The sequence below is a fragment of the Nocardioides sediminis genome (assembly GCF_003047295.1).
Lineage (GTDB): Bacteria > Actinomycetota > Actinomycetes > Propionibacteriales > Nocardioidaceae > Nocardioides > Nocardioides sediminis.
Genome location: NZ_PZYZ01000001.1, coordinates 227,317 through 339,092, shown reverse-complemented (window position 1 = coordinate 339,092; position 111,776 = coordinate 227,317). Strand labels below are relative to the sequence as shown.

Here is a 111,776-nt window from a genome sequence, read left to right as displayed (position 1 = left end):
TCGTGCTCGACGGCGAGGTGTTCGTGGCCGTCGGTGACCGCCTCGAGTTCGAGGTGCTGCAGGAGCGCATCCACCCCGCCAAGTCCCGCGTCGACATGCTCAGCGAGAAGACCCCGGCCGGCTTCGTCGCCTTCGACCTGCTCGCCCTGGGCGACACGTCGTACGTCGACCGGCCGCTCGCCGAGCGCCGCGCGGCCCTCGAGGAGGCGCTCGGCCACCTCGACGGCGGCCCCTGCTTCCTGACCCGCACGACGACCGACCCCGCCGAGGCCGGGCAGTGGTTCGAGGAGTTCGAGGGCGCGGGCCTCGACGGCGTGATCGCGAAGCCGCTCGACGCGCCGTACGTCCAGAACGGCCGCACCATGATGAAGGTCAAGCACGAGCGCACCGCCGACGTCGTGGTCGCCGGCTACCGCGAGCACAAGACGTCGACGCCCGGGCGGCCGCTGCTCGGCAGCCTGCTCCTCGGGCTGTACGCCGACGGCGAGCTGCAGCACGTCGGCGTCAGCGCGTCCTTCACCGCCGCCCGCCGGGCCGAGCTGATCGAGGAGCTCCAGCCGCTCGTCTGCCCGATCGAGGACCACCCGTGGGGGAAGTGGCAGGAGTTCCTGACCGCCAACCCCGACCGCATCCCCGGCACGCAGAGCCGGTGGAGCCAGGGCAAGGACCTCGGCTTCACGCCGTTGCGGCCCGAGCGGGTGCTCGAGGTGAAGTACGACCACATGGAGGGCCGTCGCTTCCGGCACACTGCGCAGTTCAAGAGGTGGCGGCCGGACCGCGATCCGGAGTCGTGCGGATACGACCAGCTGGAGGAGCCGGTCAGCTATGACCTGGCTAGAATTTTGAGTGGAGGCGATCACCATGAGTGAGACCAACGGACCCCTGGACAACGGCCGCGACAGCGGGGACATCACCGACGGCCGGGGCACCTACGACGTGGTCCTGCTCGTCGAGCAGGCCATGAGCAAGCAGGACGCCGAGCAGGTCCGCTCGCTGCACAACGAGATCGCCGACCGGGTCATCTACCACGTGCTGATGCCCCTCGAGGACGCCGCGGCCCGCGTCGAGGCGTCGGTCGGGATGCTCGGCGCCGGGGACGTCATGTCCGCGCCCGCGCTGGCCATGACCGAGGACGAGCTCGCCGCCGTGCGCGAGGAGTGCCGCGAGCGCTCCGACAACGACCTGACCCGCACCCTGGCGGCCCTCGCCGCCGCGGGCGCCACCGCCAAGGGCACCGTCACCGGGCAGCCGCCCGTCGAGGCCTTGGCCGACAAGGTCACCGAGGTCGGCGCGCGCGAGGCCATCATCCTGACCCGCCCGCACGTGGTGGCCGAGTTCTTCCACGTCGACTGGACCTCCCGGGCCCGCCGCAAGCTCGGCGTACCCGTCCTGCACCTGCTCGAGCACGAGACCTTCGACGAGCAGGCCGGCGGCGGCGAGGGCGTCACCGGGCTCTGATCGCGGCCTCTAGGGTGGCGGCGTGAAGATCGCCCCCCGTCTGAGCCGCTCCGGCCTGCGTCGGTCCGGCCGGCTGAGGGTCGGCTTCCTGGTCCTTAACCTGGACGGGATGGGCGGGACCTCGCGCTCCGCGATCACCCAGGCCAACGCGCTCGCCCGTCGCGGCAACGTCGACGTGCGGATGCTGTCGGTCACCCGGACCGCCGACACCCCGCACTACCCGATCGACCCGGCGGTGGCCGTCGAGCACCTCGTCGACGTGCGCGGCGACGACCCGCGGCACCGGCAGCCCTCGCGGCTGGTCCCGAGGCGGTGGGACAGCCAGTTCTCGGCACTTACCGACGACGGGCTCGAGGCCGCGCTGCCCGGGCTCGACGTCGACGTGCTCGTCACCGTCACCCCGGCGCTGATGGCGGTCGCGGTGATGCTGCTCCCCCGCGACGTCGCGGTCGTGCACCAGGAGCACCGCTCCTCCGCGGACCGGGTCGGCGGCATGGAGCCGCTGCTGGCCTTCGCGCCGCGCACGGCCGCCGTCGCGCTGCTCACCGCGTCGACCGCGTCCTGGCTGGGCGCCGAGCTCGGGGCGACCGCACCCGAGCTGGTCGTGATGCCCAACCCGTTGCCGCTGGCGCCGCAGCCCCGGTCGCCGCTGGACACCCGCACGATCGTGAGCGCCGGCCGGATCGTGCCGGAGAAGCAGTTCATCCACCTGCTCCGGGCCTTCGAGCAGGTGGCCGACGACGCCCCCGGCTGGCGGCTGCGGATCCTCGGCGACGGGCCGCTGCGCGAGGAGCTCCTCGCCCACGCCGCCAAGGCCGGGCTCGAGGACCGGGTCGAGCTGCCCGGCGCCGTCCCCGACATGGCGCCGGAGTGGGCACGCGCGTCGGTGTGCGCGATGTCGTCGCGGACCGAGGGCTTCCCGCTGGTCGCCCAGGAGGCGATGTCGGCGGGCGTCCCGGTCGTGACCTACGACTGCCCGTCCGGGCCGCGCGAGCTGGTCGAGGACGAGGTCTCCGGGCTGCTCGTGGGCGCGGGCGCCAAGGCCGGGCTGGCCGCCGCGCTGCGCCGGGTGACGACCGACCCCGACCTGCTCGCCCGGCTCGGCGCGGGGGCGTTCGAAGCCTCGCGGCAGTACGACGCCGACGCGATCGCGGCCCGCTGGGAGGCGGTGCTCGAGCGCGCCGCCGGGCGCGGCTCCGGCCCGGTAGTTTGGGACGAACTCGGTGGCGACTCCGCGGTTTCACCTACGAGTTCGTCCCAAACTATCCCGTTCAGCCGGGACGGGATGCCCGTCGAGATCCCGCTCGTGACGCCGGCCGGGGCGCGGTCCGAGGCCGTGCGGCTGGTCACGGCTGCCGCCGAGCGGGCCGGTGGCGGGTGGTTCGTCATCCCGCCGCACGACGGCCCCGCCCCCGTGGTCGTCGTACCGACCGCGCAGCGGCGTGCCCTGCTGGAGCACCTGCGGGACGCGCCCGCGCACCTCGCGCTCCGCGACCCCGGCGACCGCGGCTGGCCCGAGCGTCGCCTCCGGGTCGACGAGCTGGTCGACGCGCTGCGCAACGCCGCGCCCAACCGACTGGTCCTCGAGCCGTGGCCGCGCGCGCACGGACGGCGTACGCACCTCGCCGACGACGCCGGCGTCGAGATCGAGTTCTGGGACCGGCTGCCCGACGGCGCCCTGGTCGCCCCCCGGCCCAACCGCTGGACGACCGGGGTGCCGGCCGGCGCCGCGACCGCGACCGTCGAGGTCGCCGGGGTGGAGGTGCCGACGGTCCCGCTGATGGCGCTGCCCACGGCGTACGACGTGAGGTTCCCGGTCGACGTCGTCTACACGTGGGTGGACGGCGAGGACCCGGAGTGGAACGCCGCCCGGGTCGCGCGGGGCGGCGACGAGCTGCGGCAGGAGTCCGCCGGCCAGGCCCGGTTCCGCAGCCGCGACGAGCTGCTCCACTCGATGCGGTCGGTGCACCTCTTCGCGCCGTGGGTGCGCACGATCCACCTCGTCACCGCCGGACAGCGGCCCGGGTGGCTGGCCGACACCGCGCAGCTCGACGGCCGGGTGCGCGTCGTGGACCACCGCGAGATCCTGCCGCCCGATGCGCTGCCGACCTTCAACTCCCAGGCCATCGAGACGGCGCTGCACCGGGTTCCGGGCCTGGCCGAGCACTTCGTCTACCTCAACGACGACGTCTTCCTCGGCCGGGCGACCCGGCCGGAGCTGTTCTTCAACGCCGGTGGCGCGTTCGCGGCCTTCGTCGGGGATGGCGCGGTCGGCCTGCCCGGCACCGCGGACAAGCCCTTCCTGCACGCCGCGGCCACCAACCGGACGCTGATCGAGGAGGCCTTCGGCGTCGCGATCACCCAGGTCATGGCGCACTCCCCCCACCCGCACCGGGTCTCGGTGCTCACCGAGGTCGAGGAGCGCTTCGCCGACGCGGTGGGCCGCACGGCCCGCTCGCCGTTCCGCGCCGAGACCGACGTGTCGATGCTGTCCTCGCTGGCGCAGCACTACGGACTCGTGACCGGGACGGCGTACGCCGCCTCGGCCGAGCACGCGTTCGTCGACCTGAGCAACGCCCGGATCGAACGCCAGCTGCGCCAGCTCCGCGCGCGGGACCGCGACTTCTTCTGCATCGGCGACCACCACGAGTACGCCGTCGACGCCGACGAGGTGGACGCGATGCTGTCGGAGTTCCTCGCCGGCTACTTCCCGGTGAAGGCTCCCTGGGAGCGCTGAGGTCGCGCCGGTCGCGATCACCGCTGAGGCGGTGACCTTGACGGTGCTGGCCGACATTTCGGCCAGCATGCGTCGACATCCCCGCTGAAGCGGTGACTCCGACAGGGCCCTCAGCGCCGGAAGAGGGCGGCGAGCCCCGTGGGCCGCGAGCGCAGCTCCTCCAGCTCGGCGCGCGCGGCGTCGAGCTCGGCGCGGAGCTCGGCGAGCTGCGCGTCCTTCTTCCGTCGTACGTCGCGCCGGCCGGCGGCCACGCGGGCGGTGGTCGCGTCCATGGCGATCGCCTCGGACCAGTCGAACAGCTCGCCGTACTCCTCCTGCAGGGCCGCGAGCTCGGCGATCGCGCCGTCGTCGTGCGGCGAGGTGACCAGCGCGGAGACGGCCTGCCAGGTGCGCTCGGCGAGGTCGCGGAGGCCGGGCGGGACGGCGATGTCGTCCCAGGTGATGGCCGACCGGTTGAGCCGGGCGTCGACGAAGTCGTCGACGGGGTGCGGCGTCACCGACACGTCCGGCGAGTAGGTGAGCCCGAGCTGCTCCCCGGCGCGCGACATCGCGCTGCGCCAGTCGGCCAGCAGGTCGTCGTACCGCACGAAGGCGCGCGGCAGGGCGCGCGTGGCCCCCTCGGTGGCGAAGGCCGCGTTGACCCACGCCGCGACGTTGGCGGTCTCGCGCTGGCGGCGGAAGGTCGGCGTCTGCTCGGTGAGGTAGGCCGAGTCGCGCGAGCGCACGACCTCGGTGGGGTGGCGCAGCATCGTCAGGGTGCACACCTCGGCACCGAGCTCGTCGGCGACCCGCGTCCAGGCCGGGAGGATCCAGAACGCCCGCGGGTCCTTGACCAGCACCTGGGGCTGGTCGAGCTGGTCGGCCAGCCAGTCCCGGAGCTCAGCCTCCACCTCCGGCGTGATCGCCGCGTCGGCGACCTCGGCGGCGTCCGGACGGGTGTCGATGGTGCGCACCGGCACGGGGTTGAGCACCCGCTTGTGGAACTCGGTGACCCACAGCGGCTCGTAGTAGCCGCGCGGGTTCTTGTCGTCGGCGGGCACCTCCGGCTGGGGCACGTGCAGGCCGAGGCGCTTGAGGGTGCCGGCCACGCTCGAGGTGCCGGAGCGGCCGGAACCGGTGACGAGGACGAGGCGGGGCTTCACCCGAGCGAGGCTAGTCGGTCGACAGCTCGGCCACGATGTCGAGGTGCCCCGCGTGCCGGGCGTACTCGGCGAGCACGTGGAAGCAGATCCACTCCAGCGTCGGCGGGTCCTCGGCGAACCGTCCGCCGGGCGACGCCGTCGCGTCGAGCGGAAAGTCCCGCAGCACCCCGCGCGTCCGCGCCCCGACCTCGTCCAGCCGGGACGCCAGCGCCTCCGCCGTCACGTCGGACGGGACCGCCCACCGCGCGCCGGGCGATGCCGAGTCGGAGTCGTCCGACGCCCACGGCTCCGGCGTGGACCAGTCTCCCCACGGGTCGGCCACGGGCTCGGCGAGGAACCCCCACACGAACCAGCGCTGCTCCATGTGCAGCACGTGGTTGAGCAGCTCGAGCGGCGTCCACCCCGACGGCACCCGCGGCCTGCGCTGGTCGTCGTACGACAGGGCGAGGACGCCCCGGACCATCTCGGCGCGCACCCAGTCGAGGTAGTCCGCCCAGCGCTGTGCGCCCGCCGGGCCGGAGCGGGCCGGCTCGTCGCTCACGTGCCCTCGATCCGGTTGCCGTCCTCGTCCCAGTGGGACGCGACCTTCTTCGACGGCTGCACGCGCGGCGGCTCGCCGGGCATCTTGGGGTGGTCGGGGGGGTAGTTGAGCTCGACCGGGTGCTCCTCCCAGAGGTCGAGCAGCGGCTGGAGCGAGTGGTGGACGTCGTCGATCGCCGACCACGGGTCGCCGTCGGAGGCGAGCCGCTCGGGCACCGTGAACAGGTTGAGGTCGGCGGGCGACTCCAGCGAGGCCAGCTCGTCCCACGTCACCGGCGTCGAGACCGGCGCACCGGGAAGGGGCCGCAGCGAGTACGCCGAGGCGATGGTGCGGTCACGCGTGTTCTGGTTGAAGTCGACGAAGATCCGCTCCCCGCGCTCCTCCTTCCACCAGGCGGTGGTGACGCCGTCGTCGCGCTTCTCCAGCTCGCGGCCGAACGCGATCGCCGCGTGCCGCACGGCCGTGAAGTCCCACTCCGGTGAGATCCGTACGTAGACGTGCACCCCACGGTTGCCGGACGTCTTGGCGAAGCCGGTCATCCCGAGGTCGGCCAGCAGCTCGCGGGCCACCCCGGCGACGCGCACGGCGTCGCCGAACGACGTGCCGGGCTGGGGGTCGAGGTCGATGCGCAGCTCGTCGGGATGGTCCACGTCGGCACGACGTACGGGCCACGGGTGGAAGGTCAGGGTCCCCATGTGGGCGCACCAGACCGGCACCGCGATCTCGGTCGGGCAGATCTCCTCGGCCGTCCGGCCCGACGGGAAGGTGATCTCCACCGACTCGAGGTAGTCGGGCGCCCCCTGGGGCACCCGCTTCTGGTAGAACGCGTCGGCGTCCCGGTCCTGCGGGCCGGTCGCGAGCTTCATGCCGGGCCGCACACCGCTCGTCCACCGCTCCAGGGCGGTCGGCCGGTCGCGGAGGGCACGCATGAGCCCGTCCTCGACCGAGGCGAAGTACTCCGCCACCATCAGCTTGGTGACCTCGGGCGTCGTGTCCGTCGCCTCGTAGATCACCCGGTCCGGGGAGGACACGCGCACCTCGCGCTCCCCGGCGACGACCATCGCTGCCTTCGCTGCTGCCATGCCGTCACCGTAGTGGGCCCCACCCCTGCGCACGCTGCTCCGCGTGACGGCCGACCGTCCTCACACCGGCGCGCTGGGCTCGAACCTCGGCGCCGGATCGGGGTCGTCGCGGTCGGGCCGGAGGAACTCGAAGGCCGCGGTCGTCACGACGACCTGGTCCCCGGAGCGCACCGCCTCGGCGCACGCGAGGTGCATCGGCGGCTGGTGGAACTGGTTGCGGTCGCGCTCGCGCGGCGTACCGACGAAGGCGATGGGGCGGCCGAGCCCGCCCTCGCACACCCCGCAGATGCGCGAGAGCGCGCACTGGGTCACCCAGGCGCGGGTGGGCTCGCGCAGCCGGACCGACCCGTCGCGCAGGTCCTCGCGCATCACGAGGTCACCTTCCCGGAGCTGCGGGCGTACCAGTCGCCGGTCTGCGTGCTCCGCGCCGGCCGCTCGGCGTCGGTGCGACGGCGCCGGTCCACCGACGGCGTCGGCGGCTCGTGCTGGTCCGAGGCCGTGAACCGGTTGGGCAGCGAGAGCTTGAGGATGGTCCGCAGCGCCTGGCCGTACTGCCGGTGCAGCGGTCCGGTCGTGTAGGGGATGTCGTACTTGGCGGCGAGCTCGCGCACCCGCACGGACATCTCGGCGTACCGGTTGGAGGGCAGGTCGGGGAACAGGTGGTGCTCGATCTGGTAGCCGAGCTGGCCGCTCATCACGTGCAGCAGCCTCGACCCCTCGAAGTTGGCCGAGCCGAGCATCTGGCGCAGGTACCACTCCGCCCGCGTCTCGTCCTCGAGCTCCTCCTCGGTGAAGTGCAGCGCCCCGTCGGGGAAGTGGCCGCAGAAGATAATCATGTAGGACCACACGTTGCGCGCGAGGTTGGCGGTCGCGTTGGCGGTGATCGTCGGGACCACGTTGGCCGGGCCGGTCGCCGCGGTCAGCAGCGGGAAGAACACGTAGTCCTTGCCGATCTGCCGGCTGATCTTGCGTCGGATCTGGCGCAGCTGCTTGGCGAGCACCTGGGGGTCCTTCTCGCGCTTGCGGATCGCCTCGATGTCGAGGTCGTGCAGCGCGACGCCCCACTGGAACAGGGTCGCGAGCAGCGCGTTCCAGACCGGCTGCCCGAGGTTGGCGGGGTGCCACCTCTGCTCGCGCGCCATCCGCAGGATGCCGTAGCCGATGTCGTTGTCGTGCCCGAGCACGTTGGTGAACTGGTGGTGGATGTAGTTGTGGCTGTGCTTCCACTGCTCGGCCGGCTGGGCGGTGTCCCACTCCCACGTCGAGGAGTGGATCTCGGGGTCGTTCATCCAGTCCCACTGGCCGTGCATGACGTTGTGGCCGATCTCCATGTTCTCCAGGATCTTGGCCACGCCGAGCATGGCGGCCCCGGCGACCCACGCCGGCCTCCAGCGCGACGCGAAGAGGGTCACCCGACCGGCCACGGCCAGGCCTCGCTGGATGGTGATGATGCGGTTGATGTACGCCGCGTCGGCGGCGCCGCGGGACTCCTCGACCTCCGCGCGCAGCGCGTCGAGCTCGCGCCCGAGCTGGTCCACCTCCTCCTGCGTGAGGTGGGTGTACTCCTTGACGTCACTGATGGCCATCTCGGCTCCTTCTCTCAGATCGCGAGCGTGCAGTCGCCGACCGGGACGGTCACGCAGGTCTGCACGCGGTCGTTGCCCTCGTCGTACTCGTCCCCGGTGCGCAGGTCGCGCACGGTGCCGCTGACCAGCGTCAGCGTGCAGGTGTGGCAGATGCCGACCCGGCAGCCGTAGGGCATGCCGACGCCGGCCTCCTCCCCCGCCTCGAGGACGGTGGTCGCGCCGTCGACCTCGAGCGTCCTCCCGGAGTTCTGGAAGCTCAACGTGCCGCCCTCGCCCCCGTCGCCGCCGAGCCTCACCGAGAACCGCTCGAGGTGCAGCGCGTCCTCGATGCCTGCGGCCTCCCAGTGCCCCTCGACGGCGTCGAGCATCGGCGCGGGCCCGCAGGCCCACGTCTCGCGCTCGCGCCAGTCGGGCACCAGCGTGTCGAGGTCCGCGAGGTCCAGCACGCCGTCGACGTCGGTGTGCAGCCGGTGGAGCGTCAGGGCGTCGTGACGCTCGGCGAGCGCGCACAGCTCGTCGCGGAAGATCATCCGCTCCTCGGTGGGCGAGGAGTAGTGCACGACGACGTCGGGCATTGTCCCGCGGCGGTCGAGGGTGCGCAGCATGGACATCACCGGCGTGATCCCGGACCCGCCGACCAGCATCAGCATCCGCGCCGGCGGCGGGTCGGGGAGCACGAACTCCCCGGCCGGGAGCGCGAGCCGGACGATCGTGCCGGGCTCCAGCCCGTCGACGAGGTGCTGGGAGAGGAACCCCTCGGGCATCGCACGCACGGTGATCGCGATGGTGCGACCGTCCCGCCGGGGCGGCGAGCTGACCGAGTAGGAACGCCAGTGGAACTTCCCGTCGACCTGCACGCCGATGCCGACTTACTGACCGGGCTTGTGGTCGTAGCGCCAGCCCCAGCCCGGCCGGATCACCACGGTCGCGGCGTCCTCGGTCTCGGGGACGACCCTCTCGACACGGCCGCGGAGCTCGCGCGCCGTCCACAGCGGGTTGACGAGGGACAGGTAGTCGTCCGGCTGCAGCGGCGTCGTCAGCCGGGCACCCGCGGCGCGGGCCCAGGAGAGTCGTTCGGTCACGGCCATGGAAGTTGAGTGAACACTCGTCCACTGGATCCGTCAAGGGTGGGCTGCCTCACCCGGCGGCCCACCAGCCGCCCACCAGCCGCGCAGTAGCGTGGGGCCATGGCCTACGACGTGGAGAAGACCGACGAGGAGTGGCGCGCCCAGCTGTCCCCCGAGGAGTACGCCGTGCTCCGCCAGGCCGGGACCGAGCGCGCGTTCACCGGGGAGTACACCGACACCGAGACGCAGGGCACCTACTCCTGCAAGGCGTGCGGCGCCGAGCTGTTCACCAGCGACACCAAGTTCCACTCCGGGTGCGGCTGGCCGAGCTTCTACCAGCCGATGACCGACACCGTGGAGTACGTCGAGGACGACTCCCACGGGATGAAGCGCGTCGAGGTGCGCTGCGCGACCTGCGGGTCGCACCTCGGGCACGTGTTCCCCGACGGCTACGGCACGCCCACCGGCGACCGCTACTGCATCAACTCGATCAGCATCGACCTCAAGCCGGCCTGAGCCGGCGCTCGGCCAGCTCCTCGCCGACGCGCACGCCCTGGTCGTACGCCAGGGCGTGGACGTCCGGGGCACGCCCGTCGTCGAACAGCGCCAGCGGGTGACGCCCGGCGAGCCGGGCCATCGTCCGGTCCGGCCTCACCAGCGTGACCGTGCTCTCCGGGTGGCGCTCCACCCACCGGCGAAGCTCACGCTCCAGCAGCAGTCCCGCCGTGTGCCCCACCGGGCCCAGCACCGGCCCGGCGAGCGGCGCGACCACGATGACGTGGTCGGCCGCCGACGCGGCGTCGACCGACGTCGCGGACCACATTCCGCCGTCGACGTAGAGCCGGCCGTCGATCCGGTGCGGCGGCAGCAGTCCCGGCACCGCGGAGGAGGCGGCGACCAGGTCGGCGAGCGGGTACCTGCCGCCGTCGAGGATGTGCCGCCGTCGTGTCCGCACGCAGACCGCCGACACCGAGACGAGCGGGTGGCTCCGCTCCCCGAACAGCTCCCGGGCCAGGTCGGCCAGCACCCCGGGACGGCGGGTGGGCACCCGCGGCGAGCTGATGGCCGCGAAGTCGTCGTAGGTGACGCCCAGGGCCAGCGCCGACGCGGTCCACGAGCCTGCGGACGTGCCCAGCGCCGGCGCGGTGGCGACCGGGACGCCGGCCGCGGCGAGCCCGGTGGCGACGCCGGCGGTGTAGGCGATGCCGAACACCCCGCCCCCGCCGTAGACCATGGAGAGCGGGTGGTGCGCAGCCACCACCGCCGGGAGGCCGTCGAGATCGACGTTCCCGCGCTGGCTGTGCTCGTGTGCCATCGCACCACCTCGTACCTGGGTCCCAGCGCCATCATGGGATCGGCGCTGGACCGGCCGGTAGCGCCCTTGGACTCACGACGAAGGGACCTATGCCGCCTAGGCACAGGCACTTCCGCGGCCTCGGGGACCTCGGGACCTTCGGCCCTCAAGGCGCCGGGACCGGGGACGGCACGCTGGAGCCATGGACGGTGACGACACGATCACCGGGCTGGAGGAGGGGGTCGACGGGGTCCGCACCGCACCGCTCGACCACCGGGCGCGGATGTCGTCCTGATCACCGAGGTCCGGCTCGCCGACGGCACGCCCGCGCAGATCTGGCCGTTGCGGCCCGGCGATCGCGAGCTGCTCCGGGAGACCTACGAGCACCTCTCCCCGGAGAGCCGGCGACGACGGTTCCTCGCTGCCGTCCCGCACCTCACCGACGCGATGCTGGAGCACCTGGTCGACGAGGTGGACGGGATCGACCACGTCGCCCTGGTCCTGGTGGTGATCGACGACGACCACGTGGGGACGCCGGTCGGGGTGGCGCGGATGATCCGCTACGAGCACGAGCCGACGGCGGCTGACGTCGCTGTCACCGTCGTCGACGAGTGGCAGGGTCGCGGGGTCGCGACCGCCCTGCTCGCCGAGCTGGTGCGGGAGCGACCGCGGGGCGTCACCCACGTCGTCACGACGGTGGAGGCCGACAACGAGGCCTCGCTGGCCATGCTGGCGCGGCTGGGCACGATGGCGCCGACCCCGTTCGAGGACAACCGCACCGACGTACGGGTCGAGCTCGCACTTCCCGACCGCGAGGAGCGGCCCGGGACCTAGTGCCCTACTGCGACCCCTCGGCCATGCACAGGATGGACGGGCCAAGAGTCCTAGGGAGATCTCGCGATGGAGAGCACCGCCACACTCGTCCAGGCCCCCTCGGTGGGTCGACTCTTCCACGACCGAGTGGCGGCGAGCCCGGACGCGGAGGCCTACCGCTTCCCCGTGGGCGACGCCTGGACCTCCGTGACCTGGGCGCAGGCCGGGGACACGGTCACCACCCTGGCCGCGGGGCTCCTCGCCCTCGGCATCGAGTCCGAGGACCGCGTGGCGATCGCCAGCAGCACCCGCATCGAGTGGGTGTACGCCGATCTCGCGACGACCTGCGCGGGGGGTGCGACGACGACCGTCTACCCGTCCTCACGCGCCGAGGACATCGCGTTCATCCTGGCCGACAGCGAGTCGCGGATCGTCTTCGCCGAGGAGGACACCCAGATCGCCAAGCTCCGCTCGCAGCGCGCCCGAATGCCCGCCCTGGAGCGGGTGGTCACCTTCGACGGGACCCCCGACGGCGAGTGGGTCCTGGGCCTGGACGACCTGCGCGAGCTCGGGGCCGCGCACCTCGTCGCCCGTCCGACAGCGGTCGACGACGCGGTCGCCTCGATCGGACCCGAGCACCTGGCCACCCTCATCTACACGTCCGGGACCACGGGGCCGCCCAAGGGTGTCCAGCTGCCGCACCGGTGCTGGACCTACATCGGCGCAGGCGCCGAGTCGCTGGGCATCCTGACCCGCGACGACCTGCAGTACCTGTGGCTCCCGCTGTCGCACTCCTTCGGCAAGATGCTCGAGGTGGTCCAGCTGCAGATCGGCTTCCCGACGGCCGTCGACGGCCGGATGGACAAGATCGTCGAGAACCTCGCCGTGGTGCGACCCACCTTCATGGCCGGACCGCCCCGCATCTTCGAGAAGGTGCACGCCAAGATCGTGCAGACCATCGAGGAGGAGGGCGGCACCCGGGCCCGGCTGTTCGCCTGGGCGTTCGGCGTCGGCGACCGGGTCGCGCGAGGACGGCTGGCGGGTCGGGAGCCGTCCGTCCCCACCCGTGTCCAGCTCGCGGTCGCCGACCGGTTGGTGCTGTCGAAGATCCGGGACCGGCTCGGGGGCCGGATCCGCTTCCTCATCTCGGGCAGTGCGGCGCTCTCGCCGGAGGTGGCCAGCTGGTTCCACGCCGCGGGCATGCTCATCCTCGAGGGCTACGGCCTCACGGAGACCAGCGCGGGCGCCTGCATCGTGCGCCCCGACGACCCGGTCTTCGGCCGGGTCGGCCCGCCGATCACCGGCACGGAGGTCAGGATCGCCGAGGACGGCGAGGTCTTCGTGCGCGGACCGAGCGTGATGCGTGGCTACCACCAGCAGCCCGAGGCGACGGCCGAGGTGCTGGATCCCGACGGGTGGTTCGCCACCGGCGACGTCGGCGAGCTCGACGACCGGGGGCGGCTGCGGATCACCGACCGCAAGAAGGACCTCGTCAAGACCTCGGGGGGCAAGTACATCGCGCCCCAGCCGATCGAAGGCCTCTTCAAGGCGCTCTGCCCGCTCGGCAGCCAGATGCTGGTGCACGCCGAGGGCCGCAACTACGCCACGGCCCTCATCACCCTGGACCCCGAGGCCCTGGCGCAGTGGGCCCGCGCCCACGAGGTCCCCGCCACCGACTACGCGTCCCAGGCGGCCGACCCCGCCGTCCACGCCTACGTCCAGCAGTGCCTGGACGAGGTCAACAGCAGGCTCAACCGCTGGGAGACCATCAAGGACTTCCGGATACTCGACCACGACCTCTCCATCGACCGTGGAGAGCTCACGCCCAGCATGAAGGTGCGTCGCAAGGTCGTCGAGGCGACGTACGCGCCGCTCCTCGACTCGATGTACGCCGGCGCGACCTGATCGGCCTCAGTCCTCGACGGGCTCGAGCGCCGAGGTGACCTCGACGCGTCCCTCGCCGTACTCCTCGTCGACCCACGCCTGGATCGACCCGTCGTCGTGGAGCACGTCGGCGCGCACCACGTCGTCGGCGGCGGAGGTCGAGAGCACGCCGGGCAGCCTCTGCAGCTCCATGGAGATCTCGTTGAGCTCGGCCTCCGTCCACCGCGCCTCGCTGACGCACAGCGCCCCGCCCCACGTCTCGCGGAGCGTGGCCTCGGCGCCCTCGACGTCCTCGGTGACCGCGACGTTGATGATCACCTTCGTCGGGTCGTTGGTGGCACCGGGGTCCTGGGACTGGTCCATCCAGGTGCCGGCGAAGCCAGGCAGGCGCGAGGCCTCGGTGAACGTCGCGTCCATCGCCTCGGGCGTGGCCTTCGCAGCATCGACGACGCCCCATCCGCCGGAGGGGGGCTCGCACGGCGTGCCGGGCAGCGGCTCGGGCTCCTCGTTGAGGGCGTCGTACAGCGCGGTCGGGATCGCCTCGGTGACGGCGAAGGTCGTGCCGTCGAAGGTGCCGGTGAGCGCGAAGCTCCCCCACCTCACCCCGGCCTGGTCCTCGTGCTCGGGGTGCTCCTCCCACGACCAGTCGGCCATCGGCACTCCCTGGCACTGCGGCGGCAGGGACTCGGCGACCACGTGGCACAGCTGGGGGCCGTCGCCGGCGTCGAGCACCGTGACCAGGCCTCCGGTCGACACCTCGCCGTCGGCGGCCGGGACCGCGGTGGGCATCTCGGTGGGTGGCGCACCGACCGTTCCCGTCGACCCGTCCGCCTGGGGGTCGACGGCGCGCATCTCCTCCTCGGTCGAGCAGGCGGTGAGCACGAGCAGGGCGGCGCTGGCAACGGCGGCGGTGAACCGGCTGGCGGGATGGGCCTTCATACCCCTACGACGACAGTGGCAGGGCCCGGGTTCCCGAGGAGGCGTCGCCACCGGAGGCTCGAGGGTGGAGGCCGTCCCGTCTGGGGATTGCCGACCGGCGTCGGCTAGTTTTTGCCTCCGCACTCACTCGGAAGGCACGCATGAGCCACTCGGACGTCACCGCCTCGCCGGCGGACCCTCGCGGGACGAGGGGCGTGAGGGACCTCCTGTCCTCGATGGCCTCTGGCTGGCACTACTACCTGGCGACCCTCGTGGCGTTGGCCGTGGGCGTGTGGACGTTGGTACCCCAACGGCTCGGCGGCGCCATGATGCATCCCGACGGCGACTCCTTGTCGTTCGTCGCCCTGGTCCAGAACATCGTGGAGACGGGCTGGTACGAGTCGGGCGAGCGCCTCAATGCACCCTTCGGTCAGAACGTCCACGGCTACGCGCTGACCGACGAGCTGCTCATGGGTGTCGTCGGCAAGGTCTTCGTACCGCTCTTCGGCAGCGCGAGCGCGGCAACCAACTGGTGGGTGACCCTCACCTTCCCGATGGCGGCCGTCACGGCCGTGTACCTGGCTCGCTATCTCGGTCTGAGCCGCGCGAGCTCGGCGGTCTCCGGGCTGGCGTTCGCCATCCTGCCCGACCACCTCCTGCGGACGACCGGTCACTACTCGCTCGCCACCACGTGGGTCATCCCCGTGGTGGTGCTTGCGGCCCTGTCACTGCTCCATCCCCGGCCGATGTCAGGACGATCGAGGGTCGCCTGGCACGGAGCGTTGCTCGCCGGACTGGTGTGCGTCACGCTCACGAACGCCTACTACGCGGTCTTCGGAGGATTCCTCATCATGGTCGCGGGGGTCGCGGCGGCTGTCAGCACCAGGACGGTCCGCGTCCTCGGGCACGCGGTCCTCCGCTGCACGGCCCTCGGCGTACCACTCGTCCTGACCGTGTGGCTCGACAAACGCGGACTGCCGTCACCGTTGGGCTACGAGGCCTTTGCCGTCACCCGCTCGCCCGGCGATGCGGACATCTACGGGGGACGCATCACAGCGATGCTCCTGCCAGCCCAGTCGCACCGCTTCGAGGTGTTCCGCGACCTGCGCTCGGCCTACGAGACGAGCTTTGCGGCGCATGCCGAGACGCCCGCCCTGGGCCTCGTGGCGGCCCTCGGGTTCTGCGGCCTGGTCATCTGGTCGCTACTGGCGTACTGGAGGCCGCGCTGGCTCGAGGCGCACCGGCGCCTGAGCTCGCTCGCGGGCCTGACGTGGGTCTCCGTCCTCGTCTTCGCCACCGGCGGGGTCGGCAACGCCTGGGCCTTCGTGCTCGATGGCGGCGGGATCCGCGTGTGGAGCAGGATGCATGTCTTCATCGCACTCCTGGCACTCCTGGCCGTCGGCCTCTGCATCGACGCGCTCCGGCGGCCGCTCGCGCGGGCGCTGGCGGTGGGTGGCGTCCTCGTCGTGGTCCTCGTCGACCAGACGACTCCCCTGTACCGACCCGACACGGCCGCGACGACGGCGATGAAGACAGAGGTCGAGGCCTTGACCGCAGCGATCGCGGAAGACGCAGGGTCCGGTGCAGCGGTCTACCAGTACCCCGAGATCTCCTACCTGGTGCCCCAGCGGGAGACGGCACCTGCCAGCCTCAGTGACGGCTTCCTCCCCTACGTCTACTCCAGCGAGGAGTCGGGGCTCCGCTGGTCCTACGGCGGCCTGCAGGGCGACCCCCGCGCGGACTGGCAGCTGGCGTTGGGACAGCGCCCACTCGTCGAGCAGGCAGCACTCCTGTCGAACGCAGGGTTCGCCGGGATCCTGGTGGACCGGGCCCCGCTCACGTCCACCCCTGATGAGCTGGCAGAGATCGCGCAGCTCGGCACTCCTGAGGTGAGGAGCTCGAGCGGCCGTTGGGAGTACCACTCACTTCGATCCCCCGGCTGCGAGGACGACCAGCGAGAGGTCGCTGCCGACATGACCGTCCGGCCGCCCCTGCTGTACCCCGGCGTGGGCATCGACGTCTCGTCCGCCGGGATGGTCAACACCGAGGGCGACGCCCGGTTGAGGATCCTCACGCTCCGTGAGGGCGGGTGGCGCCGGGTGTCCATCGGCTTCCAGCTGTCCACCGGCAGCGCGTCCGTCACCGTCCGATTCCCTGACGGGAGCACGCAGGACGTCGGGCCGGGAACGACCTCCGTCGAGTGGACCGGTGCCGCGCGCCGCACGTCGACACCGGTCGTCCTCGACCGGACGGCCGGGGACGACCGCGTGGTCGTCCAAGGGCTCACCGCGACGGTGGTCCCTCCGGCTGGAGTGGCGCGGTGCCTGGCGGAGGACTCCTGACCTGCGGAGGTCACGTCCCCGCTAGGGCAGGCGGGTGAGCATCTCGCCCGGCGTGAGGCGCGAGCCGGTGTAGAACGGCACCTCCTCGCGCACGTGCCTGCGAGCGTCGGAGGCGCGCAGGTGGCGCATCAGGTCGACGATCCGGTAGAGGTCGTCGGACTCGAAGGCCAGCATCCACTCGTAGTCACCGAGCGCGAACGACGCGACCGTGTTGGCCCGCACGTCGGCGTAGTCGCGCGCCATCTGGCCGTGCTCGGCCAGCATCCGGCGGCGCTCGGAGTCGTCGAGGAGGTACCACTCGTAGGAGCGGACGAAGGGGTAGACGCAGACGTGGTGGCGCGGCTCCTCGTCGTCGAGGAACGCCGGGATGTGGGACTTGTTGAACTCCGCCGGCCGGTGCAGCGCCATCTGGGACCACACGGGCTCGAGGCGGCGACCGAACGCCGTACGACGGAACGCGTTGTAGGCGACCTGGAGCTGCTCGCTGTCGGGGGCGTGCCACCAGACCATCACGTCGGCGTCGGCGCGCAGGCCGGAGACGTCGTAGAGGCCGCGCACGACCACGTCCTCGTCGGCCAGCGCCTCGAGGAAGCCCTCCAGGTCGGCCGCCTCGGCCTCGCGGTCGGCGTCGCCGATCACGTCGCGGAGCTTGAAGACCGACCACATCGTGTAGCGGATGGTGTCGTTGAGCTCACGGGTCCGGGCTGCGTTGCTGTTGGCCATGCCCTCATTCTGCCCGGGCGATCTCGGCGGCCGCCCGGTGGGCGGAGCCGATGACCGCCGGGATGCCGACCCCGTCGTACGCCGCCCCGCAGACCACGATCCCGGCCGGCAGGCCGGCGCGGACGCGGGCCACGAGGTCGACGTGCCCCACGGCGTACTGCGGCAGCCCGCCGCCCCACCGCTGCACGTGCGTGCCGACCGGCGCGGACGTCACGCCGGCGAGCGCGGACAGCTCGGCCAGGGAGGTCGCGATGAGCGCCTCGTCGGGAGCCTGGAGGGTGGTCTCCTCGCCGTGCCGGCCGAGCGACGTGCGCAGCAGCGCCAATCCGTCGCCGGCCTCGCGCACCCAGTCCCACTTGGCGAAGGAGAAGGTGCTGGCCTTGATCGCCCGACCCTCGACGGGCGGCACCAGGAAGCCGGAACGGCCCGCCAGGGACTCGACCGCGGCCTGCTCGAAGGCCAGGGTCACGACCGCCACGCTGGCCGACTCGATGCTCCCCAGCTCGCGCGCGGGGTCCGGCGCGACGGCGTGCAGCAACCGCGCCGACGGCGCCGCCGGGGTGGCCAGCACGATGCCGCGCGCGGTGATCGTCTCCGGGGCGGTGGTGGGGCCGACGGTGAGGCGCCAGCCGCCGGCCGCGCGCTCGATCGCCCGCACCGTGGTCGACGTGCGCACCTCGAGCCCGGTGGCCAGGGTCTCGGGAAGCAGGCCCATGCCGCCCGCGATGCCGGCGAAGACGGGCGCGTCGGAGGGGACGATCGCGGACGCCTGCTGGAGCAGGGAGCCCCGGCGTGCCATGGCGAGCAGCTGGGGCACGGCCGCGGCGGTGGAGATGCGTCGGGCGCTGCCGGCGTACACGCCCCCGAGGAGCGGCTCCACGAGCCGCTCGACGACCTCGTCGCCGAGCCGCTCGGCCACCAGGTCGCCCACGGAGACGTCGTCGGAGGGCGGTCCGCCGGCGAACTCGTGGCGGGCGCGGGCCAGGCCCTCGGCGGAGAGGACCCCGCTCGCGGCCAGCTCGTCGAGGTCGAAGGGCACCCCCATCAGCGTCCTCGGCAGGCGGCGCAGCGCGCCCCGCGACCAGACCCCGGAGGCGGCCGCGGTCGGGTGCACGACGTCGATGCCCAGGTCCGCCGCCAGGGCCACGCCCTCGGGCCTGCGGGCCAGCATCGCCTCGGCCCCGACGTCGACTGTGACCCCGGCGACCTCGGCGCGCCGGAGCTTGCCGCCCACCTCGGGCGACCCCTCGAGGACCAGCACGTCGCGGCCGGCGGCGGCCAGGTCGCGGGCGGCGGTGAGGCCGCCGATCCCGGCACCCACCACGACGACGTCCCGCACGGGGCCAGCCTGCCACGCGGCCGTCGCGGTGCGGGCCGGAGGCCGTGGGCGATCCCGGTCCTCGGTGGGCTGCAACCGCCCACGGCTCCCTCCAGGCGGCGGTCACGATGTGGTCACGGGGTACGACGCCCGGGAACCGTCGGCCGCGGGCCCGGCGTCCGACGCGCATGACCACACACGCACCCACCCCTCGCCGGAGGACCCGGACCGGCCGGCTGGTCGGCCTGCTCACGACCCTGGCGACCGCGATCCTCATGACGGCCGTGCTGGCCGCCTGCTCCTCCTCGGACACCTCCTCCTCCGATGCCGGCGGGGCGGAGGCCTCCTACGGCTCGGGCGACGACGGGGCCGCCTCCGAGGTCGCCCCCTCCGAGGCCGGTGACGCCGAGGGCGGCGGGGAACCGAGTGCCGCCCAGGACCGGGACACCGGCACCAGCAGCGGCGGCGCCACTCCGGGCGCCCGCAACCGGCCCCCGGTCGCGGCGGAGCGGCACATCATCTCCACCGGCACGGTCTCGCTGACCAGCGACGACGTGCGCGAGGCCCGTCGCGACGTGCAGCGCGTCGTGGACGCCAGCGGCGGCGACGTCACCGAGGAGCAGACCGACACCGACGAGGAGGGCGAGGCCGTCTACGCGCGGCTCGTGGTCCGGGTGCCGGCGGGCAGCTTCAGCGAGGCCATGACCGCCCTGGAGAAGGTCGGCGACCTCCGCGGCTCGGACCGCAGCTCCGAGGACGTCAGCACCCAGGTGATCGACACCGACGTGCGGGTCCGGGCCCAGGAGGCCAGCCTCCGTCGCGTCGAGGAGCTGCTCGCCCGCGCCCGGGGGCTGCGCGACATCATCTGGATCGAGTCGCAGCTCACCACCCGGCAGGCCGAGCTCGACTCCCTCAAGCAGCAGCAGGCCTGGCTCGCCGACCAGACCCGCGACTCCACGATCGTGGTCGACATCAGCCGCACCCCCGAGGAGGAGGAGAAGGATGAGGAGGCCGAGGGTTTCCTGGCCGGCTTCAGCGGCGGCATGGAGGCGCTCGGCGCGGTGGCGGTCGGGCTGGCCACGGTGGCCGGCGCGCTGCTGCCCTTCGCCGTGGTGCTGCTGGTGCTGGGCCTGCCGGTGTGGCTCGTCGTGCGACGCGCAGCCCGGCGCCGCCGCACTCCCCAGGCGCCGCCCCCGGCCGCGGCCTGAGCAGGCGCGGGCCGGGACGCGACCCCGGCCCGCGCCGTGCGGCGTAGGAGGATCGGCGCGAGTCGTCAGTAGGGTGCGCAGGTGGACAACGACCTCAGCAGCAGCGTCCGGATCGCCGTGCTCATCGACGCCGACAACACCTCGCCCCGCTACGCCGAGGCGCTGCTCGAGGAGCTCGCCAAGTACGGCACGCCCACCATCAAGCGTGCCTACGGCGACTTCTCCTCCTCCAACCTCGGCGGCTGGACCCGCGAGCTCAACGCGCGGGCCATCCGGGCCATCCACCAGAACGCCTTCACCAAGGGCAAGAACTCCACCGACTCCGCACTCATCATCGACGCCATGGACCTGCTGTACGCCGGCAACGTCGAGGCCTTCGCGCTGGTGAGCAGCGACTCGGACTTCACCGGCCTGGCGCTGCGGCTGCGCGAGTCGGGCAAGGTGGTCTACGGGCTCGGTGAGAAGAAGACGCCCCAGTCGCTGCAGAACGCGTGCGACCGGTTCATCGCACTCGAGGTGCTCGGGGAGGACTCGGCCGAGCCCGCCGCGGAGCCGGCCAACGACCCCCACGACGACACCGACGACGGGCCCCGGCTCAACCTGCAGAGCGTGCTGACCAAGGCGGTCAACGCCACGGCCGACGACGAGGGCTGGACGAGCGTCTCGGCGATCGGCAACCACCTCAGCCGCACCCACGCGAGCTTCGACCCGCGCAACTTCGGGCACGCCAAGCTCTCGTCACTGGTCGCCGCGCAGGGCTACCTCGAGACGCGCGTGGAGGGCGCCCAGATCCGGGTCTGCCTCAAGGGCAACCCCGGGAAGGCGCCCGCCAAGAAGGCGACCACCAGGTCCACCGCCAAGGCGACCGCCAAGAAGGCGGCCAAGAAGTCCTGAGCGCCGGGCGGCAGTCCCTGGCGGGTTGTCTCCGGGCTACCCCCGCGGGTAGCCCTGCACGAACTCGGTCAGCCGCTTGAGCTGGTCGGGGTCGGTGCTGGGGATCACCCCGTGGCCGAGGTTGAAGATGTGGCCCCGGGCGGCCTTGCCGGCCTCGATGACCTCCGCCGCGCGGGCAGTCATCACGTCGGTCGGGGCGAAGACCAGCGTCGGGTCGAGGTTGCCCTGCACGACCTTGTCACCCACCAGGGGGATGGCGTTCTCCAGCGGCGTGCGCCAGTCGACACCGACCACGTCGGCGCCGGCCTGCCCCATGAGGCCGAGCAGGTTGGTCGTGCCGACGCCGAAGTGGATGCGAGGCACGCCGAGCTCGCCGGCGGCGGCCAGCACGCGCGCGGAGTGCGGCATCACGTGCGCGCGGTAGTCGGCGGGCGTGAGCGCCCCGGCCCAGGAGTCGAACAGCTGGACGGCGCTGGCCCCCGCCTCGACCTGCACGCGCAGGTAGGTCGCCGCGATGCCGGCGATCTTGGCCATCAGCGCCTCCCAGACCTCGGGGGCGCCGAACATCATCGCCTTGGTCCTGGCGTGCTCCTTGGAGGGACCGCCCTCGACGAGGTACGACGCGACGGTGAACGGCGCGCCGGCGAAGCCGATCAGCGGGGTGGCACCCAGCTCGCCGACCAGCCCCTGCACCGCCTGGGTGATGAAGGGAACGTGCTCGGGGGTGAGGTCGTCGATGGCCTCCACGTCCGCCAGCGTGCGCACGGGCTGCGCCACCACCGGGCCCACCCCGGGCTTGATGTCCAGGTCGACCCCGACCGCCCTGAGCGGCAGCACGATGTCGGAGAAGAAGATGGCCGCGTCCACGCCGTACCGCCGCACGGGTTGCAGGGTGATCTCCACGACCATGTCGGGGTCCATGCAGGCGTCGAGCATGGCGGTGCCCTCGCGCAGCGCGAGGTACTCCGGCAGCGAGCGGCCGGCCTGGCGCATGTACCAGACCGGCGTGTGGCTGGGCTCCTCACCGCGCGCGGCGCGGAGGAACGGACTGTCGGCGAGGCTCGTCACGGGCGAATCCTCGCAGGTCAGGCGGCGTGGCGACACATCGCCGCGGGTGGGCCCTGGCCTACTCTGGGCCCATGGTGGCCCGTCAGGAGTCGCACCCGGTCCCGGGTGCAGCCGGCCCCGCGGAGTTCCGCGCGGCCGCAGAGATGATGCGTGCCGCTGCGGTCCGGCCCGAGGTGTTCTGCGAGGAGATGCCGGCCCCGCAGCGCATCGCGCCGTGGTCGACCGCGCTCTCCGCCGACGTCACGGTCGACGAGGTCGACCTGGGCACCGGGCGGATCATCCTGCTCCACGACCCGGCCGGCAACGACGCGTGGGAGGGCACCTTCCGCTGCGTCGCCTACGCCCGCGCCGAGATCGACCCCGAGCTGGTCAGTGACCCGATGCTCGCGGGCGTCGGCTGGACCTGGCTCACCGAGGCCCTCGAGGCGCACTCCGCCGCGTACGTCGCCGCGTCCGGCACCGTGACCAGCGTGGCCACCGAGAGCTTCGGGAGCATGGCCGACGAGGAGGCGACCGCCCAGCTCGAGGTCCGGGCGTCGTGGACCCCGGTCACCGACGAGCACGGCGTCCCCGACATGAAGGCGCACGTGGAGGCCTGGGCCGAGCTGCTGTGCACCGCGGTCGGCCTCCCCCCTGTCCCCGAGGGCGTCACCGCCATCCCGAGCCGGCGCGGTCAGCGCGGCTCGTGACGATGACTCGACGCAAGGACGCTCCAGCACCCGACACCGGGCAGGTCGACGGGCCGGTCGAGGGATCGGTCGACGGAAAGGCCGGCGCCCCCGCGGCTGCCGAGGCTCCGCTGCTCACGCTGCGCGACGGGTTGCCCCCGGTCATCGACACCGAGTCGGGGCTCGCCGAGGCGTGCGCCGCCCTGGCGGCGGCGAGCGGACCGGTGGCGATCGACGCCGAGCGGGCCTCGGGCTACCGCTACTCGGCGCGCGCCTACCTCATCCAGCTGCGCCGCGAGGGTGCCGGCACGTGGCTCGTCGACCCCATCGCCTTCGACTCCCTGGCCCCGCTCCAGGAGGCACTGGCCGGCACCGAGTGGATCCTGCACGCCGCCACCCAGGACCTGCCCTGCCTGCGCGAGGTCGGTCTCGAGCCGGCGTCGCTGTTCGACACCGAGCTGGCCGGTCGGCTGCTCGGCTACCCCCGCGTCGGGCTCGCCACGCTGGTCGAGACCCTGCTGGGCCAGCGGATGCGCAAGGAGCACTCGGCCGCCGACTGGTCGACGCGCCCGCTCCCCGAGTCGTGGCTGGAGTACGCCGCCCTCGACGTCGAGGTGCTCCTCGAGCTGCGCGAGCTGATGGCCGCCGAGCTCGAGGACACGGGCAAGGCGGAGTGGGCGCGCCAGGAGTTCGACCACCTGCTCGGCTTCGAGCCCACCGTGCGGCAGGAGGCCTGGCGACGGGTGTCCGGGGTGCACAAGCTGCGCGGACGCCGGTCCGTCGGCGTCGCCCGCGCACTGTGGGAGGCCCGTGACGAGATCGCGTCGCGTCGCGACGTCACCCCCGGCCGGGTCATCCCCGACGGCGCCATCGTGGCGGCGGCCGCCGCGCTGCCGACCGACCGCGCCTCCCTGCTCGGCACCCAGGGCTTCCACGGCCGCGGCGCCGAGCGCTACGCCAACACGTGGGTGCGCACCGTGCAGGAGGTGCTCGAGCTGCCCGAGGACCAGCTCCCGACCCGGGCGCCCCGGCAGGAGGGTCCACCGCACCCGCGGGTATGGGCCGATCGGGACCCGGTCGCCGACCGCCGCTTCAAGGCCGCCCGCGCCGCGATGCTCACGCTGGCCGAGGACCTCGGCCTGCCGGTGGAGAACCTGCTCACCCCCGACTACGTCCGCCGCACCATGTGGGCGCCGCCGGAGACCCGGGAGCCTGCCGACCTCGCCGACGCGCTGCGTGACCAGCTGCGCGACCTCGGGGCCCGCCCCTGGCAGGTCGAGCTCGTCACCGGCGCCCTCACCGGCGCGGTGCTGCTCGGCGACGTCGAGCCGCCGCCGGAGGACGAGCCGCTCGACGACGGGACCGACGACCGGTCCTGAGCCCAGCAGGCCCGACGCTCGCCCACCTGCGCAGGAATGCGGGGACAGGCACGTCGGTCGCTCGCCCACCTGCGCAGGAATGCGGGCCGGCTGGACCGGTCGCTTGCGCAGGTGCGCAACCGCGTCCATCGCACGGCGCCGTCAGCGGTGCGCACGCGCGACTACGAGCCGTCAGGAGGCAGCCGGACTGCGCACGTGAACGACCTGTGGCACTCGGGCGCCATCAGACCTGCGCACGTGCACGACCGAGACCGATCGACCCTCCCCCAAGCTGCGCACGTGCACGACCTCCGGCCGGCAGTGCCGGGATACTCGCGCACCCGCGCGACGGCGCCGCCGTGACGGGACGGAGCACGGCCTGGCGGGACCGAGCAGGGCGGGCCGGGCTCAGGGCACGGGCCCACTCCCTCACTCCGAGGGAGACTCGCCCGGCTCCTCCTCCTCGGGGCTGAGCACGGCGCGGGAGGCCTCGTCGATCTCCTGGGTGGCCTCCTCGAGGTCGAGCACGCCGGGGTCGGTGACGAGGTCGTCGACCATCGGACCGACCGCCTCGAGCAGCTCGTCCCCGTTGTCGAGGAGCGGCGGGACGACCATCCCGCGGATGGCGGAGTTGAAGACCTTGGAGGTGGCCGGCTGACGGCCGGGCCCGAGGAAGACCTCGGAGCCTGCGACCTCGGTGTTGGCCGGCACGATGTAGCCGGTGCGGGTGACCGTCTCGATGGCGGAGTCGGAGACGGCGTAGGCGAGGAAGTCGGCCGCCTCGTTGACGTGCTCGGTGCCCGCGGAGATGCACAGGCCGTCGATGTCGCCTACCGTCGCCTGCTCGTCCAGGACGGGCATCGAGATGGTGTCGAAGGACAGCTCGGCGTTCTGGCGCAGCTCGGGCACGAGGTCGCGGAAGCCGGCGATCATCGCCAGCTCGCCCCGACGGAAGCGCTGCAGCGCCGACCGCTCCTCGAGCTCGCTCGGGCTCGGCGTCAGCGTGGAGTCGCGGAGGACGGCCAGGGTGCGGTCGAGGGCGTCGACCGTCGACTCGTCGGACAGCGCCAGCGAGGTGGGCTCCGCGCTGTCGTCGAAGACCTTGCCCCCGCCGGACGCGATGAAGGGCGCCAGTCCCTCGAGGGTCGGCTCGATCCAGACGCCGTCGGCCCGGCCGCGGCGGGTGGCGAACTGCGCCGCCGCGGCGAACTCCTCGAGGTTCCAGCGGGTGCGGACGTCCTCGGTGCCCCGCTCGGGCGAGGGCACGTCGAGGCCGCGGCGCTCCATCCTGTCGAAGTCGATCAGCTCGTCGTTGTAGTAGATGACCATCGGCGAGACCGAGTAGGGCATGCACTGGAGGTCGTCCTCGACACCGAAGGCGTCGATCGCGTCGCGGGAGTAGCGGTCGCCGAAGTCCACCCCGCGCTCGTCGAGGAGCAGGCTCACCGGCTGGGTCGCCTCGGCGTCGGTCAGGTTGCCCAGGTCGCGCTGCGAGGCCATGAAGACGTCCGGGGCGTCACCGGCGAGCACCGCGTCCAGGGCGGCGTCGTGGTCGGGCCAGGTGACGAGCTTGACCTTGCGGGTGGTGGAGCTGACGTTGAACGCGTCCACGACCTGCTGGAACGCCGCCAGCTCGTCGTCGCTGCCGTAGGCGCCGAACGTGAGCCGGGTGACCTCCGCCGGCGCCTGCGTGGGTGCGTCGGTGGTCGGGCTCGCCTCGGGCGGTGTCGGGGACGCTCCCTCGTCGCTGCAGGCGGCCAGGCCGGCACACAGGGTCACCGCGGTCGCTGCCGCCACCCATCGCCGAAGCATCCCTGCCGCCCTCCCGTCGTACCGCGTCCTGCCCGAGCCCATCCTTCCGGGCGGTCGCAACCCTAGTGGGCGGCTGGGCGCCGGGCCCACCGCGGCTAGCGGTGGGCGTCGGCGGCCGCGACCACGGCCGCGAAGAGCTCCGGGTCCAGCGCCGCTCCCTCGCGGCGCACGGCGTGGCGCTCGAGGGGGATGCGCCGGTCCAGCCGGACCTCGCTGGGACGCCGCTGGGAGTCCCAGCCGCCGGTCCCGACGTCCATCCAGTAGCGGCCGAAACGCGCCTCGTCGGCCGCGTCCCGGTCGTGGTCCTGGCTGCTGAGCATCAGCCCGGTCCAGCCGCCGTCGCGCTCCTCGAGCACGAGGACCGGACGGTCCTTGCCCTGGCTCGGGTCGTCCTCGTAGGGCACCCAGGCCCAGACCACCTCGCCGGGGTCCGGCTCGCCGTCGATCTCGGGGGCGTACGTCGACGGGGCGGCCTGGTCGGGCTGGTCCGTCAACGGCGCGGGCCGCGTCCGCGGCGTGAGGAGACGGGTGAGCCGGTCGCGGAGGGATGACATGGCGACAAGGCTAGAGCGCCCGCGTGGATGTGCCGGGAGGGACGCTTCGTGGAGTGCGCCGGACCGGGAGCGCCTCACGGCGCATGGCCGCTCGTAGCGGCTTATTTTGGGACCCGGGGCTGCCACAGCCCGACGCACTCCGGGGTCGAGTGTAGGTCGTCAGTCGAGCGCGTGGCGCATTTCGAGGTGTCCGGCCGACTCGAGCTGCTCGGCCAGCGTGAGCATCCTCACGGTCTCGTCGTGGCTGCTCCCCTGCGCCCCCGCGCGTCCCGTGGCCACCACCCGGGCGAATGCCGCCGCGCGCAGCAGTGTCACCGCGAAGTCGCCGCCGGCGATGCCGCGGAGGGTCTCGTCCACCATCGCCTTGAGCTCCTCGGGACCCGGCGGGTCGGCCACTCCCGCGACCACCCGGGCGACCTGGGCGCGGGCCCGCCCGGCGTCGTACTCGCGGGCGACGGCGGCGGGCTGGGCGTGCACCCAGGCGCGGAGGACGTAGAGCCGCCACAGGCTGCCGGCGAGGGTGTCGGGCGGGGCGCCGGCCCAGACCTGCGCCAGCGTCTCGAGCCCCTCGGTCTCCGCGAGGCGCAGCACGCGCTCGACGACGGCCGGGTCGTCGGAGGTGCGCGCGCCGCGGACCAGCAGGGTGGCGGCGCGGTCGCCGGCCTCCCGGAGCAGGGCCGGGTCGTCGCCGCCCCCGAGGTCCTCGAAGAACGCGGCCCCGGGGGTCGCCGGCTTGTGGTGGCGGGGCTGGTCTGGCACGACGTCCAGCCTAGGCGTCGGGGCCCGGTCCCCGGCACGGGTCTAGCCGAGGGCCTTGCGGATCCGCTGGTCGCTCACCGCGTGCCGGGTGCCGAGGTGCTGGGCCCACAGCGAGACGCGGTACTCCTCGAGCATCCACCGCACCGCGCGCTGCGACGCGCTCGGCGGCCGACCCTCGGGGAGGGCCTCGACCTGGTGCAGCCAGGCGTCCTGGAGGTCGGCGATCTGGTCCATCAGCTGCCGGTCCCGCGCGACCTGGGAGTCGAGCCGCTCGCGACGGTGCTGGACCGCGGCCAGGTAGCGCGGGATCTCGCGCAGCTGGGCGGCGCCGGCCTCGCCGACGAAGCCCGGCGCGACCAGCCGGGCCACCTGGGCGCGCATGTCGGTCAGCGCCGGCAGGGTGGCGAGCTCGGCACGGCCCGACAGCGCCTTGTCGGTCGCGCGCCAGGCGTCGAGGACGCGGATGACGTCGTGGACGGCGGCCAGCAGCGCGGCGTCGTGGTCGCGGCGAACCTGGACCAGCAGCGCGTCGTACGCCGCCTCGTCACGCACCGGCGGGTGGGCGTCGACGACGTCCCCCACCACCGCCGCGCGCGTGTCCTCGACGAGGTCGGCGATCGAGGCGTACGGCGACCCGACGAGCGCGAGCTTGGCCCGCTGGTCGAGCCCGAGCCGCTCGACCGAGGGCGCCGGACCGAGGGCGAGCAGGAGGAGGCGTCGTACGCCGAGACGGTGCCGGGCGGCGGCCTCGTCGGCGGACCCGACGACCTGGAGGCCGACGGTGGCACCCTCGTCGACCAGTGTCGGGTGGCCGCGGACCTCGTGGCCGGCCCGCCGCTGCACGAAGGACTCCTCGATGGTCCCGAAGGTCCACCGCGTCTGGCCGGTGGCGCTCACCCCGGAGTCGGCCGCCACGTCGGCGATGGCCTGCGCGAGCGAGGGCCGCAGCGGCTCCTTGAGGGAGTCGAGGTCCTTGCCGCGCGCGGCCTCGGAGCCGTCGTCGCCGACGACCCGGAAGGTCGGCTGGAGGTGTGCCGGCACCCGCGACCAGTCCCACGCCTCGCGCGGGACCACCACGCCGGTGGTGGAGCGCAGGTAGCGCTCGAGGGCGTCGAGCAGCGGTTCCTCCCCGGGCGGGGTCGCGGCCAGGAAGTCGCGGGCGGTGTTGGGGGCGGGGACGAAGCTCACGCGCAGGTTCTTGGGGAGGCTGCGGATCAGCTCGGTGACCAGCTCCTCGCGCAGGCCCGGCACGAGCCACGAGAAGTCGCCGGCGTCGACGCGGTTGAGGGTGCTGACCGGCACCTCGATGGTGAGACCGTCGTCGGCCGCCCCGGGCTCGAAGTGGTAGCTGATCGGGAAGGTCAGCCCCTCCTCGTCGCTGTCGTGCCAGCTCGTCGGGAAGTCCGCCTGCCGGATCTGGTCGGCGGTGGCGTGGGTGAGCATCTCGGGGTCGAAGGTCAGCAGGTCGGGGCGCTTCTGCCGCTCGCGCTTCCACCACTGGTCGAAGTGCGCGCCGCTGACGACGTCGGCGCCGACGCGGGCGTCGTAGAAGTCGAAGAGGGTGTGCTCGTCGACCACGATGTCGCGCCGGCGGGCGCGGTGCTCGAGCTCCTCGGCCTCCTCGAGCAGCCGGGCGTTGTCGGCGGCGAACCGGTGCCGGGTGCGCCACTCGCCGTAGACCAGGGCGTGCCGGATGAAGAGCTCGCGGGCCAGGGCGGGGTCGACCTTGCCGTAGGTGACCAGGCGGTCGGCGACCAGCGGGACGCCGTACAGGGTCACCTTCTCGTGGGCCATCACGGCGGCCCGCTTGGCCGACCAGTGCGGCTCGGAGTAGGACCGCTTGACCAGGTGGGCGCCGAGCCGCTCGGCCCACTCGGGCTTGATGGCGGCGTTCTGGCGCGCCCACAGGCGCGAGGTCTCGACCAGCTCGCCGGCCATGAGGAACTGCGGGTTGCGCCCCTTGAGGACGCTGCCCGGGAAGACCGCGAACCGGGCGCCGCGGGCGCCGACGTACTCACGCATCGGCCGCCGCTCCCCGGGACGGCCCTTGTCGCGCTCCTCCAGGGCGCCGACGTGGCTGAGCAGGCCGGACAGCAGCGCCTGGTGGATGCCGTCGGCATCGGGGACGTCGGCCGGCTGGCCGACGTCGACCTTCATCTCCTTGCAGACCTGCCGCAGCTGGGACTCGAAGTCCTGCCACTCCCGCACCCGCAGGTAGTTGAGGAACTCCCGCTTGCACATCCGCCGGAAGGCGCTCGAGCTCAGCTCGCGCTGCTGCTGCTTGACGTGGCGCCACAGGTTGAGCCAGGTGAGGAAGTCGGACGTCTCGTCCTTGTAGCGGGCGTGCAGCTGGTCGGCCTGCGCCTGCTGCTCGGCCGGCCGCTCGCGCGGGTCCTGCAGGCTGAGCGCCGCGGCGATGACGACCACCTCGCGGACGCAGCCGAGGCGCTCGGCCTCCAGGATCATCCGGCCGAGCCGTGGGTCGATCGGCAGCCGGGCGAGCCGCCGGCCGAGCTTGGTGAGCCGCGGCCCCTGGGGTCCCGGTCGCTGGTCGGGGCGTGGGCCCGGCTGCGGCCGGGCCGCGGCACCGCCCGCGTCCAGCGCGCCGAGCTCCTCCAGCAGGTCGACACCGGCGCGGACGTTGCGGCGGTCGGGCGGCTCCACGAAGGGGAACCGGGCGATGTCGCCGAGTCCCAGCGAGGTCATCTGGAGGATGACGCTGGCCAGGTTGGTGCGCAGGATCTCGGGGTCGGTGAACTCCGGCCGGCCCTCGAAGTCCTCCTCGCTGTAGAGGCGGATCGCGATGCCCTCCGCCACGCGGCCGCACCGGCCCGAGCGCTGGTTGGCGCTGGCCTGGCTGATCGGCTCGATGGGCAGTCGCTGGACCTTGGTGCGCAGGGAGTACCGCGAGATGCGCGCGACGCCGGTGTCCACGACGTACCGGATGCCCGGGACGGTCAGCGACGTCTCGGCGACGTTGGTGGCGAGCACGACGCGGCGGATGCTCGAGGGGTGCGAGGAGAAGACGCGGTGCTGCTCGGCGGCCGAGAGCCGGGAGTAGAGCGGGACCACCTCGAGCCGGTCGGACTGCAGCGCGGCGAGGGCGTCGGCGGTGTCGCGGATCTCGCGCTCGCCGGGGAGGAAGACCAGGACGTCGCCGGGGCCCTCCGAGGACAGCTCCTTGACGGCGTCGAGGATCGCCTCGGTCTGGTCGCGCTGGACCGGCTCGCCCTCCTCGTCGGCCTCGGGGAGCTCGAGCAGCGGGCGGTAGCGCACCTCGACGGGGTAGGTGCGCCCGGAGACCTCGACGACCGGGGCCTTGAAGTGCGCGGCGAACCGCTCCACGTCGATGGTCGCCGAGGTGATGATCACCTTGAGGTCCGGGCGCCGCGGCAGCAGCCGCCTGAGGTAGCCGAGCAGGAAGTCGATGTTGAGGGACCGCTCGTGCGCCTCGTCGATGATGATCGTGTCGTACTTCCTCAGCTGCCGGTCGCGCTGCAGCTCGGCCAGCAGGATGCCGTCGGTCATCAGCTTCACCCGGCTGGACCTGCTCGTCCGGTCGGTGAACCGGACCTGGTAGCCCACGAGGTCGCCGAGCTCGGTGCCGAGCTCCTCGGCGATCCGCTCGGCGACGCTGCGGGCGGCGATCCGACGGGGCTGGGTGTGGCCGATCAGCCGCCCGTCCGCACCGCGCCCGAGCTCGAGGCAGATCTTGGGGAGCTGGGTCGTCTTCCCCGACCCGGTCTCGCCGGCGACGATGACGACCTGGTGGTCGCGGATGGCCGCGGCGATGTCCTCGCGGCGGGCCGAGACCGGGAGCTCGGCGGGATAGGAGATCTGCACAACCCCTCCATTGTTCCGCACGCGGCAACCGGATTGTCTGCGGGACCGGTGTCGCGGGCAGGACATCGCCGCCGCACAGCGCGGTCACAGGTCTGCGGCGGCGTACGACGTCCCGGACGACCCTCCCCACATGCCGATCGACACCGACGTGGATACATTCGCAGCCATGCGTCCCCTCCCGGCCTCGGTCACCCACCTCGTCGTCGGCGCCGGGTTCGCCGGGCTCGGCACGGCGATCCGGCTCGACCGGGCCGGCGAGACCGACTTCGCGGTCATCGAGAAGGACGCGGGAGTGGGCGGCACGTGGCGGGCCAACACCTATCCCGGTGCCGCGTGCGACGTGCCCAGCCAGCTCTACTCGTTCTCCTTCGCGCCCAACCCCGACTGGTCGAGGTCGTTCTCCCCCCAGCCCGAGATCGACGCCTACCTGCAACGCGTGGCACGGGAGTCCGGGGTGCTCGACCGCTTCTGGTTCGACACCACGATGGAGGAGGCGCGGTACGACGCGGAGGCGCAGCGCTGGGTGGTGCGCACGAGCCGCGGCGAGGTCACCGCCACCACGCTCGTCACCGGGACCGGCGGCCTCTCCGAGCCACGGCTGCCCGACATCGACGGGATCGAGGACTTCGCCGGGGAGGTCTTCCACTCCGCGCGGTGGAACCACGACGTCGACCTGACCGGCAAACGGGTCGCGGTCATCGGCACCGGCGCCTCGAGCATCCAGATCGTCCCGGAGGTGGCGAAGGTGGTCGGTCACCTCGACGTCTACCAGCGCACCGCGCCGTGGGTGATCCCGCGCAGCGACCGGCGCTACACGCGGCTCGAGCGACTGCTGCTCCGCCGCGTGCCGGCCGTCCGGCGGGTCTACCGCACGGCGACCTACTGGGGTCGCGAGTCCTACGTGCCCGCCTTCACCCGGCTCCCCCGGCTCGCGGCGCCCGCCCGGCGGGCCGCCCTGCTCAACATCGCCCGCGGCATCCCCGACCCCGCCCTGCGCGCCCGGGTCACGCCCGACTACACGATCGGCTGCAAGCGCATCCTGATCAGCAACACCTACTACCCGGCGCTGGCGCGGGACCACGTCGACCTCGTGACCGACCCGATCGCCAGGGTGACCGCCGACGCGGTCGTCACCGCGGACGGGGTCGAGCGGCCGGTCGACGTGCTGGTGGTGGCGACCGGCTTCCACGCCACCGAGCAGCCGATCGCGGAGCGGGTCCGCGGCCGGGACGGGCGATCGCTGGCGCAGGTGTGGGCCGACGGCGGGATGGCGGCGTACAAGGGCACGACCGTGCACGGCTTCCCCAACCTCTTCCAGCTCGTCGGCGCCAACACGACCCTCGGGCACTCCTCGATGGTCTTCATGATCGAGAGCCAGATCGCCTACGTGCTCGGCGCGATCGCGACGATGCGGGCGAACCGGTACGCCGCGGTCGAGCCACGCCGCGACGCGCAGGACGCGTGGAACCGCGACCTCCAGCGCCGCCTGCGGCGGACCGTCTGGTCGACCGGCGGCTGCGCCAGCTGGTACCTCGACGCGCACGGGCGCAACACCGTGGTGTGGCCGCGCCACACCTTCACCTTCCGGTCCCTGCTCTCCCGCTTCGACGTCGACGCCTACGAGGTCGAGGCCGCCCGCACCGACGAGAGGATCACCTGATGAAGACCCCCAGGCTCGTGCGCAAGCCCGGCAGGACCCTGCGGGACAGGGTCGTGGTCATCACCGGTGCCGGCGGCGGCATGGGACGCGAGATGGCGCTGCTCGCCGCCCGCCAGGGTGCCCTGCTGGCGCTGTCCGACTGGGACGCCGACGCGCTGGCCGGCACCGTCGAGCAGGCCGTGGCCCTCGGCGCCGAGGTGCGCAGTGACGTCCTCGACGTGTCCGACCGGGCCGCGGTCGCGCAGTGGGCCACCGACGTCGTCGGCCACTTCGGCCGCGTCGAGGTGCTGGTCAACAACGCCGGCGTCTCGATGTCCGGCGACTTCGAGGACATGTCCTACGAGGACTTCGACTGGATCGTCGGGATCAACCTGAACGGCGTGGTCAACGGCACCAAGGAGTTCCTCCCTCACCTCGTCGCGTCCGGCGACGGCGTCCTGGTCAACATCTCCTCGCTCTTCGGGCTGGTCTCGATGCCGGGTCAGAGCGCCTACAACGCCACCAAGTACGCCGTGCGCGGGTTCACCGAGGCCCTGCGCGAGGAGATGCTCGTCAACGGCCACCCGGTGACCGTCACGTGCGTGCACCCCGGCGGCATCCGCACCGGCATCGTGCGCCGCGGCCGCACCACCGCCGGCCAGGACCACGCCCGGCTGGCCGAGCTCTTCGACACGAAGCTCGCCAGGATGCCGGCCGACAAGGCCGCCCGGATCATCCTGGAGGGGGCGCTCGCCGGCAGGGCGCGCGTGCTCGTCGGCGCCGACGCGCACGTGGTCCACCACTTCGCCAAGCTCACCGGGTCGCGCTACCAGGACGTCGTCGCGCGACTCGGGCCGCGGGTGACGGACCGGCAGTGACAGGAGGGGTGCAGGATCGGGGCATGACCCACCCGCCCGGCACCCGAGTCCGCTGCGAGATGACCAAGTGGGGCGGACGCCCCCACTGGGAGTACGACGCGGTCGTGCTCGGCGCGGACGACCACGGCACCTGGCTGGGGTTCGCCGCGGGCACGACCTACACCCGGCCCGGGCACACCTTCGTCGGTGACCGCGACCACGTCGGACTGGTCCCGGCCGGTGGCGCCTGGCACCTCGCGGCGTTCCATGCCGTCGAGGGCCTGCCCTGGGAGGTGCTCGGGGGCTCCGGCGTGGAGGTCTACGTCGACATGACCACCCCGCCGGAGTGGGACGGCACGACCCTGCGGGCCGTCGACCTCGACCTCGACGTCGTCCGCGGCTTCAACGGCCTGGTGGTCGTGGACGACGAGGACGAGTTCGCGGAGCACCAGGTCGCCTTCGGCTATCCCGCCGAGGTGGTCGCAGGGGCGCGCGCGAGCTGCGAGGCGGTGCTGGCGGCCGTCCGCGCCGGCCACGCGCCGTACGACGGCAGCAAGCACCACTGGCTCTCGGTGCTGCGGGACGTCATGGAGAGCGGTCGCTCCGGCGACCGGTCCCGCTGACGCCGGCGCTCAGGTGATGCGGTCGGCTCGGGTCTCGCCCTTGGTCCGCGCCCGGAACGGGCCCACCAGCCGCGGGCCCGACAGCCGGTCCTCGAGCCGGCGCGACTCGCGCTTGAGCGGCTGGGCGAGGTACTCGCCGAGGATCACGCCCGAGGCGAGCGCGAGGGCCACCGAGGCCGCGGTCATCATCGCGACGATGCCGTACGACGTGCCGGAGCCGCCGGTGGCCAGCAGCGAGAGCCCCCGGTAGATCGACAGGCCGGGCAGCAGCGGCACGATGGCCGACACCGCGACCACCAGGGGCGGGACCCGGAACCGGTCGGCGACGGCGTACGCCACCAGTCCGATCGTGAAGGCGCCGATGGCCGCGGCCCAGGTGCGGCTGAAGCCCGCCTCGGCGACCACCGTGTAGAGCAGCGTGGCGAGCGCGGCCGTGCCGGCGATCGGCGCGAGCACGCGCGGCGGGGCGTACGACGCGAACGCGAACGCCGCCGCACAGATCGCGGCCCCGACCACCCCGACCAGCACGTGGTTGCCCAGCGCCCGGCCGGGCACGAGCTGGCCGATGTTGACCCCGATGACCGCGGCGAAGGACAGCCCGCCACTCACCCCGGCGATGATGCCGGCGGTGGCGAGCAGCGCCTCGATCATCCGGGCGCCGCTGGTGACGTAGAAGCCGGTCAACGCGTCCTGGATGGCGCCCATGAAGCCGATGCCGGCCAGCAGCATCACGATGTTGGCGGTGACGACCAGGGAGAGGTCCGCCTCCACCGGGGTGGCGGCGAGCCCGACGGCGAACAGGCTCGCGACCGCTCCGCCGGCCACCTGCAGGTAGAACGTGGGCAGCCGGCGGCGCGACAGCACGAGCTGGAGCCGGTCGATGGTGACGGCGGAGGCCGCGGCGATCACGGCGACGAGCCAGTCGCCGCCGAGGAAGACCGCGACGCTGGCGCACATGACGCCCCACCCCGCGGTGACGGCGAGCCGGCGCCACGGGTGGCCGGTCGACATGATCGTGGCCATCCGGGTGCGCGCGAGGTAGAGGTCGAGGTGGCCGGCGAGGATCTCGTGGACGAGGTGGTCGACCTGGGTCAGGTCCTCGTAGTCGATGTCGCGGTGCTTGACGTTGCGCAGCATGATCACCGGCGGCTCGCCGGGGTCGCGGTGGTAGCTCATCGACAGCGACGTGAAGGTCACGTCGATCTCGGGGTGGCGCAGCCCGAGGTGGTGGGCGACCGACTGCATGGTGGCCGTCACGTCGGCCGCGCCGGCCCCCGAGGACAGCAGCACCTCCCCGATGCGCAGGCACAGGTCGAGGCTCAGGTTGAGCTCGCGGGCGGCCTCCTCGGCCGCCTCGGCCGCCTCGGCCTCCTCGACCGCCGCAGCCTCGGCCACCGCCTCGATCGCGGCCTCCACGGCCGCCTCCACGGCGGGTCCGGCCGCCGCCTCCACGGCCGCCTCGGCCACCGCCTCCACGGCCGCCTCCATGGCCGCCTCGACACCGGGCTCGAGCTGGGTGCCGTCCTGTCGGGTCATCCGGATCTCCTCCTCCACGGCGTCATGGTGGCAGGCCGGGCCGCCGCCGGATCGTCGGGGTGAGGCCGTGGACGCCGGGCGTCCCTAGCATGGTCGTGTGCGCCTCGACTTCCACGCCTCGGCCTCCCCCACGCTGGGCGTGGAGTGGGAGTTCGCGCTCGTCGACAAGACCAGCCGCGACCTCTCCAACACCGCCGCCGACCTGTTCTCGGCCGCCAGTCCGCGGCTCGCCGACCCGACCCGGTTGCACAAGGAGCTGCTGCGCAACACGGTCGAGATCGTCACCGGCGTGTGCACCACCGTCGAGGAGGCGATGGCCGACCTGCGCGAGACGCTGGCCGTGGTGATGCCGGCGGCCGACGAGCTCGGCGTCGACCTCTTCGGGGCCGGTGCGCACCCCTTCGCCGACTGGTCGCACCAGCAGCTCACCGAGGGCAGCCGGTACGCCGAGCTCATCAACCGCACCCAGTGGTGGGGCCGCCAGATGCTCATCTGGGGCGTGCACGTCCACGTCGGGATGCCCGAGCGCGACCGGGTGATGCCGGTCCTCTCCGCGCTGCTCAACACCTACCCCCACCTGCTCGCGCTGAGCGCCAGCTCTCCCGTGTGGGCCGGGCAGGACACCGGCTACGCCTCCAACCGGTCGCTGATGTTCCAGCAGCTCCCCACCGCCGGGCTGCCGTTCCAGTTCCACGAGTGGTCGGAGTTCGAGGCCTGCATCTCCGACCAGATGACCACCGGGGTCATCGACTCGATGGCCGACGTGCGGTGGGACATCCGGCCGGCCCCGCACCTGGGCACCATCGAGAACCGGGTCTGCGACGGCATGTCCGACATCGACGAGCTCGCAGCGGTCACCGCGCTGGTGCACTGCCTGGTCGTCGACCTCGACACCCGCGCCGCCGCCGGCGAGGAGCTCCCGACCATGCCGCCCTGGCACGTGCAGGAGAACAAGTGGCGCGCCGCCCGCTACGGCCTCGACGCCATCGTGATCCTCGACGCCGGCTCCCGCGAGCGGCTGGTGACCGAGGACCTCGACGACCTCCTCGAGCAGCTCAGCCCCGTGTCCCGGCGCCTCGGGTGCGAGGAGGAGCTGCGGTCGGTGGCCGACATCGCGCGCCGCGGGGCGTCGTACCAGCGGCAGCGTGTGGTGGCCCGGGAGGCCGGCGGTGACCTCACCGCGGTCGTGGACTCGGTCGTCGACGAGCTGCGCGAATCCCTCGAGCGCTGAGCGCCTCGCCGGCCCACCTCCGCTGGGTAGTTTGGGACGATCTCGTAGGCGAATCGGTCGGGAACCACCCGGATCGTCCCAAACTATCCGGGGCCGGCTGCCTGGGCCGCCGGCGCTGACGCCGGGGTCAGCGGGGCGGCGGCAGCGCGTCGGTCGACTCGAGCTGGCCCATCCCGGTGAGCATGAGGAGGTCGGCGACCACGGCCCGCACCTGGGCGAGCACCACCTCGATCGACAGCACGTCGGAGCGCTCGACCTGCGCGGTGGCCATCCCCACGGCGAGGAGCGCGGGCTGGGCCGCGACGGCCATCCGGTCGGCCCGCAGCTCGTCGGCCACCGCGTCGACGGCGGCGGCCAGCTCGCGGGTGACGATCGGGTACGACGGGGGAAACGGCCGCCGCCGGTAGGCCGCCACCGCCACCTGGCGCACCAGCACCCGGGTGCTGCGGAGCGAGCGGTCGAGCGGGTCGACGAGCTCGACCATGCGTCTGAGTCCACCCTTGTGCCGCACCCGGAACGGGCTCGAGGCCACCACGTCCAGCCCCTCGTCGGCCGCCGCGCGGAGCTCCTGGATGAGGTAGTCGGTGTCGCGGGCGTCGGCGAGCAGCTCGAGCGCGTGGTCGACCTCGCCGTCGACCATCACGTCGGCCGCCGCCCGGAGCAGGGCGGAGATCTTGCCCAGCACCTCCGCGGCCTGCTCGCGGGGCCGGCGCAGCGGCGCCGCCGGCACGACGGTCGCGGCCACCAGCGCGACGGCGCCGCCGACGAGCGCGTCGGTCCAGCGGGTGAAGGCCGCGCCGGGGTCGGCGATCAGTGTGGTGATGACGATCGACTGGACGGCCGCCTGGGTGACCAGCAGCTGCCCTCCGCCGAGCAGGAACGCGATCGACATGGCCAGAGCCACGACCAGCGACAGCTGCCACCAGCCCGACCCCAGCCAGTAGACCAGCAGGTCGCCGAGCAGCACCCCCACCGCGACCCCGACGGTCACCTCGGCGACCCGGCGCAGCCGCTGGCCGTAGGACGTGCCGAGGCTGACCACCGCGGCGATCGGCGCGAAGAACGGTGTCTCGTGGCCGAGGACGTCGGAGGCGACGAACCACGCGATCCCGGCGGCGAGCGCGCACTGCGCGATGGCGAACGACTTCGAGCGCACCCGGCCGACGCGGACCCGCAGCGACGTACGACCGCGGTGCCACATCCGGTCGAGCGGCCCGTCGGGGGGTGCGGCCTGCATGTCGCCCATCCTTGCACCGTGCGCCCGGCGAGGGGCCTCCCCCACGACGGCCGTGGACGGTCTGCCGGTCGGCCCTTGTGGACACCGTCCCGACACGACAGGATCGCCCAACCCCAGGAGGTGAGAGTGGTCAACCCCATCGACCCGACGTCGGCGGCGTTCCTCTACGCCGAGAGCCGCACCCAGCCGATGCACGTGGGCGGTCTGCAGCTCTTCGAGAAGCCCCAGGGTGCCGGCCGCGGCTACGCCCGGAAGATGTACGAGCAGCTCAGCGCGCCCGACGAGATCGCGCCGCTCTTCCTCAAGCGGCCGCACCGCTCGCTCGCGACGGCCGGCCAGCTCGTGTGGGTGCCCGACGAGCACTTCGACATCGAGCACCACGTGCGGCACAGCGCCCTGCCGAGCCCCGGACGGGTCCGCGAGCTGCTCGACCTCTGCTCCCGGCTGCACAGCCAGCGGCTGGCCAGGGAGCGGCCGCTGTGGGAGGCCCACGTCATCGAGGGGCTGCGCGACGGCCGGGTGGCGATGTACACCAAGACCCACCACGCCCTCGTCGACGGCGTCTCGGCGATGCGGCTGCTGGCCAGCGTGCTCTCCACCGACCCCGATCGGCGCGGCATGCCGGCCCCGTGGGCGGCCCGACCCGCGAGCGCCAAGGCACAGCGCACCCGCGAGGCGGCCGAGTCGTCGCTGTCCCAGGTGCCGATGTCCGCGCTGCGTACGGCGTTCGGTCTCTCCGCCGAGGCCGCCGGCCTGCCCTCGGCGCTGGTGCGCACGGTCACCCGCGGCATCCGCAACGAGACCTCCGCGCTGTCGCTCTACGCGCCGCGGACGATGTTCAACCAGTCGATCACCGGGTCCCGGCGCTTCGCCGCCCAGGACTGGCCGATCGAGCGGTTGCGGGCCGTCGGGGCGGCGACCGGCAGCACGATCAACGACGTGGTGCTGGCGATGTGCAGCGGCGCCCTGCGGGCCTACCTCCTCGACCACGACGCCCTGCCCGACACCGGGCTGGTGGCGATGGTGCCCGTGGGCCTCAACGCCAAGCAGTCACAGGTCGCCTCGCCCGACGGGGGCAACGCGGTCGGTGCCGTGATGGTCCAGCTGGCCACCGACCTCGCCGACCCCGCTGCCCGGCTGACCGCGATCCACCGCTCGATGCGCGACGGCAAGCAGGCCCTGTCGTCGATGACGCCGACCCAGATCCTCGCCATGAGCGCCATCGGCATGGCGCCCTCGATCCTCACCCCGATGCTGCGGCTGCAGGGCATCGTCCGGCCGCCGTTCAACGTGATCATCAGCAACGTGCCGGGCCCGCGCTCGACGCAGTACCTCAACGGCGCCCGCCTCGTGGGGACCTACCCCCTCTCCATCCCCATCAACGGGATGGCGCTCAACATCACCTGCACGTCGTACGACGGGAAGATGGGGTTCGGCCTGACCGGGTGCCGTCGCACGGTCCCCCACCTCCAGCGGCTGCTGGGCCACCTCGACGCCGAGCTCACGGCGCTGGAGCGGGCCACGGGAACTCGCTGAACCCGCCCCCGAGGCGGGCGTCGACCGCGGCGAGCCGGGCGCGGGTGATGGCCGCGACCGTGGACAGGCCGGCCAGGTCGGCGTTGGAGCCCGTGCGGGTCGGCTCGGGCGAGTTGATGCTCAGGCAGCTGCGTGTGCCGCCGTCCTCGGCGTTGGCCAGGACGACCGCGTGCCCGGTGGTGCCGCTGCCGGCGAACGGGTCGAGCACCGTCGCGTCGCGAGGCATCGTCGAGAGGATCCGCCGCACCAGGCCGGTCGGCTTGGGCGACTCGAAGACGTGCCCGACCAGGTCCTTGAGCTCCGCGACGGCGGTGTCGGTGGAGCCGATCTCCTCGCTGGGCCAGATGGTCCGCAGCTTCTTGCGGCGCCCGCCGTCGCGGTGCAACCAGTCGCGCTGGAAGACGTCGACCCGCTCCCCCAGCTTGCCCTGGATCGTGCGGCACACCAGGTCGTCGGGGCGCTCGTCCACCAGCGGCGCCGACCAGCGCCACACCGCGGGCCGCCCGTCGCCGAAGACGGGCAGCACCTCGACCGCCCCGTCGAAGGCCGCGGTCGCGACCCGCCCGCTGGCCGGGTCGCCGTACAGCGGGAAGTGCAGGGTGCGCGCGGTGAGGGGGTTGAACTTCTTGTTGGTGTTGCGCAGCGGCAGGTGGCGGAAGCGCCGGCCGTCGGCGGCGGTCAGCGGGAAGTCCGCCTCGTCGACGTGGTCGGCGCTGGTGGCGTCGACGGAGCACCGCCGCGGGTCGCGGGCGTAGACCAGCACGTACTCGTGGCTGGTGGCGAAGCCGCGCCCGAGCTGGCGGCCCTTGGGGTTGAGGTTGACCACGACCTGGGCCAGGAAGCACTCCTCGCCGAAGACGTCGTCGAGCAGCAGCCGCAGCCGGGCCGCCTCGTTGTCGTCGATGCTGATGAACAGCGCGCCCCGTTCCGAGAGCACGTCGCGCACCGCCTCCAGCCGCGGTCGCATCATCCGCGCCCACGCCTCGTGCCGGCCGGCCCGGGCGCCGTCGGCGGCGCGGAACCGGTCGGCGTACGCGAAGTCGTTGCCGGTGTTGTAGGGCGGGTCGGTGTAGACGAGGTCGACGCTCCCGGGCTCCAGGGAGCGCAGCACGTCGAGGTTGTCCGCCTCGACGAAGGTGTTGCAGGGCCGCCCGGTCACGACCGCACCCTACGAGCCGTCACGGCCACGACGCGTGACCTCACGCCGTCCGCGCAGTTGAGGAGGCCATGAGGAAGCTCGCTGCTCTCGCGCTCATCGCCCCGTTGCTCGCCGTCGCCGGCCCCGTCACACCCTCGTCGTACGCCGCCCCGGCCCTCGCGCCGGTCGCCGCCTGGTCGGCCGCCGCGGCACGACCGGCGGGCGTCAAGGTGGTCGAGGACTGCCTCGCCTCGGTCCCGGACCCGGGCTCGAGCACGCCGGTGCAGATCTGCTACTCGCTGTTCAAGCCCGAGGGCGCCTCGCGCAAGCGCCCGGTCCCGATGATCTGGCACAGCCACGGCTGGGGCGGCTCGCGGACGAAGGACCCGGCGGCCTTCGCGACGTTCCTCGAGGGCGGGTACGGCGTGCTGTCCTTCGACCAGCGGGGCTTCGGCGAGTCCGGCGGTCATGCGTACGTCGAGAACCCGGCCGTCGAGGGCAAGGACGTGGCCCGGCTGATCAGGCTGATGAGCAGGCTGCGCTGGGTCCGGCAGGACGGGCCGGGCGACCCCCGGCTGGGGGCGATCGGCGGGTCCTACGGCGGCGGCTACCAGTTCCTCGCGGCCTTCACGAGCCTGGAACGGCGCGGCGAGCCGGTGCTCGACGCGATGGCACCCGAGATCACCTGGCACGACCTCAACCAGAGCCTCGCCCCCGAGGGGGTCGTGCGCACCGAGTGGGCCCTGGCCCTCTCGGCGGCCGCGGTGCCGACCGACGCGCTGCCGCCGCGCGTCTACAAGGCGCTCGCCGAGGGTGCGGCCACCGGCACCTGGCCGGACGGCTCGGTCCCGGGGACCGAGGACATGCCGGAGTTCTTCGGCCGCAACGGCCCGGCCCACCACGTCGCGCAGGGCCGCCGCCTGTCGATCCCGGTGCTGCTGGGGCAGGGCACGACCGACACGCTCTTCCCCCTCGAGCAGGGGCTGGCCAACTGGCGCCGGGCGCTGACGCCCCGGGCCCGCCGCGACAGCATCTTCGTCGCCTACAACGGCGGCCACGTGCTGCCCGGCCTGCTGCCGCGCGGGATCTCGGTGACCTCCGACCCCTGCTCGCAGCGGCTGGCCGGCGGCGACTTCGAGGCCCTGAGCAGGCGGTTCTTCGACGAGCAGCTCAAGGGTCGGCGCACCGGGCTGCGCGGCTACGGCCGGCTGCACCTCGCCACGCCGGCGTCCACGTGCACCACCGTCCGCTCGCCCGAGCCCACCGAGGCCCTCCCGGTCGGCACCGTCGTGAGCCCGACCGCGGCAGGAGCGCCGATCGCGTACGAGATCGCGCCCGGGCCCCTGCGGCTCGCGGGCACACCCCACCTGACCGGCTCCCTCACCGCGCTCGGAGTGCACAACCGGGCCTTCTACGGGCTCGCCGTGGGCACCAGCCCGGCCGACGCCACCCTGGTGCAGAACAACGTCCTCCCCGTCGACGAGCCGGGCCCGGTCGTCGGCCAGGAACGTCGCGTGGCCCTGCCGTCGGTGGCCGTCGACGTGCCCGCCGGGCAGCGGCTCTACCTGCTCGTCTCGGCACTGAGCGACACCTTCGTCGGCATGTCCAGCCGCACGCCCGGGGTGGTCACGATCGAAGAAACTCAGGCACACCTGCCCCTCCTGTCACGCTGACCCCTTTACTGTGGAGCGCGTGCTTGCCTCGAACCGACTGACCGCGGCCGCCACGGCCGGTGCCCTCGCGTGCGCGCTCGTCGTCGGCGCCACCCCGACCAGCGCCGCCCCGGACGACGGCGGCTCCGCCCCGGTCGCCGCCGACCGCCCGGGGCCGGGCAAGCGCCTCACGCCGGCCCAGCGCCGCGCGCTCGCGGACCCCGGGACGGTGCTGCGCACGCCCGGCCAGACCTCCGACGGGGTGCGCGGCGAGATCGCCGAGCCCTGGCCGGCCGGGCGCCGCGGCAAGGCCCGGGTGGTCACCGACGTCACCTACGACATCGCCCCCGGCATCCAGGTCCGGGAGTGGGACCAGGTCGACGCGCGGGGACCGGTCCGGGCCAACCTGCTCACCGTCGACCTCAACGCCGCCAACATCCGCATCGACCACCTCGGCCACAAGTACGCCGTGCGCCGCCAGACCGTGAGCAAGCTCGGGGCCAGGGAGGGCGTGATCGGCGCCGTCAACGGCGACTTCTTCGACATCTCCGACACCGGCGTGGCCCTCGGGCCGGCCGTGGACCGCGAGCGCGGCGTCGTCAACGGCCCTGCCACCGGGTGGATCCCGGAGAACGCGACCTTCTACCTCGACAGCACCGGCTACCACGTCGGTCCGATGGTGACCCGGACCAAGCTGCGACAGCGCCCGCGCTGGCCCGTCTCCGGCCTCAACGCCGCCACCGTCGAGGACGACACCATCGGGCTCTACACCTCAGACTGGGGCTGGACCAAGGGCTACTCGGTCACCGACGGCGACAAGGACGCGCGCGAGGTCGTCGTGGTGAACGGCCGGATCAAGTCCAACCAGAAGGTGCTGTCCAAGGGTCGCAAGGTCAAGGGCCAGGTCCTGGTCGGCCGCGGCTCCGCGGCCAAGCTGCTCAAGCAGCTCAAGGTCGGCCGCAAGCTCAGGTTCAAGTACAAGACCAAGCCGCGCGCGACGATGGCCGTGTCGGGCGACCGCTCGATCCTGCTCGACGGGGTGCGGACGGTCATCAACGACCGCCTCATGCACCCGCGCACCGCCGTGGGGATCGACGCCGACACCAACCGCCTGCTGTTCCTCGTGGTCGACGGCCGTACGTCGGCCAGCCGCGGCCTCACCATGGTCGAGCTGGCCACCATGATGACCGCGCTCGGCGCGGAGAACGCCCTCAACCTCGACGGTGGCGGCTCCTCGACGATGTACTCGCGGTTGCTGACCGGCGAGATGGGCATCATCAACGAGCCGTCCGACGGCCACGAGCGGAAGGTCGCCAACGGCGTCGGCATCTACTACGACGCTCCGTTCCCGCCGATCACGCCGCCGGTGGTGCCGACCCCGACGCCCACCCCGACGCCCACCCCGACGCCCACGCCGACCCCGACGCCGACGCCCACCCCGCCGCCGACGACCCCGACGACGACGCCCTGACGCCCGCGCCGGGCTGACGAGCCGCGGGGCCCTGAGGAGCGCTGCTCCTCAGGGCCCCGCGTGCGTGGCGCGTCTCCGGCTCAGGGGCTCTCGACCTGGAACAGCGCCACCGAGGTCATCGCGACGACGCACTGGACGCCCGACTTGGGCAGCACCGCTGTCACCTCGTAGCCGTCGAAGGTCTGCACCACCTCGACCCCGGTGGGCTCGTCGCAGCCCACCGACACGATCGCGCCCATCAGGGTCTGCCCGGGCGGCACGTCGGTCTGGCGCACGGCCGCGCGCACCCGAGGGCCGAGGTCGGCTCCCATCGTGGCGACGAAGTCCCGCACCGAGGCGGAGTCGGTGAGCGGCACGGGACGCGGGCTGGTCTCGCCGTCGGCGTTGGAGGCGGTGATGATGCGCGCGGTCGTGGTGGTCGCCGCGTCGCCCGTCGGCAGGACCGTCCCCGCACCGGTCGACGTCGCGCCCTCCCCGCCGGTCGCGCTCGCCGAGTCGCCCGGTCCCGGGGTCGTCCCCTCCCCTGGCTCGACGGTCGAGGTGTCGCTCGCGGTCGGCTCGGCCGCACGGTCGGACGTCTCCCCACCGTCCGACTGGCCGCACCCTGCCAAGGCCGCGGCGGCCAGCGCGGCCGCGAGGGTGGTCGCCAGGACGGACCGGACCGGGGTGCTCAGCATGTGCCTCATGATGACTGGGACGACCGCCGGCTCGCAGTCGTTCCCGCCGGCCGGCCCGGCGCCGGTCAGCACAGCACTCGTCGGCACGGCACGCAGCGAGACCTAGGCTCCCCGCATGCCTCGCTTCTCCCGTGCCGAGCTCGAGTCGTTCCGCGACGCCGAGGTGCCCGACCTCCTCGGGCCGGACCCGCGACTGCTGTTCGTCGGCATCAACCCGGGCCTGTGGACCGCCGCGACCAGCACGCACTTCGCCCACCCGGTCAACCGCTTCTATCCCGCGCTGCTGGCTGCGGGCATCATCGACCGCCGCATCGACCCTGCCGCCGGCATGACCGACGAGGACCGGGACTACCTGCGCGCCCGGGGCATCGGCATCACCAACCTGGTCCGCCGCGCCACCGCCCGGGCCGACGAGCTGACTCGCGACGAGCTGCGCGCGGGCGCCGCCGCACTGACCGCGCTCGTCGGGGAGCTCCGCCCCCGTGTGGTCGCGGTCGCCGGCATCACCGCCTACCGACAGGCGTTCGGCCTCCCGAGCGCCGTCGTCGGCGAGCAGCCGCAACCGCTGGGCGGGGCGCGGCTCTGGGTGGTGCCCAACCCGAGCGGGCTCAACGCCCACCACACGGTCGCGACGCTGGCCGCGGAGTATGCCGAGCCGGCCCGCGCCGCGGGGGTGCTCGGCTGACCCGGGCACCGGGACGCCGGCGCACTCACCCCGACCACGGCTCCTCCGCCCCGAGGCCGCTCGTGCGACCCATCGGCCCGGCGCCGGTGTCGACCTCGCCCTCGAACACGTCGGCACGGTCCACGATCAGCACCGCCCTGGTGCGCGCGTGCCCCGGCGCGGGACCGGGGACCTCGACGGTGCCGCCGAGGGCGTGCGCGGGCTCGAGGAACTCGGCCAGCAGGAAGCGCAACCACTGGGCCGCCGCGGAGCCGCTGGACCGCCCCACCAGGTGCAGGCAGCACCCGCTCGCGCACGGCACCCACGGGCACGGCCCCGTCGGCTGCCCCGGCCAGATGCGCGCCATCCGCAGCGGCAGCACGGCGTGCCCTCCGTCGTGGTCCGGCACCGGGTGCCGGCCGAACCCGGCCAGGAACACGAGGTCGTCCGGCGGCAGGGGCGGCGACACGCGGAGCCGCTCGCGGCGAGGTCGTCCGTGTCCCGCGGACGTCCCGGGGCTGCGGGTGGCGGTGTCGTCGGCGTCCTGCGTCATGAGTGCTCCTCGGCGGCGTGGTCGGCGGGCTGTCCCGGCATCGTGCCCCCGGGCCACGGCTCCCCAACCCTGCGGATCGCGGGCCTGTGGAAGGCCATGCCCGGCACGCTCGTGGGACGCACCGACAACGCCGGCCGGGCGGCGTACGGCTGTGGAGGGCGACGCCGGCGCACCCTCCTGTGGACGCGAGGGGGCCCGGTCGAGCGTCCGGGGGTCCACCTGTGGGGTCCCGCGTGCGCGCGTCGTCACGACAGGGCAGGGTGGGCGCGTGGCCACGTCCGACGCACCCGCCCCCGACGGCACCCTCACCGCCCCCGACGACCAGCCGGTCCGCGAGGCGGTGCGGCAGTACGCCGCCCTCCAGCCCCGCCTGGTGCCCGTCACCGCACGCTTCGTCGAGCTGATCCGGACCATGCTCGACGACGCCGGCATCAACTACCTCAGCGTCGAGGGCCGCACCAAGAGCGTCGCCTCCTTCGCCGCCAAGGCGGCGCGCACCGTCGACGGCCACCTGCTCTACCCCGACCCGCTCACCCAGGTCACCGACCAGGTCGGGGTCCGGGTGATCACCTACGTCCACGCCGACGTCGCCGCCGTCGCCGGGCTGCTCGACGACGAGATGCAGATGCTCGACGACCGCGACCTCGGCCAGGAGACCGCCCGGGCCGGACGCTTCGGCTACGCCAGCCGGCACCTCCTCGTGACCCCCGACGACCCCGCCCCCGCGTCGTACGACGACCTCGCCGGCCACCGTGCGAGCGTGCAGGTCCGGACGGTGCTCCAGCACGCTTGGGCGGAGTTCGAGCACGACATCCGCTACAAGGGCACGGTCCCGGCCGAGCACGCGCCCGACCTGGACCGGCGGTTCACGCTGGCTGCCGGGCTGCTCGAGCTCGCCGACCAGGAGTTCTCCGCGATCCGCGAACGGCTCCAGGAGGCCGCCGGGCAGCAGCCGCACGAGGAGGACCCGAGCGACCCCCGCATCAGCGGGCAGGAGCTCGCGGCGTTCCTCGCCGGGCAGTACGCCGACGCCGGCTGGTCGCACACCGACCACTACGGCTGGATCGCCGGGCTTCTCCTCGAGCTCGGCATCACCTCCCTCGACGAGCTGGCCGACCTGCTCACCTCCGTCGACCCGGACGCGATCATCCGGCGGATGGGCTACCGCTACCCCGCCGGCGCCGTACGACGCCTCGACGACGCGCTGCTCGCGATCTTCGGGCGCCAGTACGTCGAGCTGACCGGCAACGCGCACCGCGTCCCGCTCCTGACCGCGCGGCTGGAGAAGCTGAGCACCCCGGGAGCGTGACCGTCCCTCAAATAGGGTGAGGCCATGCGCGCGCCCAGCTGGACCACGTTCACCCCGATCGTGGCGGCGGTGTTGCTGGTGCTGACCTGGGGCCGCTACCCCGGACCGGTCGTCCTGACGATCGTCGCCCTCCTGCTCATGGGCGCCGTGGTCAGCGCCGTGCACCACGCGGAGGTGGTGGCGCACCGCGTGGGCGAGCCCTACGGCTCGCTGCTGCTCGCGGTCGCGGTGACGATCATCGAGGTCGGCCTGATCGTCACGCTCATGGTGACCAGCACCGGTGACACCTCCGGCCTGGCGCGTGACACCGTGTTCGCGGCGGTGATGATCACCGTCAACGGCATCATGGGCCTCTCGCTGCTCGTCAGCGCGAGACGTCACCGACTGGCGGTCTTCAACCCCGAGGGCACCGCCTCGGCGCTCACGACGGTGATCATCCTGGCGACGATCTGCCTGGTGCTGCCGGCGTTCACGACCTCGGAGAGCGGCCCGGAGTACTCCGGCGGCCAGCTCGCCTTCGTGGCCGTGGCCTCCCTCGTGCTCTACGGCATGTTCGTGGCCACCCAGACCGGCGAGTACCGCGACTTCTTCCTGCCCGTCGGCCGCGACGGCGTCACCCTGGACCAGGACGGCGACGGCCACGCCGACCCGCCCAGCAACCGCACGACGCTGACCAGCCTCGCACTCCTCGTCGTTTCCCTCGTCTCCGTGGTCGGCCTGGCCAAGGTCGAGTCGCCCTCGATCGAGAAGGCCGTCGACGCGGTCGGCTTCCCCAACGCCGTCGTCGGCGTGGTGATCGCGCTGCTGGTGCTCTCTCCCGAGTCGATCGCCGCGGTCCGGGCCGCGGCCCGCGAACGCGTGCAGGTCAGCCTCAACCTCGCGCTCGGCTCGGCGATGGCGTCCATCGGCCTCACCATCCCGGCCCTCGCGGTCGCCTCGATCTGGCTGGACGGCCCCCTCGCGCTGGGGCTGGACAGCGTGCAGATCGTGCTGCTCTTCATGACCGTGATCGTGAGCATCCTGACGGTGCTGCCCGGGCGCTCGAAGCCGCTCCAGGGCGGCGTGCACCTCGTCCTGCTCGCGGCGTTCGTCTTCCTGACCATCGCGCCCTGACCCCGGGCCGGCTCCGAGACCGGCGGCGCGCTACAGCGGTCGGGCGCCGACGTGTGGGCGCCCGCCAGTTGCGCCGGGCCCCCGTCATACGCCGCCAGTCGCGCTGGGTGGGGAACCGGACCGGCGTACGACGCGGACGCGGGGGCCGATCTCGATCCCCGAAGTAGCGGGGAGCAGGCCACATACGCGCGCACATCGACGATGTGGCTGGCGCACCGCCCGCGGGCGTGTCCTCACCCGACACGCGCGCCGGAGGTCAGGCTGCCACAGTCCGCGGGTCGGGGAATGTGGGTCAGGCACCGCCACCGGCGAGCCGCGGGGCAGGACTACTGCGAGAACGCCGCGTCGAAGGAGGCGCTCGGCGGCTCGAAGTCGAAGCCCCGGAGGAACTCCAGCGCCTCGGGGGCACCCCGGAGGCGGTCCATCCCGGCGTCCTCCCACTCCACCGAGATGGGGCCGTCGTAGCCGATCGCCGTGAGCGCGCGGAAGCAGTCCTCCCACGGCACGTCGCCGCGGCCGGCGGAGACGAAGTCCCAGCCGCGGCGCTGGTCGCCCCACGGGAGGTGCGACGACATCACGCCGTTGCGTCCACCGCCGAGCCGCATCCGGGTGTCCTTGCAGTCGACGTGGTAGATCCGGTCGGCGAAGTCGGTGATGAACGAGACCGGGTCGAGGTCCTGCCACATCATGTGGCTGGGGTCCCAGTTGAGCCCGAACGCGGGACGGTGGCCGATCGCCTCGAGCGTGCGCACGGTCGACCAGTAGTCGTAGGCGATCTCCGAGGGGTGCACCTCGTGGGCGAAGCGGACGCCGCACTCGTCGAAGACGTCGAGGATGGGGTTCCAGCGGTCGGCGAAGTCCTGGTAGCCGGCCTCGATCCGGGCGGCGGGCACGGGCGGGAACATCGCGACGTACTGCCAGATGGCCGAGCCGGTGAAGCCGACGACGGTCCTGACGCCGAGCTTCTGCGCCAGCCGCGCGGTGTGCTGCATCTCCTCGGCGGCCCGCGCGCGGACCCCCTCGGGCGAGCCGTCGCCCCACACCCGCTCCCGGAGGATCGCCTCGTGGCGGAAGTCGATGGGGTCGTCGCACACGGCCTGGCCGGTGAGGTGGTTGGAGATCGCCCACAGGCCGAGCCCGTGCCGCTCGAGGATCTCCAGGCGTCCGGCGACGTAGTCCTCGTCGTCCCAGCGCCAGGCGTCGAGGTGCTCGCCGGAGACCGCGATCTCGAGGCCGTCGTAGCCCCACTCGGCCGCGTGGGACGCGACCTCCTCGAGCGTCAGGTCGGCCCACTGGCCGGTGAACAGGGTGTAGGGACGACTCATCGGGGCTGCTCCAGGACGGTGACGGCGGGCGGTGCGGTGGATGCGGGGACGTGGGGTACGACGGGGGGCGCGGCGGGCGCGACGTCGACGCAGGTGCCCGACTGTGCCGCACTCTCCTCGATGGCGGCCAGCACCCGCTGGACGGAGGCCCCCTCGGCGAAGGACGGCGACGGGGCCCGGCTCTCGCCGATGCAGGCCAGCAGGTCGGCGGCCTGGTTGACGAAGGTGTGGTCCCAGCCGAGGACGTGGCCCGGGGGCCACCAGGCGGAGAGGTAGGGGTGGTCGGTCTCGGTCACCAGCACGCGGGTGCCGCCCGCGCCGGTGTCGACGACCAGCTCGTTGAGCGACTCGAGCTCGAAGCGCAGCGACCCGCCGGAGCCGTAGACCTCGAGGGAGAGCCAGTTCTTGCGCCCGTGCGCCATCCGGCTCACCTCGAGGCTGGCCACCGCCCCGCGCTCGGTGCCCAGGGTGGCCCAGGCGGCGTCGTCGACGGTGACCTGCTCGGGTCCGGACTCGCCGGGCCGGGAGGTGACGAAGGTGCGCAGGTGCCCACCGGCCCAGGCGATCCGGTCGTCGAGGAGGAACTGCAGCTGGTCGACCACGTGCGACCCCAGGTCGCCCAGCGCGCCCGAGCCGGCCTCCTCCTTGCGCAGCCGCCACGCCATCGGCGCCTCGGCGTCGACGAGCCAGTCCTGGAGGTACGCCGTCCGCACCTCGCGCACCTCGCCGATGCGGCCGGCGGCGATGATCTCGCGGGCCAGCGCCAGCGCCGGCACCCGGCGGTAGTTGAAGCCGACCATCGAGAGCACCCCGCGGGCGGACGCGGCCTCGGCGGCCACGACCAGCGACTCGGCCTCGGCCACGGTGTTGGCCAGCGGCTTCTCCAGCAGCACGTGCTTGCCGGCGGCCAGCGCCGCCTCGGCGATCTCGGCGTGCAGGTGGCCGGGGGTGCAGATGTCGACGAGCTGGACGTCGTCGCGCTCGAGGACCGCCCGCCAGTCGGTGGCTGCGTCCTGCCACCCGTAGCGGTCGGCGGCCTCGCGGACCCGCTGCGGGTCGCGGCCGACGAGCACCCGCTGCTCGGCCCGGGGCACGTCGGGGTAGAACGCGCCGACGTTGCGCCAGGCGTTGGAGTGGGCCTTGCCCATGAAGGAGTAGCCGACGACGGCGACCCCCACGGTCGGGCGGTTCTGTGGGTCGGTCACCGGGTTCCCCCATCGTGTGCGGCGCTCGCGAGGAGCCCGACGAGGAACTCGAGTCCGTCGCGGGCCAGGTCGTCCTGCGTGGGCGCCAGCGGGCGCCAGATGGATGCCGCCGTCGCGATGGACGCGTTGTCGGCGGTGAAGCTCTCGATGTTGAGCGGGCCGGCGTAGCCGACGTCGTCCAGCGCGGCGACGAGGGCCGGCCAGTCGGTCTGGTCGCCGCCGGGTGCCCCGCGGTCGCTGCCGCAGACCTGCACGTGGGCCAGGTGCCGGCCGGCCGTCCGGATGGCGTCCGCGCTGGACCGCTCCTCGATGTTGAGGTGGTAGGTGTCGAGCGCGAGGCCCAGGGCCGGCCCGAGGAGCCCGTCGAGCCCGGTGAGCGCCTGGTCGACGGTGTTGACCAGCGAGGTCTCGTAGCGGTTGAGGGGCTCGATGCCGAGCACGACGCCGTGCTCGCCGGCGTGGTCGACGACCGGCTCGAGGCCCGCACGCCACTCGGCGTACGCCTGTTTCCGCTGGTCAGCGTCGAGCCGCCAGACCCGGCCGGTGCTGGCGTAGAAGGGGCCGCAGACCGCGGGGGCTCCGATGCCGGCGGCCAGGTCGATGCAGGCCCGGAGGTAGTCCCGGGTGCTCGCCACGGTGGCCTCGTCGGTCGCGACCAGGTCGCGACCCGGGGCCATGGCCCCCACGACGTACGGCGCGAGGCCGGTCCGCTCGAGGGCGGCGCCGACGGCGTCGACGGAGAGGTCCCCCACGCCCTCCAGGGGCAGCTCGACGGCGTCGAAGCCCAGGGCGGCGACGTGGTCGAGCACGGGGTCGACGGTGGCATCGGTCAGGGGCGATGCCCAGACCCATGTGTTGATGCCGATGGGGCGCACGGAGACGTCCTCCTCGCGAAGACGGTGTGGTGGAGCCGGCCGGCCACGGTGCCCGCGTGGGCGGGGGTTGGTCGTGGCCGGCCGGCCCGTCGGTCCTGCTGGGACCGGGTCAGCGGTCCCAGGTCGGGTCAGCGGTCCTGCCAGGCCTCGGGGAAGCCGGGGAGGTCCTCGCCGCCGAACTTGGCGTAGTGGCCGTCGGGCATGCCCTCGTTGGCCTCGAGGTACTCGGCACGCTCGTCCTCGGTGATCGGCGTCTGCGGCAGGACCCACTCCTTCGGGACCTCCTCGCCGGCGAAGATCTTCTCCACGGCCAGGAGCGGGGTGCGCCACTGGAAGTTGGAGTAGACGGGGGCCAGGCCGTTGAGCCCGGTCTCCTCCCACTTGCGCAGGAAGCTCATCTCGTCCTCGCCCGTCATGACGGGGTAGTCCACGCCGGCGTCCTCGAACGCCTCGATGGCCGCGACGGCGCCGTCACCGGCGTCCATCCAGACGCCGGCGACCTCGCCCTGGTTGAGGGCGTCGGTGATGATCTTCTTGATCTCGGTCGGGTCGGCGCCGGTGAAGAAGTCCTCGGCCTCGATGCCGTTCTCCTCGAAGATCTTCTCCGCGGCGGCCCAGCGGGTCTCGAGCACGTCGACGCCGGGCAGGATGCGCAGCGCGACGACCTTGTCGCCCTCCTCGAGGTTGTCGACGAGGAACTCGGCGGTGTCGATGCCCCACGCGTAGCCACCGATCGGGTGGATGAACGTGGTGGCGCAGTCGGTCTCGACGCCACGGTCGAAGACGATGACCGGCTTGCCGGTCTCGCAGGCGCGCTCGACGCCGGGCGTCATCGCGGCCGTGGAGTTGGGCGAGATGACGAAGGCGTCGCAGTTGCCCTCGGAGATGAAGTAGTCGATGTCGGCGAGCTGGGTGTTGTCGTCGTCCTGCGCGTCACGCACCTCCATCTCGGAGATGACGCCCTTGTCCTGCAGCGCCTCGAGCTGCTGGTTCATGGTGATGAAGCCGGTCTGGCGCCACGGGTTGCTGACCGAGGCGTTGGCGAAGCAGACCTTCTTGGCACCGCCGGAGTTGTACTCCGAGGTGTCGGTCATCTCGCCGTCGATGTACTGCAGCCACGGCTCGGACTCGGGGCCCTCGAAGGTGGCCGAACGCTGCTCGTCCTGCTCGTCGTAGTCGGCCTGGACGAACCACTCGCCCTCGTCGCCGGAGTCGGCCTCCTCGGTGGACTCGCTGGTCGACTCGGCCGCGGAGTCGGCGGGCTCCTCGACGTCGGTGCTGCAGCCAGCCAGCACCGCCAGCACTACCAGAGCCGCTGAGGTGGACGCGAGCGTCCCCCTGATGGTCCTGCGCATCAGTTATCTCCTGTGGTTGCGCCCGTTGAGGGCTGGTTGGGTGAAGGTGTCGCTGTGTTGTCGGTGGACGGGGACGGATCCGAGGAGGTCGTACGCCGCGGGCGACGGCCGACCTGCCAGGCGCGTGCCGAGAGGGCGACGGCGGCGATGATGATCAGCCCCTGGACCGTGTCCCTCCAGGTGGAGGTGACCCCGAGGGAGGTCAGCAGGGTGAAGAGCAGCTCGAGGGCGAAGGCGCCGGCCGCGGCGGAGAGGACCCAGCCCCGGCCGCCGCCGAGCACCACGCCGCCGAGCACCACGGCGGTGATGGCGGTGAACTCGTAGCCGGCACCCACCGAGGGGTGCACGCCGGCGTACCCGACGAGCAGGATGCCGGCGACGGTGGCAGAGAGCGACGAGAGCACGAAGGCGCGGGTCTTGTAGGACCACAGCGGGGCGCCGGAGTAGTGCATGGACTGCGGGTTGTCGCCCGCGGCGATGAGGGTCCGGCCGAACGGCCGGCGCATCAGCCAGACGGAGAGCACGGCGACCACCGCCAGGATGATGAGCGGGAAGGGGATGATGTCGACGACCGGGACGTCCTCGATGCCGCCGCGGCCGATGTCGCGGAACGCGTCGACCGGGTTGCCGCTGGCCGCACCACCGGTGATGTAACGGACCAGCCCTGACAGGGCGAGCATCATGCCGAGGGTCACGATGAAGCTGGGCACCTTGAGCAGGGTGGTGACCAGCCCGTTGACGATGCCGATGAGGGCGCCCACGGCCAGCATCAGCAGGAGACCGGGGATGATGCGGCCCTCGTCCTGGCCGATGAAGTTGCCGGCCAGCACCACCTGCGCCGCGATCACCGCGCCCATCGAGAGGTCGAACTCGCCGCTGACGATCACGTAGTACTGCCCCATCGCGGCGATGGCTATCGGCGCGGTGCGACCGGCGAAGCGGATGAGCGCGCCGGGGTCGGTGAAGTTGGGGTTGGAGACCATGATCGCGACCAGCAGCACGCCGACCAGCACGAAGACGGCGCCACCGGGGGTGGCCATCCCGCTCGCGATCCGGCTGCCGAGGCTCCCCTCGTGGACCGGCAGCGCCGGTCGCGCCGGGGTCTCGGTCGTGGTGATCGAGGTGGTGCTCATCGGGCCTCCTGCAGGGCGGCGTCGAGGCCGGTGGGACGTTCGAAGCGCGGGGGCCGGGTGTCGAGCTCGCGACGGGCGTAGACCGCCACCGCGACGACGATCACCACGCCGCGGACGACGTCGCGCAGGAACGGGTTGACCTGCATGACGCCCATGACGTTGTCGATGACGGCGAAGATCGCGACACCGGCCAGGGTGCCGGTGATGTTGCCCTTGCCGCCGGCCAGCAGCGTGCCGCCGAGCACCACGGCAGCGATCGACATCAGGTCGTAGCCGCCCTGGGAGCCGATGGTCGGGTTGCCGACGCTGAGCCGGGCGAGCAGGAGCAGGCCGGCCACCGCGGCCAGGGCGGAGCAGATGACGTGCGCGGCGATCAGGGGCACGGAGGTGCGCAGGCCCGACAGGCGGGCGACCTCGGCGTTGCCGCCGACGGCGTAGAGGTGGTGCCCGAGGCGGGTGCGGCGCAGCATCAGGACCGCCACCCCGGCGCAGCCCAGCATGATGAGCGTGGACATGGGGACGGGACCGATGCGGGTCGCGTCGAGCAGCCGGAAGTCCAGTGGCGCGCTGCCGTGGCTGCCCTTGTAGTTGCTGGCGAGGTAGCCGGAGATCACCAGGCCGGTGCCGAGGGTGGCGATGAAGCCGTGCACCCGCAGGAAGGTGACGATCAACCCGTTGGCCAGGCCGACCACCATCGCGAGGGCGAGGGTGACGACGACCGCGAGCCCGATGTTGCCCGACTGGCCGGCCATGATCCCGCCGCCGACGACGCTGGAGAGGCTGACCACGAACGGCACCGACAGGTCGAGCGAGCCGCCGAGGACGACCAGCGTCTGGCCGATGGCGATGAAGCCCAGGATGCTGGTGGTGGTCAGGATGTTGTCGATGTTGCCGACGCTGAAGAAGTTGCGGCCGTTGACGGCCGTCAGGATCGCGCCGGCGACGACGGCGACCAGCAGGACGCCGTACACGATCGTCGTCGACGTGACGGTGCTCAGTCGGGCCTTCACCGGGCCACCTCCCGCTGTGTGGTGCTGTCGTCGGTGTCGTCCCGGCCGGCGTCGGGGGCGACCCCGGCGGCCGTGGACAGGACCTGTTCCTCGGTGGCGCCGCGCGCCAGCTCGCCGGCGATCCGGCCGTCCTTCATGACCAGGATCCGGTCGGACATGCCGATCACCTCGGGCAGCTCGCTGGAGACCATGAGGACGGCGACGCCCTCGGCGGCCAGGCTGCGCATGACCTCGTAGATCGCGTGCTTGGCGCCCACGTCGATGCCGCGGGTCGGCTCGTCCATCAGCACCACGCCGGGGTGGGCGGAGAGCCAGCGGGCCAGGACGACCTTCTGCTGGTTGCCGCCGGAGAGGAACTGGGCCTCCTGCGCCAGTGACCGGGCGGAGACCGCGAGGGTGGACAGGGTGCCCGGTACGGCGGAGCGGGCGTCGCCGGTGCGCGAGGGGAAGACGGCGCGCACGACGCCCAGGGCGTTGTCGAGGATCGACTGGTGCAGCGCGAGGCCGGTGGCCTTGCGGTCCTCGGTGATGAGCGCGAGGCCGCGACGGATCGCCTGGCGCGGGGTCCGCACCGAGGTGGCCCTGCCGTCGATGAGCAGCTCACCGCGGGTGAAGGGGGTGACGCCGAAGATCCCCTCGAAGAGCTCGGTGCGGCCCGAGCCCTGGAGGCCGGCGACGCCGACGATCTCGCCGCCGCGGAGGGTCAGGTCGATGCCGTCGACGTAGCCGTTGCCCGCGTCGCGCAGCTCGAGCCGGGGCTCCCCCACCGTGGTGCCCTCGAGGGCGTCGGGGAAGAAGGAGGACATCGAGCGGCCGACCATGAGGCGCACCAGCGCTGCCTCGTCGAGCTCGGCGGCCGGTCGGGTGGCGACCTGCACCCCGTCCTTGAGCACCGTGATGGTGTCGCAGAGGTCGAAGATCTCCTTGAGCCGGTGGGAGACGTAGATGATCGCGACGCCGCGGTCGGTGAGGCGGCGGATGATCGTGTAGAGCAGCTCGACCTCGTGGTCGGCCAGCGCGGCGGTCGGCTCGTCCATCTGGATGATCCGGGCGTCGAAGCTCACCGCCTTGGCGATCTCGACGACCTGCTGCTCGGCGACCGAGAGGGACCGGACCCGGCGGGTGGCCCTGAGCCCGCTGATGCCGAGCCCGGAGAGCAGCTCGTCGGTGTCCTGGTTCATCGCCCGGGTGTCGACGAGGCCACGGCGGCGGGGCTCGCGGCCGAGCCAGATGTTCTCCGCGACCGAGCGCTCGGGCAGCAGGTTGAACTCCTGGAAGACCGTCGAGAGCCCGGCCTGCTGGGCCTGGACCGGGTGGCTGAAGGAGACGGGCGCACCGGCGATCTCGACCGTGCCCTCGTCGGCCGGGTGCACGCCGGCGAGGATCTTCATCAGGGTCGACTTGCCGGCGCCGTTCTCGCCCACGAGCCCCAGCACCCGGCCGGGGAGCAGGTCGAGGTCGGCGCCGTGGAGCACGCGGTTGCCCACGAAGCTCTTCGTGAGCCCGCGCACGGTCAGCACGGGCGCGGCGCCCGGGGTGCCGGCGGGGGTCGTGTCGCTGTCCACCGCAGCACTGTGGCACGCGTCACGCACTTTTGTCGAGCACCTTGCAAAAGTTGCCGTGTAGACGTGACAAGTGCCAAGTGGTCTACTGACCGCCATGCGCACCGGTGACGTCTTCGAGCTGTTGAGGGACGGCCGTCCGTGGACCCGTTCCGAGCTCGCCGAGACCACCGGACTGGCGCGCTCGACGGTCGCCGCGCGCATCGACACGCTGATGCGGCTGGGCCTGATCGCGCCCTTCGGGGGCGGCCAGTCCACGGGAGGGCGTCCCCCGGCGCTGTTCGCCCTCAACCCCGCGGCCCGGGTGGTCGTGGGCGTCGACATCGGGGCCACGCACGCCCGCGCCGTGCTCAGCGACCTGTCCGGGTCGCTGCTCGCCGAGGTGTCCGAGCGCATCGACGTCGTGGAGGGGCCGGAGGTCGTGCTCGGCTGGGTCGTCAGCACGATCCGCACGCTGCTGCGCACGGCGGGACGCAAGCCCGAGGACCTGGCCGCCATCGGCATCGGCCTGCCCGGCCCGGTCGAGCACTCGACGGGCCGCCCGATCAACCCGCCGATCATGCCCGGCTGGGACCGGTACGACGTCCCGGGCTTCCTGCAGGAGCACGTCGCGGTCCCCGTGCTCGTCGACAACGACGTCAACATCATGGCCCTCGGCGAGCGGCAGGCCCACCTCTCCGACGTCGACGACCTGGTCCTGGTCAAGGTCGCCACCGGCATCGGTGGCGGCATCGTGTCCGGCGGCCGGCTCCAGCGCGGCGCGCAGGGCACGGCCGGCGACCTCGGGCACGTGCACGTCGCCGGGCACGACGACGTCCGCTGCCGCTGCGGCAACCTGGGGTGCCTCGAGGCCGTCGCCGCCGGCCCCGCGCTGGCCGCCGCCCTGAGCGCCCGCGGCGTACCGGCCGCCAACGGCCAGGACGTCGTCGACCTCGTGCGCGCCGGCAACGCCGACGCCGTCGACGTCGTCCGCCAGGCCGGCCGCGACATCGGCGGGGTCGTGGCCACCATGGTCAACGTCATCAACCCCTCGGTGGTCGTCATCGGCGGCCAGCTCTCCGCGGCCGGTGAGCACCTGCTGGCCGGCATCCGCGAGGTCGTCTACCAGCGTTCCCTGCCGCTCGCGACCGAGCACCTGTCGATCCAGACCAGCCGGGCCGGCGCCGAGGCCGGCGTCCTCGGCGCCGCCGCGATGGCCATCGAGCACGTCCTCTCCCCCGAGGCCGTCGAGGCCGCGGCGACCGCCCTCGCCGGCGCCTAGGACCCACCGGCGACAATGGGCCCGTGACAGAGCCGCAGCCGCGCCGCCCGCGACACCTGATGGACCCCGCCGCCCCGCGCCGGACCGTGCACGACCACGAGCGGGAGCAGAAGTCCCTCACCCGCGTCCAGCGCTGGGTGATGTCGGCCCTGGCGGTCACCACGATCTTCCACCTACAGATCGGCCTGATCGTGGCGGCGCTGTTCCTCGACGACCCCCGACCCGGCGCCGAGGTCGGCCTGTGCGTCATCGCGGGTGCCTTCGGCGTGCTCGCGATCGCGCTGGCCTTCCTCATCCACGGACGGCGTCCGGTCACCCCTTGGCTGCTCGTCGGGCTGGTCCCGGCCGCGGTCGGCATCTGGCTGGTGACGCGCTGAGCGGCTCGCCCCGCCGCGCGCACGGTCCGGTCCTCCCGGGCCTGCTGGTCACCGCGCTCCTGCTCGGAGCCGTCGTGCTGCTCCACCCCGGCAACGAGATGGCGCGCGTCCGGGAGATCTTCGGCCTCGGCGACGACCGGCTGCGCGAGATCCCCGAGTTCGCCGTCGGCGAGGGCTCGTTCGCCTTCGCCGAGACCCAGCCGGGCAGCCGCGACCCGGTCGGCTACAACCCGTGCAAGCCGGTGCGGTACGTCGTCAATCCCGACGGCGCCCCCGACTTCTGGGAGGCCCTGGTCCACGACGCCGTCGAGTCCACGAGCCGCGCGAGCGGCCTGGAGTTCGACTACCGCGGCGAGACCGACGCCCGCCCCTCGTCGTACGACGGCGGTTTCTGGGCGGGCAACCCGCCGCCGGTCCTCGTCGCCTGGGCGACCCCGGAGGAGGAGCCCGGCCTGGAGGGCGACGTGATCGGGCTCGGCGGCAGCGCGTCGTACGAGGTCCGCCCCGGGCTGCGGCAGTACGCCACCGGCGTCCTGACCCTGGACCGCGACCAGTTCGACGTGACCGACTGGGTCCCCGGGTCGCGCGAGCCCCTCGAGGCGGTCGTGCTCCACGAGCTCGGGCACCTCGTCGGTCTGGGCCACGTGGACGACCCGGGCGAGCTCATGCACCCCACCAACTCGCGCACCACCTACGGTCCCGGTGACCTCGAGGGGCTCGGCCGGCTGGGCGACACGCCCTGCCGCTAGGGACCCTGGCGCTAGGTTCGGGGCATGTCGTACGACGCCCTCGGCACCCGCGCCCGCCCGACCCTCGGCCTCGACACGTTCGGCGACGTCCCCCTCGACGCCGACGGACGGCCGGGGGACCACCCGGAGGTCATCCGCCAGGTGGTCGCGGAGGGCGTGCTGGCGGACCGGGTCGGCGTGGACTACCTCGGCCTCGGCGAGCACCACCGCCCCGACTATGCCGTGTCGGCCCCCGACGTCGTGCTGGCCGCGATCGCGGGCCAGACCGAGCGGATCCGGCTCGGCACGGGGGTCACCGTGCTCAGCTCCGACGACCCGATCCGGGTCTACCAGCGCTTCGCCACCCTCGACGCGATCGCGCCCGGACGCGCCGAGGTGCAGCTGGGCCGGGGCTCCTTCGTGGAGTCGTTCGGGCTCTTCGGCCTCGCCCTCGACGACTACGACCGGCTGTTCGCCGAGAAGCTCGACCTGTTCGCCGCGCTCCAGTCCGAGGAGCCGGTCACCTGGCGGGGCACCATCCGGCCGCCACTGGAGGGCAAGCAGGTCTACCCGACGACCGCCGCGGGTCGGCTGCCCGCGTGGATCGCGGTCGGTGGCACGCCGGAGTCGGTCGTCCGGGCCGCCCGCTACGGCATGCCGCTGGTGCTCGCCGTCATCGGCGGGTCGCCGCGGGCGTTCGTCCAGTTCGCCGACCTCTACCGCCGGGCGCTGGTGGAGTACGGCCGCGAGGAGCTGCCGATCGGCATGCACTCCCCCGGCCACGTGGCCGCCACCGACGAGCTGGCGCGCGAGCAGCTCTACCCGCACCAGGCCGAGGTCTTCACGCGCATCGGCCGGGAGCGGGGCTGGGGCTCCTACTCGCAGATCGCCTTCGAGCAGGCTGCGAGCCCGGAGGGTGCCCTGTTCGTCGGCTCGCCCGAGACGGTGGCCCGCAAGATCGCACGGGCCATCACCACGCTCGGGCTCTCCCGCTTCCAGCTCAAGTACGCCGTGGGCGCACTGCCGCACGAGCAGCGCCTGGAGTCGGTGCGGCTGTACGGCGAGGAGGTGGTCCCGCGGGTGCGGGAGCTCCTCGCCGACAGCGCGACCGACTGATCAGGACTTCTTCTTGCCGCCGAACCAGGTGGCGTAGAGCTTGTCGTAGCCGCCGTCGGCCTTGAGGTCGGCGATGACGTCGTTGACGACGCGGAGCAGGTCGACGTTGCCGTCCTTCTTGACCGCCATGCCGTACTGCTCACCGGTGTCGAACTCGGCGGCGATCCGGAACGCGGGGTACTCCTGGATCGCCGAGCCGGCGACCGTGTTGTCGTAGACGCCCGCGTCGACGGTGCCGCCGTTGAGGGCGCTCGACATCTCCCCGATGTCGTCGAAGGGGACGATCTGCGCGTTGCGGGGCGCGTTGTCGGTGACGTAGAGCTCACCGGTGCTGCCGGACTGGACGGCGATACGAGCGCCTCGCAGGCCGTCGAGGCTCCCGATGCCGGCCGAGCCGCTCACCACGAGCGCCTGGGCCGCGTTGAAGAACGGGCTGGAGAAGTCCAGCACGCGGGCCCGGTCGCCGGTGATGGTGAGTCCGGCGGCGGCGAGGTCGCACTTGTCGTCGTTGAGCAGCTCGCCCGACTGCACGGCGTCGAAGTCCTCGTTGAGGAAGACCGCCTTCACGTCGAGCTCCTCGGCCACCGCCTTGGCGAGGTCGACCTCGAAGCCGACGGTCTCGCCGTCGCGCTCGAACTCGAACGGCTCGTAGGGCAGGGAGGTGCACACGGTCAGCTCGCCGGCCGAGATGAGCCGCGGGTCCGGGTCGGTGCTGGCCGCCGAGCTGGTGCCGCCGCACCCGGCCGCGGCGAGCAGGACCGTGGCGAGCGCGAGCGCCGGGCCGGTACGACGCAGGGAGCCGGAGGACCGGCGGGCAGGCGTGGACATGTCAGTGGGCTCCCACGGACAGCTGGGCGGTGAGCTTGGTCAGCGCGTACTCGGTGACGCGCACCAGCGCACCCTTGGCGGACTCGCGGTCCCGCGCGTCGATCGCGATGATCGGCACCTCGGGGGGCAGTGCCAAGGCGTTCGCGATCTCGTCGAGCGAGTACTGCTGGACGCCCTCGAACTGGTTGACCGCCACGATGAACGGCAGTCCCTTGTGCTCGAAGTAGTCCAGGGGCGAGAAGGACTCGTCCAGCCGCGCGGTGTCGACCAGGACGATCGCCCCGATCGCGCCCAGGCACAGGTCGTCCCACATGAACCAGAAGCGGCGCTGGCCCGGGGTGCCGAAGAGGTAGAGGACGAGGTCCTCGGCAAGGGTCAGGCGTCCGAAGTCCATGGCCACGGTGGTCGTCGACTTGGCGGGCACCGCGGCGAGATCGTCGACACCCTCCGACTCGTTGGTGACGAGGGCCTCGGTACGCAGCGGCTGGATCTCGGAGACCGAGCCGACCAGCGTCGTCTTGCCCACGCCGAAACCACCGGCGATCACGATCTTCGTCGACGCCGCCTTGCGCTGGGCGCTAGTAGGTGCGAAGTCCACGGAGGGTCCTTTCGATGAGCTCAATTCGCTCGTCACGAGACGAGTCGTTGGTGATGGTGGCCTGCACGCGGATGTGTCCGTGCTCGACCAGGTCGCTCAGCAGCACCCTGACCACGCCGATCGGCATGTGGACCAGGGCCGCCACCTCGGCGACGGAACGGGTGTCGCAGACCTCCAGGACCTGGCGCGCTGCCGCGCTCAGGCCACCAGTGCCGTCCTCCTGCGTGCGGAGGGTGGCCTCCATCGGCAGGTCGACCGATGCCTCGGTCCGTCCCGACGTGATGGTGTACGGACGCACGAAGCGAGGCTTGGGAGTCGCCTCGTCGTCCATGCCGCTGGGGTCAAGGGGTGCCACGGTCAGTCACGTCATCCGGTGGTGACGCGGGCCTCGGCCTGCACCATCCGGCCGACGCGCTCGACCAGCAGGGCCATCTCGTAGCCCACCTGGCCGATGTCGGCGGCCTCCTCGGTGAGGACGGTGAGGTTGGAGCCGTCGCCGACGCTCATGAGCATCAGGTAGCCGTGCTCCATCTCGACGACGGTCTGCAGCACCGCGCCACCGTCGAAGAGGCGGGCGGCACCGACGGCGAGGCTGGCCAGGCCGGAGGAGACGGCCGCGACCTGCTCGGCGCGCTCGTCCGGGATGCTCTCGCTCATGGCCATGAGGAGGCCGTCGGCGGACACCAGGATGGCGTGCGCGGCGTCGGTGACTTCCTCGACGAAGCGCGACACGAGCCAGTCGAGGTTGCGCTCGTCGGGCTGCGCGTAGGCAGCGGAGTCGTGTTCGGTCATGGGGCTACTTCCGTTCCTGCTCGTTGGTGCGGTCGTCGGTGGTGTGGGTTGACGTCTTGCGGCCGCGGGACACGCCCGCTGCGTACGCCGCGTAGCGGGCCCGGATGGCTTCGGGGTCACGCGGCGCCACGGTGGCCGGTTTCGTGATGCCGCCCGGCACGAGGAGGGTGCCGGGACGACGGATCGGGAGGCCACCGCCGAGGGCGGGGGCGTCCTTGGCGGACTCGGCCACTTGCTCGGCGCGCTGCCAGCCGGCCTCGACCTCGGTGGACTGCCAGCCGGAGCCGCCACCCTCGGAGGTCAGCCAGCTGGACCGCATCGACCCGAAGATCGAGCCGCTGTCCTCGCCCTCCGGCTCGACCCGGACGTCGCCGTCCAGGGCGGTGCGGGATCCCTGCTGGGAGACGGGCTGCTCGACGGCGGGGGTGCGCAGCGGCTGCTGCGGCCCTCCGCCGGCGGCCTCGTAGCTGGCGCGACGCGACGCGGAGGCCGGACGGAAGCGGGTCAGCGAGGACGCTCGCCCGACCTGGGGCCGGGACGGCTCGGTGGAGCGGGCTGCGGGAGCCGGGTCCTGCGTCGGGGTCGCGGTCTGCTCGCGGCGGTCGGTGAGCGAGGTGACCTCCGCCGTGCGGGTGCCGAGGCCACCGTCACGGAACGGGCGGTTGACCTCGTCCTGCTCCGACAGGGTGCCGCCACGCTGGCGGGTGGGCAGGGCGCCCGGTCCGCCACCGGGTGCGCCCACGCCGGCCAGGGCCGCGGGGGCCGGGACCGCCGGGGTGGCGGGTGCCTCGATGGTCGACTCCCGGAACGGGTTGGTCGCGTCGGCCTGGTCGGCCAGGGTCCCGCCGCGCCGGCGGGTCGGCAGACCGGCGAGGCCTGCCGGTGCGCTGCCGGGACCACTGTCGGCACCGTCGGCCAGCGCGGCCGGGGCGTCGGGCTCCGCGATCTCGGCCCGGGTGTCCTCGGTCTCGGGGGTCTCGGTCTCGGGGGTCTCGGTCTCGGGGGTCTCGGCCACCGGGGCCTCCACCTCCTGGACCGTCGCCGCCGGGGCGGCCTCCTCGGAGTCGCGGAACGGACGGGTGGCGGCCTCCTGGTCGGAGAGCGTGCCGCCGCGGGTGCGGGTCGGCAGGCCGGCCGGCCCACCGGCCAGTCCACCGGCGAGGGCCGCGGGAGCGGCCGGCGTCGCCGGCGGCTCGGGGGCCTCGGCAACCTCGGCAACCTCGGCAACCTCGGTGGAGTCGGTGGCCGCGGGGGCCTCCGGCGCCGACGGCGCGGACCGGGGTCCGTCGCGGAACGGGCTGGTCGCCTTCTCCTGGTCCGAGAGCGTGCCGCCGCGGGCGCGGGTCGGCAGGCCACCCAGCCCGGGGGTCGGGGCCGTGGGGGCCACCGGCGCCTCGGCCTCGGGCGCCTCGGTCTCCTCGGGGAGCGGGTCCGTGAGCGGGTCGAAGAGCGGGTCGGTGATCAGGGTCGACACCGGCGCGAGCGACGCGGCCGGCGGGAGCTCAGGCTCCGGGGCGGCCACCGCGGCGGCCTGCTCGTCGACGACCTCGGTCGCCTCCGGGGAGTCCGCCTCGACCTCGACGGGGGCCTCGTCGGGCGTCGCGACGGGAGCGAGCGGGGCGGCCGGCTCGGCGGTCTCCGGAGCAGCTCCGGACTCCTCGAGGGAGGCGACCTTCTCGTCGGTGCCGGCGGCGTCCGCGGCCGGGGTCTCGGTCAGGGGCGCGCGCCGGGACCGCAGCGGCATGGCGCCGCGCTTGGGCGTGGGAGCCGCGGTGTTGCGGGCCGAGGGCGTGTCGGAGACGGCGTCCAGGCCGGTGGCCAGGCCGCGCTGCGACAGGGTGCTGCCCGGCTGGCGGGACGGCAGGCCGGTGGCCGTGTCGCCCGACGGCAGGGTCGAGCCGGCGTCGCGGGACGGCAGCGTCGACCCGGGCTCGCGGGACGGCAGGCCGGTGGCGGACTCGCGCGAGGCGATCGTCGAGCCCGGCTGGCGCGTCGGCAGACCGATCACGGTGGCCGTGGGCGTCGCGGCCGGCGCCTCGTCGTCGTCCCCGGCAGCGTCGGTCTCGTCGGCGGTGTCCTCAGCCGTCTCGTCGGTCACGATCGCGGGCACGAAGGGCGCCTGCGGCACCTCCTCCGGCTCCACGACCTCGGCCTCGGCGCGCGTCGCGGGCATCGCCGGGGCGCCGTCGCTCAGGACCGACTCGGGGACGAACACGGTGGCGGTGATGCCGGAGGCCTCGTTGGTCGCCAGCGACACCTCGATGCCGTGGCGCTTGGCGAGCCGGCTGACCACGAACAGGCCCATCCGGCGGGCGGTGTCGGGCGTGACGTCGGCGCCCGAGGCCAGGGTCTCGTTGATCTGGCGCAGCGACTCCTCGGGGATGCCGAGGCCCGAGTCGGTGACGTCGATGGTGAGACCACCGGTGGCGGGTGCCGCGTCCAGCGTCACGTCGGTCGACGGAGAGGAGTAGCTCAGCGCGTTGTCGACGAGCTCGGTCAGCAGGTGGATGAGGTCACCGGCGGCGGCCTCGACGATCCGGCTGTCGAGGGTCGAGCCGATGCGCACCCGCTGGTAGTCCTGCACACCGGCGGTCGCGGCCTGGGTGGCCTCGGTGACCGTCAGGCTCTCCCAGCCGGTGGACCGGGTCGGCGCGTCGGCGAGGATGAGCAGCGAGTCCGCCGTACGACGCATGCGCGACGCGAGGTGGTCGAGCCGGAACAGGCTCTCCAGCCGCTTGGGGTCCTCCTCGTCCCGCTCGAGGGTCTCGATGAGGTTGAGCTGCTGGTTGATCAGGGTGGTGTTGCGGCGCGAGAGCGTCACGAACATCTCACCGACCTGCGTACGCAGCTTGGCCTCGCCGGAGGCCAGGGTCACGGCCTGGCGGTGGAGGTCGTCCACGGCGCGGGCCAGCTGGCCGATCTCCTCCTCGGTGTGCACGTCGATGGGCACGATCTCGGCGGGCTCGCCGCCGGACCTGATCCGCGCGACCGCGTCGGGCAGCTCCTCGTTGGCGACCTGGAGGGCGCCCTCGCGGACCCGGCGGATCGGGCCGAGCAGCGAGCGCGAGATGACCAGGGCCAGCGCGATGGCCGCGAAGAGCGCGGCCAGGGTGACGGCCGCGTCGAAGAGGGCGCGCTCCCGGGCGTTGGTCGCGGTGGTGGCGAGCGCCTGGTCGACCTGGAGCAGGAGGGACTCGGCGAGCTTGTCGTACTCGTCGTACGCGTCGGAGCCGCCCAGGACGGTGCTGGCTCCGGTGCGGACGGCGCGGGTGCGGGCGGCGTTGTTGGTGCGCAGCGTCCGGACCGCGCTCTCGGCCTCGTCGAGGGCGCCGGCGAGGCGGTCGATGGCGGCGCTCTCGGCGCCGAGCTCGGAGTAGAGGGCCTGCGAGACGCTGCGGCTGCGGTCCTCGTCGGCACCGAGGGCCTGCTGCATGGCGAGGGAGAAGCGACCGCCGAGCGCCTGGGCGAGGAGCTCGAGGCGGGGCTCGGGGGTGTTCTGCGCGCTGGTGATCGTGGTGATCAGCTTGGTGGTGCTCGACTGCAGCTGGCGCAGCTGCGCGATCCACGTGTCGGGGCTGAGCGTGGCGGTGTTCTCGTCACGGATCGAGCGGCTCAGGTCGAGCATCGTGGCGACCTGGAGGCGCTGCTCGAAGGTCAGGTCGGCCGTCCCGGCCGTGTCCTGGAGCTCCTCGGCGGCGGCCTTGATGTCCTCGACCGCCTCCTCGAGCTCGAGCTGCCCCGCCCCGGTCGACGACTGGGCGGCGACCATCGCCCGCTCGGCGGCGGTGAGGTGGTCGACGGCCGGCCGAAGCACGGTGACCTGCTTGGCGCTGGCCGAGGAGTTCGACGACTCGGCGAGGTCGGACTGCACCCGCAGGCCGCCGAGGGTCGCGGCGAGCAGCAAGGGGATGGCCAACGCGAGCGCGACCTTGCGACTCAGTGGCCAGCCGGAAATGCCGAGCGCCGAGGCTCGTCCTTCGTCGGACGGGCGCTGGTTGCTCATCGTGCCCCCTACTCGAGGTGTCTGCCGCCCTCGTGGCGGACCGGCCCCTCAACAGGGGGCGAGGACGAAGATAGGCAGTGACACGGGGCCGTGCAGGGGTTTCACCAGAACTGGTGCAGACAAGTTCGCAACTGTCTGGGTGTCCGCCTCCGCGAAGCCGTGGAGCGGGGTGGCGCGCGGGACGGTCAGCGGGTGCGGCCGGCGGCCGAGAGCTCCCAGATGCCGGGGCGGGACTTGGTCATCACGCCCTGCTGGACCAGCTGCTGGCGCGCCCGCCGGGCGGCGTACCGCCACCGCAGCTCGCCCTCGGGAGTGAGCTGCCGATCACCCTCGAGCAGGTGCTCGCCGATGCGCTCCTCGACGGCCTCGAGCACGTCGTCGACGGGCAGCTCTCCCCCGGCCTCGTCGAGCACGGCCACGATCACCGGCGCGATCGACTCCGGCGGGGTCCACTTGCGCGGGGCACGCCGCACGGGCGCCGCCGGCGCCGCCTGCTTGGTGGCCCGGGGCGTGGTGGCCCTGCCGGCCGCCGAGCCCGCCGAGCGGGTGCTCGCGCGGGGGGTCGAGCGGGTGGCAGGCGGCCGCGCCTCCGGCGGGGGCGCGGGGGGCATCCCGTGGACGCAGTGGGCCCGGGGCAGGTCGCACAGGTCGCAGTACTCGTCAGGCATCGGGGACGAGGATATCCCCGCCCCCGCGTCAGGCGCGCTCGACCTCGCTGGCCAGCTTGAGGACGGTGGTGCCGTCCTCCTGCTCGATGACGTACGCCGGGTCGTCGTCGCTCCCGTTGCGGGTGATCTCCTCGCCCTTGGTCGTGCGGGTCACCGTGTCGTGGTGCACCTCGCTGACCTTGCCCTCGGCCCAGGAGCCGCCCCACTTCCACTTCACGGTCGTGCCGGTGCGGATGCTCATGCCGACCAGCCTGCCACTGGTCACGCCCCGAGACCGTCGAGGTACGCCGCGAAGCCGTGCGGCGCGCGGGCCGCGCGGCGTCCCGACGTCACGGCCGACATCCCGCCGGTGGCCCGCCAGGCGACACCCGACCCGCGCAGGCGCCCGACCAGCTCGACGTCCTCGTGCACCGGCAGGTGCGCGAAGCCGCCGACCGCGCGGTAGGCGGCGAGCGCGAACCCGAGGTTGGCGCCGTGCACGTGCTCGTGGTCGTCGCCCAGCACGTGCCGGTCGAGCCAGAGCGCGTGCTCGCGGGCGGTGAGGTCGCGGGGGTCCGGTTGCACGGTGCCGACCACCAGCTCGTGGCCCTCGGCGGCGAGCGCCACCTGGGCGGTCAGCCAGTGCGGTGGCACGACCGTGTCGGCGTCGGTGCTGGCGATCCACACCCGGGCCGGGTCGCAGCCGGCCGCCCATCGTGCGGCCGCGTCCACGCCGGCCGAGCGCGCGGCCCCGACCTGGCCGACCGACACCGGCACCTCGGTGACACCGGGGCGGCCCGCGACGACCTCCGCGGTGCCGTCGGTGCAGCTGTCCAGCACCACGAAGACCCGGCACGCCGTCGCGGGGTGGGCGAGCGACAGCTCGTGCGTGGCCCTCTCCAGGGAGTCCAGGCACGCGGGCAGCAGCAGCTCCTCGTCCCGTGCGGGCACCACCACGGCCAGCGCCCGGGGCGCGGTCACGTCCTGCCGCCCAGCACGTGCAGCAGGAAGTCGGCGTCGTGGTGCTCGACGACGACGGGAGCACCCGTCGCGAGGAAGGCCTCGTGGACCTCGGCCCCGCTCAACGGCCAGCCGACGAGGTCGTGGCGCCAGTGGCAGAGCAGCAGGTGGCCGCCGGGCGCCAGGGACCCCAGGGCCCGCGTGACCAGCTCGCCCAGCGCGCGAGGGCTGAGGAAGTAGCCCACCTCGGAGACGGAGACCAGGTCGAAGGACCCGTCGGGCCACTGGGCCGGGAGCTCCGCACGGCGTACGTCGACGTGCCCGACGTCGGCCAGGCGCGCCCGCGCCGCCTCGACGGCCGCCTCGCTGGAGTCGACGGCGACGAGCTCGTCGCAGCGCGCCGCGAGGTCGAGGGCGAGCGCCCCCACCGAGCAGCCCACCTCGAGCACCCGTCCGTAGCGCTCCCGCGGGAGGCCGGCCAGGGTGACGGCGCGCTTGCGGCGTTCGTACCAGCCGCCCACGTCCCACGGGTCCTCCCGGTCCCGGTGCACCCGGTCCAGGGCGTCGTCTCCCGCCGGCCCGCGCGCCTCGATCAGGACCTCGACGTCGCGCTCGAAGTGCTCGAGCAGCGCGGGGCCGAGCAGGACCCCGTCGCCGGGCAGGTTGGACAGGGGGGCGACCTGGCTGACGTGCGCGGCGACCGCCGCCTCCTTCGCAGCGAGCGCGGCGTCGTCGAGGCGCACGACGCTGGTCTCGGCCCAGGGCAGGTCCTGCTCGGTGCCCCAGTGCCAGGCCCAGACCGGGTACTCCACCAGCAGTGCGTCCGTACGCCGCGCGGCCACGGCCGCGGCCCGGCCCACCGCCTCGTGGTCGGGGTGGCCGTCGCGCCGCCAGGGCGCGGCGAGCAGGGTGCGCTCCCCCGCGTCCCCGATCGCCTCGACGAGCTCGGCCGTCAGCGCCTCCTCGTGCTCGGCCAGCGAACCGTCGGGCCGCTCGAGGCACACCACCGCGGCGTCACGGGCCAGCAGGGCGGCCGCGCACTCGAGCTCGCCCCGGCGCCGGGCGGCCAGGGCCGCCGGGTCGTGGGTCGGCGAACGGGGGTGGGAGCCCTCCCCGGCGGTCGCCGACACCACCAGCACCTCCCAGCCGGAGCGTCCCGCGAGGTGCACCAGCCCGCCTGCTCCGAGGGTCTCGTCGTCGGGGTGCGCCCCCACCACGACGAGCCGGTCGACCGTGCTCGGGACGTCCAGGTCGGGCAGCGCGCGGTCGGCGAGGGCGCGCGACCACACCCGCGCCGGCGTGCCCGCCTCGTCGTGCCTGAAGGAGCGCCCCGCGTCGCGGTCCTGCCCCTCGGTCATCGTGCAGCCCCGGGGTCGTCGAGCAGCAGCCGGCCCAGCGCCGCCTGGTCCCGCTCGGCGTGCCACTGGCGCAGGTAGAGCTCCAGGTCCGCCACGCGGCGTGCGTGCTCCTCCTCGGTGGCGAGCGGGCCGGGGCCCATCCCGTGCGCCGCCCGCGCCAGGACCTCCTCCGCGGCGGCCGCCACGACCTGGCGCACCCGCAGGGCCGACCTCGCCCCCGCCTCGCCGACCAGCCGGCCCGCGTCGAGCGCGCTCGCGGCGTCGGCCAGCGCGCACCGGGCGGCGTGCAGCGCGCCGTCGACGGCTCCGAGGTGCATGAGCGCGACCTGGTCCGGCTCCCGGCCCCGGGTCGCGCCTGCAGCGAGGCGGCGTGCGACGCCGACCGCTCCGCCGTACCAGACGGCGGCCACGCCGAGGCCGCCCCACGCGAAGCCGGGTCGCTCGAGGTACCAGCCGGCCTCCCCCACCGCCCCCGCGGGCACCTCGTCGAGGTCGACGGGGCCGGAGTCGAGGTCCCGCAGCCCCCGCGCGACCCACGTGCCCGCCACGGGTGAGACCCCGGGTGCGTGCAGGTCGACCTCGAACAGCCTGCGCTCCTCGCCCGCCCAGGCGCTGACGAGCGCGCGGTCGAGCCGCCCGGCCAGCGAGCACCAGTGCTTGCGCCCCGACAGGATCCACTGCGTGCCGTCGCGTCGCGCCCGCAGCGGCTCGCCGGGGCCCTCGGCGGCGTAGACCCCCCAGGAGCCGGTGGCCACCGGCAGTCCGGCCTGGCCGAGGATCGCGAGGGCGTCGAGGTGGGGCTCGGCGACGCGGGCCACGGTGAGGTCGGCCGCACCCAGCGTGGCCAGCGCCGACCACAGGAACGACGTGGCGCCCGTGCCCGGGTCCGGCAGGGACGGGCCGACGTCGACGGCGAGCGCGATCCCGGCCTCGACGTCGGCGGCGGCCTCCCGGGCCCGCCGGGCGAGGGCTCCGAGCCGGTCCCGCAGGTCGTCGGGCGGGTCGGCCAGCAGCACCGGGCGGTCCTGCTGGTCCGGAGGGCACGGCTCGGGGGACATCGATCTCCTCGCGTCGGTGGACACCGGGCGCGTCCGCCTCGACGCTAGCCACCACGGGGACGGAGGGGACCATCCTCCCGGGTACGGGTCGTGCGACCTGCCTCACCGGGGTGGTCCGGCCAGTCCCCGACGGTGGTTGGCTGGGCGCGTGATCGATCGAGCGACCCGCCTGGCGGCCGGAGCGGCCGGCCACGCCCTGGCCTGGGGTCTGGGCACCGTGGCCCGCCTCCGGCGGGGGAAGCCGCTGCACCCGCGCGGCGAGATCAGCCGCGCCGTGCTGGAGGTGACCGACCCGGTGCCGGGCGCCGGCGCGTTCCTGGGCTCACGCGGGAGCCACGCGGGGCTGGGACGGCGGGCCACCGCCATGGGGCTGCCGGCACCGCTGCCCGACATCGACGGCCTCGCGCTGCGGCTCGTCGTCGACGAGCGCGAGGCCGACCTGCTCCTCGCCTCGACCGGGACCGGCCGGTGGACCCAGCACCTCCTGGTGCCCCACCGCTCCGGCGCGCTGGTCCCGCTGACCACGCTCTTCCCCTTCGAGACCGGCGCCGGGCGCGTGGTGCTGGGCCTCTTCCCGACCACCGGGGACGCCGGGTCCCTTGCGTACGACGTGCGGGTCTCGATCGCGTCCGGGCGCTGGCGCCCACTGGGCCACCTCACGCTCGAGCCGATGCCCGCCGAGGACCAGCCCGACCTGCGCTTCGACCCGATCCGCAACACGCCGCCGGGCCTGGCCACCCATCCCGTCATCGTCCGCCTGCGCGACCCGGCGTACGTCGCCGCCCGCCGCCGTTCCTGACCCACGACCCCGGAGGTCCCCCATGCGCATCGAGGCCCACGGCCCCCGTCCCGTCGACGACACCTGGGAGCAGTACACCCGGCCCGCGGCGTGGTCCGAGTGGGCGCCGCAGATCCGTGCCGTGCGCGGGGTCACCGGTCGTATCGGCGCCGGCGACCGCGGTGTCGTCCACGGCCCCCTCCTCGTGCGCGTCCCGTTCCGGATCGTGTCCGTCGACCCGGCAGCGCGGCGGTGGACGTGGCGGGTCGGCGTCGGGCCGGTGGGCGTCGTCCTCGACCACGGCGTCGACCCGGGTGGGCCGGACGGCTCTGGGTCGACCGCCTGGGCCGACGTCCACGCGCCTGCCCTGCTGGTGCGTGGCTACGCCCCGCTGGCCCGCCTCGCCCTGCGCCGGCTCGTCGCCGGCTGACGCGCCGGCTGCCCCGCCGGTCGGCCCCGCGGCGGACGCCCCCGCCCACGCGACCAGGCGGTGGGCGATGATCGGTCCATGACCGAGTCCACCCCGCCCGAGCGCAACGTCCTCGGTGGCGACCTCGAACCCTGCGGCACCGACCCGATGACCGGGTTCCACCGCAACGGCTCGTGCGTCGTCGGACCGCACGACGTCGGGCTGCACGCGGTGTGCGCCGTGATGACCGACGAGTTCCTCGCCCACCAGAAGGCCGTCGGCAATGACCTGTCCACGCCGCGGCCCGAGTGGGACTTCCCCGGGCTCGTGCCCGGGGACCGCTGGTGCGTCGTCGCCGCTCGCTGGCTCCAGGCGTACGCCGCCGGCGTGGCCGCCCCCGTCGTCCTCGCTTCGACGTCGGAGCGGGCCCTCGAGGTCGTGGAGCTGGAGATCCTGCGCGAGCACTCGGTCGATGTGCCACCCGACATCAGTTCCTGGCAGTGACCGACCCGCTCGACTGACGCACACGACACGGGCCCCTGGGCCGACCGGTCCGGGCTGCGCGGGTGCGCAGGAATGGCGGCTGTCCCCTGCTCCGGGTTGCGCGGGTGCGCAGGAATGGCGGCCGTCCCCTGCTCCGGGTTGCGCGGGTGCGCAGGAATGGCGGCCGTCCCCTGCTCTGGGCTGCGCGGGTGCGCAGGAATGACGGCTGGCAGCAGCCGTCGGTCGCGCACCTGGGCAGGAACCCAGGACGACATCGCGCCGCAGAGCGGTCCGCGCGCCACCGCGGGGCCACCAGGGCCAGCCGGGGTTACGCACGTGCGCGACCGACCGTCCGACCGGGTCCCCATACCTGCGCACGTGCACGACCGACCGTCCGACCGGCTCCCCATACCTGCGCACGTGCGCGGAGCGGCGGGACGGCTCGGTCAGAGGAGGCCCTTCACGTACGCCGCCTGGCCGAGGTGCTGCAGGCAGTCGCCCTGGATGCTGACCAGCCGCACGCCCGCGGTGACCGGTGGGTCCCACCGGCGGTCGACGACCCGGCCCAGCTCGGCCTCGTCGACCCGCGCCAGGTAGTGCGACGTCGCCCGGGCCACGTCGCGGTGGTAGCCGACCAGCAGCGCGGGGTCCATGATGCGCACCGCGTCGACCTGGGCGCTGGTGTGCCCGAAGCCGATGTCGTCGGTGCCGTTGTCGAGCCCGAAGCGCTCCTGCCAGCGCTCCCACACCTGCGCCTCGCCGGTGAGCCCGGCGACGTGGTCGTCCTGCACCCGCGCGAGGTGCCAGAGCAGCCAGCCGATCGGGTTGCCGGTGCCGCCCGGCCGGTGGTGCAGCGCACGCTCGTCGAGCCCGTCGGCCAGGTCGTCGTACAGCTCGTCGATGCGCCCGAAGCCGTCGATCAGGAGCTCGCGGACGTCCATGCACCGACGGTACGCCGGTGTGCCCGTCCCCGGCAGCCCGAGGGAGCGTCTGAGGGGGGACCATCGGCGGCGGGCGCAAGGGTCCGAGGGCCCTGCCGCCCGTCTGTCGCGCGTCGCAGCATGGGACGGAGGGCTGGCCCCGAGCCCTGAGAGGGAGCCGATGAGCACGACGCAGCGCCCCCGCGCGACTCGGACCCGATCCGCCGCGCCGGTCCGGCCCGCCACCCGCGCCCACGCGATGCTGGCTGCGAGCGTGGTCGTCGCCCTCGGCCTCGTGGCGTCCTCGGCCTACGGACTCCTCGCCGAGGAGCCCTACCGGTCACTGTCGGAGGCGACGGTCCTCGCGGCCCGGGGCCAGGACGTCGTGAGCCTCGGCGCCGCCGTCCTGGTGGTGGTCCTCGCGCTGCCGTCCCGGCTGACGAAGACCCGCTTCCTGGCCTGGCTGGGCGTGCTCGCCTACGTCGTCTACAGCTACGCCATCTACCTGACCGGGGTGCCGATGAACCGGGTCTTCCTGGTCTACGTCGTGCTCGAGTCCGTTGCCGGCGCCGCCCTGCTGTGCGGGTGGTGGCGGATGGCGGCGATGAGCTGGCCGGAGGACGCCTCCGACCGGTTGCGGCGCGGCACGGGCTGGATGCTCGTGGTGGTGGCGGTGCTGTTCGCGGGGCTGTGGCTCTCCACGCTGCTGCCCTACGCCTTCGGCGGTGACCCGCCCGAGCCGGAGGGCGTCGGCGGGACGCCGTACCCCGTCTTCGTCCTCGACCTCGTCGTCGTGCTGCCGGCGATCGCCGTCATCGGCGCGCTGCTGCTGCGGCGGCACCGGCTCGGCCCGCCGCTCGCCGTGGTCGCCCTCGTCAAGATCCTGACGCTCTTCGTGGCCCTGTGGGCCGGCCCGGCGTACGCGCTGGCCACCGACGGGCCGCTCGACCTCGGGCCGGACGCCGGCCCGTCCCTGCTGCTGCTGGCCGTGAGCGGCTGGCTGGTCACCTTGTGGTGGCGAACCCTGGAGAGGAGCTGAAGATGTTCGCGATGGTCGTCTACGAGTCGATGTGGGGCAACACGAAGGAGGTGGCGGAGGCGATCGCCGGCGGGCTCGGTGAGCACGTCACCCTCGTCGAGGTGGCCGACGCGCCGGCCAGGCTGCCCGTCGAGCTCGACCTGCTGGTCGTGGGTGGCCCCACCCACGCCTTCTCGATGACGCGCACCTCCACCCGTCGCGACGCGGTGGAGAAGGGGGCGTCGGGCGTCCACGTCGAGCGCGGGATACGCGACTGGATCGACGAGGTCGAGGCCGAAGGGGTCGTCGACGTGGCGACCTTCGACACCCGGGTCGGCAAGGTGCGCCACCTCCCCGGCTCGGCGGCCAAGGCCGCCGGTCGGCACGTGCGCCACCACCTCGGCCGGCTGGTGGGCACGGAGAGCTTCTGGGTCGAGGACATGGAGGGACCCCTCCTCGACGGCGAGCTCGACCGCGCCCGCGCCTGGGGCGCGACGCTGGCGGCGCACCGCGCCGCCCTCTGACCCGGTCAGGTCGGGACCCGCGCGTTCGTCGAAGTCGGCGCGGTCGCGCGGCCCCGGGCCTAGGGTCGGTCCATGGCGTTCAGGAGGCGGCGCGACGGGACGTACGTCGAGGGCCTGCCCGCGCTGCGGCGGATCATCCCCCACCTGATGCCGACCCGCACCGAGTCGGTCGTCTACTTCCCCCAACGCATCGAGGTCGACGACCTCCTGGTCTGGCTCGACGAGGTCAACGCCGGACGAGCGGACGAGGAGCGGATCACCCTCTTCCACGTCTTCCTCACCGCGATCGCGCGCACCGTGCGGCTGCGCCCGGAGACGAACCGCTTCGTCGTCGGCCGTCGCACCTACGAGCACACCGAGATCGCGATCACCTTCGTCGTCAAGCAGGCACTCCGCGACGACGCCCCCGAGACCGAGGCCCGGGTCGTGCTCACCGGCCACGAGCGCGTGGACGACGTACGCCGCCTCGTCGCGGACCGCGTGCACGGCAAGCGCCACGACGCGCGGGGCGCCGACGACCGGCTGGTCGGCTTCTTCGCGTCGTGGCCGCGACCGGTCCTGACCGGCATCGCCGGCGCGATCCGCCGGCTCGACCACCACAACCTGCTGCCGTCGGCGCTCATCGACGCCATCCCGCTCTACACCAGCGTGTACGTCGCCAACACCGGCTCGATCGGGATCGCCCCGCCCTTCCACCACCTCTACGAGCACGGCACGGCCAGCATCTTCGTGGCGATCGGCCGGGCGTCGCCGCAGCCGGTGGTCGACGAGTCCGGCCGGGTCGTGGCGCGCACCTGCGTCGACCTCGTCCACACGCTCGACGAGCGGGCCACCGACGGCTTCTACTTCGCGCGGACCGCCGAGGTGTTCAGTCGCCTCGTGTCCCGGCCCGACCTCCTCGACGATCCCGGCCTCACGGTCGACGACATCGTCCCGGACTGGCCGCCCCGTCGATGACCTCCCTCCTGCTGGCACGCCGGCCGGGCCCGGCCGGCGTGCTGGTCGAGCTGGGGGTGGTCGCGATCGCCCTGGCGGCCAACCTGACCGTCCGCTGGCTGACCCTCGACGACCTGGACGTCGCGCTGTCCCACGCCCAGGACGTGCTGGCCCTCGAGCAGGCCTGGCACCTGGACTGGGAGCACGCCGCGCAGGACGCGGTCCGTGCCGTCCCGTGGCTGGGCACCGTCGGCGCGTGGTTCTACGTGTGGGGCTACCTCCCCGTCGTGGCACTGGCCATGGTGGTGCTCTTCGTCCGGCACCCGCACGCGTACGCCCGCCTCCGCAACGCGCTGGTGGCCTCCGGCCTGGTGGGCCTGGCCCTCTACCTCCTCTACCCCTTGGCACCGCCGCGGCTGACCGACCTGGGGTACGCCGACCCGGTGGCGTCCAGCGTCGTCGAGCCGTCCGCGCGTCCCGTGGGCATCGCCAACGAGATCGCTGCCATGCCGAGCTTCCACGTGGGCTACCTGGTGGTCGTGTCGGTGGTCGTGCTCGGCGTCACCGGCTCCGCGCTGGTGCGCGCGTGGTGCGTGCTGCACCCGCTCGTCATGTGCTGGGTGGTGGTCGCGACGGGCAACCACTGGGTCGTCGACCTGCCGGCCGGCGTCGCCGTCGGGGTACTGGGCCTCGTGGTCGCCGACCGGGTCGCCGAGGCCGTCCGGGTCAGGGAGCGCGGTTCCCTCGCGCGTCCTCCTGCGCGACGAGCCCGTCCAGGTCCTTGAGCCGGTCGAGCCCCTGCACCGCGCGCCGCATCCGGTGGTTGCCGGCGAAGGCCTCGCGGTGCCGGTCCAGGAACCACCAGTAGCCCGCGGTGAACGGGCACGCGTCCTCCCCCACCCGGACCTTGGGGTCGAAGCGGCACGACCCGCAGTGGTCGCTCATCGTGTTGATGTAGGCGCCGCCCGAGGTGTAGGGCTTCGTCATCATCCGGCCGCCGTCCGCGTGCTGCGACATCCCGATGATGTTGGGCACCATCACCCAGTCGTAGCCGTCGACGAACGCCCGGTGGAACCAGTCGGTCACCTGCGTCGGCGCCCACCCGCGCTGGAGGGCGTACGAGCCGAGCACCATCAGCCGCGGGATGTGGTGGACCCAGCCGTGCTCGGCGACCTGGCCGAGCGTGTGGGAGAGGCAGCGCGCGTCGGTGGCGTCGGCGTCGAGCTCGGCGAACCACCGCGGCATCCGCTGCGTCGCGCGCAGCGCGTTCTCCCGCCGGTAGCCGTCGCCCATGTGCCAGTAGACGTGCCACACGTAGTCGCGCCAGCCGATCACCTGCCGGACGAAGCCCTCGACGCTGGCGATCGGGGCGGCGCCACTGCGGTAGGCCGCCTCCGCCCGCTCCACGACCTCGAGCGGGTCGAGCAGCCCGAGGTTCATCGGGGCGCTGACCAGGCTGTGCGCCATCCACGGGTCGCCCTCGAGGATCGCGTCCTCGTGCGCACCGAAGTCCGGCAGTCGGTGCTCGACGAAGTGGTCGAGCGCCGCCAGCGCCTCCCGCCGGGTGGCGGGGAAGCGCCGTACGCCGTCACGGCCGATCGTCTCGATCTCGCCGTCGCGCTCCCAGCGGTCGAGGTCCTCGCGCACCTCCGCGTCGATGTCGTCCTCGGTGGGCCACCACGGCTCGGTCACGCCGAGGCTGTCGGCCCCTTTGGGCGCCGGCTCGCGGTTGTCGTGGTCGAAGTTCCACTGCCCGCCCGCGGGCTCGTCGCCGTCGAGGAGGACGCCGTGGGCCTGTCGGGCGCGGCGGTAGAAGTCCTCCATCAGCAGGCGCTTGCCGCCCCGACCGTCGGCCCAGCGCTCGAAGTCGGCGCGCGGGGTGGCGAAGCCGCGTGGTTCGAGGACCGTCGCACCCAGCCGCTCGACCAGACCCAACGCGGCGTACGACGTGGGATGGACGACCTCGAGCCCGTCCCTGTCGGCGACCGCCTCGGCGTAGGTGTCGGCGCGGACGTAGGTCATCCGGTCGCCGAAGTCTGCGGCGCGGTGCCGCATCGCGGAGAGGACCAGGTGGGCCTTGGCCCGGTGGAAGCGACGGCGACGGAAGACCGCACTGGACTCCACCATCAGCAGCGGGCCGCGGTGGTCGTCGGTGAAGTGCGGGCCGAGCTGGTCGCCGAAGAGCCAGCGCGTCGTCATGCAGCCACCCTAGGCAGGGGGGGCGGGCATGCCCGCCATCACGAAGCCGCAGTCAACGGCCCGTCAAGGAGCCGATGGAGGCCGGGTAGCAGGTCGGCGAAGGGACGCGCGAAGTCGGTGGCCTCCGAGGCAGTCAGCCGGGCTCGGTGGGTCAGCGCAGCGGTGAGGCAGCTGGCCCACTCCTGCAGCTCGGGGAGCGGCGCGAGCTCCACCCGCTGGCCGGGGCCGACGATGCGCTCGAGCAGAGGACTCCACGCGGGCAGCTCGTCCAGCGTCCCGCGCCAGGGGCAGCCTGCGAAGCCGACGAGCGCCCAACCGTGCAACTTGTGAACCAGGTCGGCGTACGCCTCTTGCCCGATGACCGTGCCTGCGCTGCCGAGCCGGTGCGCCGCCGCGACGGCCCCGAGCTGGCGGATGTCGAGGGGTCGGAGCAACCCGGTCACCGCAGCGAGCACCGACGCCGATGCCGCCCAGTCGTCCCCGGGCACCTCGCCGGGAGGTCCGAACGCCGTGAGCCACGGCCCGCGGGCCGCCAGCAACCATTCGTGCGGGATGCCATCCGCCACGGCCTCGGCGGAGAGCAACGCCACCACGACGTCGCGGAGCAGGCGACCCATGGACGCCTCCTCGCTCGGCTGCCGGGGACCGGCCCCGAGGAGCGAGTCCAGCACGGGGCGCCAGCAAGGTCCCTCCGTGACCTCCGCCAGGAGCGGGCCTGCGGCCGTTCGCAGCTCTTCCAGCGCACGCGTACGTCCGACGGGACGCGCCGAGGCTGCCGCCGAGGAGGCGGGGAAGGTGAGGCTTCCGCCGCCCATCTCAACCTCCGCCGCGTGTCTCAACAGACAGTTGAGCTGCGTGACGCTCGCGGCCAACAGTTGAGCGCCCCGGGCACGGACCACGGCGGTGAGGGGGCCGAAGGGCTGGCGAGGGTCGAAGGACGGCGTCTCGGCACAGGCCCACACCGACGGTGCAGTCCGCCCGGGCGCGTGCTCGAGGGAGGCTGCGGCAACCCGGAAGTCCGTCTCAGCCTGCTTGCGGGCCGCCGGCGCCAGCGGTGTCAGCGGTCCCTCCGGAGGACGGGTGAGCGACCAGGACAACGGAAGCACCACCGCGCCGGGGGCGGTGCCGAAGGCCTGCAGGTGCTCCCGGTCACCCGGCGGGCACAGCTCGAAGTCGACGACTGCGACGCCCGCATCGAACCGCTCGCTCCAGGTGTCCCCCACCGCGAGGGCGCCGTCGACGAGACGCCGGGCCAGCTCGTTGAGCAGCTCAGTGCGGTCGTGGTGACTGAGCATCCAGTCCTCCCCCGGGTCGGGGCCCCGGTCAGGCCGAGCCCAGAGGTGCAGCTCGGGCAGGCCGCGATCGTGGAGCCCGATCGTGTAGGCGAAGTCGGCTCCGTTGCCGTGGGGGTCGAACACCACCTGGACCGTCCAGTCGGGTCGTCGGTCGATGCGATCGTGGATCGGTTGCATGGTTGCCCTCACTTCACTGACTCGGTGCGACCCCGAGCTTCGAGGCAACCACTGGCCACCGACATCGAGGTCCCCGGCGGTCCATGTCCTGTGGAGAAGCCGCGACGACGGCTAGCCTGCCGTCCGTGGACACGCCAGATCTCGAGGAGGTCCTCGACGACATCGCGGACATCGAGCTGGGTCCGACCCGGGACAAGGTCGCGGCCTTCCGTGCCCGCGCCGATGCAGCGGCAGTCGAAAGCCCGGCCCGCAGCGCCTACCTCGCGGTCCTGGGCGACCACCTCCAGATGCAGCACCGGTACGACGAAGCGCTGGTGGTGTTCGAGGACGGCAGAGCCTGCTACGGGGAGCCCCTACACCCGGGAGTCGAACGAGTCTCGGAGTTCCCCTACGCGGTCCACCCTGGGTCGCGCACAGTTGTCTCTCACCCGATCGAAGGAGAAGACACACGTGGAGACCGCACCGATCCTCGCCTGGACGTTCGTCTCGGAGATTCCCATCCCCGACGACATCGGTCCCATCCTCGTCGCCGGCGAGAAGCCGGTCATGGCCTACAAGACCTTCCGCGACAGCGCAGTCTTCACCACCAAGCGGCTGATCGTCCGGGACGCCCAGGGGCTGACGGGTAAGAAGGTGGAGATGTACTCACTGCCTTACTCGGCCATCAATATGTGGTCCTCGGAGAACGCTGGCCGGATGCTCGACTTCAACGCCGAGCTCGAGCTGTGGACCCGGGCCGGCCACATCAAGGTCAAGCTCAACAAGGGCGTGGACATCCGCCGACTCGACCACCTGATCTCGTCGGCGGTCCTCGGAGCGCTCTGACGTCGAGGCGGGCGGCGCACCTGTCTGTGGGTTCGGTGTCACCAGGTGACACCGAACCCACACTCTTCGGGCTCACCCGGGTCCCCGTCCGTCACAGCCGCACGATCCCGCCGCGGCGTTCCTGCATCCGGCGCTGCTCGCGGCGGATCCACCACATCCCGGCCACGGCGAGGATGAGCACCAGGAAGGCCAGGGCGCGGGCCACCCACAGCAGGGGCTCGGAGCCGGGGGCGTCACCGCCGTAGCCGAGCAGTGCAGGGAACACCTCGTAACGGTCGTCGGCGGCCCCGCTGAGCCAGATGCAGGCCGCCATCGGCAGGACGCACCACAGGAGCACGCTCATCCCGACCAGCGCGACCCCGACGGGCGGCGAGCCGTCCTCGCCGCGACGCAGCCGGCGAATCCCGGAGACGAAGTAGAGCATCGGCAGCACCAGGAGCAGCCAGAACAACCAGCCGAAGACGACCGCGACCGGCGCGAGGAACGCGGCGAGGATGATCCAGGCGGCGAACCCCTCCGGCCCCCGCAGCACGCTCAGCACGATCGCGGCACCGACGAGCCAGGCCAGCGCGGGCCGCCAGCCGTGGCGCCACGTGGCACGCAGCCCGATCGGCGACTCCGCACGGGGGGCCCGCGGTCCGGGCGGCAGCGGCTCTGCCGTCGTCCAGGTGGCCTCGGCGGCGTCGTTGCGCCAGCACGCGCAGAACCAGGTGAACGCGACCAGCGTCGCCGCCCCGGTGCCCCCGATGATGAGGGTCACGAAGTCGCCCGACTCGCTCACGAGGGAGAGGACCGCCAGGACCACGAGGTGGAGGACCACCCCGATCCACGCGCCCACGACGCCGTGGTGGGGCCGGACCTCGGCCCACCGGACCTGGAGCTCCTGGGACGGGTGGGTCACGGGGTCTCCCCTCGAGCGTGGGTCGACGACCCGACGAGCCGATGGATCAAGAAGCCACCGACCAGGCCGAGCACCATCGCCCAGGTGGCGAGCTGGCTGACGGTCAGCAGCACGGGGTGGGTGACCTCGACGCCGTCGCGCAGGATGCCGAGCAGCGGCAGGACGTCGCGGCGGTAGGGGCTGTCGTAGGCCCCCGCCCCCACGAGGGTGAGCGGCAGGAGCAGCAGGCCGGCAGTGGCGACGAAGGGACCGACGTACGGCGCTCGCGGGACGGACTCACCTCCGACCTTGCCGGTGAACAGGGGTCGTCCGAAGCCGATCACGCCGATGACGCAGATCCAGACCACGAGGCCGAGCAGGGCGACGCACACCCCGGAGAGCCACCCCAGGACGAGCGCCAGCGGGAGCAGCAGCACCAGGGTGCCGGGCTCGTCGACCCCACGGACGTACGGCGCCAGCGCGACGCCGGCCGCGACCGGGGCGGCGTAGGCGAGGACGGTCGGCCAGGCCCAGGGCGGCCGCCTCGGGGAGCGGCTGCGCCCCGCCAGCCCGCGGGCTCGCCGGCTGCGCGGGTGCGGCCTTCCGGTGGCCCTCCCCCGCGCCGGGGCATCGGCCTTGCCGAGCACGAGCGACCAGCCGACCGCCGCAGTCCCCCAGGCGACGGCGACGAAGAAGGGCGCGAGGAACGGCCAGGCCTCCCCGGCGTCCGCCGTCCCCCAGGCGACCACGACGAGCGCCACACCGGTGACGGCCCAGATGGCGTGGTGCCCCTCGGCCCGGCGCGCCCTCAGGCGCGCGACGACACCCGAGAGGTCCCCCATGGGCACCAGACCCTACGACGTGGGCCAGCCCCTGTCCGGCGGTCGAGGCAGGTGCACAGCGAGCCTCGGGTCCCGGGCGTGCGAGCGCGTCCGCCGCGGGACTGTGTGGGTTCGGTGCCACCAGGTGGCACCGAACCCACACACAGTCGCCTCAGTCGATCACCCCGCAGGCCACCCGGGCCCCGGCGTCCCCCGTGGCGAGCGTCGTCGCGTCGGGACCGGGCACGCCGGCCGCGGTGTAGCGCGTCGGGATGTTGGCGAAGTTGTCCGGCCCGGCGTGGACCATGACCGCCGAGCCGTCGGTGTCACGCAGCTCGTCGAGGGTGAACCGGTCGGTCATGAAGCTGGCCCAGGCGTCACCGCTCGCCGTCACCAGCAGCGACGGCATGTCGCCCGCGTGGTCCCCGTGGTTGGGCATCGCTCCGGCGTAGTGCCCGGCCGCCGTGGTGAACGGCCCGTTGGGCGCACCCGCCTCGCACAGACCGACGGAGTGGATGTGGAAGCCGTGGAATCCCGGGGTCAGTCCGCCCGCCCATCCACTCACGACGACCCGACCGTGGTACTCCCGCATCTTCACCCAGCCGATCCGCTCCCCGTTGACGCCGACCAGCGTGACCACCTCGGTGTCCCGGTCGTGCCTGTGGCCCGAGCCCCCGCCTCCTGCCTCCGCGGCGACCGAGCCGCCCACCACGGCCACCGCAGCCACGCCCGCCATCGCGAGCCTGACCCTGCTCCTCGTGTCCCTCATGTCGCTCTCCCCGTCCCTCGACGTGACGTCGTTCGTCGGGCGGGACGGCCCGCGTCGGTCGGGAGGTGCCGGTCGACGCCGGCACCATCCGCCCGAGGCTGGCTCCTGTCGCCGGCTCGTCCTCCACGCTAGGGCTCGCGCCAGCACGCCGCACCGGTCCAATTGGGGGATTGTGGAGCGGGGATCGTGGAGTGGTGATGCCTCGGCGCCCGGTCCCGCATGCCCGCGGGACCGCCGGGTACCGGGCGGGTCGCGACCGACGACATCCACCACCGAAGGCGGTTCACGAACATGTTGGCAGTCACCTGGCAGGGCGTCCACGACATGCAGGTCAGCGAGGTCCCGGACCCGCAGATCGAGGAGCCCACCGACGCGATCATCAAGATCACCTCCACCGGCCTGTGCGGATCCGACCTGCACCTCTACGAGACGCTCGCGCCGTTCATGGAGGCCGGTGACGTCGTGGGCCACGAGCCGATGGGGATCGTGGAGGAGGTCGGCGCGGGGGTGACGAACCTCCGGGTCGGCGACCGCGTCGTCGTACCGTTCAACGTCTGCTGCGGCACGTGCTGGATGTGCCGCAGCAACCTCTACAGCCAGTGCGAGACCACGCAGAACCACGAGCACGGCACGGGTGCGAGCTTCTTCGGCTACAGCAAGCTCTACGGCCAGGTCCCCGGCGGCCAGGCCGAGTACCTCCGCGTCCCCTTCGCCGACTTCATGTCGATGAAGGTGCCGCACGAGCACGCCGACGACCGCTTCCTGTTCCTCTCCGACGTGCTTCCGACCGCGTGGCAGGCACTGCAGTACGCCGACGTCCCCGGCGGCGGCACGCTCCTGGTCCTGGGCGCCGGTCCGATCGGTGACATGGCGGCCCGGATGGGCGTGCAGGCCGGGCACCGCGTCATCTCCGTGGACCGGGTCGCCGAGCGGCTGGGCCGGGTGAAGGCATTCGGAGCCGAGCCGGTGCACCTCGACGACGCCGAGCAGGCCGGCGGCGTCGGAGCACTCGTCCGCGAGTCGACCGGTGGCCGCGGACCCGACGCGGTCATCGACGCGGTCGGCATGGAGGCCCACGGGTCGCCCGCCGCGACGCTGGTGCAGAAGTTCGTGGGGCTCCTCCCCGACGCCGTCGCCGAGCCGATGATGAAGAAGGCCGGGCTCGACCGGCTGGCGGCGCTCTACACCGCGATCGACGCGGTCCGTCGCGGCGGCACGATCTCCATCTCGGGCGTCTACGGCGGCGCCGCCGACCCGATGCCGATGATGCAGCTCTTCGACAAGCAGGTGCAGCTGCGGATGGGGCAGGCCAACGTGCGCGCCTGGACCGACGACCTGCTGCCGATGCTGACCGAGGAGGACGCGTTCGGCGTCGACGCCTTCGCCACCCACCACCTCCCGCTCACCGAGGCGCCCGCCGCCTACGAGCACTTCCAGAAGAAGGAGGAGGGCATGGTCAAGGTGGTCTTCCAGCCCTGACGTACGTCGCGGCGATGGGGGGATCCACCCATCGCCGCGGCCTCCAGGATGGGCATCCCGCCCGACGCGCCGACGCGCCCGCGCGAAATAGCGTCGGCCCATGGACACCACCGAGAGCACCACCGGGCACAGCACCGACATCGACACGGTCGTCATCGGGGCCGGCCAGGCCGGCCTCGCGACCGGCTACCACCTCCAGCGCCGCGGGATCCCGTTCGTCATCCTCGACGCCGCCACCCGCGTCGGCGACAACTGGCGCCGGCAGTGGGACAGCCTCCGGCTCTACTCCCCCGCCCACGTCGACGGCCTCCCCGGCCTGCCGTTCCCGGCCCGCCGGTGGACCTTCCCGGGCAAGGACGCGGTCGGCGACTACCTCGAGACCTACGCCCGCACCTTCGACCTCCCGGTGCGCCTCGAGACCCGGGTGCTGGCCCTCGACGCCGACGGCGACGGCTACGCCGTCACGACGGACCGCGGCCGCTTCACCTGCCGCAACGTCGTGGTCGCCACCGGCACCTTCGGCCGTACGCCGAACGTCCCCGACCTCGCCGGCGACCTCGACCCCTCGATCCTCCAGCTGCACTCCAGCGAGTACCGGCGACCGGGCCAGGTGGTCGACGGCCCGGTGCTCGTCGTCGGGGCCAGCCACTCGGGCACCGACATCGCGTTCGAGCTGGCAGAGACGCACCCCACGATCCTCGCCGGCCGCGACTGCGGCGAGATCCCGCCGCGGCTCGGGTCCCCGGTGTTCCGGATGGTCTTCCCCGCGCTGATCTTCGCCTGGAAGCACGTCCTCACCCGCCGCACGCCGATGGGGCGCAAGGAGATGGCCCACGTCCGCCACCACGGCGGCCCCATGCTCCGGGTCAAGCGCCGCGACCTGGTCGAGCGCGGGGTCGAGCGCGTGACCAGCCGCGTCGAGGAGGTGCGCGACGGCCGGCCCGTGGTCGACGGCACCCCGCGCGAGGTGTCCACCGTCGTGTGGGCGACCGGCTTCCGCCAGGTCTTCGACTGGCTCCACCTGCCGATCCTCGGCGACGACGGGTGGCCCCGGGAGATGCGCGGGGTGGTCGCCGACGCCCCCGGACTCTTCTTCTGCGGCCTGTCCTTCCAGTACGCCTTCAGCTCGATGATCCTGCCCGGCGTCGGCCGGGACGCGGCGTACGTCGCCGACCGGATCGCCGAGCGATCCCGCCGGCAGAAGACCCCCCGCGACCTGCCCACGGCGGCCTGACGCGCCGTACGCTCGGAGGCGTGGATCAGGCCGCTGACCACTTCGCCCGCGGCGACTGGCTGGCCGCGTACGACGCGTGGTCCCGCGACGGGCTCGACGGCCTCGGCGCCGACGAGCTCGACCGGTTCAGCACGGCGGCGGTCCTGGTCGGCCACCACGACGAGCAGGTGCGTGCCCTCCAGCGCGCCTTCCTGGCGCGCCAGGAGGAGGGCGACCCCCGCGGGGCCGTGTCGTGTGCCGTGCGGCTGGCCCTGAGCACGGCCGACCAGGGCGAGCACGCCCTCGCGGCGGGTTGGGCGGCACGAGCCGCCGAGATGGCCGAGGAGATCGGCGAGGACTGCGTCGAGCAGGGATGGGTGTCGTTCCTCCGGATGTTCCGGGCCCTCGGCGAGGGCGACGTCGCGGGCGCGCAGGTGCTGGCCGATCAGGCCCACGCCACCGCCCGCCGGTTCCACGATCCCGACCTGCTGGCGATGAGCGCGTGCGCGCAGGGCCGGGTCTCGCTCATGGCCGGCCGCTTCGCCGAGGGGCTCGCCCGCCTGGACGATGCCATGGTGCGGGTGGTCGCGGGTGAGACGTCGGCCTTCATCGCCGGGCACGTCTACTGCACCGCGATCGAGGGGTGCCAGGAGATCAGCGACCTCGGGCGCGTCGCCGAGTGGACGAGCGCCCTCGAACGCTGGTGCGACGCCCAGCCGGGCCTGCTCGCCTTCACCGGGCAGTGCGCGGTCCACCGGGGCCAGCTGATGCGGCTGCGGGGTGCCTGGGACGACGCGCTGCGCGAGCTCGCGCGGGCCGCCGAGCGCTACCGCGAGATCGGCACCCTGAACGCCATCGGCCTCACCGCCGTCGAGACGGGCGACCTGCTGCGTCTCCGCGGCGACCTCGACGGCGCCGACGCGGCCTACCAGCGCGCCGCCGACCTCGGCCTCGACCCGCAGCCCGGCCTGGCACTGCTGTGGCTGGCGGGTGGCCGGGACGCGGCGGCGCTCGCCGCCGTCGACCGACTCCTCGCCGACCCCGGAGGGCCGGTGCAGCGGTGCCGCCTGCTGCCGGGAGCGGTCGAGGTGCTGCTGGCCGCCGGGCAGGTGGAGCGGGCGCGGTCGCTGGCCGGGGAGCTCGCGTCGCTGGCGGCCGCGATCGGCACGCCGCCCCTGGCCGCCGCGGCCGCGCAGGCGATGGGCGCGGTCGAGCTCGCCGGCGGCGACGCGGCCGGGGCGCTGCCCTACCTGCGTCGCGCGCACCAGCTGTGGGCGCAGGTGTCCTCGCCGTACGACGCCGCGGTCGCCCGGCTGCTGACCGGGCAGTGCCTGCTGTCCTTGGGCGACGCCTCCTCCGCGGAGCGCGAGGTGGCGGCCGCCCGCGCGACCTTCCGGCGCCTGGGCGCGGCGCCGATGAGCGACCGCGCGTCATCGCTCCTCGCGCCGGGGGCCCTGCCCGGCGGCCTCACCGCCCGGGAGGTCGAGGTGCTTCGGCTCGTGGCCGCGGGGCGGAGCAACGCGCAGATCGCGGCGGAGCTGGTGCTGAGCGAGAAGACGGTCGCTCGGCACCTGTCCAACATCTTCGGCAAGCTCGACGTCGGCTCGCGGACCGCCGCGGCGGCGTACGCCTTCGAGCACGGGCTGGTGTGACCGCGGACCGTTTACACGCAGCGCTCCCCGGCCTAACGTCGCGGGACAAGCACCTACCCGGGAGGTACACAGCATGTCGTCAGAGCAGTCCGTCGAGCGTCGCACGATCCTCAAGACCGCGGCAGCCGCCTCGATGGCCGGGCCCTTCGCCGGCCTGGTGGCCGGTCCCGCGTCGGCAGCGACCAACCCCAAGCAGGTGCCGCTGTTCCCCGTGCCGGACGAGCGCGACCAGGTCGTGCGGCTCCAGGTGCCGAAGGGCTTCCGCTACCGGTCGTTCCACGACACGACCACGCCGGTGACCCTCACCGACGGCACGGTGCTGCCCGGGCGACACGACGGCATGGGCGCCTTCCCGGGCCCGGACGGCACGGTGGTGCTCATCCGCAACCACGAGATCAACAACCCGCTGCCCGCCTTCGGGACGGGAACGCCGTACGACGCCATGGCCGGCGGTGGCACGACGACCATCCAGGTCACCACGCGCGGAGAGGTCGTGCGCTCCTTCACCAGCCTCAACGGCACGATGATGAACTGCTCCGGCGGCCAGATGCCGTGGGGCTCGTGGGTCACCTGCGAGGAGACGATCAACGGCCCCGACGTCGGCCCGGACTTCACCGGCACGTCCAACATCCCGCTGACCAAGCCGCACGGATTCGTCTTCGAGGTGCCGGTCAGCGTCTTCCCCGGCGACGGCCAGTCGGACCGGCAGCCGATCCGCTCGGCGGGCCGGTTCGCCCACGAGGCGGTGTCCTACGACCCCGGCAGCGGCTACCTCTACCTCACCGAGGACGACTTCGGCTTCGCGTCCGGCTTCTACCGCTACAAGCCGCCGAGCGACCCGATGTCCGTCGGCCGGCTCGAGGACGGCGGCACGCTGGAGATGCTCAAGGTGGTCGGCGTCGACAACGCCCACCTCGAGGGCGAGCAGGAGCAGGGGGCGACGTACGACGTGGAGTGGGTGCCGATCGATGACCCGGCGCCCGAGTTCACCTACACCCCCGGCGAGACCGCGCCGACCAGCAACAACGACGCGATCACGTACGTCGCGCGGCAGGGCTGGGAGCAGGGCGCGGCGTACTTCTCCCGGCTCGAGGGCCAGGTGTCGCGCGACGGCGTCGTCTACTTCACCTCCACCCAGGGCGGCGGGTCGGCCGAGGTGGGCAACGCCAACCCGGCGGGCTTCGGGCGGGGATCCGGCCAGGTGTGGGCCTACCGGCCCGCGTCGGGCAAGCTCCGCTGCGTCTTCCAGTCGTCGGGCCCGATGGAGCTCGACCTGCCCGACAACATCACCACCTCGAAGCGCGGCACGCTCGTGGTCTGCGAGGACAACACCGACAACAACTACGTCCGGGGCCTCTCCAAGAACGGCAAGCTCTGGAACATCGCGCTCAACCCGACCAACGACGAGTTCGCCGGGTCGACGTTCAGCCCGGGCGGCGAGACGCTGTTCGTCAACATCCAGGCCAGCGCCGGCCGCACCTTCGCCATCTGGGGGCCGTGGCACAAGATCGGGGTCTGATCCGGTCCGCTCGATCGGCGGGGAACATCCGACGGCTCGGGGCCGTCGGATGTTCCCCGCTGATCGGCAGGTCTGGTCAGTGACCACCGGACGGGTGTAGGCAGGGACGGTGAGGGCGGCAGCCCCCGCGTCCGCCCGACGAGGAGATGGACCATGACCGCACTCGAAAGCGCACAGCTGCTCAAGGAGCTCGAGCCGGTGGTCGCGGAGAACCTCGACCGGCACCTGGGCATCGCGGACGAGTGGATGCCGCACGAGTACGTGCCGTGGAGCCTCGGGCGGGACTTCGCCGACCTCGGCGGCGACCCGTGGGAGGTGGCGCAGTCGCAGCTCTCCCCCGTCGCGCGGATCGCGCTCGAGGTCAACCTGCTGACCGAGGACAACCTGCCGAGCTACCACCGCGAGATCGACCGGGCCTTCGGCAGTGACAGCGCGTGGGGCACCTGGGTCAACCGGTGGACCGCCGAGGAGGGGCGGCACGCGTTCTGCATCCGCGACTACCTCCTCGTGACCCGCGGGGTCGACCCCGTCGAGCTCGAGCGGGCCCGGATGGAGACGATGGAGATCGGCTACGAGGCCACCGAGAAGTCCGTGCTCAACGTCTGCGCCTACGTGTCCTTCCAGGAGCTGGCCACGCGGGTGTCGCACCGCAACACCGGGCGCTACACGGAGGAGCCCATCGCCGAGAAGCTGCTGGCCCGGGTCGCCAAGGACGAGAACCTGCACATGATCTTCTACCGCAACATCGTCACCGCGGCGCTCGAGATGGCGCCCAACCAGACGATGCGCGCGATCACCGAGGAGGTCGTCGGCTTCGAGATGCCCGGCAGCATCATCCCCGGCTTCTCCCGCAAGGCGGTGCAGATGGCCAAGGCCGGCATCTACGACCTGCGCATCCACCACGACGACATCGTCACGCCGCTGCTGCGGCAGTGGGGCGTCTGGGACCTCGAGGGGCTGGACGAGGACGGGGAGAGGGCGCGCGACGAGCTGGCCGCCGCGGTCTCGGCCCTCGACGACGAGGCCGCTCGGTTCGTCGCCCGGCGGGAGGAGGCCGCGGCCAAGAAGGCCGCGCGCCGGCAGTAGGGATCCGTCGTACGACGTCCCGCGCCTCAGCGCGACCACCACGGCGTCACCAGTCGAGGCTCACAGGATGTGGTCTCGCGACGCGTGCCCCGCTACCAGCCCTTGAGCTGCTTGGTGGCGTTCTCGCCGAGATCAGGATCGTCGACGAAGCTCTCGAGCGCCTCCTTGGCCGCCGCGGACCTCAGCCGCTTGAGGCCCAACAGCAGGAGTACCCGAGACTCTCCGTGCTCCTCGCACCGGGCCTCCGCGACGAGCTCGTCGACGGTCTCGTCGGTGACGGTACCCGCCATGGCGACCGCCAGGCCCTGCTGCAGGTCGAAGGATTCGGTCGTCGAGCGGTAGAGATTCACGATGGTCGGCCACCCCGGGGCTGCCTTGCGGAACGAGAGCGATCGGGCGATTCCCTCACGGATGCGGTCGGGGTAGGAGTCGTCCTTGAGGTGCTCCTCAAGCACGGGGATGGCCACGGAGTAGTCGTCCGAGGTGTTGACCAAGTCCCAGACAGACTTCACCTCCACCTCGATGTCGGCGAGTGCCCGCACCAGCGGCGCCTCCGCCTCGGCGTACCGCTCCTCCTGCTCCGCGAGCTCACTCTCCTGCTCGGCCTGGGCGGCCCGGTGCTCCGGGTCCGCCTCGAGCTCCTTCATGAACTCGTCCGCGCTTTTCGGCTTCCTCTTGCTCATGGGATGAACCTTAGGTTGAGGGGGACAGTGGGATCCGCGATCGCGTCCTGCAACGGACCGGACAGGGTTGTCCCGCCATTGGGTCGGACGTAGAGATCAACCTGCCGCCCCGTCCGCTGCGCGTAGTCGACGTTGTCGCGCAGCCCTCGAGGCTGCCCGGGGACACATCGACTCCGACGCCGCCCAGGCGTGGGCGGTCCAGCATGCCCGGCAGCTGCTGGCGATCGCGGGGGCTGCTGCCCCTCCCCCTGTCTCGCCACATGTCACGGTGCCCGTCGCGCCCCCTCGTGCACGGCTCGTGCTCGACGAGGAGCACTGGGAGGTCACCCGCAACGGGCTCGCCCTGCAGATCACGCTGACGCAGTACCGCCTGCTGTGCGCCCTGCTCCGGGCGGAGACCCGGACGGTCCCCACCCGGCGCCTGGCGGCGCTGATGTTCGGCAGCGCCTACCACGAGACCGAACGCGTCGCGGCCCACGTCAGGCGGCTGCGTCGTCGGCTCGTCGAGGAGGACGTCGACTGCTGCTCGCTCGACACCGTGCGCGGGGTCGGGTATCGGCTGACCTGGACGTCCTGACGCAGGCGACGCCGCCTGACGCGGGCGACGCCGCTTGGGTGTGGCTTTGGTGTCACCTGATGGCACCAAAGCCACACTCAGGTCCGCCGTCGGCGTCGGAAGATCGGTCTCGTCGGCACGGGGAAGGTTGGATCGCCAGGCAGCGGGCATGGTGGCGTCCGAGCGCCCGCCGGCGCACCCGACTGCGGAGGAGCCCCATGGACGACAGCACGTACGACCCCCAGGCCGGCACCCGCTTCGCCACCACTCGCTGGCGCGAAGGGTACGACGTCGCCTCGGTCGACGCGTTCGTGGCGCGCGCCGAGCGAGCGGTCAGCATGCGTGACCGCTCGGTGACCGCCCGCGAGGTGGAACGGGTCCGCTTCGCCCCGGTGCGACTGCGCACGGGGTACGACATGGGCGACGTCGACACCCACCTCGCCCGCCTGTCGGAGGAGCTCCGGGCCATCGAGGGTGTCGGCGACTAGAGCGACGCCGGCGGCGTTGTCCACAGATCGCCGTCGCCGGGTTACGTAGCGCGCTGCCGACGGGAAGAGTCGACCCCGGTCGTACTCGTCCGGCGTGAGACCGGTGATCTCGGGAGGCGCGATGAACGTCAGGCTCGACCCTGCCCAGCTGTCGATCGGCGCCGACCGCGTCGAGGCGCGCGCCGCCGACATGGCGACCCGTCGTGCGCAGGTCGGGGCGGCCGTGGACGCGCTCCTGTCGACCTGGCACGGTGCCGCTGCCGAGCGCTTCGCCGGGCTGTGGGAGGAGTGGCGTGACGGTGCAGACACGGTCATCGCCGGCCTGTCGACGAGCGCGGTCGCCCTCCGTGCGGCCCGCGACGACGTGACGCTCGCCGACACGTCCTCCTCGGAGACGCACGACCTGCTGGCGACGCGGCTCGGATGACCGCGTACGACGTCGACGTCGACGAACTTGTTGCCGTCATCGCCGCGATGGAGGCGTGCGGTCAGGGTCTCGCCGACCTCGCGACGGAGGTCGAGTCCGCCCACCGGGTGCTCCACGACGGCTGGACCGGGCTGGCAAGCGACGCCCACACGACGTCGCACTCCTCGTGGCGCTCGTCGTTCGCCGAGATGACCGCTGCTCTCGAAGGGCTGCGCACGGTCGGCGACACCTCGCGGTCGAACTACACGCTCGCGGTCGAGGCCAACGTCGCGATGTGGGAGCAGGTCCGGTGAGGGTCGCCGTCGAGACCGCCGGGTTCACCTCCGCGGCCGACGCGTGCCGCACCGGCAACCAGATCTCGGCACTGTTGTGCGAGTCGCTGGCCGGCAAGCTCGGCGGGTACGCCGGGATGGCCGGCGACGACGCGACCAGCGCCGAGTTCGCCGCGTCGTACGACGCCAGCGCCCGGCAGGCCCTCGACACCATGGCCGAGCTGACCCACGCCTTCATCGGCCTCGGCCGGCTCCTGCGCGCCTCGGGTGCGAACCACGACGACGCCGAGGCCGCCTCCGCCGCCGTCTCTGCGTACACCGGCGGGGCGCTCGGCGAGGACGACTACGTCCGTGTCTCCCCGGCCTCGCCGCCGTCGAGCCTCGGCGCGAACCCGGTACCGCTCGGCACGGTCGAGACGTTCATCCTCGACCACGTCGAGGGCTTCGTCTGGCCCGACGCCGACGTCGACCTGCTGCTCGACGCCGCCACCGCGTGGCGCCGGGCCGGCGCGGCCGTGGCCGACCTCGACGCCCACTGCGACATCGCCGCCGGCTTCCTCGAGCACCAGGTCTCCGCCGAGATCCCGCTCGCCCTCTCCGCGCTCGACGAGCTGCGTTCCCTCGTCGGCGACACCGCCGATGAGCTGATCGCGGTCGGGACCTCGTGCGAGGAGTACGCCGACGCCGTCCGGGACACCCACGACCGCACGCGCGCCTTGCTCGCCGAGATCGGGCAGATGGTCGTGGAGGGCGCCGTGATGTCGGCCGTCATCGGCGGCATCACCGGCGGGTTGGGAGCCGGCGCCGCGGGAACTGCGGTCCTGGCCCGGATCGGAGCGCAGGCGCCACGGTTCCATGCGCTGCTCGTCGGGCTGAGGGCGACGAGCACCGCGACAGCCGGTCGGCTCCGCACCGCCCGCGACGGGCTGAGCACCGTCCGGACGCGGGTGGAGAAGTTCGCCCGCGTGCCCGCGCGGAATGAACGCGGGTCGATGAAGGTGCCCGGAGGCTGGGGTGGCACGCGGAAGCCAGGGTGGCTCCGAGCCCACGATGTCCCGCCTGGCCACACCGTCAAGCAACACGTCGGCCAGTCCCTCGATGAACTGCGCCAACGCGTTGTTGCCGAGGGCCGTCGCAGGGCGTCCTCATTCGATGACCTCGCCTCAGCGGAGCGGCTCCTGAACGACGCCCTGATTCGCCACTCCGACGAGATCGACCAGTGGATCAAGAGCGGCAGTGCCGACAAGCTCGTCCTCGACGCGGAGATGGGCAGAGCCACAGGCACAACCGTGCTGGCGGACGGGTCGATCGTTCACCCGACCGCGATTAAGATCGTGCTCATTCCCAAGCCCGGTACCCGCGATGGATGGCAACTCCTTACGGCGTTCCCCAACTAGGACGAGGACATGGACAACCTCAAGCACCTCATCAGCGGGTACTTCTACGAGCTCTGGGACCAGCACGAGTATGCGTCGTGGGAGGACGCCGTCGACGACTTCGTGAGGCGTTCGCCCGAACGAGCCCGAGCTGTTCCTAGCGAGATTGAGGGTCTCTTGGCCGAAGACCTCAACGATGAGCAACTTGGTACCAGGCTGGTTCAGTGGGGATTCGATGCCACTCCGGTTGGCGGCGAACGCATATGGCTTTCACAGGTGGAGAGCCGAATTGAGGCCGACCTGGCAGCCAGATCAGCCTAGACCGCCTGTGGTGCGGCATCGGGCTTCGCACTTGCACAGCCATCTGCGTACCTGGGCATCCGAATCCAAGACCGCGTCTCTCCCCCGTAGCGAGGAGGTCTCCGGTGAACAAGGCCGACTACCCCGCCCTGTCGCAGTTACTTGGTGCCTACTTTCACCAGGACTGGCACGACGAGTACGGCGGGTCTTGGGAGGCTGCCGTCGACGACTTCGCCCGACGCGAGCCGTCACGGGTCCGCGGTGTCACGGCCGAGATAGCGACCCTGATGCGGACGACCCACAGCGCTGCCGAACTGAAGAAGGCCCTCGACGGACTCGGCAACTTCTATTGGGCGGGCGACGATTCCGAGTCGTACAGCGAGTGGCTCCGGAACATCAAGGCTCGCCTCGAGCGCGAAACCCAGAGCCGCCCAGCCGCACCCGTGGCTCCAGACACCCGCCGCGGAGCTTGAGGAGCACTCATGGCCACCGGTGCATCTGCCATCGTCGTCTAGATCCTCAGCCGGCGAGCCACGTCGTCTCCGCCGACCCGCCGTACGGTGTCGGGATCCCCGACGACCACGAGCACGTCCGTGGCCCGCGACATCCCCACGTACAGGCGCTCTCGTGCGCGGTCGCGCGACCCGTCCTCGTTGAGGCAGAGCACGACGGCGCGACGTTCGAGTCCCTTGCACCCGAGGACGTGTCCGTAGAAGACGTCGTCGTCCCAGTAGGTCCCCCAGTAACCCTCCTGGTCGTGGAAGTCGGTGCGCTCCACCTGGACCGGGTGCCGGTGACCGGCAGTGAGCAGCGCGATGTTCCGCGCGTCCCAGCCGTCACCGAGCAGCTTCTCGACCTCGTCGTCCGCCACGGCGATCGCGTCGTCCAGGGTCGCCTCCACGAATCGGACGGCTGGTCCGTCGCCGCCGCGGGAGTACATGCGGCTCGGCGCCAGCGGGCCGAACGACTCATGGATCTGCTTGGTGTTGCGCAGGTTGTGGTCCAGCACCAGCGGAACCAGTGCCACCGGCGGACGGCCGAAGCGGGCGAAGATCCGCTGGTTCTCGTCGGAGTAGACGAAGAGACCGCCCTCCTCCTCGTCGCGTAGTGACCGCAGCACCGGCGTCCACCACGAGTCAGCGAAGTCCTGCGCCTCGTCGACGATGACGGCGTCGTACTTCTTGCCCTCGGGCAACGCGACGGCGAGCTCGGCCATCTCGGCGGGCAGCCGTTCCTCCCAGAACTCGCTGTCGGACCGGTCCCCGTCGGCTGCTCCCCACTGCTGGCCGAAGGCATGGAACGTCCCGACGAACGCCGGCCGGTGACGGCGGTCCCAGGTGGCGACCTGTCGCTTGAGGTGCTCGGCGAGGCCGATGGAGTAGCAGAGCAAGGCGACGCGTTGCGCCGGCCGTCCCTGACCGCCGCGGGTGAGCTCCTTGGCCTGCTGGAGGGCCAGCACGGTCTTGCCACTCCCGGCGCCGCCACGCACCTCGACCCGCGGGAGCAGGCGGGTGACCCGCAGGATCGTCGCCTGCTCCAGCGTGAGCCGGTCGAACTCGGCGGCTCGCTCGTCGGACTCGGCGTTGACGTCGTAGGGCGCCGGGAATCGCCCGGTGAGGATGTCGGCGATCGCCTCCACGTCGTCGTACGTCGGGGGGCGCTGGCCGTGCAGCATCCACCACGCGTTGTCGCGCACCCGGGCACCGATCGCGGCGAGGTCGTCCTTGTCGTGGAGGGCCCAGCGCGGCAGCTCGGGGACGGTGAAGTCGGCGGCGAACGTGGAGAAGCGGGTGACGAGCCCGTGCCCCCAGCCGACGCGCCGGGCCGCCCCGCCGTGGGGGTGCTGCTCGACGTACCGCTTGAGGGCGTGCTTGGCGGTGCGGACCTGGTCGACCGGACGGATCCGGCGGTGCACGCCCTTGCTCGCGATCCACCACGCGTGGCCGTCGGCGTCGTCAGGCTCGACGTGCACGCTGCCGCCCTTGACCTCGAGGACGAGGATCCCCACGTCGGGCATGAGCACGACGAGGTCGGCCTCGACGTCCTTCTCGGCGTCCGTGAGCCGGAGGTTGGCGATCAACACGTCGTCCGGACCGAGCGCCTCGCGCAGGTGCTCCCAGACCTCGCGCTCCGAGGTGGTCTGGAACGTCGGGGACTCGGGAATCAGGCGAGGCATGCGACCACCCTCGCACCGCGGGTCCGCCGCCGTGGACCGAACCGGGAGATCACCGACCCGAGCCCGCTTCGTCCTCGTCGAAGAGCGCCAGCTGGTCGAGCTGGACCTTGCGGACCGGTGCGTCGACGAGCAGCCGCAGCGCCGCCCGCATCCGCGCCGTCAGCTCGCGGAGGTACTCCTGGCGGGCTCGTGCCACCTGCTCGGCCTTGCTACGGCCCTGGTCGCGGGCCTCCCGGACCTTGCTGCGCATCTCACGGCGCCGCTGCTCGTTGATGCGCACCGCCTTGAGCAGCAGGCCGGTGTCGTTCTCGAAGATCCGCGCCATCGTGGCCGGCCCCACCGAGCCACGCTGTGCGCGCTCGAGCTCCACCATGACGCCGTAGGCCGTGGCGAAGCGGCCGTCCGTGGGCCGGGACGCCGGCAGACCAGCGGGCTGGCGCGTCGTCTGGTCGTTCATGCACCGACCGCCGACGCGATCGACGAGGTCGCTGGCCCACACGTCGACCTGGGTGACCAGGCGCTCCATCTCCATCCCGAGCTGGGCGGGCACGACGACCCGCACGTCGAGCTCCCTCGTGACCCGGATGTGGCCATCCTGCACCGAGAACGTGAGTCCGAACTCGCGCCGGTTGAGGAGGTTGACCTCGAGGAGTGCGCGCTCCTCGTCGACCACGTCGCTGACCAGTGGTGCGTGAAGCAGGACTCGCGGCGTCTGAGATCCGACGGTCACCCAGACGACGCCCCGCTTGGTGTCGAGCGGCAGGTCGCCGTCCTCGTCCCACGCCGGCAGCTCGTCGTAGAGGCCGCCCACTGCGAGCTCGACTGCTTCGCGGACCTGGTCCGGCGACTGCGGGCTCATCGGCTCGTCCGGGTCGGGCTCGCCGCGCCGTGGCATGGGCGGGACGATGCCGCGCGAGGCCTCGACCCGCTGCTCGTCCGACAGTCCGGCACTGACCAGGTAGGTCGGGTGCACGACGGCGTACACCTCGCGCAGCGCGCGGACCATCATCACTGCGGCACGGTCGGCCTCGCGCTGCTCCAGGTCAGTCCAGTAGTTGGTGGCACCGGGCAGCTCCGCGGCCTCGGGCTCGGCGAAGCCGAGGTGCTTGAGCATCCCGTCCTGGGACACGTCCAGCGCGAGCTCGTCAGCGAGATAGACGTTGCTGACCGCCTCCACCCGCAACCACCCCTGCCCGGCAAGAGCCTGGCAGTACGGCGCCGCGCCGCCCTCCCTCTCGACGGCGAGCTCGACGACGACATGCTCGTCGTCCTCGAGGCTTGCCAGCCGATCAGCAAGGCGCTGACGGAACTCGCGCCAGGCCGTCTCCACCGCGTCGTCCCAGCGACGCTCCAGCTCTCCACTCATCTCGACCCCCGATCCGGGACGCCCCCGCGACCCGTCGTGACCGACCCTAGGGACGACCACCGACACCGCCTGGCGGATGGTCTAGCCCACAGCACGACTCGACAGAGCTGCCTTCGGATCAAGTGGCGCACAGCCGCGGTGGCACCATGGGCAGCGTGACCGTCCTGCCGCAGAGCCGGCCGCTGACCGCGGATGACCTCGCCGGGGTGCCCGACGACGGGCATCGCTACGAGCTGGTCGACGGGACCCTCATCGTGACGCCCGCCCCATCAACGCGGCACCAGCGCGCGGTCGCCCGCCTGCTCAAGGCGCTGCTCGAAGCACTCTCAGAGGACCTGGAGGCCCTCGCCGCGCCGTACGACGTGCGGCTAGCCGACGACACGGTGCTCCAGCCGGACGTCCTCGTGTGTCGCCGCGCTGACCTCACCGAGCTGTACCTTCCCACCGCTCCGCTGCTGGCCGTCGAGGTGCTGTCACCGTCAACTCGTTTGGTCGACCTGAGCCTGAAGCACGGCCGATACGAAGCTGCCGGCTGCCCGTCGTACTGGGTGATCGACCCGGACGAGCCTTCCCTGCGTGCGTGGGAGCTGCGCGACCGGACGTACGTCGAGGTCGCCGTCGCGGTGGGGAACGAGGAGTTCCTGGCGACGCTTCCCGCCACAGTGACGCTGGTGCCCGACGACCTCGTGCGCTGAGCGCGCCCTGCTTTGGATGCGATTGTTCTCCCATGAACGACGACGAGCTGTTCGCCCTGCTCACCGCGATCGAGGAACGCGTTCCAGTCGAGGACAAACCTGCGTGGTTCGAGCGAGAGGCAGGTGACCTCGATCCGGGCGAGTACGGCCGTGCCTCACTGCTCATCGCGGCTGGCGAGCACTGGCAGATGCGCGGGCGGTACGACGAGGCCCGTCGCTGCTTCCACGCCGCACAGGAGGACGGTGGTGAGACTCGTTCGGAGCCCACCGCCAACCTGTTGTCACTGGCGTTGGACGAGGGCGACGAGGATGCGGCCCGCGCCTGCGACGCCGAGCTCCGACAGCTCGCCCGCCGCGACGGGGTGAGCCCGTCGACCTGCCACCTCGTCGGGGAGGCCTACGAGATCCACGACCAACCCCGCCTCGCCCTGCGCTGGTTCAACATCGCCTTCACCCACGAGGATCCGTCCGAGGACGGCATCGACGACCTGCTGCTCACTGCGCGGCGCAGGGTGCGCAACTCGCTGGGCCTCGCACCCGACCGCCTGGACGCGCTTGCATCCCGGCATTGACGATCCCACCCCCGGGAAGGGCGTCGCCGCTCGACTTGACGGTGCGTGCTCCTGAGCAGGCCACTCGTGTGAACTGTCTCAGCCGTTCTGGCGCTGCTGCTGCCGCTTCTTCTTCCGTGGCGCGGGCTTCTCGACGAGATCCGGGTCGGCGGGGGTCATCTGCTCCGCCATCTGCTCACCCACCCAGTCACTGGCCTTCTCGAGTCCGCCGCCGGTCAGTGCCCCAAAGAACAGCACGCCAGCGAGCACGGTCGTGATGAGCCGTCGGCCTTTCCTCCGGGGCGTGCGGGCGGCCGACCCGGAGCCAGCGGGTAACGACGACCGGCGGTGCGGAGCGCTGGTACGTCGAGTGGCACGGCGTACGGCCTCGACGCACCGCTCCACGTCGCCCGCCTCGAGCACGCGCGGCCGTGACGTCAGCATCTCCACCAGGTTGGCGGTCGAGCAGACCATCACGTCGCGGGCCCAACCGGTCAGTGGCTCGTCACGCACGAAGCACAGGACACCCATGCAGAGGTTCGGCACCGGCAGCAGTGCCTGCACCGCGATCGCGGCTTCGGCGGCGGACGCGACGGTCGGCTCGCGGCGCCGGCCGTCCTGCAGGAGCACCTGGTCGCGCACCTCGACCCGCCCCGACCAGTTCTTGGCGTCCACCACGAACACCCCACCAGGCCCGATGACGACGTGGTCGAGGTTGGCCCGCGGCCGTCCCGGCCAGGCAAGGTCGTGCAGCACGACCCAGCCCTCGGGCAGGGACTCGAGCGCACGCGCGACCTCGACCTCGCCCTGGGCACCGCGCTCCCACAGCTCCGCCGACCGCTCCAACCGAGCGGCCTTCTCCCGCTGCCGTCGCGCGACGTCGTACGCCGACTCCCCCGCTGCCATGTGGCTCACCCCCGGCCGTGAGGTTAGACAACGACGGCGCTGCGCGCGGCCGAATCGAGCACGCGGCCGCGATGATGCGCGTCGTGCGCATCGGAACCTGGAACTTCGCCGGTCGCTGGTCCGACGACCACGCCGCCTTGCTCGAGGACACAGCCTGCGACGTCTGGCTGCTGACCGAGGTGAACGAGCGCACGACGCTGGGTGGCTACTCGCTCCACCCATCGCAAACGCCGATGGCAGACCGCCGTCACTGGGCGGCGGTCCTCAGCCGCGAGGCGATGAGTCCTCTTCCGGACCCGCACCCGGCGAGCGCGGCCGTACGCATCGGGACCACGACCTACGTCAGCTCCGTGCTGCCGTGGCGGTCATGTGGGGCGAAGCCACCCTGGATCGGCAAGGACCACGCGGCCAGGACCGAGAGCGCGATCAGTGAGCTCGCCTCGAACCTCGGGCAAACGCAACCCCTGGTCTGGGGCGGGGACTGGAACCACGCGCTGACAGGACCGGAGCACGCCGGTTCCCACTCCGGCCGCCGGGCCGTGCTCGGTGCGCTCAAATCGTTCGGGCTCGAAGCTCCGACGGCAGACCTGCCGCACGCGATCGACGGCCTGCTCAGCATCGACCACGTCGCCGTACCGGTCGGTCGTCGCGCCGCCGCGTCGAGGGTCTCGGCGGAGCGCAGTGGCCGGCGCCTCTCCGACCATGACGCCTATGTCGTGGATCTCGACGCCTGAGAAGAGCAGCGTCTCACCGCCCGTCCGGACGTACGTAGGTGTGCCAGACGTATCCCCACGGCACGGCAGCGGCAATGACGACGAGGAGCGAGCAGTTGACGGCGACGTCGACGAAGGCGCCGTCCAGCTCCCCGGCGACCGCCCTTGGCGCCGCGACAAGAAGGAGCCACAGCACCTTCCACAGCACCTCGAAGACCAGGATCGGCAGCATCCGGATGGGACGCCAGACCCCAACGAACGCGAGCAGCGAGATGGCTGTCAGCAGGCTGAGCGTGACGCCTTCGTAGAGCGGCATCGCGTGCGCGTCGGGCAGCAGCGGCCACTTCACGAGCACGAGCCCGACTCCCATCACGAGGTAGCCGCCACGCATCGCGTGAAGGCGGATCGCGGACAGCTCAGGAGCGGCGGGCGCCGCCTCAGTCAGCACGGACATGGACTTCTCCTTCTCGGGTGGTGGTGAGGACGCGCAGCCCGAGCAGCGCCGCCCCGATGTCGCGCAACCCCGAAAGCACGCCGTACAGCTGGGCCTGGTCGGCCAGAGGGCCGGTCAGGGTGGTGGTGCCGTCCGCGCCGCGGACGAGGTCGAGGCCGCCGAGCCGCTCGGACCAGTGGTCGTCGAGGTGTCCCTCGACGCGGATCTCGTACGCCGCCGGGCCGGTCATGACGACGCGACCTCGACGGCGCGTGGACGCGGGGTACGACGACGCGCCGGCCGTCGGATCGCCCACTCGGCGACCGCGATGTTGATGACCCACCCAGCCGCCTTGAGCAGGTCGCCACGGGCCTCGCCGTAGCCGAAGATCGCCTCACCGAAGCCCTGGGTGAAGACCTGCGTGCCGGCGGCCACCGCGAGCGCGTAGGCCCGGATCATCCAGGCCCGGTGGGTCGTGAAGTCGCGTCGTCGGGCGGCGGCGACCCCGACCACGAGGCAGCCGATCATGGCAGTAGCGACGACCAGGCGGAGGACGAAGAGCAGGACCCCGGTGCCGGGCTGCGGGTCATACAAGAGCGTCAGCCACAGCGCCGAGCCGGCCACGAGCAGACCGGCCACGGCGAGCACCCGGCCGGCGCGGCGGTGCCAGCCGGGGTGCCGCCGACGGATCCGCGGCACGAACTGGAAGGCCCCGACGAGGGCGAAGACCGCCGACCCGACGATGTGCACCACCAGCGCCACCGGCCAGCCGGCCCACCGGTCGTCGGCCGGCATGATCTCGGGACCTCCCGCCAGCTGCACCAGCCGGAGGGTTCCCGATGTCACCGGGACGAGGCAGAGGACGACCAGGGCGACGGGCAGCCGCCAGCCGGCCGCGACGGTGCTCATGACCGGACCCTCAACGATCGGCGGGCTCGAGGACCGCGCCGGCGAGCTCGGACCCACGGGAGTGACTGGGGTCGCTCGGGTTGCGCCACAGGGAGACACCGAGTCCGATCAGCGCGACGGCTTCGGGGACCGCGAGGGGTCGGTTGAACGAGTCCGGCAGGACGGCGAGCGCCGCCGTGGCGGTGGTGCTGACGGCGAGGAGCACTGAGGCCCAGCGGGCCAGGACGCCGGCACGGAACAGCGCGATGCCGAACAGCAGCCCGCCGAGGATGTAGCCAGCACCGCTGACGTTGAGGACGACCTGCATGGCACCGATGTCGCCGGCGGGGGTGCCTCCCTCCGCCGCGTGCACCACGTCCATGACGTAAGCGGCGTTGGTGTCGAGCAGGGTGGGGAGGATCGTGGCGGCGATGACCTGGACGGTGAGCATCGTCAGGTAACCGATGGCGAAGACGGCGTACCCGATGAGTCCGAGGAGCCCGGTCTGTCGGTGCTGGCGCAGCCAGATGCCGGTGATGCCCACGAGCGCGAGGACCGCCATCACGGCCTTGGCGCACGAGCGCGCGACCCACTCGGTGGTCTGGGTGTCGAAGGCCGACCCGGCGGGGTGGTCGACCTGGACGGCGATGAAGATGGCTCCGGCGGTCGCGGCGGCGGCGCCGGCGGCCCTGGTGAGTCCGCTGCTGGTGACGTTCATGATCGGCTCCTGGCTGAGTTGGACTGAAGGGACCGGGCGGGGTGTCCGGCGATGTCCAGGACGCTAGGAACAGAGGTGGTGACCGCACATCACATCGCGATGTGACCCGCGTGGTGATCCGACCTCGAGACGCTCGGTAGGTGGGTTGACGTACCTGCACGTGGGCGATCCGGCGGGATCACCCCGATTGCCGGCCCCACATCTGGATCGGTGTCCACTGGTGGCTGTAGTAGTTGGGCACCGGGTCGATCGCATCCGTGAGCACCGTTACGTCGCTCGGCTCATCAGCCGGAACGGCGATCACTCCGCCGGGCAGCGCATCGTCATCCTCGGTCCAGGCCGCGTACAGCAGCGTGGAGCCGTCCGGCGACCACGAGACCGTGAACGGGTACCAGAACCGCCCGTCGGCCTCTGGTGCGTCGATGACAGTCTCGGATCCGTCGGCGACGGCGGTGAGGACGACTTCGTGTCGCTCTGCGTCGCCGGTGAGGCGCTGGTAAGCGATCCGATCCCCGGTCGGCGACCATACCGGCCCGATGCCGTGGAGCGTCTCGCCCACATCTGCGTGGAGCAGCCGCTCGTTGGTGCCGTCGCCGTCGACCAGCCGGAGCTCCGCTTGGTCGGTCTCGCCGCCCGTGTACGCCAGCGTCGCGCCGTCCGGCGACCAGGTGAGGTGTGCGGCCTCGACCGAGCCGAGCTGGCGAATCTCCCGTGTCGACAACGAGTAGACGCGGACCGGAGCCGACACCGTGGGATCCGCCCGACTGGTTCCCATGTCGCCTGCGATGGCGAGTTCGTCGGTGCCGGGGCGCCACTCGAGATCGCTGGGCCGGAGATCTGGCAGACGGCGAATCGCGCCGGCCTGCGTGTCGACCACCCACACCTCGCCGGCGCCGGCCAGGGCGACCCACCGACCGTCTGGTGCCCACGTTCCGCATGGGTGGGGGTCGTGGCCCTCAAGCACGTCGAACCCCTGGAGCGCGATCACGGTCGGGGTCCCGGCCGTGCCGCTCCGGTCGACCGGGACGATCACGAGCTCGGCGTCGCTGGCCCTCGAACCTGACGGAGGGCTCAACCGGCCGAACAGCAGCCGCCGGCCATCCGGCGACCACGCCGGACACGCTTCGCTGGCCCCATCCGAGCCGGCGACCTCGAGCGGGCGGGCGTCCGCGCCCGGCCGGACGAGGTAGACCTCGCCACCGCCCTGCCAGGCGTCGACCGCTACCCATCCGTTCGTGCCAGCGCCAAGCGCCGTCGAGTGGGGGACGCCCGGCGCGGCGGGCTGAGGCGATTCGGTGAACGTGACGCCCGTGGCCAGCGTGGTCCCAGCCACGATCACGGCAACCGCGGCGGTCGTCGCGATGATCGAGAGGACGCGGTTGCGGCGTGCCCGCTTGCGGCCCGCCGCCACGTAGGACGGCACGTCGAACGCCAGCGCTCCCGGATGCTCGTCGACGGCGGCGTGCAACCGAGCGGCCCAGGTCTCCTCGGAGGCGCTCATGACCGATCCTCACTTCGATAGTGGGAGGTCAAGGCGTCCTCGAGCTTGTGCAGTCCGATCGCGCACTGACTCTTGACGCTGCCCTCACTGATGCCCAGATCCAATGCTGTCTCAGCCACTGACAGCCCCCAGTAGTGACGCAGCACGACGACCCGGCGCTGCCCCACCGGAAGGGCCTTCAACGCCCCGATCAGGGCCCGATGGTCCTCGTTCGTCATCTCCGTGACGGGCTCGTGCCCCTCCAGCGACTCGGTCTCCCGCCGCCACGGTCGTCGTAGCTCGTCGATGTGCGAATTGACGATGATCCGGCGCGTATAGCCGTCGAGTCTGTCACCGCGTGCCAACCGTGGCCACGCGAGGTAGAGCTTGAGCAGAGCGCTCTGCACGAGGTCGTCGGCCAGGGCCACGTTGCCGCACAACAGGTACGCCGTGCGCCAAAGCGCCGGCCGGGACGCCGCGACGTACTCGGCGAACTCTTCGTCCTGCTTGGTCGCACCCATGGCAACCTCCGTCTGCGTCACATTGTCCAACGGAACCGACGCGACATCGGTTGCATCGGACAGCCGCCCCCCGCGGCTAGCGAAGTCGTCCGTCGAGGAATTTCACGTCCCAGACCTCGTAGGGCCGGCCCCTCCCCGATGACCGTCGTCGTTCCTCCGCCGAGCGCGATGGTCTGGTGCAACCCGGCCAGGGAGCCAGGACACGCCCAGTCAGATCAGGTCGCGCTCGGTCGCGCGACGTACGGCGGCCCGCCGGGTGTTGACGTCGAGCTTGCTGAAGATGTGCTTGGTGTGGGTGCGCAGCGTGTTGAGCGAGACGTAGAGCCGCTGCGCGATCTCCGGCCCGGTCAGCTCGGTCGCGAGCAGCCGGAGCACCTCGATCTCGCGGTCGCTGAGCCCCTCGCTCGACGCGGGCTTCACGACCGGCTCCTCCCGCGAGTCCGCCGCCAGCACCGTGGCCGCGAGCTCGTCGTCAGAATCCAGCAGCAGCTCGACCATCGCCGCCCCCTCGTCGAGGAACAGCCTCCGCCACCCGAGCGGCACGGCGAGCCGCAGAGCCTCCCCCAACGCCTCCCGCGCCGCGTCGAGGTCGCCCCGGGCGCGGTGCGCCAGCGTCCGTACGACGAGCGCGTCGGCGACGCTGCCGTCCCGCCCGCCGTCCGTCCCCGCCGCCACGACGCGCGTCGTCAGGGCGACGACGTCGTCGTGGTCGGTCATCTCAGCCACCCGCAGGCGGGCGAGGGTCAGCTGGTCGTACTCGTCGAGGTACTCCCCCTCCCCGAGGTTGACGTCACGCGAGCTCGCCCACTCGCGGGCGTCGGCCAGCCGCCCCCGGGTGATGAGGATCCGGGCACGGGCCGCGGGGATCGGCCGGACGTCGGGGTAGTACCCGCGCAGGAAGAGCGGATCCGCCTCGTCGAGCATGGCGACCGCTCCGTCGAGGTCACCCCGCGCCCGCAGCAGGGCCGCGCGGGCGACGGGGGCACGATGCCGGTTCTCGAGCAGCGAGGCGCGCTCACCGAGCTCCGCCGCTGCCTGGAGGTGCGCGTCGGCGGTCGCCAGCGAGCCCTGCTCGACCAGCACGCCTGCGAGCCCGACGTGCAGGTCGCCGGTCGTCGACAGCGGCGGACCCGGGGTCGCCTCCGCCGTCTGGAGGGCCCGCTCGTAGAGGCGTCGCGCCTCGTCGGGTCCGCTCCGAGCCAACGCGATGCTGGCCAGCACGACCGTCATCCCGAGCCCGTCGGCGACGTTGCCCGCCGCCTGGATGTGCCGCCGCGCCTCGCCGAAGGTGTCGACCTCGGTCGGCAGGTCACCCGCCGCCCAGGCCGCCAGCCCGAGGAAGCCGGACGACGCCCCGAGCACGAAGTGGTCCTCGGGCCCGGCGAGGTCCCGCGCGCGGCTCGCGTGGGCGACGGTGCCGGCGACGTCGCCGCGGGCCTGGGACGCCGTGGCCCGGTAGACCTCGATCATCGCCGGCAGGGTGGCCAGGTCCTGCTCGCGAGCCGCCCGCGCCCCGGCCGACCCCGACGCGGGAGGTGAAGGCTCCGATCCGAGCGCCGCCTCCGCGGCGTCGAGCCACTGGTCCATGCCCGCGAGGTCGCCCTCGGACAACCGCGCCCAGGCCAGGTGCGTGGACAGCAGCGGCCGGCGTCGTACGACGTCCTCCGGCAGGGCCCGCAGCCAGTCGCGCATCGTCCGGTCCTCACGGCGTTGCCGCATGCCGGGCACCGCGAGCTCCACCAGGTCGGCGGCCTGCTCGTCGTCGGCACCCGCGAGGGCATGGCCCACGGCGTCGGGCAGCCGGTCGTGCTCGGCGTACCAGTCGGCGGCGGCACGGTGCAGCCGCGCGACGCGCAGGGCGTCCTCGGCCACGAGCCGCGCGCGCAACGCCTCGGCGAAGAGGTGGTGGTAGCGCCACCACTGCCGCTGGTCGTCGAGCGCGACCACGAAGAGGTTCGCCCGCTCGAGCGCCTCGAGTCGCTGCTGGGAATCACTGCGCCGGGTCACCGTGTCGCACAGCGACGCGCTCAGCTCGTCGAGGACGGAGGTGTCGAGCAGGAAGGTCCGTACGTCGTCGGGCTGGCCTTCCAGGACCTCCTCGACGAGGTAGTCGAGGACGAAGCGGTGGCTCCCGGCGAACTCCTCGACGAAGCCGTCGGTGTCGCTCGCCCGTGCTGCCGACAGGGCCGCGAGCTGCAGCCCGGTCGCCCACCCCTCGGTCCGCCGCTCGAGGGCGGCGACGTGCTGCGGCGACAGGCCGAGACCCATCACCTCGTTGAGGAACGCCGTCGCCTCGGCCTGCGTGAACCGCAGGTCCGCCGCCCTGACCTCGAGCAGCTCGCCGCGCGCCCGCAACCGGGACAGCGGCAGCGGCGGGTCCTCCCGTGTCGTCATCGCCAGCGTGACCTGCGGTGGCAGGTTGTCGAGCAGGAAGGCGACCGCCTCGTGCACCTCGGGGCTGTCCACGACGTGGTAGTCGTCGAGCGCGATCACGGTCCGACCGAGTAGCGCGTCGAGGTCGTTGACGAGGCCGACCAGCACGTCCTCGGCGCGGACCGCGCCCTCGGCGTCCAGCAGGGCCGTCGCCTCGGCGCCCACCTCCGGCGAACCGACCTGGACGGCCGCAACGAGGTGCGTGAGGAACGCCCGGAGGTCGGCGTCCCCGGCGTCCAGCGACAGCCACGCGACCCGGGCATCGGCAACGGCGAGCCACTGCGTCAGCAGCGTCGTCTTGCCGAACCCCGCCGGCGCGGCGACGAGCACGAGTCGCGGCACCGACCCCGACCGGAGCCTGTCGGTCAGACGATCCCGTACGACGAGCGAGCGACGCGACCGCGGGACGCGCAGCTTCGTGCCCAGCACCGCCATGGCGTCAGCGTAGAGCGGTCTCGGCCTACTGGTCGGCTCTCACCCGTCTGGTGTCGTGTGCCCACATCGCGACCTCGACGCGGTTGCGGGCGCCGAGCTTGGTCATCAGCGATGCGACGTGGGTCTTGACCGTGCTCAGGCCGACGAAGAGCTCGGTGGCGATCTCGGCGTTGGTCCGGCCCCGGGCCACCAGCGCGAGCACCTCCTCCTCGCGCCCGGTGAGCGGGACGAGGGGCTGGACGGGCACCACCGGCGCCTGGTCGGCGAAGGCCGCCAGCAGCCGGCGCGTGACGTTGGGGGCGATCAGCGCGTCCCCGTCGGCCGCCGCGTGGATGGCCTGCACCAGGAGCTCCGGCCCGGCGTCCTTCAGCAGGAAGCCGCGTGCGCCGGCGCGGAGGGCGCCGAGGACGTACTCGTCGAGGTCGAAGGTGGTGATCACGACGACCGCCATCGGGTCCGTCACGTCCGGCCCGGCCAGGCGCCGCGTCACCTCGACGCCGTCGAGCCCGGGCATCCGGATGTCGACGAGGAGGACGTCGGGGCGCAGCCGGGTCGCCAGGTCGAGCGCGGCGAGCCCGTCCGCTGCCTCCCCCACGACCTCGACGTCGGGGTGCGCGCCGAGGATCATGACCAGCCCGGTCCGGACCAGGTCCTGGTCGTCGGCCACGACGACCCGGATGGTCATGCCGGCGCCTGCACGGGCAGCACGGCCTCGACCACCCAGCCACCCTCGGGCCCCGGCCCCGCGGAGAACGATCCGCCGAGGAGCTGGGCGCGCTCGGCCATGCCCAGTAGGCCGAACCCGGGCTCCGGGGCCGATCCCGGGTCGGTCCGCCCGTCGTCGCTGACCCGCAGCCGGACGGCGCCGCCCTCCCGGCGTACGTCGATCCCGACGCGGGTCGCGCTCCGGGCGTGCCGGACGGCGTTGGTCAGCGACTCCTGCGCGAGCCGGTAGAGCGCGGCGTCCACGGCGGGTGGCAGCGGGGCCGACGAGCCGTCCAGCGAGACCTCGACGGTGGGCGTCGCGTCGGAGCGCGCCAGTGCGGACAGGTCCGCGACGCCCGGCTGCGGTGCGTAGGCGGCCGCGTCGTCCTCGCGCAGCACCCGCACCATGGACCTCATCTCCGCCAGGGTTCGCGACGCCTCGGACTCGATCGCGGCCAGGACCTCCACCGCCTTCTCGGGCTGGGTGCGGGCGACCACGCCGCCGGCCTGCGCCTGCACCGCGATGGCGGAGACGTGGTGGGCCACGGTGTCGTGCAGCTCGCGCGCCAGCGCCACCCGCTCCTGGTTGCGGATCTCGCGCTGCTGGCGGTGCCAGAGGTCCGCGCGGTAGCGGAACACCGCCGCGAGGGCGACGACCAGCAGCAGGAGCACGGTCCCGCCGAAGACGTCGGACCAGCCCGCGGAGGCGGCGTACATCCCCAGCGCGACGACGACCGTCACGAACGCAAGCCCTGCGACGATCTCCCGTCCCGAGCCCCACCGCACCAGGGAGTAGAGCAGGACCAGGACGGCCATCATGGACCACAGGCCGAGGTCGCCGCTGTGCACGGTCAGCTGGAGGACCGCGAGCAGCCCGGCGACACCCCACCCGATCAAGGCGGCCACCAGGGGGCGGTCCCGCCGCCAGAGCAGGGCAGGCACCAGCGTCAGGGCGAGCACCGTCACCAGGGGTCGCCAGGCCAGGTCCGGTCGAACGATGCCCTCGACCACGGCGGCGGCCGCGAACACGCCCACCAGCAGCCGGTCGGGTCGACCGACGGGTGGGGCGTCGGCAGGCCGCGGCTCGTCCCAGAGGGAGCGCCGGACGGTGACCACGGCCCCAGCCTAGGGACAGGCGGGCCTCGGCGTACCCGCCGAAAGAACGAGACCAGGACCATGCCATCGGCCAGGCGGATCCCGGCCTCCGGGCCGAGGCGCCCACCGCCGGGCTGGGCGAGCGTGGACCCACCGATCCTCACCACGACGAAGGGGCCCACGATGACCACACGTCACACCACCACCGCACTGGAAGACCGGCCGATCCCGGTGCAGGCCAGGCTCGCCGCCGCGTGGACGAGCTTCATGTTCCTGTACGCCTACGTGGACATCCTCGGCTTCTACACGCCAGGCACGGTCGAGGACATCCTCGACGGCAGGGTCTACGAGTTCGACCTCTCCCAGACCTTCTCGGTCTCGGCGCTGGCCGCCCTGGCCGTCCCGATCTTCATGGTCGTGCTGTCGACGACGCTGCCCGCCCGGGTCAACCGCACGACGAACCTCGTCGTGGCCGCGCTCTACGTCCCGTTCACGGTCTTCAACGTCGCGGGCGGGTTCTACCTCTACTTCTACGGCCTCGGTGTCGTCCTGGAGCTGGTCCTTCTCGCCCTCATCGTGCGGTGGGCCTGGACCTGGCCCCGCACCGCCGCCGGCGGAGTCACCGAGCGACCGTCGCCGACTACGCTCGCCGCATGAGTGCACCCGTAGCCCTGGTCACCGGCGGTTCCTCGGGCATCGGGGAGAGCACCGCCCGGGCCCTGCTCGCGAAGGGCTTCACGGTGTACGCCGTCGCGCGTCGCGTGGACCGGATGGCCGCGCTGGCGTCGGAGGGGGTGCACACGTTCGCGATGGACGTCACCGACGACGACTCGATGGTCGCGGGCGTGCAGCGGATCGTCGACGAGCAGGGGCGCCTCGACGTCCTGGTCAACAACGCGGGCTACGGCTCCTACGGGGCCGTCGAGGACGTGCCGATCGACGAGGCGCGGCGGCAGTTCGAGGTCAACGTCTTCGGCCTCGCGCGCCTGGTCCAGCTCGTCACGCCGCACATGCGGGCGCAGCGGTCCGGCCGGATCATCAACATCTCCTCGATCGGCGGGAAGTTCTACGAGCCGTTCGGCGCGTGGTACCACGCCACCAAGTTCGCCGTGGAGGGCTTCAGCGACAGCCTGCGGATGGAGCTGCGGCCGTTCGGCATCAAGGTCGTCCTCATCGAGCCCGGCCCGATCCGCACCGAGTGGAACGAGATCGCCCGCGACTCGCTGCTCGAGCGGTCCGGCGACGGTCCCTACGCGTCGTACGCCCGTCAGGCGCACGGCGTCATGGAGCGGTTCGACCAGCCCGAGCGTGCCTCGACGCCCGAGGAGGTCGCGGACAAGATCGTCAAGGCGGCGACCGTACGACGCCCTGCCGCCCGCTATCCCGTGGGTCGCGGCGCGCGGGTGATCACCACGTCCCGCGACCTGCTGCCGGACCGGGTGTTCGACGAGGTCGTGAGCCGGACCTACGGGACGCGGTAGTGCCCTCGTCGCTGCCCGCGTTGGTGGCCCGGGCGGAGGCGCTGCTGGACCGGTCGGAGCGGGTGGTGCTCGGCATCACCGGGGCACCGGGCGCGGGCAAGTCCACGCTCGCCGAGGCGCTGCTCTCGCGGCTGCCCACCCGCCTCGGCGCCGACGCCGTCGGACACCTGCCGATGGACGGCTTCCACCTCGCCGACGTCCAGCTCGACCGGCTCGGGCGGCGGGACCGGAAGGGCGCGCCGGACACGTTCGACGTCGCCGGGTACGTCGCGGCGCTCCGGCGCCTGCACGACGAGCGCGACCGCACGCTGTTCGCACCGGGCTTCGAGCGTCACCTCGAACAGCCGCTCGCCGCCGCCATCGCGATCCCGCCGTCCGCGCGGCTCGTCGTCACGGAGGGCAACTACCTGCTGCTGCCCGACGACGGGTGGGAGCGCGTCCGTCCCCTCCTGGCCGAGGTCTGGTTCACCGAGGTCGACGACGACGTCCGCCGCGGTCGCCTGGTCCGTCGCCACGAGCAGTTCGGCAAGTCACCCGAGGCCGCCCGCGCCTGGGTCGAGCAGGTCGACGAACGCAACGCTGAGCTGGTCGCCGCGACCCGCGCCTCGGCAGACCTCGTCGTGCCGCTCTCGTCACTCGACCGCTGAGCTGCGACGTGGGTGGTCCGTCCCACGGGGCACCTCCCGCGGGATGCGCGTTTCGGCCGATGCCGCAAGGACGTCGCTCGTCCTAGCGTCGGGTCATGGACACGACGCTGCCGGTGCTCGCGGGGACGGTCTCCACGATCGTCTTCGTCGGGAGCGTCTTGCCGATGCTGCACAAGGCGTTCCGCACGCGGGAGCTGTCGTCGTACAGCCTCGGCAACATCGTGCTGGCCAACGTCGGCAACACGGTGCACTCGGTCTACGTCTTCGCGCTGCCGCCGGGGCCGATCTGGGTGCTGCACACCTTCTACCTGGTCAGCTCCGCGCTGATGCTGCACTGGTGCCTCCGCTCCCGCGCGGCCGCCAGAGGGGACGACGTACGACCGGCAGTCGTCGGGGTGTCGCGATGACCCTGCGGGCGCGGCTCACGGACCTGGCCGACCGGATCCCGCTGCCGGCCGAGACCCTCGGTGGCATCGTGGTCGGCGTGGTTGTGCAGCGGTGGCGTCCGTGGCCGATGCCCGCCGTGGCCCGCCCGGCCGGCGTCCTCTGCTCCGTCGTGGGGGTCGGTCTGGTGGCGGTGGCGTGGCGCGAGCGTGGACCGGGCGACTTGGAGCACCCGGTCGTCCTCGTCACCACCGGCGTGCACGCACGGACCCGCAACCCGATCTACGTCGGCTTCACCCTCGCCCACCTCGGCCTGGCCGCCGCGACCCGCAACGGGTGGATGCTGGCCACCTGCCCCCTCAGCGCAGTGCTCGTCCATCGGTACGTGCCGCGCGAGGAGCGCCAGCTCCACGAGCTGTTCGGCGCCGAGTACGACGCCTACCGGGCGAGGGTGCCGCGCTACCTGTGACCAGCGCGGGTCACCCGGTCTAGACACCCCCGCAGCGCCTATCACCGACCGCGCCGTCGGCGTAGATTCGAGGACTGCCCTCCCACCCCCCGATCCCGA

General features: G+C 72.9%; 110 protein-coding genes (1 of these 110 running past the window's edge). 53 read left to right on the top strand and 57 right to left on the bottom strand.

The window, feature by feature from the left end:
• The 3 genes in view from DAI17_RS01595 to DAI17_RS01585 are tightly spaced (at most 22 nt apart) and all read left to right on the top strand, a layout consistent with a single transcriptional unit that may run on beyond the window.
• A protein-coding gene (locus DAI17_RS01595; RefSeq protein ID WP_107771148.1) for an ATP-dependent DNA ligase crosses the window boundary here: on the top strand, nt 1-869 show its 3' portion. 232 nt of this gene lie to the left of the window's left edge; 869 of the gene's 1,101 nt are visible here — the last part of the coding sequence; its start codon lies beyond the left edge, outside the window; the stop codon is at nt 867-869.
• Entirely contained in the window at nt 862-1,458 is a 597-nt protein-coding gene (locus DAI17_RS01590; protein ID WP_234412072.1) for a hypothetical protein, read from the top strand. The genes DAI17_RS01595 and DAI17_RS01590 overlap by 8 nt, the downstream gene beginning before the upstream one ends.
• Nucleotides 1,459-1,480: 22 nt before the next feature.
• Nucleotides 1,481-4,195, top strand: a complete 2,715-nt coding sequence (locus DAI17_RS01585; RefSeq protein ID WP_159081292.1) for a stealth conserved region 3 domain-containing protein — start codon at nt 1,481-1,483, stop codon at nt 4,193-4,195.
• Nucleotides 4,196-4,305: 110 nt separating this feature from the next.
• On the opposite strand, the gene DAI17_RS01580 is transcribed toward DAI17_RS01585, so the two are convergent.
• The 7 genes from DAI17_RS01580 to DAI17_RS21460 are packed head-to-tail and all read right to left on the bottom strand — an operon-like array spanning nt 4,306 to nt 9,634.
• Nucleotides 4,306-5,337: a sulfotransferase family protein gene (locus DAI17_RS01580; RefSeq protein WP_107771146.1), complete on the bottom strand. Its 1,032-nt coding sequence runs from the start codon at nt 5,335-5,337 to the stop codon at nt 4,306-4,308.
• 10 nt (nt 5,338-5,347) lie between these two features.
• Nucleotides 5,348-5,878 carry a mycothiol transferase gene (locus tag DAI17_RS01575; RefSeq protein WP_234412071.1) on the bottom strand — a complete coding sequence of 177 codons (531 nt, stop codon included), beginning with the start codon at nt 5,876-5,878 and terminating at the stop codon, nt 5,348-5,350.
• Nucleotides 5,875-6,960 (bottom strand): DNA polymerase domain-containing protein, encoded by a 1,086-nt coding sequence (locus tag DAI17_RS01570; protein ID WP_107771145.1) that lies wholly within the window; start codon nt 6,958-6,960, stop codon nt 5,875-5,877. Before DAI17_RS01570 ends, DAI17_RS01575 begins: the two co-directional genes overlap by 4 nt.
• A 60-nt stretch (nt 6,961-7,020) precedes the next feature.
• Entirely contained in the window at nt 7,021-7,329 is a 309-nt protein-coding gene (locus tag DAI17_RS01565) for a hypothetical protein (protein WP_159081291.1), read from the bottom strand.
• Nucleotides 7,329-8,546 (bottom strand): fatty acid desaturase family protein, encoded by a 1,218-nt coding sequence (locus tag DAI17_RS01560; RefSeq protein ID WP_107771143.1) that lies wholly within the window; start codon nt 8,544-8,546, stop codon nt 7,329-7,331. Before DAI17_RS01560 ends, DAI17_RS01565 begins: the two co-directional genes overlap by 1 nt.
• A 14-nt stretch (nt 8,547-8,560) precedes the next feature.
• Nucleotides 8,561-9,403: a ferredoxin reductase gene (locus DAI17_RS01555; protein ID WP_234412070.1), complete on the bottom strand. Its 843-nt coding sequence runs from the start codon at nt 9,401-9,403 to the stop codon at nt 8,561-8,563.
• A gap of 12 nt (nt 9,404-9,415) precedes the next feature.
• Complete coding sequence (locus tag DAI17_RS21460) at nt 9,416-9,634, bottom strand: ferredoxin reductase domain-containing protein (protein ID WP_234412069.1); 219 nt, start codon at nt 9,632-9,634, stop codon at nt 9,416-9,418.
• A 99-nt stretch (nt 9,635-9,733) separates the two neighbouring features.
• On the opposite strand from DAI17_RS21460, the gene msrB reads away from it, so the two are divergent.
• The gene (msrB, locus tag DAI17_RS01550) at nt 9,734-10,129 is read left to right on the top strand and encodes a peptide-methionine (R)-S-oxide reductase MsrB (RefSeq protein WP_107771142.1); all 396 of its coding nucleotides are present in this window, start codon (nt 9,734-9,736) and stop codon (nt 10,127-10,129) included.
• Here the strand turns inward: msrB and DAI17_RS01545 are convergent.
• Nucleotides 10,116-10,928 (bottom strand): patatin-like phospholipase family protein, encoded by an 813-nt coding sequence (locus DAI17_RS01545; RefSeq protein WP_107771141.1) that lies wholly within the window; start codon nt 10,926-10,928, stop codon nt 10,116-10,118. The genes msrB and DAI17_RS01545 overlap by 14 nt on opposite strands.
• Before the next feature lie 321 nt (nt 10,929-11,249).
• Between DAI17_RS01545 and DAI17_RS01540 the strand changes: the two genes are divergently transcribed.
• Complete coding sequence (locus DAI17_RS01540; protein WP_159081290.1) at nt 11,250-11,741, top strand: GNAT family N-acetyltransferase; 492 nt, start codon at nt 11,250-11,252, stop codon at nt 11,739-11,741.
• A gap of 66 nt (nt 11,742-11,807) precedes the next feature.
• The gene (locus DAI17_RS01535; protein WP_107771139.1) at nt 11,808-13,625 is read left to right on the top strand and encodes an AMP-dependent synthetase/ligase; all 1,818 of its coding nucleotides are present in this window, start codon (nt 11,808-11,810) and stop codon (nt 13,623-13,625) included.
• Between the two features lie 6 nt (nt 13,626-13,631).
• Here DAI17_RS01535 and DAI17_RS01530 read toward each other — a convergent pair whose 3' ends face one another.
• Nucleotides 13,632-14,543, bottom strand: coding sequence for a hypothetical protein (locus DAI17_RS01530; RefSeq protein WP_107771138.1), 912 nt, complete (start codon nt 14,541-14,543; stop codon nt 13,632-13,634).
• 194 nt (nt 14,544-14,737) lie between these two features.
• Here DAI17_RS01530 and DAI17_RS01525 point away from each other — a divergent pair, with 194 nt between their 5' ends.
• Nucleotides 14,738-16,864, top strand: a complete 2,127-nt coding sequence (locus DAI17_RS01525) for a hypothetical protein (protein ID WP_159081289.1) — start codon at nt 14,738-14,740, stop codon at nt 16,862-16,864.
• A gap of 21 nt (nt 16,865-16,885) precedes the next feature.
• Here DAI17_RS01525 and hemQ read toward each other — a convergent pair whose 3' ends face one another.
• Together hemQ and hemG are read right to left on the bottom strand one after the other, a co-directional pair.
• Nucleotides 16,886-17,587, bottom strand: coding sequence for a hydrogen peroxide-dependent heme synthase (gene hemQ / locus DAI17_RS01520; RefSeq protein WP_107771136.1), 702 nt, complete (start codon nt 17,585-17,587; stop codon nt 16,886-16,888).
• A gap of 4 nt (nt 17,588-17,591) precedes the next feature.
• Nucleotides 17,592-18,926, bottom strand: coding sequence for a protoporphyrinogen oxidase (gene hemG / locus DAI17_RS01515; protein ID WP_107771135.1), 1,335 nt, complete (start codon nt 18,924-18,926; stop codon nt 17,592-17,594).
• Between the two features lie 167 nt (nt 18,927-19,093).
• Here hemG and DAI17_RS01510 point away from each other — a divergent pair, with 167 nt between their 5' ends.
• Complete coding sequence (locus DAI17_RS01510; protein ID WP_159081288.1) at nt 19,094-20,113, top strand: DUF4349 domain-containing protein; 1,020 nt, start codon at nt 19,094-19,096, stop codon at nt 20,111-20,113.
• Nucleotides 20,114-20,194: 81 nt separating this feature from the next.
• The gene (locus DAI17_RS01505; RefSeq protein ID WP_107771133.1) at nt 20,195-21,007 is read left to right on the top strand and encodes an NYN domain-containing protein; all 813 of its coding nucleotides are present in this window, start codon (nt 20,195-20,197) and stop codon (nt 21,005-21,007) included.
• A gap of 36 nt (nt 21,008-21,043) precedes the next feature.
• Here DAI17_RS01505 and hemE read toward each other — a convergent pair whose 3' ends face one another.
• A complete protein-coding gene (hemE, locus tag DAI17_RS01500; RefSeq protein WP_199904882.1) occupies nt 21,044-22,075 on the bottom strand; it encodes a uroporphyrinogen decarboxylase in 1,032 nt (343 codons plus the stop codon).
• A gap of 71 nt (nt 22,076-22,146) precedes the next feature.
• Here hemE and DAI17_RS01495 point away from each other — a divergent pair, with 71 nt between their 5' ends.
• Both DAI17_RS01495 and DAI17_RS01490 read left to right on the top strand, forming a co-directional pair.
• Nucleotides 22,147-22,764 (top strand): DUF3000 domain-containing protein, encoded by a 618-nt coding sequence (locus DAI17_RS01495; RefSeq protein WP_107771131.1) that lies wholly within the window; start codon nt 22,147-22,149, stop codon nt 22,762-22,764.
• Between the two features lie 2 nt (nt 22,765-22,766).
• Nucleotides 22,767-24,122 (top strand): ribonuclease D, encoded by a 1,356-nt coding sequence (locus DAI17_RS01490; RefSeq protein WP_107771130.1) that lies wholly within the window; start codon nt 22,767-22,769, stop codon nt 24,120-24,122.
• Nucleotides 24,123-24,530: 408 nt separating this feature from the next.
• Here the strand turns inward: DAI17_RS01490 and DAI17_RS01485 are convergent, their stop codons facing one another.
• The 4 genes from DAI17_RS01485 to hrpA form a co-directional block, all read right to left on the bottom strand.
• Entirely contained in the window at nt 24,531-25,913 is a 1,383-nt protein-coding gene (locus DAI17_RS01485; RefSeq protein WP_159081287.1) for an extracellular solute-binding protein, read from the bottom strand.
• A gap of 95 nt (nt 25,914-26,008) precedes the next feature.
• Nucleotides 26,009-26,467, bottom strand: a complete 459-nt coding sequence (locus DAI17_RS01480; RefSeq protein WP_107771128.1) for a type II toxin-antitoxin system PemK/MazF family toxin — start codon at nt 26,465-26,467, stop codon at nt 26,009-26,011.
• Between the two features lie 159 nt (nt 26,468-26,626).
• Entirely contained in the window at nt 26,627-27,226 is a 600-nt protein-coding gene (locus DAI17_RS01475; RefSeq protein ID WP_107771127.1) for a hypothetical protein, read from the bottom strand.
• Between the two features lie 42 nt (nt 27,227-27,268).
• Nucleotides 27,269-31,069: an ATP-dependent RNA helicase HrpA gene (gene hrpA, locus DAI17_RS01470; protein WP_234412068.1), complete on the bottom strand. Its 3,801-nt coding sequence runs from the start codon at nt 31,067-31,069 to the stop codon at nt 27,269-27,271.
• Nucleotides 31,070-31,235: 166 nt separating this feature from the next.
• Between hrpA and DAI17_RS01465 the strand changes: the two genes are divergently transcribed.
• From DAI17_RS01465 to DAI17_RS01455, 3 genes are read left to right on the top strand one after another with little or no spacing between them, the layout of a single operon-like run.
• A complete protein-coding gene (locus tag DAI17_RS01465; RefSeq protein WP_199904881.1) occupies nt 31,236-32,729 on the top strand; it encodes a flavin-containing monooxygenase in 1,494 nt (497 codons plus the stop codon).
• Complete coding sequence (locus DAI17_RS01460; RefSeq protein ID WP_107771124.1) at nt 32,729-33,586, top strand: SDR family NAD(P)-dependent oxidoreductase; 858 nt, start codon at nt 32,729-32,731, stop codon at nt 33,584-33,586. Before DAI17_RS01465 ends, DAI17_RS01460 begins: the two co-directional genes overlap by 1 nt.
• Nucleotides 33,587-33,609: 23 nt before the next feature.
• A complete protein-coding gene (locus DAI17_RS01455; RefSeq protein ID WP_107771123.1) occupies nt 33,610-34,188 on the top strand; it encodes a DUF402 domain-containing protein in 579 nt (192 codons plus the stop codon).
• A 9-nt stretch (nt 34,189-34,197) separates the two neighbouring features.
• Here DAI17_RS01455 and DAI17_RS01450 read toward each other — a convergent pair whose 3' ends face one another.
• A complete protein-coding gene (locus DAI17_RS01450) occupies nt 34,198-35,724 on the bottom strand; it encodes a threonine/serine exporter family protein (protein ID WP_234412067.1) in 1,527 nt (508 codons plus the stop codon).
• Between the two features lie 97 nt (nt 35,725-35,821).
• Between DAI17_RS01450 and DAI17_RS01445 the strand changes: the two genes are divergently transcribed.
• Complete coding sequence (locus tag DAI17_RS01445) at nt 35,822-36,955, top strand: glutamate--cysteine ligase (RefSeq protein WP_107771122.1); 1,134 nt, start codon at nt 35,822-35,824, stop codon at nt 36,953-36,955.
• A 127-nt stretch (nt 36,956-37,082) separates the two neighbouring features.
• On the opposite strand, the gene DAI17_RS01440 is transcribed toward DAI17_RS01445, so the two are convergent.
• Entirely contained in the window at nt 37,083-38,192 is a 1,110-nt protein-coding gene (locus DAI17_RS01440) for an FUSC family protein (protein WP_107771121.1), read from the bottom strand.
• Between the two features lie 126 nt (nt 38,193-38,318).
• Here DAI17_RS01440 and DAI17_RS01435 point away from each other — a divergent pair, with 126 nt between their 5' ends.
• Nucleotides 38,319-39,728, top strand: a complete 1,410-nt coding sequence (locus DAI17_RS01435) for a WS/DGAT/MGAT family O-acyltransferase (RefSeq protein WP_107771120.1) — start codon at nt 38,319-38,321, stop codon at nt 39,726-39,728.
• On the opposite strand, the gene DAI17_RS01430 is transcribed toward DAI17_RS01435, so the two are convergent.
• The gene (locus tag DAI17_RS01430; protein WP_107771119.1) at nt 39,694-40,887 is read right to left on the bottom strand and encodes a site-specific DNA-methyltransferase; all 1,194 of its coding nucleotides are present in this window, start codon (nt 40,885-40,887) and stop codon (nt 39,694-39,696) included. The genes DAI17_RS01435 and DAI17_RS01430 overlap by 35 nt on opposite strands.
• Nucleotides 40,888-40,955: 68 nt before the next feature.
• Between DAI17_RS01430 and DAI17_RS01425 the strand changes: the two genes are divergently transcribed.
• Together DAI17_RS01425 and DAI17_RS01420 are read left to right on the top strand one after the other, a co-directional pair.
• Nucleotides 40,956-42,539, top strand: coding sequence for an alpha/beta hydrolase family protein (locus DAI17_RS01425; protein ID WP_107771118.1), 1,584 nt, complete (start codon nt 40,956-40,958; stop codon nt 42,537-42,539).
• Between the two features lie 19 nt (nt 42,540-42,558).
• Complete coding sequence (locus DAI17_RS01420) at nt 42,559-43,989, top strand: phosphodiester glycosidase family protein (RefSeq protein ID WP_159081286.1); 1,431 nt, start codon at nt 42,559-42,561, stop codon at nt 43,987-43,989.
• A gap of 80 nt (nt 43,990-44,069) precedes the next feature.
• Here DAI17_RS01420 and DAI17_RS01415 read toward each other — a convergent pair whose 3' ends face one another.
• Nucleotides 44,070-44,666 (bottom strand): hypothetical protein, encoded by a 597-nt coding sequence (locus tag DAI17_RS01415; protein ID WP_159081285.1) that lies wholly within the window; start codon nt 44,664-44,666, stop codon nt 44,070-44,072.
• 115 nt (nt 44,667-44,781) lie between these two features.
• Between DAI17_RS01415 and DAI17_RS01410 the strand changes: the two genes are divergently transcribed.
• Nucleotides 44,782-45,351: a mismatch-specific DNA-glycosylase gene (locus tag DAI17_RS01410; RefSeq protein ID WP_107771115.1), complete on the top strand. Its 570-nt coding sequence runs from the start codon at nt 44,782-44,784 to the stop codon at nt 45,349-45,351.
• A 25-nt stretch (nt 45,352-45,376) separates the two neighbouring features.
• Here DAI17_RS01410 and DAI17_RS21455 read toward each other — a convergent pair whose 3' ends face one another.
• Nucleotides 45,377-45,883 (bottom strand): hypothetical protein, encoded by a 507-nt coding sequence (locus DAI17_RS21455; RefSeq protein WP_234412066.1) that lies wholly within the window; start codon nt 45,881-45,883, stop codon nt 45,377-45,379.
• Nucleotides 45,884-46,151: 268 nt separating this feature from the next.
• Here DAI17_RS21455 and DAI17_RS21450 point away from each other — a divergent pair, with 268 nt between their 5' ends.
• Both DAI17_RS21450 and DAI17_RS01395 read left to right on the top strand, forming a co-directional pair.
• Nucleotides 46,152-47,192: a GTP pyrophosphokinase gene (locus tag DAI17_RS21450; RefSeq protein ID WP_325049840.1), complete on the top strand. Its 1,041-nt coding sequence runs from the start codon at nt 46,152-46,154 to the stop codon at nt 47,190-47,192.
• 24 nt (nt 47,193-47,216) lie between these two features.
• Nucleotides 47,217-48,305: a calcium:proton antiporter gene (locus DAI17_RS01395; protein WP_107771112.1), complete on the top strand. Its 1,089-nt coding sequence runs from the start codon at nt 47,217-47,219 to the stop codon at nt 48,303-48,305.
• A gap of 326 nt (nt 48,306-48,631) precedes the next feature.
• Here the strand turns inward: DAI17_RS01395 and DAI17_RS01390 are convergent, their stop codons facing one another.
• The 7 genes from DAI17_RS01390 to DAI17_RS01360 all read right to left on the bottom strand — a co-directional run bounded on the left by DAI17_RS01390 (nt 48,632) and on the right by DAI17_RS01360 (nt 56,773).
• Nucleotides 48,632-49,630, bottom strand: coding sequence for a sugar phosphate isomerase/epimerase family protein (locus tag DAI17_RS01390; RefSeq protein ID WP_107771111.1), 999 nt, complete (start codon nt 49,628-49,630; stop codon nt 48,632-48,634).
• Complete coding sequence (locus DAI17_RS01385; protein WP_234412065.1) at nt 49,627-50,835, bottom strand: Gfo/Idh/MocA family protein; 1,209 nt, start codon at nt 50,833-50,835, stop codon at nt 49,627-49,629. Before DAI17_RS01385 ends, DAI17_RS01390 begins: the two co-directional genes overlap by 4 nt.
• Nucleotides 50,832-51,710: a sugar phosphate isomerase/epimerase family protein gene (locus DAI17_RS01380; protein ID WP_107771110.1), complete on the bottom strand. Its 879-nt coding sequence runs from the start codon at nt 51,708-51,710 to the stop codon at nt 50,832-50,834. The genes DAI17_RS01385 and DAI17_RS01380 overlap by 4 nt, the downstream gene beginning before the upstream one ends.
• A gap of 128 nt (nt 51,711-51,838) precedes the next feature.
• Nucleotides 51,839-53,065, bottom strand: coding sequence for a substrate-binding domain-containing protein (locus tag DAI17_RS01375; protein WP_107771109.1), 1,227 nt, complete (start codon nt 53,063-53,065; stop codon nt 51,839-51,841).
• The gene (locus tag DAI17_RS01370; RefSeq protein ID WP_107771108.1) at nt 53,065-54,198 is read right to left on the bottom strand and encodes an ABC transporter permease; all 1,134 of its coding nucleotides are present in this window, start codon (nt 54,196-54,198) and stop codon (nt 53,065-53,067) included. Before DAI17_RS01370 ends, DAI17_RS01375 begins: the two co-directional genes overlap by 1 nt.
• On the bottom strand, nt 54,195-55,208 hold the full coding sequence (locus DAI17_RS01365) for an ABC transporter permease (RefSeq protein ID WP_107771107.1): 1,014 nt from the start codon (nt 55,206-55,208) through the stop codon (nt 54,195-54,197). The genes DAI17_RS01370 and DAI17_RS01365 overlap by 4 nt, the downstream gene beginning before the upstream one ends.
• On the bottom strand, nt 55,205-56,773 hold the full coding sequence (locus tag DAI17_RS01360) for a sugar ABC transporter ATP-binding protein (protein WP_199904880.1): 1,569 nt from the start codon (nt 56,771-56,773) through the stop codon (nt 55,205-55,207). The genes DAI17_RS01365 and DAI17_RS01360 overlap by 4 nt, the downstream gene beginning before the upstream one ends.
• A 94-nt stretch (nt 56,774-56,867) precedes the next feature.
• Here DAI17_RS01360 and DAI17_RS01355 point away from each other — a divergent pair, with 94 nt between their 5' ends.
• From DAI17_RS01355 to DAI17_RS01340, 4 genes are all read left to right on the top strand, one after another.
• Nucleotides 56,868-58,031, top strand: coding sequence for an ROK family transcriptional regulator (locus DAI17_RS01355; RefSeq protein WP_107771105.1), 1,164 nt, complete (start codon nt 56,868-56,870; stop codon nt 58,029-58,031).
• A 23-nt stretch (nt 58,032-58,054) separates the two neighbouring features.
• The gene (locus DAI17_RS01350) at nt 58,055-58,408 is read left to right on the top strand and encodes a hypothetical protein (RefSeq protein ID WP_234412064.1); all 354 of its coding nucleotides are present in this window, start codon (nt 58,055-58,057) and stop codon (nt 58,406-58,408) included.
• A 74-nt stretch (nt 58,409-58,482) separates the two neighbouring features.
• Nucleotides 58,483-59,157 (top strand): matrixin family metalloprotease, encoded by a 675-nt coding sequence (locus tag DAI17_RS01345; RefSeq protein WP_107771103.1) that lies wholly within the window; start codon nt 58,483-58,485, stop codon nt 59,155-59,157.
• Between the two features lie 24 nt (nt 59,158-59,181).
• Nucleotides 59,182-60,252 (top strand): LLM class flavin-dependent oxidoreductase, encoded by a 1,071-nt coding sequence (locus DAI17_RS01340; protein WP_107771102.1) that lies wholly within the window; start codon nt 59,182-59,184, stop codon nt 60,250-60,252.
• Here DAI17_RS01340 and DAI17_RS01335 read toward each other — a convergent pair whose 3' ends face one another.
• From DAI17_RS01335 to DAI17_RS01290, 10 genes are all read right to left on the bottom strand, one after another.
• Entirely contained in the window at nt 60,253-61,080 is an 828-nt protein-coding gene (locus DAI17_RS01335) for an ABC transporter substrate-binding protein (RefSeq protein WP_107771101.1), read from the bottom strand. It abuts the gene before it with no gap.
• Between the two features lies 1 nt (nt 61,081).
• Nucleotides 61,082-61,678: a GTP-binding protein gene (locus DAI17_RS01330; protein ID WP_107771100.1), complete on the bottom strand. Its 597-nt coding sequence runs from the start codon at nt 61,676-61,678 to the stop codon at nt 61,082-61,084.
• Nucleotides 61,659-61,976: a DUF742 domain-containing protein gene (locus DAI17_RS01325; RefSeq protein WP_234412063.1), complete on the bottom strand. Its 318-nt coding sequence runs from the start codon at nt 61,974-61,976 to the stop codon at nt 61,659-61,661. The genes DAI17_RS01330 and DAI17_RS01325 overlap by 20 nt, the downstream gene beginning before the upstream one ends.
• A 68-nt stretch (nt 61,977-62,044) precedes the next feature.
• Nucleotides 62,045-62,470, bottom strand: coding sequence for a roadblock/LC7 domain-containing protein (locus DAI17_RS01320; protein ID WP_107771098.1), 426 nt, complete (start codon nt 62,468-62,470; stop codon nt 62,045-62,047).
• Between the two features lie 4 nt (nt 62,471-62,474).
• Complete coding sequence (locus DAI17_RS01315; protein WP_159081283.1) at nt 62,475-66,473, bottom strand: ATP-binding protein; 3,999 nt, start codon at nt 66,471-66,473, stop codon at nt 62,475-62,477.
• Between the two features lie 185 nt (nt 66,474-66,658).
• Nucleotides 66,659-67,141, bottom strand: a complete 483-nt coding sequence (locus tag DAI17_RS01310; protein WP_107771096.1) for a winged helix-turn-helix domain-containing protein — start codon at nt 67,139-67,141, stop codon at nt 66,659-66,661.
• Nucleotides 67,142-67,169: 28 nt separating this feature from the next.
• The gene (locus DAI17_RS01305; RefSeq protein ID WP_107771705.1) at nt 67,170-67,382 is read right to left on the bottom strand and encodes a hypervirulence associated TUDOR domain-containing protein; all 213 of its coding nucleotides are present in this window, start codon (nt 67,380-67,382) and stop codon (nt 67,170-67,172) included.
• A 20-nt stretch (nt 67,383-67,402) separates the two neighbouring features.
• Nucleotides 67,403-68,101, bottom strand: a complete 699-nt coding sequence (locus tag DAI17_RS01300) for a glycosyltransferase (RefSeq protein ID WP_107771095.1) — start codon at nt 68,099-68,101, stop codon at nt 67,403-67,405.
• Nucleotides 68,098-69,438, bottom strand: coding sequence for a bifunctional PIG-L family deacetylase/class I SAM-dependent methyltransferase (locus tag DAI17_RS01295; RefSeq protein WP_107771094.1), 1,341 nt, complete (start codon nt 69,436-69,438; stop codon nt 68,098-68,100). Before DAI17_RS01295 ends, DAI17_RS01300 begins: the two co-directional genes overlap by 4 nt.
• Complete coding sequence (locus DAI17_RS01290; RefSeq protein WP_107771093.1) at nt 69,435-70,496, bottom strand: acyl-CoA dehydrogenase family protein; 1,062 nt, start codon at nt 70,494-70,496, stop codon at nt 69,435-69,437. The genes DAI17_RS01295 and DAI17_RS01290 overlap by 4 nt, the downstream gene beginning before the upstream one ends.
• A gap of 148 nt (nt 70,497-70,644) precedes the next feature.
• On the opposite strand from DAI17_RS01290, the gene DAI17_RS01285 reads away from it, so the two are divergent.
• The 3 genes from DAI17_RS01285 to DAI17_RS01275 all read left to right on the top strand — a co-directional run bounded on the left by DAI17_RS01285 (nt 70,645) and on the right by DAI17_RS01275 (nt 72,187).
• Nucleotides 70,645-71,295 carry a hypothetical protein gene (locus tag DAI17_RS01285; RefSeq protein WP_107771092.1) on the top strand — a complete coding sequence of 217 codons (651 nt, stop codon included), beginning with the start codon at nt 70,645-70,647 and terminating at the stop codon, nt 71,293-71,295.
• A 22-nt stretch (nt 71,296-71,317) separates the two neighbouring features.
• Nucleotides 71,318-71,704, top strand: a complete 387-nt coding sequence (locus DAI17_RS01280; RefSeq protein ID WP_107771091.1) for an SRPBCC family protein — start codon at nt 71,318-71,320, stop codon at nt 71,702-71,704.
• 78 nt (nt 71,705-71,782) lie between these two features.
• Nucleotides 71,783-72,187: a DUF2237 family protein gene (locus DAI17_RS01275; protein ID WP_107771090.1), complete on the top strand. Its 405-nt coding sequence runs from the start codon at nt 71,783-71,785 to the stop codon at nt 72,185-72,187.
• 425 nt (nt 72,188-72,612) lie between these two features.
• Here DAI17_RS01275 and DAI17_RS01270 read toward each other — a convergent pair whose 3' ends face one another.
• Nucleotides 72,613-73,107 carry a mycothiol transferase gene (locus DAI17_RS01270; protein WP_107771089.1) on the bottom strand — a complete coding sequence of 165 codons (495 nt, stop codon included), beginning with the start codon at nt 73,105-73,107 and terminating at the stop codon, nt 72,613-72,615.
• 160 nt (nt 73,108-73,267) lie between these two features.
• On the opposite strand from DAI17_RS01270, the gene DAI17_RS01265 reads away from it, so the two are divergent.
• The 4 genes from DAI17_RS01265 (at nt 73,268) to DAI17_RS01250 (ending at nt 76,349) form a co-directional block, all read left to right on the top strand.
• Nucleotides 73,268-74,125, top strand: coding sequence for a hypothetical protein (locus DAI17_RS01265; protein WP_107771088.1), 858 nt, complete (start codon nt 73,268-73,270; stop codon nt 74,123-74,125).
• 2 nt (nt 74,126-74,127) lie between these two features.
• Entirely contained in the window at nt 74,128-74,628 is a 501-nt protein-coding gene (locus DAI17_RS01260) for a flavodoxin family protein (RefSeq protein ID WP_107771087.1), read from the top strand.
• Between the two features lie 72 nt (nt 74,629-74,700).
• Entirely contained in the window at nt 74,701-75,585 is an 885-nt protein-coding gene (locus DAI17_RS01255; RefSeq protein WP_107771086.1) for a 2-oxo acid dehydrogenase subunit E2, read from the top strand.
• Nucleotides 75,582-76,349: a phosphatase PAP2 family protein gene (locus DAI17_RS01250; RefSeq protein WP_107771085.1), complete on the top strand. Its 768-nt coding sequence runs from the start codon at nt 75,582-75,584 to the stop codon at nt 76,347-76,349. The genes DAI17_RS01255 and DAI17_RS01250 overlap by 4 nt, the downstream gene beginning before the upstream one ends.
• Here DAI17_RS01250 and DAI17_RS01245 read toward each other — a convergent pair.
• Together DAI17_RS01245 and DAI17_RS01240 are read right to left on the bottom strand one after the other, a co-directional pair.
• Entirely contained in the window at nt 76,291-77,763 is a 1,473-nt protein-coding gene (locus tag DAI17_RS01245; protein ID WP_107771084.1) for a cryptochrome/photolyase family protein, read from the bottom strand. The genes DAI17_RS01250 and DAI17_RS01245 overlap by 59 nt on opposite strands.
• 38 nt (nt 77,764-77,801) lie before the next feature.
• Nucleotides 77,802-79,181 carry a hypothetical protein gene (locus DAI17_RS01240; protein WP_159081282.1) on the bottom strand — a complete coding sequence of 460 codons (1,380 nt, stop codon included), beginning with the start codon at nt 79,179-79,181 and terminating at the stop codon, nt 77,802-77,804.
• 504 nt (nt 79,182-79,685) lie between these two features.
• Here DAI17_RS01240 and DAI17_RS21445 point away from each other — a divergent pair.
• Nucleotides 79,686-80,060, top strand: a complete 375-nt coding sequence (locus tag DAI17_RS21445; RefSeq protein WP_107771082.1) for a PH domain-containing protein — start codon at nt 79,686-79,688, stop codon at nt 80,058-80,060.
• 91 nt (nt 80,061-80,151) lie between these two features.
• Here DAI17_RS21445 and DAI17_RS01230 read toward each other — a convergent pair whose 3' ends face one another.
• The 3 genes from DAI17_RS01230 to DAI17_RS01220 form a co-directional block, all read right to left on the bottom strand.
• Nucleotides 80,152-80,961, bottom strand: a complete 810-nt coding sequence (locus tag DAI17_RS01230; RefSeq protein ID WP_107771081.1) for a hypothetical protein — start codon at nt 80,959-80,961, stop codon at nt 80,152-80,154.
• On the bottom strand, nt 80,958-81,782 hold the full coding sequence (locus DAI17_RS01225; RefSeq protein WP_107771080.1) for a hypothetical protein: 825 nt from the start codon (nt 81,780-81,782) through the stop codon (nt 80,958-80,960). The genes DAI17_RS01230 and DAI17_RS01225 overlap by 4 nt, the downstream gene beginning before the upstream one ends.
• A gap of 151 nt (nt 81,783-81,933) precedes the next feature.
• Nucleotides 81,934-82,530, bottom strand: coding sequence for a superoxide dismutase family protein (locus DAI17_RS01220; RefSeq protein ID WP_107771079.1), 597 nt, complete (start codon nt 82,528-82,530; stop codon nt 81,934-81,936).
• A 291-nt stretch (nt 82,531-82,821) separates the two neighbouring features.
• On the opposite strand from DAI17_RS01220, the gene DAI17_RS01215 reads away from it, so the two are divergent.
• From DAI17_RS01215 to DAI17_RS01195, 5 genes are all read left to right on the top strand, one after another.
• On the top strand, nt 82,822-84,009 hold the full coding sequence (locus DAI17_RS01215) for an alcohol dehydrogenase catalytic domain-containing protein (RefSeq protein ID WP_107771078.1): 1,188 nt from the start codon (nt 82,822-82,824) through the stop codon (nt 84,007-84,009).
• A gap of 100 nt (nt 84,010-84,109) precedes the next feature.
• Nucleotides 84,110-85,243 (top strand): flavin-containing monooxygenase, encoded by a 1,134-nt coding sequence (locus DAI17_RS01210; protein WP_107771077.1) that lies wholly within the window; start codon nt 84,110-84,112, stop codon nt 85,241-85,243.
• A 20-nt stretch (nt 85,244-85,263) separates the two neighbouring features.
• A complete protein-coding gene (locus tag DAI17_RS01205) occupies nt 85,264-86,874 on the top strand; it encodes a helix-turn-helix transcriptional regulator (protein WP_199904878.1) in 1,611 nt (536 codons plus the stop codon).
• Nucleotides 86,875-86,947: 73 nt separating this feature from the next.
• A complete protein-coding gene (locus DAI17_RS01200) occupies nt 86,948-88,393 on the top strand; it encodes a PhoX family protein (protein WP_107771076.1) in 1,446 nt (481 codons plus the stop codon).
• 153 nt (nt 88,394-88,546) lie between these two features.
• Nucleotides 88,547-89,479 (top strand): acyl-ACP desaturase, encoded by a 933-nt coding sequence (locus tag DAI17_RS01195; protein WP_107771075.1) that lies wholly within the window; start codon nt 88,547-88,549, stop codon nt 89,477-89,479.
• 92 nt (nt 89,480-89,571) lie between these two features.
• Here DAI17_RS01195 and DAI17_RS01190 read toward each other — a convergent pair whose 3' ends face one another.
• Nucleotides 89,572-90,162, bottom strand: coding sequence for a hypothetical protein (locus DAI17_RS01190; protein WP_107771074.1), 591 nt, complete (start codon nt 90,160-90,162; stop codon nt 89,572-89,574).
• A gap of 268 nt (nt 90,163-90,430) precedes the next feature.
• On the opposite strand from DAI17_RS01190, the gene DAI17_RS20820 reads away from it, so the two are divergent.
• From DAI17_RS20820 to DAI17_RS01155, 7 genes are all read left to right on the top strand, one after another.
• Entirely contained in the window at nt 90,431-90,739 is a 309-nt protein-coding gene (locus DAI17_RS20820; RefSeq protein WP_159081281.1) for a winged helix-turn-helix domain-containing protein, read from the top strand.
• A gap of 197 nt (nt 90,740-90,936) precedes the next feature.
• Nucleotides 90,937-91,206, top strand: coding sequence for a DivIVA domain-containing protein (locus DAI17_RS01180; RefSeq protein WP_159081280.1), 270 nt, complete (start codon nt 90,937-90,939; stop codon nt 91,204-91,206).
• Between the two features lie 121 nt (nt 91,207-91,327).
• A complete protein-coding gene (locus tag DAI17_RS01175) occupies nt 91,328-91,633 on the top strand; it encodes a WXG100 family type VII secretion target (protein WP_159081279.1) in 306 nt (101 codons plus the stop codon).
• Nucleotides 91,630-91,926: a WXG100 family type VII secretion target gene (locus DAI17_RS01170; protein WP_107771070.1), complete on the top strand. Its 297-nt coding sequence runs from the start codon at nt 91,630-91,632 to the stop codon at nt 91,924-91,926. Before DAI17_RS01175 ends, DAI17_RS01170 begins: the two co-directional genes overlap by 4 nt.
• Nucleotides 91,923-93,302 carry an RNase A-like domain-containing protein gene (locus DAI17_RS01165; protein ID WP_107771069.1) on the top strand — a complete coding sequence of 460 codons (1,380 nt, stop codon included), beginning with the start codon at nt 91,923-91,925 and terminating at the stop codon, nt 93,300-93,302. Before DAI17_RS01170 ends, DAI17_RS01165 begins: the two co-directional genes overlap by 4 nt.
• 9 nt (nt 93,303-93,311) lie before the next feature.
• Nucleotides 93,312-93,602, top strand: coding sequence for a contact-dependent growth inhibition system immunity protein (locus tag DAI17_RS01160; protein WP_107771068.1), 291 nt, complete (start codon nt 93,312-93,314; stop codon nt 93,600-93,602).
• 104 nt (nt 93,603-93,706) lie between these two features.
• Nucleotides 93,707-94,054, top strand: a complete 348-nt coding sequence (locus tag DAI17_RS01155) for a contact-dependent growth inhibition system immunity protein (RefSeq protein ID WP_107771067.1) — start codon at nt 93,707-93,709, stop codon at nt 94,052-94,054.
• A gap of 38 nt (nt 94,055-94,092) precedes the next feature.
• On the opposite strand, the gene DAI17_RS01150 is transcribed toward DAI17_RS01155, so the two are convergent.
• Both DAI17_RS01150 and DAI17_RS01145 read right to left on the bottom strand, forming a co-directional pair.
• Nucleotides 94,093-95,757 carry a nuclease-related domain-containing DEAD/DEAH box helicase gene (locus DAI17_RS01150; protein WP_107771066.1) on the bottom strand — a complete coding sequence of 555 codons (1,665 nt, stop codon included), beginning with the start codon at nt 95,755-95,757 and terminating at the stop codon, nt 94,093-94,095.
• Nucleotides 95,758-95,806: 49 nt separating this feature from the next.
• Nucleotides 95,807-97,123 carry a TY-Chap domain-containing protein gene (locus DAI17_RS01145; protein WP_107771065.1) on the bottom strand — a complete coding sequence of 439 codons (1,317 nt, stop codon included), beginning with the start codon at nt 97,121-97,123 and terminating at the stop codon, nt 95,807-95,809.
• 146 nt (nt 97,124-97,269) lie between these two features.
• Between DAI17_RS01145 and DAI17_RS01140 the strand changes: the two genes are divergently transcribed.
• Together DAI17_RS01140 and DAI17_RS01135 are read left to right on the top strand one after the other, a co-directional pair.
• Nucleotides 97,270-97,818 (top strand): Uma2 family endonuclease, encoded by a 549-nt coding sequence (locus DAI17_RS01140; RefSeq protein WP_107771703.1) that lies wholly within the window; start codon nt 97,270-97,272, stop codon nt 97,816-97,818.
• A gap of 32 nt (nt 97,819-97,850) precedes the next feature.
• Nucleotides 97,851-98,390 (top strand): hypothetical protein, encoded by a 540-nt coding sequence (locus tag DAI17_RS01135; RefSeq protein ID WP_107771064.1) that lies wholly within the window; start codon nt 97,851-97,853, stop codon nt 98,388-98,390.
• 78 nt (nt 98,391-98,468) lie between these two features.
• Here DAI17_RS01135 and DAI17_RS01130 read toward each other — a convergent pair whose 3' ends face one another.
• A complete protein-coding gene (locus DAI17_RS01130) occupies nt 98,469-99,275 on the bottom strand; it encodes a nuclease-related domain-containing protein (protein WP_107771063.1) in 807 nt (268 codons plus the stop codon).
• A 71-nt stretch (nt 99,276-99,346) separates the two neighbouring features.
• Here DAI17_RS01130 and DAI17_RS01125 point away from each other — a divergent pair, with 71 nt between their 5' ends.
• Nucleotides 99,347-100,009, top strand: coding sequence for an endonuclease/exonuclease/phosphatase family protein (locus DAI17_RS01125; protein WP_159081278.1), 663 nt, complete (start codon nt 99,347-99,349; stop codon nt 100,007-100,009).
• 13 nt (nt 100,010-100,022) lie between these two features.
• Here DAI17_RS01125 and DAI17_RS01120 read toward each other — a convergent pair whose 3' ends face one another.
• The 9 genes from DAI17_RS01120 to DAI17_RS01080 form a co-directional block, all read right to left on the bottom strand.
• The gene (locus tag DAI17_RS01120) at nt 100,023-100,442 is read right to left on the bottom strand and encodes a hypothetical protein (protein ID WP_159081277.1); all 420 of its coding nucleotides are present in this window, start codon (nt 100,440-100,442) and stop codon (nt 100,023-100,025) included.
• Nucleotides 100,426-100,671, bottom strand: a complete 246-nt coding sequence (locus DAI17_RS01115) for a hypothetical protein (protein ID WP_107771060.1) — start codon at nt 100,669-100,671, stop codon at nt 100,426-100,428. The genes DAI17_RS01120 and DAI17_RS01115 overlap by 17 nt, the downstream gene beginning before the upstream one ends.
• Nucleotides 100,668-101,330 (bottom strand): DUF2306 domain-containing protein, encoded by a 663-nt coding sequence (locus DAI17_RS01110; RefSeq protein ID WP_107771059.1) that lies wholly within the window; start codon nt 101,328-101,330, stop codon nt 100,668-100,670. The genes DAI17_RS01115 and DAI17_RS01110 overlap by 4 nt, the downstream gene beginning before the upstream one ends.
• Nucleotides 101,331-101,340: 10 nt before the next feature.
• Nucleotides 101,341-102,027, bottom strand: a complete 687-nt coding sequence (locus tag DAI17_RS01105; RefSeq protein WP_107771058.1) for a hypothetical protein — start codon at nt 102,025-102,027, stop codon at nt 101,341-101,343.
• A 178-nt stretch (nt 102,028-102,205) separates the two neighbouring features.
• Nucleotides 102,206-103,528 carry a PD40 domain-containing protein gene (locus DAI17_RS01100; protein WP_107771057.1) on the bottom strand — a complete coding sequence of 441 codons (1,323 nt, stop codon included), beginning with the start codon at nt 103,526-103,528 and terminating at the stop codon, nt 102,206-102,208.
• On the bottom strand, nt 103,525-104,028 hold the full coding sequence (locus DAI17_RS01095; RefSeq protein WP_107771702.1) for a SigE family RNA polymerase sigma factor: 504 nt from the start codon (nt 104,026-104,028) through the stop codon (nt 103,525-103,527). The genes DAI17_RS01100 and DAI17_RS01095 overlap by 4 nt, the downstream gene beginning before the upstream one ends.
• A 210-nt stretch (nt 104,029-104,238) precedes the next feature.
• Entirely contained in the window at nt 104,239-106,896 is a 2,658-nt protein-coding gene (locus DAI17_RS01090) for a LuxR C-terminal-related transcriptional regulator (RefSeq protein ID WP_107771056.1), read from the bottom strand.
• A gap of 25 nt (nt 106,897-106,921) precedes the next feature.
• Nucleotides 106,922-107,581 (bottom strand): response regulator, encoded by a 660-nt coding sequence (locus tag DAI17_RS01085; protein WP_107771055.1) that lies wholly within the window; start codon nt 107,579-107,581, stop codon nt 106,922-106,924.
• A complete protein-coding gene (locus DAI17_RS01080; protein ID WP_107771054.1) occupies nt 107,578-108,717 on the bottom strand; it encodes a sensor histidine kinase in 1,140 nt (379 codons plus the stop codon). The genes DAI17_RS01085 and DAI17_RS01080 overlap by 4 nt, the downstream gene beginning before the upstream one ends.
• A 162-nt stretch (nt 108,718-108,879) precedes the next feature.
• On the opposite strand from DAI17_RS01080, the gene DAI17_RS01075 reads away from it, so the two are divergent.
• The 5 genes from DAI17_RS01075 (at nt 108,880) to DAI17_RS01055 (ending at nt 111,677) form a co-directional block, all read left to right on the top strand.
• On the top strand, nt 108,880-109,353 hold the full coding sequence (locus DAI17_RS01075; RefSeq protein WP_107771053.1) for a DUF6326 family protein: 474 nt from the start codon (nt 108,880-108,882) through the stop codon (nt 109,351-109,353).
• Complete coding sequence (locus DAI17_RS01070) at nt 109,350-110,177, top strand: oxidoreductase (RefSeq protein ID WP_107771052.1); 828 nt, start codon at nt 109,350-109,352, stop codon at nt 110,175-110,177. Before DAI17_RS01075 ends, DAI17_RS01070 begins: the two co-directional genes overlap by 4 nt.
• Nucleotides 110,177-110,824 carry a nucleoside/nucleotide kinase family protein gene (locus tag DAI17_RS01065; protein ID WP_107771051.1) on the top strand — a complete coding sequence of 216 codons (648 nt, stop codon included), beginning with the start codon at nt 110,177-110,179 and terminating at the stop codon, nt 110,822-110,824. Before DAI17_RS01070 ends, DAI17_RS01065 begins: the two co-directional genes overlap by 1 nt.
• Nucleotides 110,825-110,919: 95 nt before the next feature.
• Nucleotides 110,920-111,231, top strand: a complete 312-nt coding sequence (locus DAI17_RS01060; RefSeq protein ID WP_107771050.1) for a hypothetical protein — start codon at nt 110,920-110,922, stop codon at nt 111,229-111,231.
• Complete coding sequence (locus DAI17_RS01055; protein ID WP_107771049.1) at nt 111,228-111,677, top strand: methyltransferase family protein; 450 nt, start codon at nt 111,228-111,230, stop codon at nt 111,675-111,677. Before DAI17_RS01060 ends, DAI17_RS01055 begins: the two co-directional genes overlap by 4 nt.
• Nucleotides 111,678-111,776 lie beyond the last annotated feature (99 nt).

What these genes read in the sequence shown, in the direction of transcription:
- DAI17_RS01590 (WP_234412072.1), top strand. Translation starts at nt 862, where the DNA reads ATGAGTGAGACCAACGGACCCCTGGACAACGGCCGCGACAGCGGGGAC.
- DAI17_RS01570 (WP_107771145.1), bottom strand. Translation starts at nt 6,960, where the DNA reads ATGGCAGCAGCGAAGGCAGCGATGGTCGTCGCCGGGGAGCGCGAGGTG.
- DAI17_RS01565 (WP_159081291.1), bottom strand. Translation starts at nt 7,329, where the DNA reads ATGCGCGAGGACCTGCGCGACGGGTCGGTCCGGCTGCGCGAGCCCACC.
- DAI17_RS01560 (WP_107771143.1), bottom strand. Translation starts at nt 8,546, where the DNA reads ATGGCCATCAGTGACGTCAAGGAGTACACCCACCTCACGCAGGAGGAG.
- DAI17_RS21460 (WP_234412069.1), bottom strand. Translation starts at nt 9,634, where the DNA reads ATGGCCGTGACCGAACGACTCTCCTGGGCCCGCGCCGCGGGTGCCCGG.
- msrB (WP_107771142.1), top strand. Translation starts at nt 9,734, where the DNA reads ATGGCCTACGACGTGGAGAAGACCGACGAGGAGTGGCGCGCCCAGCTG.
- DAI17_RS01545 (WP_107771141.1), bottom strand. Translation starts at nt 10,928, where the DNA reads ATGGCACACGAGCACAGCCAGCGCGGGAACGTCGATCTCGACGGCCTC.
- DAI17_RS01535 (WP_107771139.1), top strand. Translation starts at nt 11,808, where the DNA reads ATGGAGAGCACCGCCACACTCGTCCAGGCCCCCTCGGTGGGTCGACTC.
- DAI17_RS01530 (WP_107771138.1), bottom strand. Translation starts at nt 14,543, where the DNA reads ATGAAGGCCCATCCCGCCAGCCGGTTCACCGCCGCCGTTGCCAGCGCC.
- hemQ (WP_107771136.1), bottom strand. Translation starts at nt 17,587, where the DNA reads ATGGCCAACAGCAACGCAGCCCGGACCCGTGAGCTCAACGACACCATC.
- DAI17_RS01510 (WP_159081288.1), top strand. Translation starts at nt 19,094, where the DNA reads ATGACCACACACGCACCCACCCCTCGCCGGAGGACCCGGACCGGCCGG.
- DAI17_RS01495 (WP_107771131.1), top strand. Translation starts at nt 22,147, where the DNA reads ATGGTGGCCCGTCAGGAGTCGCACCCGGTCCCGGGTGCAGCCGGCCCC.
- DAI17_RS01490 (WP_107771130.1), top strand. Translation starts at nt 22,767, where the DNA reads ATGACTCGACGCAAGGACGCTCCAGCACCCGACACCGGGCAGGTCGAC.
- DAI17_RS01485 (WP_159081287.1), bottom strand. Translation starts at nt 25,913, where the DNA reads ATGCTTCGGCGATGGGTGGCGGCAGCGACCGCGGTGACCCTGTGTGCC.
- DAI17_RS01480 (WP_107771128.1), bottom strand. Translation starts at nt 26,467, where the DNA reads ATGTCATCCCTCCGCGACCGGCTCACCCGTCTCCTCACGCCGCGGACG.
- DAI17_RS01465 (WP_199904881.1), top strand. Translation starts at nt 31,236, where the DNA reads ATGCGTCCCCTCCCGGCCTCGGTCACCCACCTCGTCGTCGGCGCCGGG.
- DAI17_RS01460 (WP_107771124.1), top strand. Translation starts at nt 32,729, where the DNA reads ATGAAGACCCCCAGGCTCGTGCGCAAGCCCGGCAGGACCCTGCGGGAC.
- DAI17_RS01455 (WP_107771123.1), top strand. Translation starts at nt 33,610, where the DNA reads ATGACCCACCCGCCCGGCACCCGAGTCCGCTGCGAGATGACCAAGTGG.
- DAI17_RS01450 (WP_234412067.1), bottom strand. Translation starts at nt 35,724, where the DNA reads ATGACCCGACAGGACGGCACCCAGCTCGAGCCCGGTGTCGAGGCGGCC.
- DAI17_RS01440 (WP_107771121.1), bottom strand. Translation starts at nt 38,192, where the DNA reads ATGCAGGCCGCACCCCCCGACGGGCCGCTCGACCGGATGTGGCACCGC.
- DAI17_RS01425 (WP_107771118.1), top strand. Translation starts at nt 40,956, where the DNA reads ATGAGGAAGCTCGCTGCTCTCGCGCTCATCGCCCCGTTGCTCGCCGTC.
- DAI17_RS01415 (WP_159081285.1), bottom strand. Translation starts at nt 44,666, where the DNA reads ATGCTGAGCACCCCGGTCCGGTCCGTCCTGGCGACCACCCTCGCGGCC.
- DAI17_RS01410 (WP_107771115.1), top strand. Translation starts at nt 44,782, where the DNA reads ATGCCTCGCTTCTCCCGTGCCGAGCTCGAGTCGTTCCGCGACGCCGAG.
- DAI17_RS21455 (WP_234412066.1), bottom strand. Translation starts at nt 45,883, where the DNA reads ATGACGCAGGACGCCGACGACACCGCCACCCGCAGCCCCGGGACGTCC.
- DAI17_RS01395 (WP_107771112.1), top strand. Translation starts at nt 47,217, where the DNA reads ATGCGCGCGCCCAGCTGGACCACGTTCACCCCGATCGTGGCGGCGGTG.
- DAI17_RS01390 (WP_107771111.1), bottom strand. Translation starts at nt 49,630, where the DNA reads ATGAGTCGTCCCTACACCCTGTTCACCGGCCAGTGGGCCGACCTGACG.
- DAI17_RS01375 (WP_107771109.1), bottom strand. Translation starts at nt 53,065, where the DNA reads ATGCGCAGGACCATCAGGGGGACGCTCGCGTCCACCTCAGCGGCTCTG.
- DAI17_RS01370 (WP_107771108.1), bottom strand. Translation starts at nt 54,198, where the DNA reads ATGAGCACCACCTCGATCACCACGACCGAGACCCCGGCGCGACCGGCG.
- DAI17_RS01355 (WP_107771105.1), top strand. Translation starts at nt 56,868, where the DNA reads ATGCGCACCGGTGACGTCTTCGAGCTGTTGAGGGACGGCCGTCCGTGG.
- DAI17_RS01340 (WP_107771102.1), top strand. Translation starts at nt 59,182, where the DNA reads ATGTCGTACGACGCCCTCGGCACCCGCGCCCGCCCGACCCTCGGCCTC.
- DAI17_RS01335 (WP_107771101.1), bottom strand. Translation starts at nt 61,080, where the DNA reads ATGTCCACGCCTGCCCGCCGGTCCTCCGGCTCCCTGCGTCGTACCGGC.
- DAI17_RS01320 (WP_107771098.1), bottom strand. Translation starts at nt 62,470, where the DNA reads ATGACCGAACACGACTCCGCTGCCTACGCGCAGCCCGACGAGCGCAAC.
- DAI17_RS01315 (WP_159081283.1), bottom strand. Translation starts at nt 66,473, where the DNA reads ATGAGCAACCAGCGCCCGTCCGACGAAGGACGAGCCTCGGCGCTCGGC.
- DAI17_RS01310 (WP_107771096.1), bottom strand. Translation starts at nt 67,141, where the DNA reads ATGCCTGACGAGTACTGCGACCTGTGCGACCTGCCCCGGGCCCACTGC.
- DAI17_RS01305 (WP_107771705.1), bottom strand. Translation starts at nt 67,382, where the DNA reads ATGAGCATCCGCACCGGCACGACCGTGAAGTGGAAGTGGGGCGGCTCC.
- DAI17_RS01295 (WP_107771094.1), bottom strand. Translation starts at nt 69,438, where the DNA reads ATGACCGAGGGGCAGGACCGCGACGCGGGGCGCTCCTTCAGGCACGAC.
- DAI17_RS01290 (WP_107771093.1), bottom strand. Translation starts at nt 70,496, where the DNA reads ATGTCCCCCGAGCCGTGCCCTCCGGACCAGCAGGACCGCCCGGTGCTG.
- DAI17_RS01280 (WP_107771091.1), top strand. Translation starts at nt 71,318, where the DNA reads ATGCGCATCGAGGCCCACGGCCCCCGTCCCGTCGACGACACCTGGGAG.
- DAI17_RS01275 (WP_107771090.1), top strand. Translation starts at nt 71,783, where the DNA reads ATGACCGAGTCCACCCCGCCCGAGCGCAACGTCCTCGGTGGCGACCTC.
- DAI17_RS01270 (WP_107771089.1), bottom strand. Translation starts at nt 73,107, where the DNA reads ATGGACGTCCGCGAGCTCCTGATCGACGGCTTCGGGCGCATCGACGAG.
- DAI17_RS01265 (WP_107771088.1), top strand. Translation starts at nt 73,268, where the DNA reads ATGAGCACGACGCAGCGCCCCCGCGCGACTCGGACCCGATCCGCCGCG.
- DAI17_RS01260 (WP_107771087.1), top strand. Translation starts at nt 74,128, where the DNA reads ATGTTCGCGATGGTCGTCTACGAGTCGATGTGGGGCAACACGAAGGAG.
- DAI17_RS01255 (WP_107771086.1), top strand. Translation starts at nt 74,701, where the DNA reads ATGGCGTTCAGGAGGCGGCGCGACGGGACGTACGTCGAGGGCCTGCCC.
- DAI17_RS01250 (WP_107771085.1), top strand. Translation starts at nt 75,582, where the DNA reads ATGACCTCCCTCCTGCTGGCACGCCGGCCGGGCCCGGCCGGCGTGCTG.
- DAI17_RS01245 (WP_107771084.1), bottom strand. Translation starts at nt 77,763, where the DNA reads ATGACGACGCGCTGGCTCTTCGGCGACCAGCTCGGCCCGCACTTCACC.
- DAI17_RS01225 (WP_107771080.1), bottom strand. Translation starts at nt 81,782, where the DNA reads ATGGGGGACCTCTCGGGTGTCGTCGCGCGCCTGAGGGCGCGCCGGGCC.
- DAI17_RS01220 (WP_107771079.1), bottom strand. Translation starts at nt 82,530, where the DNA reads ATGAGGGACACGAGGAGCAGGGTCAGGCTCGCGATGGCGGGCGTGGCT.
- DAI17_RS01215 (WP_107771078.1), top strand. Translation starts at nt 82,822, where the DNA reads ATGTTGGCAGTCACCTGGCAGGGCGTCCACGACATGCAGGTCAGCGAG.
- DAI17_RS01210 (WP_107771077.1), top strand. Translation starts at nt 84,110, where the DNA reads ATGGACACCACCGAGAGCACCACCGGGCACAGCACCGACATCGACACG.
- DAI17_RS01200 (WP_107771076.1), top strand. Translation starts at nt 86,948, where the DNA reads ATGTCGTCAGAGCAGTCCGTCGAGCGTCGCACGATCCTCAAGACCGCG.
- DAI17_RS01195 (WP_107771075.1), top strand. Translation starts at nt 88,547, where the DNA reads ATGACCGCACTCGAAAGCGCACAGCTGCTCAAGGAGCTCGAGCCGGTG.
- DAI17_RS01190 (WP_107771074.1), bottom strand. Translation starts at nt 90,162, where the DNA reads ATGAGCAAGAGGAAGCCGAAAAGCGCGGACGAGTTCATGAAGGAGCTC.
- DAI17_RS01180 (WP_159081280.1), top strand. Translation starts at nt 90,937, where the DNA reads ATGGACGACAGCACGTACGACCCCCAGGCCGGCACCCGCTTCGCCACC.
- DAI17_RS01175 (WP_159081279.1), top strand. Translation starts at nt 91,328, where the DNA reads ATGAACGTCAGGCTCGACCCTGCCCAGCTGTCGATCGGCGCCGACCGC.
- DAI17_RS01170 (WP_107771070.1), top strand. Translation starts at nt 91,630, where the DNA reads ATGACCGCGTACGACGTCGACGTCGACGAACTTGTTGCCGTCATCGCC.
- DAI17_RS01160 (WP_107771068.1), top strand. Translation starts at nt 93,312, where the DNA reads ATGGACAACCTCAAGCACCTCATCAGCGGGTACTTCTACGAGCTCTGG.
- DAI17_RS01150 (WP_107771066.1), bottom strand. Translation starts at nt 95,757, where the DNA reads ATGCCTCGCCTGATTCCCGAGTCCCCGACGTTCCAGACCACCTCGGAG.
- DAI17_RS01145 (WP_107771065.1), bottom strand. Translation starts at nt 97,123, where the DNA reads ATGAGTGGAGAGCTGGAGCGTCGCTGGGACGACGCGGTGGAGACGGCC.
- DAI17_RS01140 (WP_107771703.1), top strand. Translation starts at nt 97,270, where the DNA reads ATGGGCAGCGTGACCGTCCTGCCGCAGAGCCGGCCGCTGACCGCGGAT.
- DAI17_RS01135 (WP_107771064.1), top strand. Translation starts at nt 97,851, where the DNA reads ATGAACGACGACGAGCTGTTCGCCCTGCTCACCGCGATCGAGGAACGC.
- DAI17_RS01130 (WP_107771063.1), bottom strand. Translation starts at nt 99,275, where the DNA reads ATGGCAGCGGGGGAGTCGGCGTACGACGTCGCGCGACGGCAGCGGGAG.
- DAI17_RS01125 (WP_159081278.1), top strand. Translation starts at nt 99,347, where the DNA reads ATGATGCGCGTCGTGCGCATCGGAACCTGGAACTTCGCCGGTCGCTGG.
- DAI17_RS01120 (WP_159081277.1), bottom strand. Translation starts at nt 100,442, where the DNA reads ATGTCCGTGCTGACTGAGGCGGCGCCCGCCGCTCCTGAGCTGTCCGCG.
- DAI17_RS01115 (WP_107771060.1), bottom strand. Translation starts at nt 100,671, where the DNA reads ATGACCGGCCCGGCGGCGTACGAGATCCGCGTCGAGGGACACCTCGAC.
- DAI17_RS01110 (WP_107771059.1), bottom strand. Translation starts at nt 101,330, where the DNA reads ATGAGCACCGTCGCGGCCGGCTGGCGGCTGCCCGTCGCCCTGGTCGTC.
- DAI17_RS01105 (WP_107771058.1), bottom strand. Translation starts at nt 102,027, where the DNA reads ATGAACGTCACCAGCAGCGGACTCACCAGGGCCGCCGGCGCCGCCGCC.
- DAI17_RS01100 (WP_107771057.1), bottom strand. Translation starts at nt 103,528, where the DNA reads ATGAGCGCCTCCGAGGAGACCTGGGCCGCTCGGTTGCACGCCGCCGTC.
- DAI17_RS01095 (WP_107771702.1), bottom strand. Translation starts at nt 104,028, where the DNA reads ATGGGTGCGACCAAGCAGGACGAAGAGTTCGCCGAGTACGTCGCGGCG.
- DAI17_RS01090 (WP_107771056.1), bottom strand. Translation starts at nt 106,896, where the DNA reads ATGGCGGTGCTGGGCACGAAGCTGCGCGTCCCGCGGTCGCGTCGCTCG.
- DAI17_RS01085 (WP_107771055.1), bottom strand. Translation starts at nt 107,581, where the DNA reads ATGACCATCCGGGTCGTCGTGGCCGACGACCAGGACCTGGTCCGGACC.
- DAI17_RS01075 (WP_107771053.1), top strand. Translation starts at nt 108,880, where the DNA reads ATGACCACACGTCACACCACCACCGCACTGGAAGACCGGCCGATCCCG.
- DAI17_RS01070 (WP_107771052.1), top strand. Translation starts at nt 109,350, where the DNA reads ATGAGTGCACCCGTAGCCCTGGTCACCGGCGGTTCCTCGGGCATCGGG.
- DAI17_RS01060 (WP_107771050.1), top strand. Translation starts at nt 110,920, where the DNA reads ATGGACACGACGCTGCCGGTGCTCGCGGGGACGGTCTCCACGATCGTC.
- DAI17_RS01055 (WP_107771049.1), top strand. Translation starts at nt 111,228, where the DNA reads ATGACCCTGCGGGCGCGGCTCACGGACCTGGCCGACCGGATCCCGCTG.